This is a genomic window from Vibrio sp. ABG19 (genome assembly GCF_029962385.1).
GTDB lineage: Bacteria > Pseudomonadota > Gammaproteobacteria > Enterobacterales > Vibrionaceae > Vibrio > Vibrio ostreae.
Genome location: NZ_CP071708.1, coordinates 863,431 through 977,378, shown reverse-complemented (window position 1 = coordinate 977,378; position 113,948 = coordinate 863,431). Strand labels below are relative to the sequence as shown.

The window sequence follows — 113,948 nt, the reverse complement described above, 5'->3', positions numbered from 1 at the left end:
TATCGCTTATGTCCCTATGGATAAGGCGATATTGAAGAAATGGCTGAAAGCTGGATTTATGGAATCTGGAAGTTGGAATCCTACGGAGGCAGGCACACCACAAGGAGGGATTATTTCTCCTGTGCTGGCCAACATGGCTTTGGATGGACTTGAAGAGGTATTGGAATCTCATTTTGGGAGGAAGAACACCAAGGCGAGTTACAAAACTAAGGTCAACTATGTGCGTTATGCGGATGACTTCATCATTACCGGAATCTCGCAAGAGCTGCTGGAAAATGAAGTGTTACCCACAGTCGAAGCCTTTATGGCGGAGCGTGGGCTGACGCTATCGAAGGAAAAGACGCTGATTACACATATAGAGCAGGGGTTCGATTTCCTTGGGCAGAATGTGCGTAAATACAACGGTAAGATGCTAATCAAACCGTCGAAGAAAAACGTACAGACACTGCTGAAAAACATACGGGATTATCTCAACAGCCATAAAACGACTCCGGCTGCGGCGATCATTGCCAAGCTGAATCCGATGATTCGGGGATGGTGTAACTACCACCGCTGGATTTGTGCAAGTGAGACGTTCAAGTATGTGGATTACCGGATCTGGAAAATGCTCTGGAAATGGTGCCGACGCATTCATTCCAATCGCCGAAAACGCTGGATTAAGAACAAGTATTTTAAGACAGTGGGTGAGAGGAGTTGGGTGTTCAGCGCACCAAGACCGAAAGGGGAAGAGGGATACTATCGTCTGCTTCACGCAGCGAGAGTAAAAATCGACAAGCATGTGAAAATTCGGGCAACAGCCAATTGTTATCTACCGGAAGACGAGCAGTATTTTGAACGTCTGAAGATGCAGAGATTGAAGAAATCTTTGTCGGGTAACATGAAGTTGTGGAAGATTGTCGAGAGGCAAAATTTCCAATGTGCGGTCTGCCAACAGACGTTCAACTCAGAAGATGAATGGGATATTCACCACATCATCCGACGGGTTGACGGGGGCACCGACGACAGTTCGAATTTGATGATGTTGCATGTGAATTGTCATCGCTCAATTCATAGCAATTGATTGGATATTTAATGTGCAATATAATCAATTTGAAACCCAAGTTGTGGAAATCCAAGGAGGTTATTTTGACCCAGTTTTTGGACTTCCCCAAGTTGTTCTCAATGTAACGGCATTGAGTCCTGACCGGAAGGGGATCAATATGAGACTAGAAGTTAAAAAGGGAAGGTGGTAACCCCCTTTACCAGATGGCCGTTACCGGAGGTTAATGACTTTGAAACAGTAGAGAAGGTCAGGCAATTTCTGACGTTAAGATAATACTTAGTAAAAGGATAGTTGCTAGTAGTTAAGGTATTGGAAGTGATTTCCTTACGTTTAGCTGATTCAACACACGTTGTTTACTAACTATATCCAATGACTAATGTTGTTGAACAAAAACTTTACTTGTCTCGACCGATTTATAAATGCATTACAGTAGCGTTGCTGGCCTATCCGATGGTTAGGCTTATAAGGGCTTGAGCCGTATGCGGGGAAACTCGCACGTACGGTTCTTAGGGGGCGGTGGCACAGCAATGTGCCGCTGCTACCCGACATCATCCCCTGATGCAGAAGAGAGCCGGAGTGAACACTCCGGCTTTTTTATGCCTGTTTGCCAGGCTGGCAGTAAAGATTTGTGCGCAGTGAAATGACACAAGCACTGGTAATTCGGCGGCGCTTTTTGCACACTAATCGGCTCTTACCAAGGAAGGACGTTATGCAGATTCAACAGCTTAAACACCAGACCGAATCGGTCTCACTCACCATAGAAAAGTGGCAGCTTACACCTGGTCAGCACTGGGGCATGTTCTCGACCCACAGTAACGCCGCGTCTTTGCTGGTGCGGGTTTTAAGTGGTGAACTCAGCCCGCAGCAGGGTACAGTGACCGGTTTGCCTGAGAGTATTGCCTGTGTTTCGCTGCATGAACAGCAGCGTCTGCTCGATCTGGAACTGGCTAACGATGATACCGATTTTATGGACCGCATCGACTACGGTTCGAGTGTGGAACAGCTGGTGCGCGACACCGGCTGCAGTGCTGAGGAGCTGGAGCTGTTGCTGCAACAGACGGACCTGCTGGCTTTGCGTCAGCGCGGCTTTCGTCAGCTCTCGACCGGGGAAACCCGCCGGGTGATGCTGGCCCGCGCGATGGCGCTTAAACCACAATTGCTGATCCTCGATGAACCTTATTCCGGGCTGGATATCGCCCACCGGGCCCATCTGTCTGAACTGCTTGAGCAACTGGCACTGCAGATGCAACTGCTGATCGTGACTGCGCGCGAAGACGAGCTGCCACCGTTTATCACTGATGTGGCGCTGTTCGATGAGCAGAAACTGGTGCAGACGTTAACGCGTGCTGACTGGCTCAGCCACCCATTAATGGCGCAGATGAAAGCGCTGTCAGAGCAGAAAAGTGATGCCATGCTGGCGCTGATGCAGGCGCATCAAAGTCCGCATGCGTACCCCGACCCGCTGGTGGAGATGAATAACGTCACCGTCGAGTATGTCGATGCGCCGATTTTCCACGGCGTGAACTGGCGGATTGAACGCGGTCAGCACTGGCAGGTGCGCGGGCCGAACGGCTGCGGTAAAAGTACCTTACTGGGCCTGATTCTCGGTGACCATCCGCAGTGTTACAGCAATGACATTCGTGTGCTGGGTATGCAACGCGGTAGCGGCGAAACCATCTGGGATGTCAAAAAGCACATTGGTGTGGTGTCGTCGGCACTGCACCTGCAGTATCGGGTCAATTGCAGCGCGCTGGAAGTGCTCGTGTCGGGTTTTTATGACTCGATTGGTCTGTATCAGCAGCCGAGTAAAAAAGAGATCCTCCTGGCGCGTGAGTGGCTTGGGATGCTGGAGATGGCCGAGCTGGAAAAAGTCGGATTCCGCTCACTGGGTTATGGCCAGCAGCGCCTGCTGCTGATTGGCCGTGCGCTGATCAAACAGCCGGCTTTGCTGATTCTGGATGAGCCGTATCAGGGGCTGGATTTTCTCAATCGCAAACTGGTATACCATGCTCTGAACCGGATTGCCTCAAGCCAGATTAGCCAGTTGCTGTATGTGACTCACCACGAGGAAGATGCGCTGGATGCGGTGCATCATTTTGTCGACTTTGTCGCTGACAACGGACAGGGCTACCGGGTCGACATCCACTCGCGCAGCGGGCGGTAAGTCATAAAAAAAGCGTTGCCGGGGCAACGCTTTTTTATAGGCCATTTTTTACCGGCCATTGTTAGCGATCACTTTTGTCGGCTAATGGCGACGACGCAGGCGCTGATGCACACCGCGGCGCAGGCTCTGGAAAGTATTCTCGACTTTGTCGACCCCGTACAGCACACTCAGTACCAGTACAGTGATCATCACGGACTGGGCCATATAGCCAAGACCAATCATCAGGCCGAGCGCCGCCAACACCCAAATTACCGCGGCTGAAGTCACGCCATGAATCTTACCATCCTGGGCCATCATTACCCCGGCGCCGAGAAAACCAACCCCGGTAATGATCTGACCCAGTACCCGCGCCTGATCAAGCGTATTGGGAGAAAGGGAGACGGCCATGGCCATAAACAGGTAGGTGCCGGAGATAATCAGAATCGAGGTGCGAATACCGACCGGCTTACCGCGTGTCTGGCGTTCGACGCCAATCAGAAAACCATTGATGGCACAACACATCAGCGCAGGCCAACTGAACGGCCCGAAATCAAACAAAAAATCCAGCGCAGACATGTCGCCCTCCACAGATGCTGGGAAAGGGCGAAGTATGCGTTTTATTGCGTTGAGATGCGAATAAAAGCTTTTAGTGGTGTGGATAAAAAACGCTTGTAAAGCCGGGCCTGACGCGCTTATTCCAGGTGCAGATCGAGCGGGGTTTTGCTCTTGCGGCCACCGATTTCACGGGTCAGTTTAGGCACCAGATAGCCGGACACCCGGGTCATGACTTCCGCCATAATCGCTTTTGCCTGCTGATCGCTGATAAAGAAATGCGCCGCGCCCTGTACTTTATCCAGCACGTGCAGGTAATAGGGCAGAATGCCGGCATCAAACAGGGTTTCGCTCAGTTCAACCTGGGCATCGACACTGTCGTTAACCCCTTTTAGCATCACCCCCTGGTTGAGCAGGGTCACATTGACCGCACGCAGACGGGCCATCTGCTGTTTCAGTTCGAGGTTAATTTCGTTACCATGATTGATATGGGTCACCATGATGACCTGCAAACGGGTCGTGGCGAGCAGATCGACCAGTTGATCGGTAATGCGGGCCGGGATCACCACCGGCAGACGTGAATGAATGCGCAGCCGTTTGATGTGCGTAATGGCACCAATCGCGTTAATCAGCCAGGCCAGTTCATGATCTTTGGCCATCAGCGGATCACCGCCGGACAGGATCACTTCATTCAGCTCCGGATGCGCGGCGATGTAGTCCAGGCTGTGTTGCCAGGTGGTTTTGTTGCCCTTGTTATCGGCATAAGGAAAATGGCGTCGGAAACAGTAGCGGCAGTTAATCGCACAGCCGCCTTTGACGATCAGCAGCGCGCGGTTACGGTACTTATGCAGCAGGCCGGGCGTGGTATTGTTCTGCTCTTCGAGTGGATCGCTGGAGTAGCCGGTATGCACTTCAAACTCTTCACTGAGCGGCAAAACCTGGCGTAGCAGCGGGTCGTACGGATTGCCTTTTTGCATCCGATCGACAAAACTTTGTGGTACGCGCTGTGCGAACAGCTGACGTGCTGCAAATCCGTTTTGCCAGGGCTTGGGATCGATCTCGAGCTGCTGGAGTAACTGCGCGGGATCGGAGATCCCATTCGCAAGCTGTTGAATCCAGTTTTGCTCAACAGATTCGACTTTTCGGGTTATGATGTGCGGCATTAAACTTTAACTCGAAGAATGTAAGAGGAAATAATGGCTACTGTTAGCACGAATGAATTTAAAGGCGGTCTTAAAATTATGCTTGATAATGAGCCTTGTGTCATTCTCGAAAACGAGTATGTAAAACCAGGCAAAGGTCAGGCGTTCAACCGCGTACGAATCCGTAAACTGCTTTCTGGTAAAGTTCTGGAAAAAACATTCAAATCTGGTGACACTGTTGAAGTCGCCGACGTGATGGATATCGATCTGGACTACCTGTACAACGACGGTGAGTTCTACCACTTCATGAACGCTGAAACGTTCGAGCAGATCCCGGCTGATCTGAAAGCTGTTGGCGAAAACGCAAAATGGCTGGTAGAGAACAACACTTGTACTCTGACCCTGTGGAACGGTAACCCAATCACGGTCACTCCACCAAACTTTGTGGAGCTGGAAGTGACGGAAACTGACCCAGGTCTGAAAGGTGATACTCAGGGCACCGGCGGTAAGCCTGCGACTCTGAACACCGGCGCAGTAGTGCGTGTTCCTCTGTTCATCCAAATCGGTGAAGTCATCAAAGTCGACACTCGCAGCGGTGAATACGTCAGCCGCGTGAAGTAATCCTTCCGGGTATGACTGTGAGTCAAAAGGCCGCTGATGCGGCCTTTTTTACGTCCTGAGCAAGCTGGCATCTGAGTAATCTTCGGAAAAACTATATTCATCAGGATAAATATTCGACTATTCCTTTGTGTCTTAAATTGTTACATTTACCTCCGTTATCAATTGGCTGGTTAAGTTATTGGTTTATAAATATTTATATCAAAAATAACCATAACAAGGAGAATCAAAATGAACAGTGCGGACCTGGCAAAAGGTTTGAAAGTCGAACAGCGACGTCAGCTGATCCGTCGCGGACTCAAAGCGGCAGTGGTGGGTATTCCGGTTTTGGCGGTGGCCTTAACCATCAACAGCTCGGTATTGATGACTGATGCCGGCTACAGTTACGTGCACCAGAATAATATTACCGGTGAGTTGGATGTGTTTACCGAACCAGGTATTCATTTCCGGATGCCGTTTTTGTCCAAAATTACCCAGTATGACCAGGTGATCACGGTGTCATTTGGCAACAATACCGGAGAAGATTTTTATCAGCGTCTCGATCCGGTTCAGGTGCGTTTCGCCGATACTTACATCGGCCAGATCCCGGTGACGTTCCGTTTCAAACTGAGCACCGATCCCCAGGCGCTGATTAAAATGCACCGCGAATTTCGTAACAACAGCAATTTAATTGACGCACTGCTGGTCAAAAATGCCCGCAACGTTACGGTGATTACCGCCACCCAGTATACCGGCGAAGAATTCTTCCAGGGCGGTCTCAACCAGTTTAAATCTAAGCTGGGCGATCAATTACGCGAGGGAATTTATCTGACCGAACGTCGTCAGGTCGAAGTAGAGGAGATGGATCTGGCTCCGGTGGGAATGAATCAAAGCAATCCGAACCAATTGCAACGGACCAATCAACTGGTGTGGAAAACCGTGCCGGTGCTGGATAGTACCGGGCAGCCAATCCGCCAGGACAACCCGCTGCTGCAGTACGGCATTCATGTGACCCAGGTGACGATTGGTGATCCGCAACCGGAAACCCAGCTTGATCAATTGCTGGCTGATAAAAAGCGGTTGGTAGCAGATCGTATCCGCGCCATCCAGGAGCAGGAAACATCCAAAGCTCAGGCCGAAACTGAACAGCTGCGAAAAGAAATTCAGCGTACCCGGGAAGTGCAGGATGCGCAGCGTCAGAAAGAACTGGCGTTGATCTCGCAGCAGAAAGACGTTGAGGTCGCACGTCAGATAGCGGAGCGTGAGATTGTCGAAGTAGAAAAAACCAAGCGTCTGGCTGAGGTTGAGAAAGAGAAAGAGCTGGCGATTGCAGAAGCGAACCTGGCGATTCAGAAAGCGAATGCCTTGTCATCCGAGTACGAAGCTAAAGCCATTCTGGAAAAAGGCCGTGCTGAGTCGGAAGTGTTAAAAGCCAAATACGCCGCGTTGGGGGCCAACCGGGAAGTGTACCTGGCAGAGCTGCAACGGGATGTGGCCAACTCACTTTACAGCAATCTGCAGAACTTCCAGGTGCAGATGCCGCAGAATTACATCGGCGGTGGCGAGGCAAGCGGGCTGAAAACCAACCTGGATGTGATTACCGGTTTCGGCGCACTAGGCCTGATGGACCAAACCAAGAAAGTCGTCAGCAAATAACCGGCTCAGCCACGGGCGAGCATTTACAAACCACAAGGCGGGCTCAAAGCCCACCTTGTTCATTTCTATTTTAAATCATCAGGATAAACACCACCGCTAACACGCTGAACAGCGCGGCGATGCCGTAGCAGGCGATTTTGCCGATCAGGCCAGTGTGTAGCTTAAGATCGTGCATACCGTGATGAACGCGGTGCATGGCGTGCCACATCGGCAGGGCGATAGTGGCGATGACAAACAGGGCCCCGATAATGCTGGTGGCAAAGTCGGCGACGCGTTCATAGCTCAGGGCTGCGCTGTCAATCACACCAAGTGGCACCAGAATACCGAGTACCAGAATCGTGATCGGAGTGACCATGGCAAACCAGGTACCGCCGGCACCGAACAATCCCCACCATACCGGTTCGTCTGAACGTTTTGGATTGGTATTAATCACAACAGGCTCCTTACACCAGAATGAGAACAAGCAGTGAGATCACCGCCACCGCGGCCCACTGCGTGACAACGATGACGCTTTTTTCTACCAGTTTGCCCTTGAGGCGAATCGGCATCACCTGCGGCACCATGGAGAAAAAGGTCTGCGCGTGCAGCAGGCTGCCGGCCAAAGCCACGATGTTGATGGCCACCACAACCGGATTAGCCATAAAGGCCAGCCAGCTGTGCCAGGCATCAGCACCTTTGACCAGCGATGCAAGGCCAATTAGCACAAACAGCGTGAACAGAATCAGCGGCAGTACTGTCGCTTCGCGCAGCATGTAGAAGCGGTAAAACGGATGATTCTGCCACCAGGTGCGTTTTACTTCACGCACATAAGGTTTACGGTTCGTCATCATCAGGCCTCCTGTGTTTTCACTGAACCGTCCGGCTTCAGCATCGCGATAACAAAATCCATCGATGACTCGACTTTACCCTGGTTGACGGCGGCAGCCGGATCGACATGTTTCGGACACACTTCCGAGCAGTAGCCGACAAAGGTACAGCCCCAGGCACCATTTTCACCATTAATCAGCTTCATCCGTTCCGCTTTGCCGTGGTCACGGCTGTCGAGGTTATAACGATGGGCCAGAGTCAGCGCGGCCGGACCGATAAATTCTGGATTGAGGCCGAACTGAGGGCAGGCGGCGTAACACAGGCCGCAGTTGATGCAACCGGCGAACTGTTTGTACTTTTCCATCTGCTGCGGGGTCTGCAGATTGGTGCCGTCTTCCGGTTTACGGTCGTTGCCGATGATGTAGGGTTTGATGGCTTCGAGACGCTCGATAAACGGTGTCATGTCGACGATCAGATCTTTTTCAATCGGGAAGTTGGCCAGTGGCTCGATTTTGACCCCGTTCGGGTAGTCACGCAGGAAACTTTTGCACGCCAGTTTCGGCACCCCGTTGACCATGATGCCGCATGAGCCACAGATAGCCATCCGGCATGACCAGCGGTACGAGAGCTGTTTATCGAGATGGTCTTTGACGTAACCAATCGCATCGAGGACCGACATGGTCTCATCAAACGGTACTTCAAACGCCTGCAGATAGGGCTCGTTGTCACGCGCCGGGTCGTAGCGCAGAATTTCGACTTTCTGAATACGGTTAGCTGACATTAGTTCTGCTCCTGTGCAATCTGCGCGGCTTCTGCGGCGGCGGCTTGTTCGGCGGCTTCACCGTACAGGCGGGCTTTCGGTTGCGACTTGGTAATAGTGACCGGGCTGTAATCGATCTTCGGAGCGGCGCCAGCCTGATAATAGGCCAGTGAGTGACGCAGGAAGTTGACGTCATCCCGTTCGGTACAGCCTTCATCCAGGCGCTGGTGAGCACCGCGTGACTCTTTGCGCAGAATCGCGGAATGAACCATGGCTTCGGCCACTTCCAGGCCGTAACCGACCTCAATCGCGTACAGCAGATCCGTGTTGAACACCTTACCCTGATCCTGGATGCTGATATGCTGGTAACGCTGTTTCAGCTCCGCCAGCTTGTCAATGGTTTGTTGCATCAGATATTGCTCGCGGTAAATACCACAGCCGGCTTCCATCGCATGGCCCATTTCCGTGCGGATATCGGCCCAGTTTTCATCGCCCTGCTGATTGAGCAGGGCCTGAATGCGGGCTTCAACGGCTTCGACCTGCTGCGCAATGGCGCTGTCATTCCAGCCCTGGAACGAGGCGGCGCGCTGCACGGCGTGTTCACCGGCGACGCGGCCAAACACCACGAACTCAGCCAGCGAGTTGGAGCCGAGGCGGTTAGCGCCGTGCAAACCGACCGAGGCACATTCTCCGACCGCAAACAGGCCGCGGATACGGGTTTCACACTGGCCGTTGGTTTCAATGCCGCCCATGGTGTAGTGCACGGTGGGACGAATCGGGATTGGCTCTTTAGCAGGGTCGACGTTGACGTATGCCTTAGCCAGTTCACAGATGAACGGCAGACGCTCCTGCAGATACGCTTCACCCAGATGACGCAGATCGAGATGGACCACGTCGCCGAGCGGATGCTTAATGGTGTTGCCTTTTTGCTGCTCGTGCCAGAAGGCCTGTGACACTTTGTCACGCGGGCCAAGCTCCATGTATTTGTTTTTCGGCTCGCCGACCGGTGTTTCCGGACCCATGCCGTAATCCTGCAGGTAGCGGTAGCCATTTTTGTTGACGATAATCCCGCCCTCACCGCGACAGCCTTCCGTCATCAGGATACCAGTGCCCGGCAGTCCGGTTGGGTGGTACTGGACAAACTCCATGTCGCGCAGTGGTACGCCGTGGCGATAGGCCATCGCCATACCGTCACCGGTAACGATACCGCCGTTAGTGTTACAGTGGTAAACCCGGCCGGCACCACCGGTGGCCAGGACGACGGATTTGGCTTTGATCGTAACCAGTTCACCTTCGGACATGTGAATCGCGATCAGGCCCTGGACTTCGCCGTCCACCACCAGCAGATCAACCACAAAGTACTCATCAAAGCGTTTGATTTGCGGATATTTCATTGAGGTCTGAAACAGGGTGTGCAGCATATGGAAGCCGGTTTTATCGGCGGCAAACCAGGTGCGCTCGACTTTCATGCCCCCGAAACGGCGCACGTTGACTTCGCCGTTTTCTTTACGGCTCCACGGGCAGCCCCACTGTTCCATCTGGATCATTTCGCGGGTTGAGTTGGCGACGAAGTATTCCACCACGTCCTGTTCGCACAGCCAGTCACCGCCGCCGACGGTGTCGTTAAAGTGGTTGTCTAAGCTGTCTTCTGCTTTAACCACCGCCGCTGAGCCGCCTTCGGCTGCTACGGTATGGGAACGCATGGGATAGACTTTGGAAATCAGTGCGACTTCTAAATTCGGGTTCGCTTCGGCTGCGGCAATTGCCGTACGAAGACCAGCGCCGCCAGCGCCGATGACTGCGATATCTGTGGTGAGAGTTTGCACAGTTATCCTCCGGTGTATTGAGATTTGGGCGAGGCCGGACACGAGCCTCTTAATTATAATCAGCAGCGGGTTGGCTTCGGGAAAGAGACGGGAGCTGGCACTCGCTGCGCACCACCTGTACCTAAGTGGTAGAGCTAGTGTAGAAGAGGCCAGCGGGGCAAATATTGATTGGGTTGGACTTTTGTGGCGGTATTGCACATGCGAGCATATTTAATGCTGCAGGTGTGAGTTTGATCACGTCACTGTTTGGAATTTGTTCTCCAGCAGGTAGAATTGGCGGCTTGTGCGTAGTGAAGAAGAACAAATATGAGCCAGCCAGAGTGGATGCCAACGGCATCAATCCAGCAACTTAAGCAGCGTGCCGCGCTGCTGAATACTATCCGGCAGTTTTTTGCTGCCCGTGATGTCCTTGAGGTCGATACGCCGGCCATGAGCCACGCCACGGTGACTGACGTCCACCTGCATACTTTTCAGACCGAGTTTGTCGGGCCGGGTTATGCTGATGGCGGGCATCTGCATCTGATGACCAGCCCGGAGTTCCACATGAAACGCTTGCTGGCCGCCGGCAGCGGTTCGATTTACCAGATAGGTAAAGCCTTTCGCAATGAAGAGAACGGCCGTTACCACAACCCGGAATTTACCATGCTGGAGTGGTACCGGGTCGGATTTGACCATCACATGTTGATGGATGAAATGGAGGCGCTGCTGCAACTTGTGCTTGGCATCGGCGCCGCTGAGCGCATGACCTATCAGCAGGCATTTATCACTGTGCTCGGTGTTTGCCCGCTGCAAGGCAGTATGACGGAACTTAAACAGGCGGCGGCGCAACTCGGCCTGAGTGATATCGCTGAGCCGGAGCAGGATCGCGATACCCTGCTGCAACTGCTGTTCAGTATGGGCATCGAGCCGCACATCGGCCAGCAGGTCCCGGCGTTTGTGTATGACTTTCCGGCCTCTCAGGCGGCGCTGGCCAAAATTAACCCGCACGACGCGCGGGTGGCTGATCGCTTCGAGGTCTATTTTAAAGGCATTGAGCTGGCGAACGGCTTCCATGAACTGGATAACCCGGCCGAGCAACTGGCACGTTTTGAGGGCGACAATGCCAAGCGTTTAGCAATGGGACTGACGGCGCAGCCGATCGACTACCACCTGATTGCGGCGCTGCAGGCCGGACTACCACCCTGTGCCGGTGTTGCGCTCGGTGTTGATCGCCTGATCATGCTGGCGCTGGGCGAAGATCATATTGATAAGGTGACGGCGTTTCCGTTTCCACGCGCGTAAAGCCCGGTCACGGACGGCGGATCCCGGTAACATCCGGGATCAATTTCGTGGCCTGGGTCAGGGATTCTGCGCGCTAAGCGCTCGCGTCATGCGGGCAACCTCGCTATACTCCTTGACTGTTTTGAACCACCATTGCAAGAGCACAGGATATGCAAGAATACATTGAGTTTTTTCAACAGAACATGATCCTATCGTTGGCCTGGGTAGGTATTTTGGTGGCGTTGATCGTTACCACGTTTAAATCCGCTACGGCCGCCTACAAAGAAGTGAGTGCCTCTCAGGTGACTCAACTGATGAACCGTGAAAATGGTGTGGTGGTTGATATTCGTACCAAAGACGAATACAAACGTGGCCATATTACTGACTCAGTTCACATTTTACCGTCAGACATCAAAGCCGGTAATCTGTCTGCCCTTGAAAGTCATAAATCAGACCCAATCATTGTGGTATGCAAGACCGGTCAGACGGCGCGTCAAAGCGCTGAGCTGTTAGCCAAAGCAGGATTCGAAAAAGTGAATCTGCTCAAAAATGGCCTGGTCGCCTGGAACGAAGCGAATCTGCCGCTGGTACGTGGCAAGAAGTAATTCCGGGGCAACAAAACACGGTTGTAATGGTGGCGGTGGTGCTGGTTGCAAAGTCAGCACCCACTCGCACTGGATGTGATGGCCGGCACGGAATGACGCATCGTTCTAGTGCCGCAGCACGCTCTCGGTTAGTCTCCCCACCATTATGACCCGAATTTATCTGTATTAAGGACAAAATCATGGCTGAAGCAGCACAACAACAAGCTCCGCAACAAAACTTCGCAATTCAACGCATCTATCTGAAAGATGTGTCGTTTGAAGCACCGAACTCGCCAACCATGTTCCAGAAAGAGTGGAACCCGGATGTGAAACTGGATCTGGATACGCAGAGCCGTGAACTGGGCGAAGGTGTCTACGAAGTCGTGCTACGTCTGACTGTGACAGTGAAAAACGAAGAAGAGAACGCGTTCCTGTGTGAAGTACAGCAAGCGGGTATCTTTACGGCTGAAGAGATGGAAGCCGGTCAGTTGGCTCATTGCCTGGGTGCATTCTGCCCGAACATCCTGTTCCCGTACGCACGTGAAACTATCTCAAGCCTGGTGGTAAAAGGTACTTTCCCACAACTGAACCTGGCACCAGTTAACTTTGATGCGCTGTTCATGAACTATCTGCAACAGCAGGCTGGTCAGGAAGAAGCGCAAGCTTAAGCGCTGCGGGTTTCTGACTCATCCGGGCCGGCGGTGCGACAACCGGCGGCTTATTGAATGCACAACGCACTGACACATCAAGGTGCGGTGTGCATTTTTGTTTTCACTCAGGGAAAACAGACGAATGCGCCTGCACCTCGCGCTGTTTTGGGTATAGAATAACAAAACCGATGACCAAGCCCCGGGCTTTGGTGCATCTGAGCATAGCTATCAGGCGGAACAATGAGCGATTCACAAACAAATAATGCCGACGGTAAAGCGATTTCAATGAGCGTGATCGGTGCGGGCTCTTACGGTACCTCACTGGCGATATCTCTGGCTCGTAACGGAGCTAACGTGGTGTTGTGGGGACATGACCCTGAGCACATGGCGCGTCTGCAAGCCGATCGGGCCAACCACGCCTTTTTGCCGGGTATCGATTTCCCGCCATCTCTGATCATTGAAGCTGATTTGCAAAAGGCGGTGCAGGCGAGTCGTGATTTGTTGGTCGTGGTACCCAGCCATGTGTTCGGTATTGTGCTCAACAGCCTGCAACCTTATCTGCGCGAAGATACCCGTATCTGCTGGGCAACGAAGGGGCTGGAGCCGGAAACCGGCCGTCTGCTGCAGGATGTGGCTCGTGAAGTGCTGGGGGATAACCATCCACTGGCGGTGCTGTCCGGTCCGACGTTTGCCAAAGAGCTGGCGATGGGACTGCCGACGGCGATTTCCGTCGCCTCGTCCGATGCCGAGTTCCTGGAGCAGTTGCAGGAGAAAATCCACTGCAGCAAGACCTTCCGCGTCTATGCCAACAGTGATTTCACCGGCCTGCAACTGGGCGGCGCGGTGAAGAACGTGATTGCGATTGGCGCCGGGATGTCGGATGGCATCGGGTTTGGTGCCAATGCGCGCACTGCGCTTATTACCCGCGGCCTGGCGGAAATGAGCCGCCTGGGCGCGGCTCTGGGCGCACAGCCGGAAACCTTTATGGGCATGGCTGGTCTGGGCGATCTGGTGTTGACCTGTACTGACAATCAGTCACGCAACCGCCGTTTTGGTCTGGCGCTGGGTCAGGGCAAAGATGTCGATACCGCACAGGATGAAATCGGCCAGGTCGTTGAAGGTTACCGCAACACCAAAGAGGTGTGGTTGCTGGCGCAGCGTATGGGTGTTGAGATGCCAATCGTTGACCAAATTTATCAGGTATTGTATCAAGGCAAAGACGCGCGTCTGGCCGCTCAGGACTTATTGGCGCGCGACAAGAAAGCAGAACGAGAATGATCACCACCAAGCTGCTTGGTAGAGTTTTGAAGGATTAAAAGAGCTGAGCGGTACGCCGTTGTGCCGAACACAGCCTGAGGCAGAGTGAATAATGAAACAGTGTGCGCAAAGTAAAGTTTGGCAGACCATAGTACAAGAAGCCCGTGAGCAGGCAGAGCAGGAGCCAATGCTGGCCAGTTTCTACCATGCGACCATTATTAAGCATGACAGCCTGGCGGCTGCGTTGAGCTACATCCTCGCTAACCGTCTGGAGACGGCCTCGATGCCGGCGATTGCGGTACGGGAAGTGGTCGAGGAAGCGTTTAAATCAGATCCGGCTATTGCTGAAGCCGCCGCCTGTGATATTTGCGCCACGGTCAACCGTGACCCTGCGGTGTCGATGTATTCTATGCCGCTGCTGTACCTGAAAGGCTATCACGCCCTGCAGGGCCATCGTGTTGCCAACTGGCTGTGGAAGCAAGGACGTCAGGCGCTGGCAACTTATATGCAGAACCAGATTTCTGTCGCGTGTCAGGTGGATATCCACCCGGCGGCACAAGTCGGGCGCGGCATCATGCTGGATCACGCTACCGGTATTGTGATCGGTGAAACGGCCGTGGTCGGCGACGACGTATCGATTCTGCAGGACGTCACGCTGGGCGGTACCGGTAAAGAGAGCGGTGACCGTCACCCGAAAATCCGTGAAGGGGTTATGATCGGTGCCGGAGCGAAAATTCTCGGTAATATCGAAGTCGGCGAGGGCGCTAAAATCGGATCTTGCTCGGTGGTGCTGCAACCTGTGCCGCCACACACGACAGTAGCCGGGGTGCCGGCACGTATCGTCGGCCGGCCAAAAACCCAGAAGCCGTCGCTGGATATGGATCAGCAGTTCAATGGCCGCACTCAGACGTTCACCGGCGGAGATGGCATTTAGGCTTGCTGACCGTAAGTGGTTTAAAATCTGCCTGGGTTGACAGCGTAAGGCGAAAACGAAAAAAGGATGATGCCGGGCATCATCCTTTTTGTTTGCTGTTCGGTTGGTGCGGCTTACGCCATTGCATCCAGTTCCGCAATCACTTCTTCTGCCCAGTTGATCCAGGCCTGGCGAACCAGCAGATTACGGCGTAGCGTCAGACGCTCCAGACGTTGCTGCTTATCCATTACCGCCGGATTGGCGTAGTAAGCCGACTCAATCTCTTTGTAGTGAGTCACCAGCTTACGGGATTCTTCAATCAGCTCGCCCAGTTGAGCCCGGTAAGGGTGTGCAGGCTGAACGGCACAAGCCATCAATTTAGCACTGAATTCATCCCTTACTGTCGGATGCGCGGTCGGCTGATCGAACCATTCGCCCAGAGCGCTGCGGCCTGCGTCCGTAATCGAATAAACTTTACGGTCAGGTTTGCCTTCCTGCGGTTCCAGGACACAAGTTACCAGGCCCTGCTGACCCATTTTATTCAGTTCACGGTAGACTTGTTGGTGGCTGGCTTTCCAAAAATAGCCAATGCTCGCAGAAAACTCTTTGGTGATATCGTAGCCGGTTGCATCGCGAGTGCTAAGAACAGTAAGGATAACGTGTGGTAATGACATGTCTTCAATCCAAATGGTTAATAAACTTTTTACACCAGATTCAGCTATCGTGGGTACTCTGCGGTACTCTCTGATGCAGTGCCTGATTCTGGTCAGCAGAAATCTGCTGTCATGTCACCTTAAAGCCGTTTATCACCTAGGGTTGATACTCTACGTATCGCTCTGCGACTTGTTGTTATTAAATGCCGTCATCGAGCAGCCGTAGTATATCTAAATAATAAGCATAAAGTAGAATACAATGCGGTTTTGAAATAAAAAACTGATATTATTCTCAATAAGATTGCTAGGTAAAACAAAAGACCGCAAAGGTGCGATCTTTTGTTAATTTTTAGAATTTTATACTGGCGATTAGCCGGTGTTACGCATGCCTGCGGCAATACCTGCGATGGTCACCATCAGTGCTTCTTCCAGCTCGGGATCCGGCTGTTCACTCTGACGGGTACGGTACAGCAGTTCAGCCTGCAGCATGTTGAGCGGCTCAACGTAGATGTTACGCAGGCGAATCGACTCATGGCCCCATGGGTCGCTCTGCATCAGGTTCTCGTTGTTTTCCACGTTCAGCACGGTTTTGATGTCTTTCTGCAATTGATCGCGCAGACGCTGGCCAAGCGGACGCAGTGGTTCATCCACCAGGCGCTCGTCGTAGTAGCGGGCAATATCCAGATTACACTTGGTGTACACCATTTCCAGCATACCGAGACGGGTTGAGAAGAACGGCCATTCGCGACACATCTCTTCCAGCTGCGCCTGGTAACCTTGATCGATGGCGTGCTGAATCGCTTCGCCGGCACCAAGCCAGGCCGGCAGAACCAGACGGTTCTGGCTCCAGGAGAAGATCCACGGAATGGCACGCAGACTTTCCACGCCGCCATTCGGGTTACGTTTCGCCGGGCGTGAACCGAGCGGCAGTTTACCCAGCTCCAGTTCAGGTGTGGCCTGACGGAAGTAAGGGACGAAGTCGGCTTCTCCACGCACGACCGCACGGTAAGCCGCGCAGGATACGTCTGACAGCACTTCCATCAGATCGCGCCACTCCTGTTTTGGCTCCGGAGGCGGCAGCAGGTTGGCTTCCAGAATCGCACTGGCGTACACGTTGAAGCTGTTGACCGCCACGTCCGGCAGACCGAGTTTAAAGCGGATCATTTCACCTTGCTCGGTCACGCGCAGGCCGCCTTTCAGGCTCTTTGGTGGCTGAGACAGCAGTGCGGCGTGCGCTGGCGCACCACCACGACCGATTGTACCGCCGCGGCCATGGAACAGGGTCAGCTCAATACCGGCTTCTTCGGCGACTTTAACCAGGGATTCCATCGCATGGTACTGTGCCCAGCCCGCCGACATCACACCGGCGTCTTTGGCGGAATCGGAGTAACCGATCATCACCATCTGGTGGTTCTGGATAAAGCCGCGGTACAGGTCGATGCTCATCAGCTGTGTAATAACGGCTTCGGCGTTATTGAGGTCGTCGAGCGTTTCAAACAGCGGACATACATCGAGGCGGTAAGGACAGCCGCATTCTTGCAGCAGCAGATGGACTGCCAGCACGTCAGACGCAGTGCGTGCCATGGAAATCACGTAGGCACCAAAGGCTTCACGTGGTTGAGACGCGATAATTTTACAGGTATCGAGGACTTCTTTAACCGGCTCTGAAGGTTGCCAGTCGCGCGGCAGCAGCGGGCGTTTAGAGGCCAGCTCGTTAGTCAGGAAGGCAATCTTGTCCTGCTCACTCCACTGGTCGTAATCACCAATACCCAGATAACGGGTCAGTTCAGACAGCACATCAGAGTGACGGGTACTTTCCTGACGGATATCAAGGCGTACCAGGTGTACGCCGAACGCTTTCACGCGGCGCAGGGTATCGAGCAGTGAGCCATCGGCAATCACGCCCATGCCACATTCGTGCAGCGACTGGTAACAGGCGTACAGCGGCTCCCACAGCTGACTAATGTTACGCAGCGGTGCTTTAACCGCCAGTTGCTGGCCATGCACTTTGGCATCGAGGATTTCCAGCGTTTCCTGCAGCACCGAACGCACCCGTTTCAGGATGGCGCGGTACGGTTCGTGTTCTTCTTCACCTGCCAGATCGCGAACCGTGTCGTTACACTTGGTCATCGACAGTTCGGAGATCAGCTCATTGATATCACCCAGATACAGGTCCGCCGCTTTCCAGCGTGACAGCAGCATGACTTCACGGGTAATGGTGTGGGTGACAAACGGGTTACCGTCACGGTCGCCACCCATCCAGGAGGAGAAATGGACCGGACGGGCATCGATAGGCAGCCCTTCGCCGAGGTAGTTTTTCACGCTGACGTCCAGTTCGCGCAAAAATTCAGGTACCGCCTGCCATAGTGAGTTCTCAACCACAGCGAAACCCCATTTGGCTTCATCCAGCGGCGTCGGGCGCTGTTTACGGATAACATCAGAGTGCCAGCCCTGAGCGATCAGCTGTTCTAAGCGACGCTCGGTTTTAAGACGCTCTTTGGACGAAAGGTCGCTCAGCTCAAGTTTCGATAAACATTCGTTAATCTTAACCAGATTATTGATCATGGTACGACGGGTGATTTCCGTCGGGTGCGCGGTCAGAACCAGCTCAATATTGAGATCTCGCACCGCCTGTGCGGTATCGAGTTTGCTGATGCTGTTGTCGCTCAGTTTACTGAACAGATCGTGAATGGCGTCAGGTTCACATACATGCTCTTCGCAGTGACGCGAGATGGTGTGGTACTGATCGGCAATATTGGTCAGATTCAGAAACTGGTTAAACGCGCGGGCAACCGGCGTTAATTGATCATTGTTCAGGCTTTTAATCTCTTCAATGAGATTATCGCGGTCGGCCTGATTGCCGGCGCGGGCAGATTTGGAAAGTTTTCGGATGGTTTCCACTTTCTCTAAAATAACGTCACCGCTGGCATCCTGAATTGTCTGCCCCAGAAGGCGACCCAGCATGCTCACGTTACTTTTGAGCGCGGCGTATTTCTCGTTCATTGTCATCCTGCCTTGTAAAAAAATTACATCCATTGTTCTTTTCTTAAGTACACAATCTAACTATGTTTGTCCACTACAGTCAAACCCGACATACTAAAATTCCATTTATTCCGTTCAGCAATCATTTGAACACTTGTTCAGTCAAATCCCCAATTTTGTTGAAAATTTCTTACAAAAACCCCCGAGCGAATAAAATCTGCTCAGGGGGCTGTCATTCAAGATTTATGCTTTAAAAGCAGTATTTAACCATGGCTTTCGATAACACATTGATGGTCGGATCAATGAAGTCAAAGGCGAGGAATTCATCTGGCTGGTGCGCCTGATCAATCGATCCCGGACCCAGAACCAGGGTCGGACACAGCTGTTGCAGGAACGGCGCCTCAGTGCAGTAATTGACGGTTTGCGCCGGCTGCTCACAGATTTGACTGACGTCAGTCACGAACGGATGGTCGTGATCACAGGCATAACCCGGAATCGCATCATGCAAAGGTTCAACTTCAATCCGGCCCGGCCATTTGTCCTGTACCTCTTTCAGGGCACCGCGCAGCATGTTATCCAGACCGTCCAGGCTGATGCCCGGCAGCGGACGTACATCGTAGTGCAGCTCACAGCAGCCACAGATGCGGTTTGGTGTGTCACCGCCATGGATATGGCCGAGGTTAAGCGTCGGGTGCGGGATTTCAAATCCCGGATGCTGATACTCTTTAATCAGCTTGTCGCGCAGTTGCATCATCGCGAACATGACTTCGTACATAATTTCGATCGCATTGACGCCCAGCGCCGGGTTGGAGGAGTGGCCCGACTTACCGGTCACGCGAATCGCATTGGCAACGTGACCTTTATGGCCGTAAATTGGCACCAGACTGGTGGGTTCGCCTATGATGCAGTAATCGGGCTGAAATGGCGCGTTTTCAGTAAAGTGACGCGCACCGAGCATGGTGGTTTCTTCATCACAGGTCGCCAGCACGTACATGGGTTTGGTCTGCTTGCTCCAGTCGACTTTTTTCACCGCTTCGAGGATAAACGCAAAGAAGCCTTTCATATCAGCGGTACCGAGGCCGTAAAAGCGGTTGTCGGCCTGAGTCAGGGCATGGGGATCAAAATTCCAGCGTCCTTCGTCAAATGGCACGGTATCACTGTGACCGGCCAGCAGCAGGCCGCCTTCGCCCTGACCCTTTTTCGCAATCAGGTTCTGTTTGCCGGGAGCGACCTGGTCGATTTCAACGCTAAAGCCAAGCGCAGTAAGCCAGTCCGCCAGTTTGGCAATCACCTTTTCATTGCCCAGGTCCCATTGCGGGTCCGTGGAACTGATCGACGGGGTCGAAATCAAGCCTTCATAGACTTCGAGGAAACTCGGTAATTGCATATTATTCTTGCTCCTACTATTGACAGAATAACGCTGAAAATGTAAAACACATATTAAATCACTTTTAATGAATAAAAAACCAAATAATACGGTCTTTTTACAAATTAATAGTCAGTTTAAATGTAAATCAATAATCAGTTTTAACTATTATCATTTACCTTCACTTTGGATGCTTTGAGATGCTAAAAACCACCATTATCGGCGCAAGCGGCTACACCGGAGCAGAACTTGCTCTTATGGTTCACAAACACCCAGAGCTCACGCTATCAGGTTTATACGTTTCCGCCAACAGCGTCGATGCAGGAAAATCGATTGCCCAGTTGCACGGTAAACTGGCGGGGCTGGTCGATATGCCGGTACAGGCATTGACGGATGTGGAGCAGGTCGCGCAAGAGTGTGATGTGGTGTTTCTCGCGACGGCGCACGAAGTGAGCCACGATCTGGCACCGGTTTTCCTGGCCAACAACTGTCAGGTGTTTGACCTGTCAGGTGCTTACCGGGTGCAGAGTGAAGGTTTTTATGATCAGTACTACGGCTTCCAGCACCAGCATGGTGACTGGCTGGCGGAAGCGGCTTACGGACTGGCTGAGTGGAACCAGGAAGCTATTCTTAATAGTCAGCTGGTCGCGGTAGCCGGTTGTTACCCGACGGCTTCGCAACTGGCCATTAAGCCACTGCTGGCAGCGGGTCTGGTTGATAAAGCGCAGTGGCCGGTGATTAATGCGGTCAGTGGCGTCACGGGCGCAGGCCGTAAAGCCACCATGACCAACAGTTTCTGTGAAGTCAGCCTGCAGCCGTACGGTGTGTTTACCCACCGTCACCAGCCGGAGATTGCCACTCACCTGGGTTGTGATGTGATTTTCACGCCGCACCTGGGTAACTTTAAGCGCGGGATTCTGGCGACCATCACCATGAAACTGGCGGCGGGTGTCAGCGCTGAGCAGGTTGCACAGGCCTTTGCTGAGGCATACGGCGACAAGCCGGCGGTACGTTTGCATACCAGCACGCTGCCGCGTATTCAGGATGTTGAGTTCACTCCGTTCTGTGATATTGGCTGGAAGGTGCAGGGCGAGCACGTCATCGTGGTCTCGGCAATTGACAACTTATTAAAAGGCGCATCGAGTCAAGCGATGCAATGTCTGAACATACACTACGGTTTCGATGAACTGACCGCTTTGGTGTGAGGGTAAGGTATGACGGATACAAAACAAAATCCATTAGTGGTTAAGTTAGGCGGCGCGGCGCTGTCGTGCAGTGAAACGCTGAGCAAGTTGTTTGGCGCGATGGCTCAATACCAGGCTGAGGCGCAGCGTCCACTGGTGATTGTGCACGGTGGTGGTTACATCGTCGATGAACTGATGGAAAAACTGCAGCTGAAAACGGTTAAGAAAGATGGTCTGCGTGTTACCCCGTATGATCAGATTGGCTACATCACCGGCGCTCTGGCCGGTACAGCCAACAAGCTGCTGCAGGGCCAGGCGATTAAAGATGGCCTCAATGCGGTCGGTCTGAGCCTGGCGGACGGTGGTCTGTGTCAGGTCGAGGAACTGGACCCTGAGCTGGGCGCTGTGGGCCTGGCGAAACCAGGTAAAGCGGACGTGGTGAATGCGCTGCTGGCGGCGGGCGCTCTGCCTATCATCAGTTCCATCGGCATGACCAATGAGGGTCAGCTGATGAACGTCAATGCCGATCAGGCCGCAGTGGCAGTGGCAGCGGCACTGGATGCCGAGCTGGTGCTGTTGTCGGATGTCAGCGGCGTACTGGATGGTAAAGGTCATCTGATCCACAGTCTGAATCAGCACCAGGCGGACGCTCTGATTGAAGCCAAAGTGATTACCGATGGCATGATTGTTAAAGTCCGTGCGGCTCTGGAAGCGGCACAGGATCTGGGCCGCCCAATTGAAGTGGCCACCTGGCGTTATCCGGAAAAACTGGCGCAGCTGTTTGCCGGCCAGAGTATCGGCACCCAGTTTTTACCGCAGTAAACATATTGAATTATTCACCCATCCGTTTTGTTAACTCGTCTGTTTGAAAAGATTGATTTTTAACGTAATGTGTTGAACGGATGGGAAACCAAACGAAGCAGATTTTTTACAGCATCATAGCAAAACAACCTGAGCACTAACCGCCAAGCGCAGAGCCAGGGAATCGGAGATAAAAGAACATGAGCAAAGTTCAAGTAAATAAAGTGGTTGTCGCTTATTCTGGCGGTCTGGATACCTCAGTGATCATTCCATGGCTGAAAGAGAACTACAGCTGTGAAGTGGTTGCCTTTGTGGCCGATGTGGGTCAGGGTGCTGACGAGCTGGTTGGCATCGAAGAGAAAGCGATCGCATCAGGTGCATCTGAGTGTTATGTGGTTGACCTGAAAGAAGAGCTGGTTAAAGACTACATCTACCCAACTCTGAAAACCGGTGCTTACTACGAAGGTAAATACCTGCTGGGTACCTCAATGGCACGTCCTGTGATTGCAAAAGCTCAGGTAGAAGTGGCACGTAAAGTGGGGGCGGATGCACTGGCACACGGTTGTACCGGTAAAGGTAACGACCAAATCCGTTTTGAAGGTGCATTTGCGGCACTGGCACCGGATCTGCACGTGATTGCACCATGGCGTGAGTGGGATCTGGTCAGCCGTGAAGAGTGTCTGGATTACCTAGCAGAGCGCAACATTCCGTGTGCGGCATCACTGACTAAAATCTACTCACGTGATGCCAACGCATGGCACATCTCGACTGAAGGTGGCGTACTGGAAAGCACCTGGAATGCACCAAACGACGATTGCTGGGCCTGGACAGTGGATCCTGAGCAGGCTCCAAACGAAGCAGAATACGTGACGCTGAAAGTGGCCAAAGGTGAAGTGGTTGCAGTTGACGGTCAGGAACTGTCGCCATACGACGCACTGGTTGCCCTGAACGAAAAAGGCGTGAAACACGGTGTGGGTCGTATCGATATCGTTGAAAACCGTCTGGTTGGTATGAAGTCGCGTGGTTGTTACGAAACTCCGGGGGGCACCATCATCATGGAAGCTCTGCGTGCCGTTGAGCAACTGGTGCTGGATAAAACGTCTTTTGAATTCCGTGAAGAGCTGGGCATTAAAGCATCACACCTGGTGTATGATGGCCGTTGGTTTACTCCACTGCGTCAGGCAGTGTTCGCTGCGGCAGATGAACTGGCGCAGGACGTGAACGGTGAAGTTGTGATCAAGCTTTACAAAGGTCAGGCGACAGCAACGCAAAAACGTTCTGAAAACAGCCTATACTCAGAAGAGTTTGCCACCTTTGGCGCGGATGAAGTTTATGACCAGAGCCACGCGGGCGGTTTCATCCGTCTGTACTCTCTGTCTAGTCGTATCAGAGCGTTGAACGCCGCTGCGAAAAAATAATCCGGCGTAGTCTGCGTCTACACGCTTTAAACTGAATCTCAGCCCGCTTGTTTTGCAAGCGGGCTTTGTTGTATGTGTGAGATTATAAGCATAGTTATCTGGTTATTTTTGAATAAGTATGTTTAAAAAGTGAATTTTTACTTTATTTTTTGTTCAACTTCCCGTAACTTTGACGGGTAGGCAAATAACACAATAAATCGCCTGTTTCAGGTCGAATATCATATTAGCAAAAGCAAGTGATTAGTGAGCATTAGGAGAAACGCAATGGCATTATGGGGCGGAAGATTTACCCAGGCAGCAGACACCAGATTCAAACAATTTAATGATTCATTGCGCTTCGATTACCGCTTGGCGGAACAGGACATCGTCGGCTCGATTGCCTGGTCCAAGGCTCTGCTGTCAGTCAATGTGTTAACAGCAGAAGAACAGCAAAAGCTGGAGCTGGCACTCAATGAGCTGAAACTGGAAGTGATGGAAGATCCGGAACAAATCCTGTTGTCAGACGCCGAAGATATCCACTCCTGGGTTGAACAGCAGCTGATTGGCAAAGTGGGTGACCTGGGTAAAAAACTGCACACTGGCCGTTCACGTAACGACCAGGTCGCGACCGACCTGAAACTATGGTGTCGTCAGCAGGGTCAGCAACTGCTGATCGCGCTTGACCGTCTGCAAAATAAAATGGTGGAAGTGGCCAGAGAGCATCAGGGCACAGTACTGCCGGGTTACACTCACTTGCAACGCGCTCAGCCGGTCACATTTGCTCACTGGTGTCTGGCTTACGTGGAAATGTTTGAACGTGACTATTCACGTCTTAGCGATGCCATCAAACGTCTTGATACCTGCCCGCTGGGTTCAGGCGCTCTGGCGGGTACCGCATACTCTATTGACCGTGAGAAACTGGCACACAATCTGGGCTTCCGTCGTGCCACCCGTAACTCACTGGACTCGGTATCTGACCGTGACCATGTGATGGAGCTGATGACCACTGCGTCTATCTCTATGCTGCACCTGTCACGTCTGGCAGAAGATATGATTTTCTATAACTCAGGCGAGTCAGGCTTTATTGAACTGGCGGATACTGTGACTTCCGGCTCTTCCCTGATGCCGCAGAAGAAAAACCCGGATGCGCTGGAGCTTATCCGTGGTAAAACCGGCCGGGTGTATGGTTCACTGGCTGGCATGATGATGACAGTGAAAGCACTGCCACTGGCTTATAACAAAGACATGCAGGAAGATAAAGAAGGCCTGTTCGACGCGCTCGACACCTGGAACGACTGTATGGAAATGGCCGCGCTGTGCTTTGAAGGTATCAAGGTCAATGGTGAGCGGACTCTGGAAGCGGCCAAGCAAGGTTATGCCAACGCGACTGAACTGGCTGACTATCTGGTAGCAAAAGGCATCCCGTTCCGTGAAGCGCACCATATCGTTGGTGTGGCCGTGGTCGGTGCGATTGCCAAAGGCAGTGCGCTGGAAGAGCTTTCTCTGGCAGAACTGAAAGAGTTCTCACCGGTGATTGAAGAGGATGTGTACGCGATTCTGACCATTGATTCGTGTCTGGAAAAACGTAGTGCGTTGGGTGGTGTCGCGCCGCACCAAGTAGCTTACGCAGTAGAACAGGCGGAAAAACGGCTGGCTAAACGTGATGCCTCATCGGTCAAAGTACGTCCGGCTCGTCTGACCGACATTGAACGTCTGGAAGGCATGGTGGCTTACTGGGCCAACATGGGGGAAAACCTGCCACGTTCACGCAATGAAATTGTGCGCGATATCGGCTCATTCGCTGTGGCTGAACATAATGGTGAGATCACCGGTTGCGCGTCACTGTATGTGTATGACTCAGGTCTGGCAGAAATCCGCTCCCTGGGGGTGGAAGCCGGCTGGCAAGGTCAGGGCCAGGGGACAGCGATTGTCGATTACCTGGTTAACAAAGCGCGTCAGATGGCCATCAACAAGGTGTTTGTTCTGACCCGTACCCCGGAGTTCTTTATGAAGCAGGACTTCATTCCGACCTCGAAGACGCTGTTGCCGGAAAAAGTACTGAAAGATTGCGAACAGTGCCCGCGTCAGCATGCCTGTGATGAAGTGGCTCTGGAAGTGAATCTGGATGACCAGCTGATCATTAAGGCGAGTGTTGCATAAGCTGCTGAATATAAAGCGTTCATGAATTTGTTTAAAAAAAGATCAAAAAAGATCGATTTTTATCGGAACCAATAAGAGGAAGCAGGGTCTATTACTGTACCACTGCTTTTTCTTAGAACTCTCTAAGAGAGCCCTGAAACAGACTTAGTTTCAGGGCTTTTTTTCTTTTTTGCCCCGCACCATTCACAATGGTGAATTATTCATCAGGCTTATCTTTGCCACTGTGTTTACGTAATGGCAGGATCACGAACTTCATCCAGACATGCAGCAACAGCAAACTATTGCAGGCAAAAGCGGCCATGAGCAGGGTAATGGATTCAATCGTGCGCGGTGTGTCGCGGCAGGTAAACCACCAGAGAATCCAGCACAATACCGACAGCACGGTTAATTGATTCATACAGCGTTGGCAGCGGCCGATTTTTTTCCAGAACCAGTGGCTTTGACAGTCGTAACAACTCATCGTCTTCTACTCATCGGTAACCGTTCATCCTTAATCACTTATTGTCAGTCTGAGTTGAGAGTGCGGACTCCAGTATAAGGCGAGCAGGAAAAAAACAGCAAGCTGTGGCATCTATCCTCTTTAGCGCCATTCAGCCTGTGGGGCGCTCACAAAAAAGCCGCCAGCTTGTGAGGCTGGCGGCGGGTCATGTTTATAAGGTAAATGTCATCGGTGACTGAACGGCTTCCTGCAGTGTGTGGCGCAGCCTGACTGTTATGCGCTGCGGTTGATTAAGTAGCTTTCCAGCTCTTCACTGCCACCAATATGTTTACCGCCGATAAACACCTGCGGCACTGTGGTACGCCCGGTGATGGCGCGCAGGCTGACGCTGGTGGCATCTTTACCCAGAATCACCTCTTCATACTGCAGACCGGCGTCAATCAGATTCTGCTTGGCTTTCGCACAGAACGGACAGCCCGGTTTGCTGAATACCGTAATCGATTCCTGGGTTTTAAACTCCGGTGCCAGGTAGCTCAGCATAGTATCGGCGTCAGACACTTTAAACGGGTCGCCCGGTTCGTTTGGTTCGATAAACATTTTTTCCACGATACCGTTACGTACCAGCATGCTGTAGCGCCATGAACGCTGACCAAAACCGAGATCGCGCTTATCGACCAGCATGCCCATGCCTGAGGTGAAATCGCCGTTACCATCCGGAATAAAGGTGATGTTTTCGGCTTCCTGATCGTTTTTCCAGGCATTCATCACAAAGGTATCGTTGACCGACATACAGAGGATGTCATCAACGCCATTTTCTTTGAAGACCGAAAACAGTTCGTTGTAGCGTGGCAGGTGGCTGCTGGAGCAGGTCGGGGTGAACGCGCCCGGCAGGCTGAATACAATCACGGTTTTGTTAGCAAACAGTTCGTCACTGCTGACATTGACCCATTGATCGCCCTGACGAGTCGGGAACGTAACCTGCGGGACTGACTGACCTTCTTTCGATACAAACATACGGTTTTCCTTCCAAGTTTTAGATTCGTGTCCAGGGCAAAGTGATTTCGCCCTGTTGATGACGCCATTATTGAATAAATACTTTGATAGCTCTAATCGTTTGATGTTATGGTTTTGATAGGTACATCCTATAGAGGTACACAATGAACATTCGTGATTTTGAATACTTGGTCGCCCTGGCCGAGCATAAGCATTTTCGCAAAGCGGCTGAGGCCTGCTTCGTCAGCCAGCCGACCCTGAGCGGTCAAATTCGCAAGCTGGAAGATGAACTGGGTACGGTGCTGCTTGAGCGCAGCAGCCGGCGGGTGCTGTTTACTGATGCCGGTCTGCAGCTGGTGGAACAGGCTAAACGGATTCTGAGTGAGGTGAAAACCTTTAAAGATATGGCCAGCGGACAGGGTGGGTCGATGACCGGCCCGATGCACATCGGCTTTATTCCGACCCTGGGACCCTACTTATTACCGCGTATTGTACCGACCCTGAAACAGCGTTTTCCCGAACTGGAACTGTATCTGCATGAAGCACAAACCCAGCAGCTGATCCATCAGCTTGAAGAGGGTAAGCTCGATTGTCTGGTGCTGGCGTCGGTCGCTGAAACCGAACCGTTTAAAGAGCTGGACATTTATGTCGAACCGATGAGTATTGCGATTCCGTGCGGCCATGAGTGGGCCGAGCGTGATGAAGTCGACATGATGGAGCTGAAAGGTAAAACCGTACTGGCTCTGGGTGATGGTCACTGCCTGCGCGATCAGGCGCTGGGTTTCTGTTTTGCCGCTGGTGCTCAGGATGATGAACGTTTTAAGGCCACCAGTCTGGAGACGCTGCGCAATATGGTTGCGGCGGGAGGCGGCATTACGCTGCTACCGGAGCTGTCGCTGCCGGCGGAAAAGGTCAAAGACGGTGTGTGCTATGTTAAAGCGGTCAATCCGGTTCCTTCGCGTAGGCTGGTACTGGTGTATCGTCCGGGCTCACCGCTCAGACAGCGTTTTGAGACTCTGGCTGCGGCGATGCATGACTGTCTGATGGCGCTGCCGAACACCGCCACCGGCCTGACTGCCGCCTGATTATTAATCTCAGACTGATAAACCAAAAAGAGAAACAAAAAAAGAGGCTGAATATTCAGCCTCTTTTTTATCTTACCTGACGATTAGAACAGGGATTCGTTCTCATCGTTGGTGTAGGTACTGTTGGTCGATGACTCGCTAACGTAATCTTCAGGTTCGGTGCCGTCGGCAAAATACTCAAACATTGAGCTGCCATCAAGCTTATTGGTCAGCAGCCCGGTGTTGCGGTCGATACGCACTCGTGAGATGCCATCCGGCACTTTCTTATCCTGCTCGCCAACCCCTTGCAGGGCTTGCTGCATGAATTCGATCCAGGCTGGCTGAGCCGTTTTCGCACCCGCTTCCACACCGGAGACATCATCTTCAATCGCAGGGTTTGGTGTACTGCGACCCAGATCGCGGCTGTGCTCATCAAAACCGACCCAGGCGGTGGCGACAATGCCCGGAGCAAAGCCGTTGTACCACGCATCTTTTGAATCGTTGGTGGTCCCGGTTTTACCGCCGATGTCGCGGCGTTTCAGTGCTTGTGCGCGCCAGCCGGTGCCGTTCCAGCCGGTGCCTTCACGCCAGTCACCACCACCCCAGATGTTGCTGTACATCATTTCGCGTACCAGGAAGGCGTTCTGCTCAGAGATCACTTGTGGTGCATACTGAGTGTCCGCATCCTGCTCGCTGATGCCGTTCATATCGGTCTGGTCACAGGCCTGGTGGCAAACTACTTTCGGAGTTGCCTCATATTCAGGTTCGCCGAACGGGCCCATCACTTTGCTGATGTAGTATGGCTCAACATAGTAGCCGCCATTGGCAAAGACGGAGTAACCTTGTGCCATTTTGACCGGAGTCAGGCTACCGGCACCGAGTGCGATGGTTTCTGAACGCGGTAATTTATCCAGTTCAAAACCAAACCGGGTCAGATACTGACGCGTATCATCCAGGCCAACTTCACGCAGTACCCGTACTGCCATGACGTTTTTCGACTGCGCCAGACCAATACGGAGACGGGTCGGACCGCCATAAGTCGGTGGCGAGTTCTTTGGACGCCATGCGGTGCCCTGGCTCTGATCCCACTGGTTAATCGGTGCGTCGTTGATCAGACTGGCCAGGGTCATGCCTTTATTCAGTGCGGCAGAGTAGATGAATGGCTTGATACTGGAGCCGACCTGACGCACGGACTGCGTAGCACGGTTGAACTTGTTATGGACGAAGTTGAAACCGCCGACCAGAGCACGGACCGCACCGTTTTCCGGGTCCATGGCAACAAATGCGGTCTGCGCATTCGGTACCTGGCTCAGTTTCCAGTGTTGCTGATCTGCATCATCTTGATGTAACTGACGTACCCAGATTTGCTGACCGGCCGCCATAATGTCACTGGCCGCTTTTGGCAGCGCGCCCTGACGTTCATCGGTGATGAAGCGGCGGGCCCAGTTCATATCATCCCAGGCGATGGTTTGCAGGCCGTTGTTTTTGACCCAAACCTGAGCCGATTGCGGCTCAACGTTCACTACAACAGCAGGGTAGAGATCGTTGTAGGTCGGCTCATCCTGCAGATGGTCGCGAATTTTCTCTTCGTCCCACGCAGCCTGGCCGGATTTCCACAGTTCTTTTTCCGCGCCGCGGTAACCGTGACGTTCATCATAAGCCAGCAGGTTATCCAGAGCGGCGCGATTGGCCGCTTTCTGCAGTTTTGAATCGACAGTGGTGTAGACGTTCATACCTGAGGTATAAGCATCTTCGCCGTAGCGGTCGATCATCCAGGCACGGGCAATTTCGGCGACGTAAGGTGCGTTAAGAGAAATCTCTGCACCGTGGTAGCGTGACTGCAACACTTCGTTCCGCGCTTCGTCATACTGCGCCTGGGTGATGTATTTCTCATCCAGCATACGTTGCAGTACCACGTTGCGACGATGGGTCGCACGCTCAAGCGAGTAGATAGGGTTCATGGTCGACGGTGCTTTTGGCAGACCGGCAATCATGGCGATCTCACCTAAGGTCAGATCTTTCACTTCTTTACCAAAATAGGCCTGTGCGGCTGCGCCGACCCCGTAAGAACGGTAGCCGAGATAAATTTTATTCAGGTACAGCTCAAGGATTTCGTCTTTGCTCAGCAGTTGTTCGATATGCACAGCGATAAAAATCTCTTTGATTTTTCGCATGATCTTCTTCTCGTTAGACAAGAAAAAGTTCCGTGCCAGCTGCTGGGTAATGGTACTCGCACCCTGAGAAGCGCTGCCGGTTGCAATCACAGCGAACGCGGCACGAGTGATACCGATCGGATCAAATCCGAAATGTTCGTAGAAGCGTGAGTCTTCGGTGGCGATGATCGCCTCGACCAGCTCTTTCGGCATTTCGTCCAGTTTGAGCGGAATACGGCGCTGCTCACCAAACTGAGCAATCAGTTTGCCGTCGCGACTGAAGACCTGCATTGGCGTCTGCAACTTTACATCGCGCAGTGTCGCCACATCTGGGAGGTCAGGCTTTACATAATAGTAGAAGCCAAAGATTGTTGTGACTCCAAGAATAATGCAAATCAATGAAAATATTAATAAACGCTTTATGAACTTCACCGGAGAATCCCTGTTTAGTAGAGGCTGCCCTAATGGAAACCCTTGTACTCTAGACTAAAACCTCAGCACTTAAAAATGTAACGCAGCTATTTTTCACATAAAGCTGTTTGGCGAACTGAGCTCTGTTACGAATATCGCTTTCAGCGACTGGCGCTGTGTTGCATATCACTGCGTGGTCACAGAGTGTTGTTACTGGAGTTAATCTTATTTATGGGTCAATCATTAGTTGCAGGTGTCGATATCGGCCACCACAGTATTAAAGCCGTGCTATTAAAACCGCATCGTGAATCTTACTCGCTGCTCGGTTGGCAGGAGATAGTCGTACCTGATGATATTTTCGCTGATAACCACACGCTGAATTATCAGAAAATTGTAAAGAAACTCAAAGAACTAAAAAAGGCATTACCGCTATTTAGTCGTAAAGTGGCGCTGGCAGTGCCGGACAGTTCGGTAATAACCAAACAAATACAAATAGATAGTGCTTTAGACAGCCATGAACAGCAGTTTGCGGTCTACCAGGCCTTTGCCCAGCAGTCTCCCCTGCCTCTTGATGCGTTGCAGTTGGATTACATTATGCAATCTGGATCCGTTAGCGCTGAGGGCAAGCAGGAGGGGCAGGTGTATGCGACCCGGAGTGAAGTGGTGCAAAGCCGGGTTGCCGCACTGCGCGGTGCCGGATGGCAACCTTTGCAACTGGCCCTGCTCAGTCAGGTGATGCGTGGTTTGTGGCGCTGGTACAGCGTGCTGCAGGGACGCAGTGACTGCCTGCTGGTCGATGTCGGCCAGCGTTGGCTGACTTTAACGATGCAACTGCCCGACGGCAGTTTTTACTACAGGCAACAGAGTTTTAATCAGCCGCCCGCTTTAACTTTCCCAGCTATGCCCTCCGCTGCCGAAACGGTGGCAGACGCCATGTTATGTGATTGCCTGCAGCGTGAGCTGCAACGGCTGTCCGCTCTGCACGGCAGTGATGTAGTGGCCGGACTATGGCTGTGTGGCGGCGGCGCAGAGCAACTGCTCAGCAGCCCGCTGACTGAGGCTCTGCCTTGTGAACTGCTCTCGGTGTTCGATGGCCTGGATCGGGCGGGCGGCGCAAGCCTGCCGGAGAAACCGCATTGCTATAGCCTGGCGATGGCTCTGGCGTTATCGGGTTTACGCTGGCAGCAGCAGTTATTGTCAGGGGCGAAGCGATGAGCGCGGAGGTGAACTTCCTGCCCTGGCGCGAACACCAGCGCGTCGCCGCTCAGCACCGTTTTGTTGCCGCCAGTCTGGCGGCAGTGATGTTCGGGTTGGTACTGCTCGCATTGGTGGCCTGGCAGCAACAAAGCAGAATCACGCAGCGTCAGCAGCAGCTTAGCGCGTTACAGCTGCAGTCAGCTCAGTTGGCGCGCTATCCGCAGCAACTTACCGAGTGGCAGCATAAGCTGACTCGCTCACGTGCGCATCAGGAAAGCCGACAACAACTGCTGGACCAGCGTCATCATGCTGAGCGACTGATGCAGCAACTGGCGTCAACCGTGCCGCCTGGTGTCTATCTCGACAGTGTTATGCAGAGTGTTGCTGTGGTTGAGGTGCGCGGAGTCAGCCTGGCCGCCGACCATCTGCATAATCTGCTCGAACAGCTGCAAGAGGCAAGGTCAGTCAGCGCAGTCAACATCGAACTTATTGCTGCGCCTGAACATCGCTTTGGCAGCGTTTATCAGCCGTTTGAGCTGTCATTCCGGTGGCAGCCGGAGCGGGCGGTGCAGCCATGATGCGTGATTTACAATTTGATCTCAGCGAGATGGCGCAATGGTCACCCGGCGCGCAGTGGCTGCTGCGTCTGCTGCTGGTGCTGATTGTGGCAGCTATCGGCTATCAGTCGCGCCTGCTGCCTCAGCAGCAGTTTGCAGCATCCCTCGATCAGCAAATTGAGCAGATAAGCCTGGAGCTGCGTCAACGGGCGGAGGCGAAACATGAACTGCAGATGCTGCAGGACCAATATGCCGACCAGCGGGCGAGCCATGACGCATTACTGCGTCACTTTCCGCGTCAGCAGCAGTTGGCGCCTTTGTTAAATCACATCAGTCAGTTGGCTGCTCAGCATCAGCTTGTGCTGACCCGGCTTGAGTGGCAAACCGTGGTGCCTGAGGCCCAATTACTGCGTGTACCACTGCGTCTGGAAGCCAGTGGTGAGTATCCGGCGTTGCGCCACTTTATGCGCGATCTGGCGGCGCTGCCTTTTGGCGTGCTGTTGACTGAGGTGCGCTGGCAGCGTATCTCCCCGGAGCTGTCACGGCTGCAGATCCGTGCCCGCGGCTTTACCTATCTGGCTGATGAGTTGCACAGTGATGATGAGTTCGGGAGTGAGGATGACTAGGTCAGGAATGCGGCTTATCAGCCATAGACTATTGCCTGCGGTGCTGGTGCTGACGGGACATTGTGTCTTTGCCGCCGGCCCCTTTACTGCCGACTCTTTGAGCGCTGAAACAGGGCCGTTGACCGGAGCGGAGGCTGAGCGGCATAGCGCGGCGAGTAATCCGTTTGCGGTGCCGCCCACAGCCAGTGATGCTTCCGAACCATGCCGCAGTTTGTTGCCACTGCCGCTATCGTTGCGCCCGGAAAATGAAGGATGGCCTGCAGAGGGCAGCTGGTTATTGAAAGCCGTGCTCGGTAATGAGCAGCAACGCCTGGCTGTGATTGAAATTCAGGCCGGGCAACTGGTGCAGGTTAAGGTCGGCGACCAGGTGGCAGATGCGCGGGTGGAACGAATCGATGCTCGTTCGCTGTGGCTGGTGCTGGCTGAGAATAACAACTGTAACCGGCCTGAGCCGCTGAGGATCAAGATGGAGTTGAGTGCAGCGTGAATATGATGCGATGTCCCGCAGCGGTCAGTCGCTTTGCCTGGGTGAGATTGCTGGTTGTGAATCTGCTGCGCCTGCTGATCCTGGTGCTGGCTGTGAGCGGTCCGCTGACCGGGCTGGCGAGCGAGCAGGCGACCAGATCCGCGTCGAATACCATCACAGCTAAGCCCGGTGAAAGCGCCCGGATTTCACTTAATTTTCAGGCGATAGCGCTGCGCAGTGTGTTGCAGTTACTGGCGGATTATCAGGGGGTCAATCTGGTGGTGTCGGATAGTGTGCAGGGTGAGCTGACGCTGCGCCTGGAGGATGTCACCTGGCAGCAGGCACTGAATCTTATCCTGCGACACAGCGGGCTGGAGATGCAACGGGTGGATGGTGTGATGCTGATTGCGCCGCAGGATGAGTTTGCCCGTCAGGCCCAGCATCACAGGGAGCAGGCGCAGCTCCTGGCACCGCTGCATAGCCAGGTGGTTACGGTGCATTATGCCAGAGCGCAGGACATGGCGGCGATCATTGCGACGGACGGTAATTTTGGCCTGCTGTCTGAGCGCGGTTCGCTTAGCGTTGATGAACGCACCAATGCGCTGCTGGTGCGCGATCTGGCACCGAACGTTGCGGATATCGCGAGAATGGTCAAAGCGCTCGATGTGCCGGTCAAGCAGGTGCAGATTGAGGCGCGCATTGTCAGCATCAATGAAGGTGATTTGGATGAGCTGGGGGTACGCTGGGGATTTCATTCTTCCCCCGCGCATGGCCGGATAGGGGCCTCTCTGGAGGAGAATCTGTTTGCCGGCGCAGGCCTGGCGGATGAATCGGGCGATCTGGCACTGGAAGACCGTCTCAACGTCAATCTGGCCGCCACCTCACTGAATGCGTCCACGATTGCGTTTCAGGTGGCGCGTCTTGGCTCTGACACCTTGCTTGATCTTGAACTGTCGGCTTTGCAGCGTGAGTCGAAAGCGGAAATTATCTCCAGTCCGCGTCTTATCACCACCAATCAACAGCCGGCTTTTATTGAGCAGGGCACAGAAATTCCGTATCTGGAGTCGTCGTCGAGCGGGGCGACCAGCGTGGCGTTTAAAAAGGCGGTGCTGAGCCTCAAGGTGACCCCGCAGATTACGCCGGATAATCGACTGGTGCTGGATTTGAATGTCACTCAGGACCGGCCGGGGGAAGTGGTGCAGACCGGAACTGGTGAAGCGGTTGCCATTAACACTCAGCGTATCGGTACCCAGGTGCTGGTTAATGACGGTGAAACCGTGGTGCTGGGCGGTATTTTCCAGCACAGTGTCAGCCATACGGTGGATAAGGTGCCGCTGCTGGGGGACTTGCCGTGGCTGGGGGCATTGTTCCGGCGCAGTTACCAGCAAAGTGGTAAAGGTGAGCTGCTGATCTTCGTCACGCCGAAAGTTGTGATTCAGTAACTTACCCGTCAATATTGGTGGTCGGTAAAAATTAAAGTTGCATTACTGGCACCATATCTAGATAATTTCGGGTCTTATCACGAAATATCTGTGAGGAATAGGTGCCACAAGCAATCCTATCGCTGACTTCTGTCCGGCGTAACCTTGTGGCGATGTCATTGAATTAACGTTGTAAATTACTGCTAAACATGGCTGAAAAACGCAATATTTTCCTTGTTGGCCCAATGGGCGCTGGCAAAAGCACAATTGGTAGACACCTGGCTCAGCAACTGCATATGGAGTTTGTTGACTCTGATACTGTGATTGAAGAGCGCACTGGCGCAGATATCGCATGGGTATTTGATGTCGAAGGTGAAGAGGGCTTCCGTAAACGCGAAGAAGCTGTGATTAATGATCTCACTGAGCAGCAAGGTATTGTTCTTGCCACCGGTGGTGGTTCTGTGAAAAGCAAAGAGAACCGCAACCGTCTATCTGCACGTGGCATCGTTGTTTACCTGGAAACCACCATCGAGAAGCAACTGGCGCGTACCAATCGCGACAAAAAACGTCCGTTGCTGCAGACTGACAACCCTCGCGAAGTCCTGGAAGGCCTGGCGGGTGATCGTAACCCACTGTATGAAGAGATCGCAGATATTACTGTACGCACTGATGATCAAAGTGCAAAAGTGGTAGCCAACCAGATCGTAAAAATGCTAGAAGAACATTAAGTTGTTCTTTGACGTGGAGTGCATACCATGGAACGGATTACGGTCAGCTTAGATGAACGTAGCTACCCTATCTCTATTGGCGCCGGATTGTTCAATGATCCGGCTCTTCTTTGTCTGTCGGCAAAGCAAAAAGTCCTGATTATCACTAACCATACCGTGGCCCCACTGTATGCGGATAAACTGACAGCGATGCTGGATAGCCTCGGTTGTCAGTCGGCAGTGCTTGAACTACCGGATGGCGAGCAATACAAAACTCTCGACACCTTTAATACCATCATGAGTTATCTGCTTGAGCACAACTACAGCCGCGATGTGGTGATTGTCGCGCTCGGTGGCGGCGTGATTGGTGATTTGGTTGGATTTGCCTCGGCGTGTTATCAACGCGGAGTCGACTTCATCCAGGTGCCGACCACACTGTTATCGCAGGTCGATTCATCGGTCGGCGGTAAGACCGCGGTTAACCATCCGCTGGGCAAAAACATGATCGGTGCTTTCTATCAACCGAAAGCGGTGCTGATTGATACCCAGTGTCTGTCAACGTTGCCGGAGCGTGAGTTTGCGGCCGGGATGGCAGAGGTGATCAAATACGGCATCATTTATGATCAGGATTTCTTTGTCTGGCTGGAGCAGAACATGTCTGCGCTCTACGCTCTGGATGAAGAGGCGCTGACCTACGCTATTGCGCGCTGTTGCCAGATTAAAGCTGAAGTTGTGGCGCAGGATGAGAAAGAAGCGGGTATCCGTGCTCTGCTCAACCTCGGACACACGTTCGGTCACGCGATTGAGGCTGAGCTCGGCTACGGTAACTGGCTGCACGGTGAAGCGGTCGCTGCAGGCACTGTGATGGCGGCCAAAACCGCTCAGTTACAGGGGCTGATTAGCGAGCCGGAACTCGAGCGCATCAAAGCTATTCTGCTGCAGGCCAAACTGCCTATCCATACTCCGGACAGCATGTCGTTCGATGATTTCATCAAGCACATGATGCGGGATAAAAAAGTATTGGCAGGTGAGCTACGCTTAGTATTACCGACTGGTATTGGTACCTCTGAAGTAGTGAAAGGCGTACCGCAAGCCATCATTCAACAGGCGATCGATTACTGCCGCACGGTATAAACCTGTCTCGGGCTGCAGTCATCCCGTCTTATCACTAGGATAAGTCATGAGTTTGGCACATGAGTTGACACTGGATTCTCAGGTGGAGTTGCTGGAACGCTTGCAGCTCCTGACCCGGTATAGTTCCAATTTTGTCAATGTCGCCGGAAGCAAAGGCGCCGGAAAATCCTGGCTTGCCCAACGTTTTCTGGAGCACTGGGCTGAGGATAAAAATCAGTCTTTGCTGATGTGCCATCCTAATCAGGATGACGAGCAGCGCCGTACCACCATTCTCAATCAGCTGGTTTCTGACCCGCTGTTTAACCCCAAAGATTCCCTCAGCGATAGCTTTTCTGCTCTGTTTGCCGACAGCAGCTGTGATGTTGTGATTGTGGTCGACGATGCCCACTTGTTGTCAGACGTCCTGCTGTCAGAGCTATGGATGTGGCTGCTTGAAGCGCAAAGCCATCCGTTATGGCGTGTTAATGTGGTGCTGTTTTCACTGCCGAGTCGTCTGGATACCTTACTGACCCGGCTCAGCTATGGTCAGGAGTTGAAACCGGTCGATCTGGAAATTGAGTCGCTTTCACAACCTGAGGCGGACAGACTGTTTGAACAGCGTGTTATGCGTTATGTTGATGATGACAGGGAACGCCAGGTTCGTCAGGCGTTTAAAAAGGTCAAGCGGTTACCGGGAGACATTATGGCGCTCGCAGAGCAGAAGATGGAAAAACGCATCGTGATTCGTTCAATCATAGGTTCACCTCTCAATATCGCCTTGCTGGTGATTTTACTGCTGCTGTTGATCGGTGGTGGTTACTGGTGGATGTGGTCGCAGCCGTCCGCAGATGAGACTGCGCAGCAGCTAACACAAGGGATTGAACAGACGGCAATTCCAACCCTGGAATCGAATGAGCAGGTGCGGATGGATGATGTGGCCGCCGAGGCTGCCGATAACCGAACCCGGGCCGATGATGATTCGTCAGCCCTGCCGCCGGCGGTGATCGAATCGAGCGAAGGGGTGGGCAAGGCTGATGGTGATCAGCAGCGCGTCGTGATTACGTCTGATGTGGTCGATGCGCTGCTGGATGACAAAGCGGCAGTGCCAGCCCAATCTCAGTCTCAACCGCAAGCCAGCGCCGACGCGGCACCGCAAAACAGCGCTGCAGCGGCTGAAAGCGAAACGAACGACCAGGCTGCTGGCGCTGAAAATAGTGCCGCCGAGGCCGGTCAGAGCGATAGGCCGGTGCGTTTTTCATTCGGGCGGGACGAGCTTAATGCCATGTCGCCACGCAGCTACACCTTGCAACTGGCTGCGGTGAACTCATTGCCGGAAGTGCAGCGTTTTATCGACCAGTATCAGTTACAGGGCGAGGTGAATGTGTATCCGACGGTGCGTAATGACACCGAATGGTACATTATCACGTACCGCAACTATGCGACGATTCAGCTGGCGCGTGATGCGGTTGAGACTCTGCCGCAGCCGCTGCAGTCACTCGGCCCGTGGGCTAAGTCACTCAGCCAGGTACAACGCGAGATTGCCCGCGGTCAGTAAAAGGCACACATTCTCGGGCTATTCGTGTCTTACGGCGCCAATTACGTTGGGTCTGACCTGAAAATATGTTACATTCCGCAGCCTTATTTTTTCGGTGATTGATTAGAGCAGTAGATGAAGAAGCAGCGTGCCTTTCTGAAATGGGCTGGAGGAAAATTTAGCCTGGTTGAAGACATTCAACGTCACCTGCCGCCAGCGGAGCAGCTGGTTGAACCGTTTGTCGGTGCAGGATCTATTTTTCTCAATACCGAGTTTGAACGCTACCTGCTGGCGGACATTAATCCGGATCTGATCAACCTGTACAACCTGCTCAAGCAGAGTCCACAGCAATATATCGATGAAGCACGGCGCTGGTTCGTGGCCGATAACAATCGCAAAGAAGCGTATTTGTCTATCCGGGCCGAATTCAATCAGAGCGATGATGTGATGTACCGTTCGCTGGCGTTTCTGTACATGAACCGTTTCGGTTTTAACGGCTTGTGCCGTTACAACAAGAAAGGTGGCTTTAACGTGCCGTTCGGTTCGTACAAAAAACCGTATTTTCCGCACGCCGAGCTGGAATTTTTTGCCGAGAAAGCCCAGCGAGCGACCTTTGTCTGTACCAGCTATGTCGACACCTTTGCCCGCGCGGATGAGAACAGTGTGGTCTATTGTGATCCGCCGTACGCACCGCTCTCCAACACCGCCAACTTTACCTCCTATGCCGGTAACGGCTTCTCTCTTGATGATCAGGCGGCGCTGGCTGACGTGGCGGAAAAAACCGCTTCTGAACGCGGTATCCCGGTGCTGATTTCCAACCACGATACCATCCTGACCCGCCGGCTGTATCACGGCGCGCAGCTCAATGTGGTGAAGGTCAAACGTACCATTAGCCGCAACGGAGCCGGGCGTAATAAAGTCGATGAGCTGCTGGCGCTGTTTAATCCTCGTGCGCTGAGTGCCGCCCGCGACTGAAAGATCCTGCCGCTATCTGACGATCCTTGCCTTGCTGCTAGGATCTCGCCGCTCGCTTAGGTAGAATGCGAACATAAACTGTTCATCGTATTCCATCGCCTAAGAGGTCAGGTATGAAAGATTTTCTCATTGCGCCATCCATTCTCTCCGCTGATTTTGCCCGTCTCGGAGAAGACGTCGAACGTGTACTTGCGGCCGGTGCCGACGTCGTTCACTTCGATGTGATGGACAATCACTACGTACCTAACCTGACGTTCGGTGCGCCAATCTGTAAAGCGCTGCGCGACTACGGCATCACCGCTCCGATTGATGTGCATCTGATGGTTAAGCCGGTCGATCGCATCATTCCCGATTTTGCCAAAGCCGGTGCGTCGATGATCACTTTCCATGTTGAAGCGTCTGAACACGTTGACCGTACCCTGCAACTGATTAAAGAGCATGGCTGTAAAGCCGGTGTCGTGCTTAACCCGGCCACCTCTCTCAGCCATCTGGATTACCTCATGGACAAAGTGGACATGATTCTGCTGATGTCAGTGAATCCGGGTTTTGGCGGTCAGTCCTTCATTGCGCATACCCTGGATAAACTGCGTGCAGTACGCAAGCTTATCGATGCCAGCGGGCGCGATATCCGGCTTGAAATCGACGGCGGAGTCAAAGTGGACAACATCCGCGAAATCGCCGCCGCCGGTGCCGATATGTTCGTCGCCGGTTCGGCGATTTTTGGTCAGCCGGATTATCAGGCAGTGATTGCGGAAATGCGCGCTGAACTGGCCCGGGTTGAATAACCGACTTGGTCACCATGATTACTCTTAATCAGCCTCATGATTATAACCAGCCTAGGAAGAATATTTTGAACCAGATTAAACTGATTGCTTTTGATCTCGACGGTACTTTGCTCGACAGTGTGCCGGATCTTGCGGTTGCGGCTGACCAGGCCGTGCGTGCTTTGGGTTACCCTGGCGTGTCTGAACTGCAGGTGCGCGATTACGTCGGTAATGGCGCCGATGTGCTGATTGGCCGCGCGCTGAGCCAGAGCCTGACTATAGACCCAGAGCTGAGCGCCGCAACCCGCAACCAGGCGCGCGCTCTGTTTGACGACTTCTATGAGCAGACCGGCCACAAGCTGAGCCATCTGTACGCGAATGTCAAACAGACGCTGAGCGAGCTGCATGATGCCGGTTTCACCCTGGCAGTGGTGACCAATAAACCGTCTAAGTTTGTGCCGCATATCCTCGAGCAACATGGCATCGACGGCTTTTTCAGCGATGTGATCGGTGGTGATACCTTCCCGCATAAAAAACCGGATCCGATGGCACTCAACTGGCTGCTGGAAAAACATCAGCTCAGTGCAGCGCAGATGCTGATGGTCGGCGATTCCAAAAATGACATTCTGGCGGCTAAAAATGCCGGCTGCGCGTCGTTTGGTCTGACTTATGGCTACAACCATGGTGAGCCGATTGCCAATGCTGGTCCGGATGTGGTCGCGGATAACATTGCCGAACTGCTGGAACTCCTGGCGGTTTGCGCCTAAAGTTGGCAATCTTCTCTGGCAAAATACTCGTTAATGAGTACACTGCTGAATTACTGTTTTCGAATTAACACCCGCCCGCTCTAGCCTGGCGGGTGTTATTACAGATTTGTTCTGTCTTATCTCATTTTAAGTAACAAGGAAATCATTCTCATGAGCAAACCCATCGTATTGAGTGGTGTTCAACCGTCAGGTGAACTTAGTATCGGTAACTACCTGGGTGCTCTACGTCAGTGGCAACAAATGCAGGACGATTATGATTGTCAGTACTGTGTGGTGGATCTGCACGCGATTACGGTTCGTCAGGATCCTAAAGCGCTGCATGAAGCGACCCTGGACGCGCTGGCAATTTGTCTGGCGGTTGGCGTTGATCCGCAAAAGAGCACGCTGTTTGTCCAGTCACATGTACCGGAGCATGCTCAATTGGGATGGGTGCTGAACTGTTACACGCAAATGGGTGAACTGAACCGCATGACTCAGTTCAAAGATAAGTCAGCCCGTTACGCCAATGATGTTAACGTGGGTCTGTACGATTACCCGGTTTTGATGGCGGCCGATATTCTGCTGTACGGTGCCCACCAGGTACCGGTTGGCAGCGACCAGAAACAACATCTGGAACTGGCGCGTGATATCGCGACTCGTTTCAATAACATCTACAGCCCGGATGCGCCAATCTTCACCGTACCAGAGCCGTACATTCCGGAAGTGAATGCGCGCGTAATGAGTCTGCAGGATGCGACCAAGAAGATGTCGAAATCCGACGACAACCGTAAGAACGTGATCACCCTGCTGGAAGAGCCGAAGTCGATCATCAAGAAGATTAACAAAGCGCAAACGGATACCGATACACCGCCACGCATTGCTTATGATGCGCAGAACAAAGCGGGCATTGCGAACCTGATGGGCCTGTATGCAGCAGCGACCGGTAAGACATTTGCCGAGATCGAAGCCGAGTACGCCGGGGTGGAAATGTACGGCCCGTTTAAGAAAGATGTCGGCGAAGCGCTGGTGGCCATGCTGGAACCTGTGCAAGCAGAGTACCACCGTGTGCGTGCGGACCGCGCATTCCTGGACAGTGTGATGCGTGATGGTGCCGAGAAAGCCTCTGCCCATGCTTACGAAACCCTGAAACAGGTTTACCAAGCGGTCGGCTTTGTTGCTCGTCCGTAAGCGCGAATGCATGAGTTATCAGCCCTGGCTTCGGCCGGGGCTTTTTTGTTCCGCGTCAGGTAGGTCAGGAGAACGCAGGTTGAGACAGCGGCGGCCTGACGAAAAACCCGTGTAATCAAGGCTTAATCTAAGCGTCATCTCAATTGTCACTCGCTCTGTTTAAAATGCATGTATCCGGCCGGTTGTCCGCATTCGCCGCACGGCAAAGGTCGCTGTCAGGCGCCACGCTGAGCCGATAAAGCGCAGCACAGGTGATTGAGGGGGCTTAGGTCCCCTTATTTATGGCAGCGATCGACGCCGGTGAGCGGCATGGCGCAGACAAAAACAGCCATGATTAGCGGCAAAACGCTTTTATTGATTGAATCCGCATCGGGGATTTGTAGAATGCGGGGGTTGTTCTCTAACCTGTAACACCACTATGCTTCTGATTATCGATAACTATGATTCGTTCACCTATAACCTGTACCAGTACTTTTGCGAACTGGGCGCAAAGGTTGAGGTGGTGCGTAACGATGAGATCTCGCTCGAACAGATTGAAGCAATGGCGCCAAGCCATCTGGTGATTTCGCCCGGGCCGTGTACGCCCAATGAAGCCGGTATTTCACTGGCGGCGATTGCGCATTTTGCCGGCAAGCTGCCGATGCTTGGCGTGTGTCTGGGCCATCAGGCGATTGCACAGGTATTTGGTGGTGAAGTGGTGCGTGCCCGTCAGGTGATGCATGGTAAAACCTCACCGATCCGACATACCGGACGCAGTGTATTCGCTGGTCTGAACAATCCGCTCACTGTGACCCGCTATCACTCGCTGGTGGTCAAAAACGGTACTTTGCCGGATTGTTTTGAGCTGACCGCCTGGACTGAACTGGCCGATGGCAGCGTGGATGAGATCATGGGCTATCAGCACAAAACCCTGCCGATTGACGCGGTGCAGTTTCACCCGGAATCGATTAAAACCGAACAAGGCCACGAGTTGCTGGCGAATTTTCTTAAGCGCTGAGCGCGCAAATCTTTCTTTTTCCTCTCAGCCTGGCGGTATATCCGCCGGGCTGATTCCTGATCGCGATCACTTTTCTTAACATTTTCGTCATTAAATTTACCTTTTTTCTGTGTTGAAAATTTATGCGCCGCACATCCTGCCAATGCCTTGCTAGCGCTGATGGATACAGGGCTCAAATGAGGTTTTTTCGCTCATTGTTAAAAAGTGCTTCATAAAAGAGTTTACATGGTGCATAAATAATCATGAGTGGTGAGGATTGTGAGCTTAAATGCTAAGCTGAAAGAATAATTCACTATTGAATTGGTTAATATTTTGTAAATACAATGCTGCATCTGCTTAAACGCAACACAAAATCTTATGAGTAAGGTTTTGGGAAGGAGAGCCTTTTTGCCAGGCATGCGGTATTGATAAGGAATGGGTAATGACAGTGGAAAATAAAGTAGATCGTGGTTTGTTTGATGAGGTGATGGTGCCTTGTTATAACCCGATGGAGTTCATCCCGGTTAAGGGCCAAGGTTCACGTGTTTGGGATCAGCAGGGTAAAGAGTACATCGACTTTGCCGGCGGTATCGCAGTGAGCTGTTTGGGGCACTGTCATCCGGCTATGGTGAAAGCGCTGACTGAACAGGGCAACAAAATCTGGCACCTCAGCAATGTGATGACCAATGAGCCTGCGCTGCGTCTGGCAAAAAAACTGACCGAGGTCAGCTTTGCGGAAAAAGTATTCTTTGCTAACTCTGGCGCAGAAGCGAACGAGGCGGCCCTGAAGCTGGCCCGTCGTTATGCGGCAGATGTGTATGGTGCGCAAAAATCGGAAATCATCGCATTTAAACAGGGTTTCCACGGTCGTACTTTCTTTACTGTCACCGTGGGCGGCCAGGAAGCATACTCGGACGGCTTTGGTCCAAAACCGGGCGATGTGACGCACCTGCCTTACAACGATATCGAAGCGCTGCAGGCACACATCTCTGATCGCACCTGTGCCATCATGATGGAGCCGCTGCAGGGCGAAGGCGGCATCGTGTCGCCGAACCCTGAATTTGTCCAGGCGGTGCGCGAGCTGTGTGATAAACACAACGCCCTGCTGATTTTTGATGAAGTACAGACCGGTAACGGCCGTACCGGTGATTTCTATGCTTATCAGGGCATTGGCGTGACGCCGGATATTCTCAGCACCGCCAAATCACTGGGCGGCGGTTTCCCAATCGGCGCCATGCTGACCACGACTAAATTGGCGCAGCACATGAAAGTGGGCGTACACGGCTCGACGTATGGTGGTAACCCGCTGGCTTGTGCTGTGGCAGAGGCGGTGGTGGATATCGTCAGCCAACCTGAGACGCTGGCGGGGGTTAAGCAGCGTGAAGCTCTGCTGCGTGCCGGACTGGAGAAAATCAACGCCAAATACAACCTGTTTAAAGAGATCCGTGGTAAAGGTCTGCTGCTGGGTGCGGCACTGAACGATGAGTGGCAAGGCCGCGCGCGTGATGTGTTGGTGGCGGCTGGTCAGCAAGGCCTGATGCTGCTGGTGGCAGGTGCGTCTGTGGTGCGTATGACACCATCACTGGTGATCACAGAGCAAGAAATTGAACAAGGCTTAGCACGACTGGATAAAGCGATTGCGACGCTAGTTTAAGCGAGCCGGAGCACTGTATCCTAGCCAGCAGATGGCGCGGATACAGTGTGTTATCAGGCTGACAGGCGAGGGCCTGTCTGCATCTGGAGGGAATATAGATGCTTGTTGTTCGCCCCATTGCAATGTCTGATTATGACGCGCTGCATACCTGCGCGGTTGAATCGGGACATGGTTTCACCTCATTGCCGGTCAACCAGGAACTGTTGACCAACCGCATTACCCATTCCGAATACAGTTTTAGCAAATCCAATGTGACCGAGCCGGGAGACGAAGGCTACCTGATGGTTGGCTTTGACTCCGAAAGCGGCGAAGTGGCCGGTACCACCGGTATTGAAGCGGCGGTCGGCTGGGACATGCCCTGTTACTCTTATCACATCAGTACCATAGTGCATTCTTCACCTAAACTCGGCGTCAACAATGTGGTCAAGCTACTGACGTTTGGCAACAACTACACCGGTTGCTCCGAGATCTGCACCCTTTACCTGCGCCCGGCGTTTCGTCAGGGGCTGAACGGGCGTCTGATGTCGAAGTGCCGTTTTCTGATGATGGCAGAACACCCGGAGCGCTTTTCGCAAACCATATTCGCCGAAATGCGCGGCGTGTCGGACGAGCAGGGTAACTCGCCGTTCTGGCAGTGGCTGCAGGAACACTTTTTTTCGATTGATTTCACCATGGCGGATTATCTGACCGGGATTGGCAAAAAAGGCTTTATTGCCGATCTGATGCCCAAACTGCCGATCTACATCAACCTGCTGAGTAAAGAAGCGCAGGCCGTGATTGGTCAGGTGCATGAGAAAACCCGCCCGGCATTAGCCTTACTGGAAAAAGAGGGCTTTACCTGCCGCAACTATGTCGACATTTTTGATGCCGGTCCGTCGGTCGAGTGCGATTTACGCAATATCGAATCGGTGCGCGAGTCGGTGCGGGCTAAGGTTGAAGTGGCTGCGCACTCCAGTTCGCAGACGTTTTTGATGTGTAACAGCTCATTTGAACAGTTTCGTGCCACCGCAGCGAAAGCAGCGCATAACCGCGAAAACGGCACCGTCATTATTGCGCCGGACGTCGCTCTAGCGCTCCAGGTGGAAACAGGTGACTGGGTGCGGATTCTGGCCCAGTAGGCCCCATTTACAAGACAAGTTAAGGATGTAACACATGACTCAGTGGATTGCCGGTCAATGGGTGGCTGGCCAGGGTGAACATTTCACCTCTCTAAGCCCATACAACCAGGAAGTAGTCTGGCAGGGGGACTGCGCGACACCAGCTCAGGTTGAAGCGGCGGTCAGTGTCGCGCGCAGCGCACTGCTGAGCTGGAAGCAACGTTCGTTTGCTGAGCGTGAACAGGTCGTGCTGGCGTTTGCTGAGCAGGTGAAAGCCAACAGCGAGATGATCGCCGAAGTCATTGCCAAAGAAACCGGCAAACCATTGTGGGAAACCCGCACTGAAGCGGCGGCGATGGCCGGTAAAATTGCGATTTCTATTCGTGCTTATCATGACCGTACCGGCGAAAGTGTGCGTGAGGCGGCGGGCAACCAGATTGTGCTGCGCCATCGCCCGCTCGGCGTCATGGCGGTATTCGGGCCATATAATTTCCCGGGGCATTTGCCGAACGGACACATTGTACCGGCGCTGCTGGCGGGTAATACTGTGGTGTTTAAGCCGTCAGAGCAGACGCCGTGGACCGGTGAAATAGCGATGAAACTGTGGCAGCAGGCCGGATTGCCGGATGGTGTGCTTAACCTGGTTCAGGGCGGAAAAGAGACTGGCATCGCTTTAGCGCAGTCAAAAGGCATTGATGGCCTGCTGTTTACCGGCAGCGCTCATACCGGTCATTTGTTGCACCGTCAGTTCGCCGGTCAGCCGGGTAAGATGCTGGCGCTGGAAATGGGCGGCAATAACCCTATGGTGATCTCTGAGCAGTATGGCGATCTGGACTCGACCGTGTACACCATACTGCAATCCGCTTTTATCAGTGCCGGGCAGCGTTGTACCTGCGCGCGGCGGTTGTACATTCCCGCCGGAGAGAAAGGCGATGCGCTGCTGGTACGTCTGGTTGAGGCGACCCGCAAGCTGCGTATTGACCAGCCGTTTGCCGAGCCGGCGCCATTTATGGGCCCGCAAATCTCGGTTGCGGCGGCTGAGGTGATTCTCGCTGCGCAGGCCCGTCTGGTTGAGCTTGGTGCTGAGCCTTTGATTGAGGCTCGTGCGCTGCAGGCGGCGTTTGTGACACCGGGGATTATTGATGTGACCGCGGTGCGTGAACTACCGGATGAAGAAGTGTTCGGGCCGTTGCTGCAGGTAGTGCGTTACCACGGCCTTGAGCAGGCTGTTGCGCTGGCCAATGATACCCAGTTTGGTTTGTCAGCCGGTCTGGTCAGTACCGATGACAACGAGTGGCAGTATTTCGTCGACCATATTCGTGCCGGTATTGTTAACCGTAACCGGCAGCTGACCGGCGCGAGCGGAGATGCGCCGTTTGGCGGGCCGGGTGCGTCTGGTAACCTGCGTCCGAGTGCCTACTATGCCGCCGACTACTGCGCTTATCCGATGGCTTCGATGGAAGGTTCTGCGACCGAGCTGCCGGCGACGCTCAGCCCGGGCATCGAACTGTGAGTTCAGGGGCTGGCCAAGTGCCGGCCCGGTAGTCGCTATCACTGTGCCGCCCTGTCGGGTGGTGAACGCTAATGCACGCGCTGGCGTGCTGATAAGGAGGCGTTATGACGCCAACAGATCTGTTTCAATCTCTGTGGAATGATTACATTGACCGTCTTTGTCCTTCGGCGGACAAAGTGCATCAGTTGCTGGAAGAAGACGAAGCACTGATCAATGACCATATTGCCCTGCGTACCTTCAATCTGGCGCCATTAGGCCTGGAGACTCTTGCCCGGCCGTTTATCGAGCTGGGTTATCAGGCGTGCGGCGAGTATCTGTTTGAGAGTAAAAAACTGGTGGCCAAACATTATGAGCATCCGGATCCGTTGCAGCCGAAAGTGTTTATCAGTGAACTCAAAGTGGCAGAGTGCTCAGCGCAGTTGCAGGCCATTGTACAGGGGCTGGTGGATCAGGTTGATGAGCGTCAGCTGACGGGCAGTGATTTTCTCTTCGGCGGGCGCTTATGGGAGTTAAGCTACGCGGATTATCAGGTGCTGGCCGCTGAGAGCGAGTATGCCTCCTGGCTGGCAGCACACGGTTATGGTGCCAACCATTTCACCGTCAATGTCAATCAGCTCAAGCATCTGCATGAAGTGCAGCAGGTTAATGATCACCTGCGCCAGGCCGGATTTACCATCAACGAATCGGGCGGCGAAGTAAAAGGGTCGCCGCAGGTATTGCTCGAACAGTCCTCGACCATGGCGGATAAGGTTGAGGTGCGTTTTAGTGAGGGGAGCTATACCATCCCGGGCGGTTTTTATGAGTTCGCCAAACGTTATCCGCTGCCGGATGGTAAGTTGTACACCGGCTTTGTCGCGGCCTCGGCCGATAAGATTTTCGAAAGTACAGACAGCCGCTAGAGAGCCTGCTTGGTACCCTAAGCTCAATAATTAGGTGCCTTGAGCTCAATAATTAGGTGCCTTGAACTCAATAATTAGCTATCTGAAAGTAATCACCTGGTGTCCTGAACGCTATAAAAAAGCCACCGCGAGGTGGCTTTTGCAATCTTGTCTATTTGCCGTATGGGCTTAACGCGTGCCGTAAACCACGATGGTTTTACCGTGCGCAGAAATCAGGTTCTGCTCTTCCAGCATCTTCAGGATACGGCCAACGGTTTCACGTGAACAGCCGACAATCTGACCGATTTCCTGGCGGGTAATCTTGATTTGCATACCATCCGGGTGGGTCATCGCATCTGGCTGTTTCGCCAGGTTCAGCAGAGTCTGCGCGATACGGCCCGTTACGTCCAGGAACGCCAGATCGCCTACTTTTTGGCTGGTGACTTGCAGACGGCGCGCCATCTGACCAGAAAGACGCATCAGGATATCAGGGTTAACCTGAATCAACTGACGGAATTTCTTGAACGAAATTTCAGCCACTTCACAAGGAGATTTGGCACGAACCCAGGCAGTACGCTCTTGGCCTTCTTCAAACAAGCCAAGTTCACCGATGAAATCACCTTGGTTCAGGTAAGACAGAATCATCTCCTTACCTTCTTCATCTTTGATCAGTACCGCAACAGAACCTTTAACGATGTAGTACAGGGTTTCTGCTTTTTCGCCCGCGTGAATCAGCGTGCTTTTTGAAGGGTACTTATGAATGTGACAATGGGAAAGAAACCACTCTAGTGTTGGGTCGGTTTGAGGTTTACCTAGAACCATAATATCTCACTTCCTCTGCAGGGTACGCTTGCTGCTATCCATATTTTAGCGAAGCCTTATTCAACGGATTCTCTAGAATAAGAGGACTTTATTATTGCTGCAAGTTATCTTGTGTTTCGGTTTAGAATAGTATCCTTTTTCCAACACGATTTCTTGACTTTAATCGTGTTGGAGACCGGATAATGTACACAAAACTGTGCCCATGATCACGGTATGAAAAGTAAGCGACAGCCTCAGCCGATTTTTCCTGATTCTATCAGTTGTTCCAGCAGTGGCCGTACGATCAGCTCCATCGCGAAGCTCATTTTACCGCCCGGAACCACGATGGTGTTGTGGCGTGACATAAACGAGCCGTCAATCATCGCCAGTAGGTAGGGATAGTCGACATTTTTAATCCCGCGCACCCGGATCACCACAAAACTTTCATCCAGGCTCGGGATGCCTTTGGCGTTGAGCGGGTTAGAGGTATCGACCGTCGGTACGCGCTGGAAGTTGATGTGGGTGCGGGAAAACTGCGGTGTGATGTAGTTGAGGTAGTCATCCATCGAACGCACGATGGAGTCCATCACCGCTTCACGTGAGTGGCCGCGGTCGCGGGTATCACGCACGTATTTCTGAATCCATTCCAGGTTGACGATAGGCACCATGCCGATCAGAAAATCGACATGCTGAGCGACATTGATGTCACCATCGACGACTCCGCCGTGCAGACCTTCGTAGAACATGATGTCTGAGTTCTGTGGCAGATCCTGCCACGGGGTAAAGGTGCCCGGCATCTGATTGTAAGGGACCGCTTCGTCAAAGGTGTGCAGATAACGGCGAATCTGGCCGGTACCGGACTTACCATACTGACGGAAGAAGCCTTCCAGCGCGGCAAAATCGTTGGCCTGAGGGCCGAAGTAGCTGATATGGCGCCCTTGCTCCCGTGCTTTACGGATTTCGACGTCCATCTCCGGACGGGTAAAACGGTGAAAACTGTCACCTTCCACCCAGGCCGGCCGGATGTCCATCATATTGAACATCTTGCGAAAGGCTTCTGAGGTGGTGGTGGTGCCCGCGCCCGATGAACCGGTCACGGCAATAATTGGGTGTTTCGCTGACATGACAGACCTTGTCTCTGATTCCTTAACGAGGCTGTGTAATTTCACAGCCTGAGTCGCAACACTATAGCACGGAAACGGTGAGCGGGTGATGGCTTAAGCGCGGTTGGTTTTGATATCGACCGTTTCATGCAGTTCAGAGTAGACAATTACCGCATCACCGCGCTGCAGCTGGGATCTGACCTGATCGACTTTATCCTGCAGCGACACTTCTTGTGCACCGTAGTCGGTGCCTTCACGTAACACGAATTCGCGGATCAGGCTGTCTAACGTGTCGGGGTCAATTTGTTGCCAGGGAACAATCATAAATACCTCATACTTTTATGATGGATGAACGGGGCGATTATATCAGTTTTTATCGCGCAGGCAGGCATAGTAAGCGGGCAGGGCTTGTTCGAGCCAGAACACCGGTTTGAGCAGGCTACCGCTGACAAAGCCGACGTGGCCACCCTGCTCGAACAGACGATAGTCAATGTTATCCGGCAGGATAAATTTCGGGATCACTGCATCGGTCATAAAGGGGTCGTCTTTGGCATGAATGATCTGGGTCGGCAGGCGGATATCCTGCAATTTATGAATCCCTGAACAGCGCTGGTAATAATCGCTGGCATCACGAAAACCGTGCAGTGGGGCGGTGATCAGGTCGTCAAACTCCTGCAGGCGGGTGACACGCTTTATATTGTGGTAAGACAGCCCGAGTTCACCTTTCAGCAGGTGATGCTTTTTGAGCGCGGTATTTTTCAGTGATGAGAGCAGATAGGTACGGTACAACTTGGAGAAGCCGTGCTCAATCCGCTCTGAACAGGCGGCCAGGTCAAGCGGCGCCGAGACGATAGTCGCGGCGCTCAGGATCGGATCCTGGTTGTAATGGGCGAGGTAATTAACCAGCATGTTGCCACCGAGTGAGATGCCGACCGCGATAATGGTCTGCTGCGGGAAGCGCTCACGGATGTTCTCCAGCACGAAGCGCGCATCTTCCACCTCGCCGGAATGATAAGCACGTGCCAGGTGGTTGGGTTTACCACTGCAGCCGCGAAAGTGCATCATCACGGACAGCCAGCCATCCTGGGCAAAAGCGTGCATCAGGCCATTGGCATACGGACTGTAAAAGCAGCCTTCCAGACCATGGAACAGTACGAACACGGGCTTATTGCCGCGGGTATGCTGCGGGTCTTCACTCCAGGCCAGATCGAGAAAATCACCGTCCGGCGTGTCCAGTGTCTGCCAATAAGGTTCGAACAGTGCCTTTTTGCGGATAAAGCGCGGCAATAAGGTTTGCAGGTGGGGATTCTTCAGGCCGGTCGCGGCAACAAATTGGGTCATAGTTCAGCCAATACAAAGTGTTTAAATGAGTATATACCCTAATAATCGGCTGTTCGAATTTTGCCGCGCAGCCCTGTCTGGGCGCAGTGGTGAGCGCTCAGAATGAAGCCGGAACGGGTTTACCGAAAATGGTGGCCAGATGTTCGGCACCGAGCTGGCGACAGTAGCGTAAGGTCAGTACTTCGCCGTGATTGATGGTCAGGGTATGACGGTTGATGACCTCAATAAGGTCAGACTGCTGCTGCTTCTCAAGCTGCAGTTCAAACTGCAGCGCTTCGCGGTATAAAGTATCGGTCAGATTGTTTTTGAGCTTGCGGCGCAGTTCGCGGTAGTGATGGAGCAGGGTTTCGGTTCTGGCAATGCCTTCAATCAGTGATTGCCAGTCCTGTTCCTGCAAGGTGAGCTGCTGCTCGTCGAGATATTTAAGCAGCAGCAGTAAGTTCACATTGCCGTTAAAGTTATTCTGTAAGCTGAGACACGCCTCTTTGACCTCGCGTACGCTGTAGTATTGCAAACTGAATTGCCACAATCTTTCTAACGTGAGGGATAGTGTGACGTGTTCTTGGCTCATTGAATGTTGAACTCCTGTTCCATCTCTTCCAGGGCTTCCTGCTCACTCATCCAGTCACCTTCGACCTGTTCCAGTTCGGATTTGGCGCTGGCCTGAGTTGCGAGAACCTGATTAAGTTTAGCTTTATTTTCCGCGTCATACAGTGCGGAATCGGATAATTGTTGTTCTGCCTCGGCAATGGTGGCGTTCAACTTATCCATTTTTGCTTCCAGTTGTGTCAGCTTTTTGCGAATTGGCGCGGTCAGCTTGCGGAAATCTGCTTCACGTCGTTTCTGCTCTTTTTTCGCTGCGGCACTGTTGGTGTTGTCTTTGGCCGGAGCCTGCGCTGCACTCTCTTTACGATCGGCTTTTTGTTGGTCAGTCAGCCACTTATAGTAGTCGTTCAGATCGCCATCAAACGGTGCGACTTGTTGGTCATGTACCAGGTACAGGTCATCGGTGGTCGCGCGCAGCAGATAGCGGTCGTGGCTGACGATCACCATCGCCCCCTCGTAGCTTTGCAGAGCCAGGGTCAGGGCCTGGCGCATGTCGAGGTCGAGGTGGTTGGTCGGTTCGTCGAGCAATAGCAGGTTGGGCTTTTGCCACACGATCAGCGCTAATACTAAACGCGCCTTTTCCCCACCGGAGAAGGGGCCGACTTTATCCAGCGCTTTCTCGCCGTGAAAACCAAAGCTGCCGAGATAGTTACGTAACTCCAGTTCGTTTTTGTCTGGTGCGATTTGCATCATATGCTGCAGCGGCGTCTCTTCCGGGTGCAGTGTTTCCAACTGATGCTGGGCAAAGTAACCAATCTTGACGCCTTGCGAGTAGGTCAGATCGCCACCTTGCGGATTGAGCTCGCCCGACAAGAGTTTAATCAGGGTTGATTTACCTGCCCCGTTACGGCCCAGCAGACCGATGCGGCTGCCCGGAACCAGATTCAGGCGAATTTTTTCCAGAATCAGATGGTCGCCGTAACCTGCACTGACCTGATCCATCATCATAATCGGGTTAGGTAGAGCGGCCGGCTCACGGAACTCAAAACTGAACGGGTTATCGAACTGGGCCGGCAGAACCTGTTCCATTTTCTCCAGCGCTTTGATGCGGCTCTGTGCCTGACGCGCTTTGGAAGCTTTGTAGCGGAAACGGTCGATATAGCTTTGCATGTGTGCCATCTGTTTCTGCTGTTTCTGGTACATGGCTTGTTGTTGCAGCAGTTTCTGCGCACGCTGGGTTTCAAACGAGGAGTAGTTACCGGTGTACTCGTTGAGCTTCTCGTTTTCGATGTGAATAATCCGCCCGACAATCGGGTCCAGAAAGTCACGGTCGTGGGAAATCAGCAGCAGCGTGCCCGGATAGCTTTGCAGCCAGCGTTCCAGCCACATCACAGCATCCAGATCCAGGTGGTTGGTCGGTTCATCGAGCAGCAGCAGGTCCGAGCGGCAAATCAGCGCCTGAGCCAGGTTAAGGCGCATACGCCAGCCACCGGAAAACTGGGTCAGATTCCACTCCATCTGCTCCTGGCTGAAGCCCAGACCATCGAGCAGTTCGGCTGCGCGGGCACGGATGCTGTAACCGCCGATGGTTTCCAACTGACCATGCAGCTCAGCCACGCGGGTGCCCTGATCCTGTTGCTCAGCCAGATGTAACTGGCGTTCCAGCTCGCGGTATTCGCGGTCACCGTCAATCACGTACTCCAGCGCAGTGCGTTCCAGAGCCGGAGTTTCCTGCGCCACCCAGGCCAGTTCCCAGTGTGCGGGCTGGTTAAAACTGCCGGCATCTATGGTCAGCTCGTCTTTCAGCAGCGCAAACAGGGTGGATTTACCGCAGCCGTTTTTACCCACCAGGCCGACTTTATCGCCGGGATGAATGGTCGCTGAAGCTGCATCAAGCAGTGGTTTGCCACCGCGCAGTAACTGAATATCGGAGAAGGTAATCATAATAATGCCGTCTGTTCTGGTATTAAATTTTCGCCCGGAATAGTAGGGGCAATAAGGATAAATGTCGATCATTATACAAATTACGTTATGATGCTCAGTAACCGTTTGATAACCACAGGGAGTGTGCTCAACGAATGGCAAACCCAGAGACCGTGGCTGACAACAAGCCCAAAGTATTGGTGGTGTATGCTCACCCTGAGCCGGATCACTCGGTCGCCAATCAGATCATGATCAAAAAGATCCAGCATCTTGAGCATGTCTCGGTGCTGGATCTCTACGCCACCTATCCTGACTTCTTCATCGACGTCAATCGTGAGCACCAGCGCGTGCTGCAGTACGACGTGATTGTGTTGCAACATCCGCTGTATATGTATTCCTGTCCTGCTTTGCTCAAAGAGTGGATTGATCGTGTGCTGGGCAAAGGTTTTGCCTTTGGCGATGAGAGTGCCATGAAAGGCAAGATCTGGCGCAGCGTGGTCACCACCGGCGGTAACCAAGATGCATTCAGCCATCACGGCTACAACCGTTACTCGATGCGGGAAATTCTGCAGCCGTTTGAACTGACCGCCGCGCTGTGCTGTATGGAATGGATGGAGCCACTGATTCTGTACTGGGCGCGTAACGTCAGTGAAGAGGAACGTTATCAGCATGCCGAGCAATACCATCAGTGGTTGCTCGACCCGCTGGGGCAGACAGGAGTGAGTGATGGCCGCACTGACCGGTGATTTTTTGCAAAGTGCTGTGGTATTCCTGACTTCGGCGGTCGTTGCGGTGCCGCTGGCACAGCGCGCCGGGCTTGGCTCGGTGCTCGGCTATCTATTGGCCGGAGTGGCGATTGGCCCGTGGGGGCTCGGGCTGATCAGTGATGTGAATGCGATTCTCCATTTCGCCGAATTCGGCGTGGTGCTGCTGCTGTTTCTGATTGGCCTGGAGCTGAATCCGAAAAAACTGTGGCAGATGCGCGGCCCAATCCTCGGCCTTGGCGGCGCTCAGGTGGTGGTGACCGGTGCGGTGTTATCCAGCCTGGCCTGTCTGCTCGGCATGAGCTGGCAGAGCAGCCTGGTGGTGGGCCTTGGCCTTGCCCTTTCTTCCACCGCGATCGCATTACGCGTGATTGACGAGCAGGGACTGAGCCGCAGTGAGACCGGACAGTCGGGCTTTGCGGTACTGCTGTTTCAGGACATTGCGGTGATTCCCATTCTGGCACTGATGCCGGTGCTGGCCGGTAGCTCCGGGGGGAACTGGCTGGACGGCGTGTGGATGCTGTGCGGCATCATCGGCCTGATGGTCGGCGGCCACTATCTGCTCAGCCCGCTGTTTCGTTATATTGTGCTGAGCGGGGTGCGTGAACTGTTTACCGCCGCGGCACTGCTGCTGGTGGTCGGGATTGCGCTACTGATGCAAAACCTGGGCTTGTCGATGGCGCTGGGTACTTTCCTGGCGGGTGTCCTGCTGGCCGAAAGCGAGTTCCGCCATGAGCTGGAAATTGCTATCGAACCGTTTAAAGGCTTGTTGCTTGGCCTGTTCTTTATTGCGGTTGGCATGGCGGTTGACCTCGGTATGCTGATGACCATGCCAGTGCAGATCCTGCTGACGGTGACCGGCCTGGTGGTGGTCAAAGGCCTGATTCTTTATGCGCTGGCGCGTTTATCCGGCACCCGGGCGAAAGCGCGCAGCAGCATGGCGGCGATTCTCAGTCAGGGCGGCGAGTTTGCCTTTGTCATTTTTACTGCCGCGAGTCATGAAGGCTTACTGGCAGCGGAGCAGGTTTCATTTTTGCTGGTGGTGGTCAGTTTATCCATGGTGACCACGCCGCTGATTCTGACCTTACAACGTCAATGGTTTGCCCGTCGTCTCAACAGTGCAGCGGATGAAACGCTCGATAGTGATGTGTTCAATAAAGAGCCACGTGTGATTATTGCCGGTTTCGGCCGTTTCGGGCAGATTGTCGGCCGTTTGATGTTTGCCAATAAGATTAAGGTGACGGTGCTGGAAAGCGATGCGAGCCAGATCAAATTGCTGCGCAAATATGGTTATAAAGTGTTTTATGGTGACGCGACTCAATTAGAATTGCTGCGCGCCGCCGGGGCCGAGGATGCAGAAGCGATAGTGATCTGTACTGATGCGCCGGATGAGGTGATGAAAATCGTCGCTCTGTGTCAGCACCATTTCCCGCGCCTGAAAATTCTTGCCCGTGCCCGCAGCCGGGTCGAAGCCTATCAGTTGATGAATCACGGTGTAGAGTGTTACTCACGCGAAATGTTCCTCGGTGCGCTCGACTTGGGGCGGCAGGCACTGGTTTCTCTCGGTATGCATCCGTATGAAGCCAAGCGGGCCGAAGCGCATTTTCGTCGTCTCGATCATGCCATGCTTGAAGAGCTGCTGCCGCAGCATACTGAGGGCACCAAACTGGGGTTGCGTGCTAAAGAAGCACGTAAAGAGCTGGAAGAGATATTTGGCCGTGAGATGGATAATGATCGTCAGTCGCGCGGCTACTGGGAACAATAACAGGATCAAATAACGTGAAAGCCAAGAAACGTTTTATTGCCGGTGCGGCCTGTCCGCACTGTCAGGCGCAGGATACTCTGCGCTGGTGGGTCGACAATAATGTCGAATTAGTCGAGTGTGTCGAGTGTGACTACACAGAGCAACGCGCGCCAAAATCGGTCGAGCAGAGTTCGCATGCCGGTGAGCAGATGATAGGGATCTTCCGTCCCGAGTAAGTGTCGCGCCGCGTATGCCTCTCGCTGAGAGCGGGATAAAACGCGCTTTTGCGGCCTGTGACCGACTTAAACCGGGCCCGCTTGCCACGCATGCCTTGAGGTGACAAGGCGAATCATCCATAATGTCGCCTATCTCAAGCTAATCTGTGTGATCTGATTTGAGTACTGAATACACAACTCCTTGGAGCCGTTATGAAAATTGAAAAGAACGTGGTTGTAAGCCTTGCCTACCAGGTAAAACTGGAAGATGGCATTGTGGTAGACCAGTCAACAGTGGAAGCACCACTGGATTACTTACATGGTCACAACAACCTGATCATTGGTCTTGAGCGCGAACTGGAAGGCAAAGCTGCCGGTGATAAATTCACCGCAACGATTGTACCAGAAGATGCGTACGGTGAGCACAGTGATGCACTGGTTCAGCGTGTACCAGCTGACGTATTCCAAGGCGTAGACCAAATTGAAGTGGGCATGCGTTTCCTGGCGGATACTGACCAGGGTCCAATCCCGGTAGAAATCACCGAAGTGGATGGCGACGAAGTAGTGGTTGATGGTAACCACATGCTGGCTGGTCACACTCTGACTTTCGAATGTGAAGTGGTTGCACTGCGTGAAGCGTCTGAAGAAGAGCTGGCGCACGGTCACGTTCATCAGGCTGGCGGTCACGATCATGACCACGACCACGAAGGTGGTTGCTGTGGCGGTGAACATCACCACCACTAATTGATTTCAGCGCCGGTCACTGCACCGGAAGCCGAAATGAATCAAAGCGCGAGCCAGGTGATCTGGCTGGCGCTTTTTTATATCTGATCACTTTCTTTTGCGTGTCCGGTGAGGACGTTACGCCTGCGCAGTACCTACCGCCCAGCGAGGTGCCGCCCAGTGTGATGTCGGCGGACAAGGAGCACAGCATGACCCAACCTTTTGCCATCGCCATCCATGGTGGTGCCGGTACCATATTACGCGCCCAGATGAGCGCTGAGCTTAACCGCGAGATCCGCCAGGCTCTGCAGCAGGCCGTCAGCGCCGGTCATCAATTGCTCGCCCGGGGTGGCGATGCCCTGGACGCTGTGGTGGCGGCCGTCAGGGTGCTGGAAGACAGCCCGCACTTTAATGCCGGTCATGGCTCGGTGCTGACGGATAAAGAAATGGTGGAAATGGATGCGTCGGTGATGCATGGCGCGCAGATGAATGCCGGTGCGATTGCCGGGGTGCGCCACATCCGTAATCCGGTTGAACTGGCCCGGGATGTGATGCTGCGCAGCCAGCATGTCATGCTGGCCGGTGAGGGCGCGGAAGAGTTTGCGTTCAGCCTTGGCTATGAGTATACCGAACAGGATTACTTCTTTACCGAGCGCCGTTATGACCAGTTGCAAAGCATGAAGCAAAAAGGCTTGTTTGCCCTGTCGGAATCGGCTTATCCGGACGATACTAAGCACGGTACTGTGGGGGCGGTGGCGCTCGATCAGCAGGGTAATCTGGCTGCGGCGACCAGTACCGGTGGCATCACCAACAAACGGTATGGTCGCATCGGCGATTCGGCGATTATCGGGGCCGGAACGCTGGCCGAAAACGGCACGGTGGCGGTGTCAGCGACAGGGATGGGCGAGTACTTCATTCGTAAAGGGGTGGCCGGGGATGTGGCGGCGCGGATGCGCTATTTGCAGCAGGACGTACATACGGCTTGCGAGCAGGTCATTCAGGGCGATCTGAAAGCGCTGGGTGGTGAAGGCGGTCTGATTGCGATTGACGCACAGGGCGAGATTCATTTTGCCATGAACAGCAGCGGTATGTACCGCGCCAGTATCGATGTACAAGGTCACTTGCTGGTCAAGATTTATGCTGATGAATGAGCGTTGAATTCACTAAATTAATGGATTGCAACGGTAATTTTTCATCCATTTTTTATGCTTAAAAAATGACTGCATCGAATCGTTTTCGGTGCTAGAATCCATTTTTAATCAGCAATCAGACTTGGAAAGATGGGAAATAACGTAGTCGTTCTTGGCACCCAATGGGGTGATGAAGGAAAAGGGAAGATCGTTGATCTTTTAACTGAAGATGCAAAATATGTGGTTCGCTACCAGGGCGGTCACAATGCAGGTCACACACTGGTTATCGACGGCGAGAAAACCGTCCTGCACCTGATTCCTTCCGGTATCCTTCGTGATAACGTGAAATGTATCATCGGTAACGGTGTGGTACTTTCACCTGACGCATTAATCAAAGAAATGACAGCTCTGGAAGAGCGCGGTGTTCCGGTACGTGAACGTCTTTACATTTCTGAAGCTTGTCCCCTGATTCTTCCTTACCACATCGCTCTCGACCAGGCTCGTGAAGCTGCACGTGGTAAAAAAGCCATTGGTACGACTGGTCGCGGTATCGGTCCTGCTTACGAAGACAAAGTTGCTCGTCGTGGTCTGCGTGTTGGCGACCTGTTTGACCGTGCTGCTTTTGCTGAGAAGCTGAAAGAAGTCATGGCACTGCACAACTTCCAGCTGGAACACTTCTACAAAGTTGAACCTGTCAGCTACGAAGAGGTGCTGGAACAGGCGATGGGTTACGCTGATCTGCTCACTTCTATGGTTATCGACGTCACTGACGAGCTGGATGCAGCCCGTAAACGCGGCGACAAAATCATGTTCGAAGGCGCGCAAGGCACACTGCTGGACATCGACCACGGTACTTACCCATACGTGACTTCATCTAACACCACGGCTGGTGGCGTTGCTGCTGGTTCTGGCTTTGGTCCTCGCTACCTGGGCTACATCCTGGGTATTGCGAAAGCTTACTGTACCCGTGTGGGTTCTGGTCCGTTCCCGACCGAACTGTACGATGGTCTGGACAAGCAAGATCCGGTTGGTAAACATCTGGGTACGGTAGGTCATGAGTTTGGTGCGACGACTGGTCGTCTGCGTCGTACTGGCTGGTTCGATGCGGTTGCGATGCGTCGTGCAATCCAGATCAACTCAATCACTGGTTTCTGTCTGACTAAACTGGACGTTCTGGATGGTCTGAAAGAGATCAAGATCTGTACTGGTTATCAGATGGCTGACGGCTCAATTGCGGAAGTATCGCCAATGGCTGCTGACGCATACGACAACGTGACGCCGATTTACGAAACCATGCCAGGCTGGTCAGAAACAACTTTTGGCGCAAAATCGATTGATCAACTGCCACAAACTGCTCTCGATTACATCAAGCGTATCGAAGAGCTGACTGGTGTGCCGGTTGACATCATCTCGACCGGTCCTGACCGTAACGAGACCATCATCAAAGTACACCCGTTTAACGTGTAATTGATAGGAAAGTATTTTTGAAAGCCGGCTGTCTCAGCCGGCTTTTTTTAGGTTCATCGCGGCTTTCCGGGGAAAGCCGCTTTTATCTTTAAAAAAAAGTAATCGATATCTCGGTAACCGTAGCCCATTCGTTTGATTAACTTTATCTTGTTGTTTATCCCTTCGAGCGTACAGGTATTGAGTGGGTAGCTTGCAGAAGCAACGATGCCATGAAGATACGGTTTGAGCTTTCTCGCGAAGTCCATAAGCGGCTTGATCCCGCTTTCTTGAACTTGCTCCCACCATACGTCCCATAAGTCTTCCGCTTCTCTTTCCGACTGGCACCTCCATAACTCTTTAAGCTGAGAGCCAAGTAAATACGTCACCATTAAGTCCTTGTTCATGCTCAGTATCTCACTCAGATAGCTCTCCTGCTTACCGTCTAAATTAGCTCTGTTTTTGAGGAGAACCCAGCGTGAACGTTTCACCCATTGGCGCGTTTTCTTGTCCTGTTTGAGTTGATTAGCTTGGTCAACTCTGACTCTATCCATCACTTCCCGGCCAAATTTGGCGACCACGTGGAATAAGTCGTACACAATGCGGGCGTTAGGACAATGTTGCTGCACTTCAAAGTCGAAAGCCGTATTCATATCCATTGCAACCGCTTCTATGTTCTGGCCATGCTCACCGAGTAATTCAAAGAAGGGACGGATATCTTTTCGGCTGCGTCCGACGCCTATCCAAAGCACTTGATGCGTCTTAGCATCCGCGATAACAGTGGCATAACGATGTCCCTTGAAGAGAGCAAACTCATCCATGACCAGTTGTCTCAGCTCTGCCCAGTTAACCTCTGGCACCACATGTTGCAGCCGACGCTTATCTATCGCCTTAATCGTATGCCAATGAACCCCCGTCATCTGGGCAATATGTTTGATAGGAAGAAGAGGCAACAACTGCTCAATGTAACTTCTTAAGCGGTTAGTCAGGCGAGCAAAAGGTTCAAGCCAAGAAATAGATTCGGTTTTGATACCGCAGTCAGGGCACTTGATACGCCTTGTTTGTAGGGATAGCTCGACGGGTACGCCGAGAATCATCGCTTCCTTAATCGTGCGCCACTGATAATCATGTATGGCTTGAACATGTTGCCCACATGAACATCGAGCAGTTGTGCTGGGTTGGAGAGTAATCGTGATGAGAGAAGACGTTTGTACAGACTTTACGACATGAAAGCCTTCCCAGAACGATGATAGGAAAGTATGATTCGGCATGAAAACGGTAGTTTGTGTAAGGTTGTGTTTGGCGATGTAACCTTATCACTTACTACCGTTTTTGTTTTAAGTTCCCGCTAATCCGCGATGAACCTTTTTTTATGCTTCTCATTCCAGAGCGGGCAACTGCTGCGGCAAAAAGTTGCCAGTCGGTGGCAATATTTGCCTAAAGCGTGGCGGGCATTGGCCGATAAAAGAATTAGACCGGGCCTGCGCGTATCACGCGCTATACTGTTATGGCTATCGGAGTTAACTAAGAGTGCAGGTATGAAGCTACGAACGGTAGCCGCTTCTCTGGTGTTAGTCTTTCACGCATCTTTCAGCCAAGCAAATGTGGCTGAGGTCGGTGAGCCAGTGCCAATTTATTCAGAAGCTGAGCTGATCAAACTAATCGAGAACAACAAACATCTGGAACGCGTTAAAGCGGATAATTGCCAGTTGGTCGAGGACATCGTTGCCCGCGCCACACGCATTAATTTGCCGGCTTACGAGTTTCTGTATGGTGACATGCTGGCATGGGGCGTGTGTGTGGAGCAGGACGTGGAGCTTGGCCTGTACTACATGGAAAATGCCGCTCACCAGGGATTGCCAGCTGCGCTGGAACAACTGGGGCGCTATTATTCGCGCGGCACCTTAGTGCAGCAGGATAAAGAGCGCGCGATTCCTTATCTGCGTGAAGCCGCGTCGATGGGCAATCTTAACGCGCGTATTCATCTTGCCGAGCTTCTGCTGCGCGATTACGGCAGTCCGCTGGATTATGAAGATGCCTACCGCTGGCTCTACAGCTCAGTAACGGCAGACCAACGGACTCACAACCGGATTGCGATTCTGCGCCAGGGGCTGGAGCAGCGTATGCCGCAGAATATTATTGCCCGCGCCAAGCGGCGTACCACCTTCTGGTAGCCTCACCAGACTCCCTTTCTGTACTATTGCGGCCACGTTGTCATACCTGCACGTGGCCGCACTTGTCTCTGTCGTTGCACTTGTCTCTGCCGTTGGCGATACGTCGCCAACGCCAAGCGACAGTGCTTATTTCAAAAAGCGATTCATCTGGGTCAGCGCCTGCATCAGATCGCTGCTGGTAAATGAGTGCTGTGCTTTCGGCTCTAACTGCGGTGTCATGGTCTGAACGCTGCCGCTCGGGTAGGTCACCATAATCTCATCATCCGCCACCATGGCGTAGTTGAAATAACTGCCGATCAGTAACCAGTCCCGGTCACGCTGAGTATCAAACAGATCATAACCCACCGAATAGTCGCTGACCGGGTTAGAGACCCCGAGTGTGCGCTGCATAAAAGTCGGTGCGATATCCTGATGGGTGGTCTTCCAGCGAATGTCTTTACTCTCCCGGCCCGGCACATAGATATAGAGCGGGACATGAATCTGCGCCATGCTGTAGTTACTGCCGTGCCCCCAGTAGTTCTGATGGTTATCGTTAAACTCCTGACCGTGATCGGACGTAATGACGACAATGGTGTGGTCCAGTTCGCCGCGTGCCTGCAGCGATTTCAGGACCCGTTCGACCTGAGTGTCGATGTAGTACAGCGCATTGCGGTAGCGGTTGCGGTACGGCTCAGGATCGAAATCGTTGTTGAGTTTAATGTGATCCACCCGCTCCCAGGAAGGCGAAAAGTGCAGCGGCATGTCAGCCGGAAAATCGGTGGCATGGGCGGAGTCATAGAACAGGAAACCAAAATAAGGTTTGCTGCTGTCACGTGTGTGCAGAAAGTCGATGAAGTCATCGGTAATGCGCGCGTCACGTTGTGGCGAGGTATCTGCCGGTGTATCAATACGCAGATTTTCCACCCCGTTAAATACCGTGCGATCAAACGGCGGGCTGTTCAGCGGCGCCGCGGCATAAATCGCAAACTGATAATCTTGTGCCTGCAGGGCATCCATCAGCGCCGGACGTTGCTGCGCGGACAGGAAAGCGTTCCAGTAGGTCGCCGGCAGACCGTAGAACAGGCTGAAAATACCGGCCTGGGTTGAATTGCCGCCACTGACATGCTGCTGGAAACGCAAACTGCGCTGGGCAAACTGGCTGATATGCGGCGTCACTTGTGGGTTGGCATCATCGTAGCGCCAGGTATCGATGGCGATGAACAGAATATTCGGTTGCTGCTTGGGTTGCTGCGTGGACTTCTCATAGCTGAGCGGATGCAAAGGGTAATTGAGGTTCGAACTCTGTGGCTGGGCCAGAGTCAGGTTCTCTTCGCGTGCCGCCTGGATATCAATCCAGCCCATCTTATGGAAAAAACGTTTGGCAGTCAGAGGGTAGTACAGTGGCCAGTGATAGCTGTAGCTTGGTACGACGCTGTCGTAATTGGCATCGCGCCACATGTGAATGCTCTGGCTGGTCAGCAGGCAAGCAAACCAAATCGCGCAGGCGTATCTGGTCCAGCGCAGTTGAGTGCGAGCCAGTTTACTGCTCAATACGCTCACCACCAGGCTGGCCAGTCCAAGTCCCAGCACAATCATGCCCGCCATCAGCAGGGTGTACCAGGACAGGCTGATGACCTCATCACCGCCTTCGATCAGCAACTCCCAGACGAAACCACTGAGATGGAAGCGGTACTGCTGGTAAACCTGCACATCGACGATCAGCAGCACCGAAGCCAGCCAGGTGATCAGGGTCGCTATACATTTCAGCCAGCGTCCCGGCAGCCAGCTCAGCGCCAGCATGGCTAAACTGATGGCCAGGGCAAACAGACCAAACCAGCCTATCTGGGTGGTCAGCAAGTACAGTTTGGCCAGCCAGTCGTGTTGCGGGGTGATCATCCAAGTCAGATAAGGCAGGCCTAGTACTGATAATAAAACAACGTTCAAAACAAACTGGCTCAGTAACCAGCGCACCTTGTGGCGTACATTTAACAGCATAAGATTATCCGTCTCCGCGAGAGGGGTGAAACAAGAGGTAGAAAGCCGGTCAATGTAGCGTAAAGTTTGATTCATGTCACATATTTGCCTTTGGTGATCTTGTTCAGGATATTTGTTTTAGTTCTTATGCTCAGATTCTCAGTAGGTTATACTGGTGTTCCCTTCATAATTAAGCAGGTCTGGCTATGTCTGACACCCCGCACGTTGATCCTTTCGCGGATCGTGAAGCTGATAACTACGAAAATCCAATACCAAGTCGTGAATTCATTATCGAATATCTGACTCAGGCCAATGTGCCGATGAACCGCAATGATCTGTTCGAGGCGCTGCAGTTGTCTGGTGAGGACCAGTACGAAGGCTTGCGTCGTCGTCTGCGTGCCATGGAACGAGACGGCCAGCTGGTGTTTACCCGCCGTCAGTGTTACGCCCTGCCGGAAAAACTGGAAATCGTCAAAGGCTATGTGATCGGTCATAAAGACGGTCACGGCTGGGTACGTCCGGAAGGCAGTGCCAATAAAGACAATGACATTCTTCTTCCTCATCACCAGATGAAACACATCATCCATGGTGATCTGGTACTGGTACAACCAACCGGTACTGACAAGCGCGGTCGAAAAGAGGGGCGATTAGTCCGCGTGCTGGAAGAGCGTCAAACTCAGATTGTGGGTCGCTTTTTCTTTGAATACGGCTACTCCTATGTGGTGCCGGATGACTCGCGGATTCATCAGGATATCCTGATCCCGAACGAGCTGCGCGGCAGCGCGCGGATGGGCAACGTGGTGGTGATTGAAATTACCGACCGTGGTACCCGCAATCGCGGCATGATGGGCCAGGTGGTTGAAGTGCTGGGCGAGAACATGGCGCCGGGCATGGAGACGCAAATTGCTATCCGCACGCACCAGATCCCGCATGTGTGGCCGCAAGAAGTGGAAAAACAGATTGCCGGTCTGGGTGAAGAAGTGCCGGAAGAAGCCAAACAGGGCCGGGTCGATCTGCGTCAACTGCCACTGGTGACCATCGATGGCGAAGATGCACGGGACTTCGATGATGCGGTCTACTGTGAAGCCAAGAAAGGCGGCGGCTGGCGTTTGTGGGTCGCGATTGCCGATGTGAGCTATTACGTCCGTCCGGATTCTGCGCTGGATAAAGAAGCGATTCAGCGTGGTAACTCAGTCTACTTCCCGTCCCAAGTGGTTCCTATGTTGCCGGAAGTGCTGTCGAATGGTCTGTGTTCTCTCAACCCGCAGGTCGATCGCCTGTGTATGGTGTGTGAGATGACCATTTCGGAAAGCGGTAAGCTGTCTGGTTACAAACATTATGAAGCGGTAATGAATTCCCATGCCCGTCTGACTTACACCAAGGTGCACGACATTCTGGAAGGGGATGAAGAACTGCGTGCGCGTTATCATGCTCTGGTGCCGCATCTGGAAGAACTGCACCGCATGTATAAAGTGCTGAAAGGCTCACGAGAACAGCGCGGCGCGATCGAATTTGAAACTGTCGAAACCAAGTTTATTTTTAACGCCCAGCGCAAGATTGAAAGTATCGAGCCGCTGGTGCGTAACGATGCCCACAAGCTGATTGAAGAGTGCATGATCCTGGCCAACATCGCCTCGGCCTCGCTGGTGGAAAAAGCCAAAGAGCCATCGTTGTACCGCATCCACGAGTCGCCGGGTGAAGAGCGTCTGATGGGCTTCCGTGACTTCCTGTCCGAGCTCGGACTCGATTTAGGCGGTGGCTTGGAGCCGTCGCCGACCGATTACGCTCACCTGATGAGCCAGATTGGCGAACGTCCGGATAAAGAACTAATACAGACCATGCTGCTGCGTTCGATGAAGCAGGCGGTATACAACGCAGACAATGCCGGCCACTTTGGTTTGGCGCTGCAACGTTATGCTCACTTTACTTCGCCGATCCGCCGTTATCCGGATCTGCTGCTGCACCGCGCGATCAAGTATCTGATCGCCAAGCAGGAAGGGACCAATAAAGATCGCTGGACACCGACCGGCGGTTATCATTATTCCTTTGATGATATGGATTTCTATGGTGAGCAGTGTTCGATGACCGAGCGCCGTGCGGATGATGCAACGCGCGAAGTCTCTGACTGGCTGAAATGTGAATACATGCAGGATCACGTGGGTGAAGAGCTGGAAGGCGTGATTGCCAACGTGACCGGGTTTGGCTTCTTCGTACGCCTGACGGATCTGCACATCGATGGTCTGGTGCATATTTCCAACCTGGCAAACGACTACTATCAGTTTGATCCGATTGGCCAGCGTCTGGTGGGGGAATCGTTTGGTGCCATTTACCGCCTCGGCGATGCGGTCAAAGTCAAAGTGCTGGCAGTTAACCTTGATGATCGTCAAATAGACTTTGAATTAGTGGAAACAAGTCGTAAGCTACGCGGCGAAGGTAAAACGGCTAAGAAACGCGCGGCGGACGCCAAAGCCAAGGCGAAAGGCAAAAAACAGGCCGCCACTCGTGGCGCGAAAGCGGTTCCGCAAATTGAACCGACCAAACGCCCTGAGGACAGGGATGCCGCCGAGCAACCGAAGCGTAAAAAAAGCAAAGCGGAAAAAGCACGTAAGCATCAGTCGCGCAGTAAAGCCGACAAAGCCCGTGCGAAAAAGTAAGCCCGTGCGAAAAAGTAATAGGTAACTAATGAGTAACGAACTGATCTACGGCATTCACGCAGTGCGTGCCGTCCTGGAACGCGACCCGGCACGTTTTGTTGAAGCGTACGTCCTGAAAGGTCGTCAGGATGATCGCCTGCTGCCGGTACTGAACGAGCTGGCTCGTATCGGTGTATCGATTCAGGAAATGAACCGCAAAGTTCTGGATGACAAAGCGAACGGAGCCAATCACCAGGGCGTGATTGCCAAAGTCAAACCGAGCAAGCCGCTGAATGAAAATGACCTGGACGCGATCCTGGCTCAACATGAGCAGCCATTGCTGCTGGTACTGGATGGCGTCACCGATCCGCATAACCTGGGGGCGTGTCTGCGTAATGCCGATGCCGCAGGTGTGGCAGCGGTGATTGTGCCGAAAGATAAATCAGCACCGATGACAGCAACGGTCAGCAAAGTGGCGTGCGGTGCGGCGGAAACCGTGCCTCTGGTGCGGGTAACCAACCTGGCGCGTACCATGCGTGCACTGCAGGAGCAGGGCGTTTGGTTTGTCGGTACGGCTGGCGAAGCGACCCACGACATCTACCACAGCAAACTGACCGGGCCGCTGGCTATCGTGATGGGTGCGGAAGGGGATGGTATGCGTCGACTGACCCGAGAAACTTGTGATGACCTGATCAAGATCCCGATGGCCGGCACAGTTTCCAGCCTTAACGTGTCTGTGGCAACCGGTATCTGCCTGTTTGAGGCAGTGCGTCAGCGTTCGCTGAGCTAACTGAGCCGCTAACACAGCAAAACGCAGGTCCAGGCCTGCGTTTTTTTATTGGTACTGCTGGTTACAGCTTAACCCCGAATCAGTGGTTTAGAATTAATAGCGTTTATTTTTCAAACACTGCTTGCATGCCCCCCGCCGATCTGTATAATGCAGCCCCACTGGTTAAGCCAGTTGTGAACCAATGAGCAGCGAGGAGCTGTTAAATCTTCGGATTTTTCAGGTAATGTAAACTCAGCTTATGTTCGCAGTTAATAAAAATTTAGCTTTTAACTGTCGTTATGATAGTTCCAGGTTAATCACCTATTAGCTGACAATGCGTCCTAATCTTGGATGCTACGGTTTCACATAAATCAATCGGCATTCTCTCGCCCTGGCGAGTTTGAGTGGCGATATTGTTTGTGTAATTTATCAAATTTGGAGCTCTGTCTCATGCAGAACCAACGTATCCGTATCCGCCTAAAAGCTTTCGATTACAAACTGATCGATGCTTCTACCGCGGAAATCGTTGAAACAGCTAAGCGCACTGGCGCACAGGTTCGTGGTCCAATCCCACTGCCAACTCGTAAAGAGCGTTTCACAGTTCTTATCTCTCCACACGTTAACAAAGATGCTCGTGATCAGTACGAAATTCGTACTCACAAACGTCTGATCGACATCGTTGAGCCAACAGACAAAACTGTTGATGCTCTGATGCGTCTAGACCTTGCTGCGGGCGTTGACGTACAAATTAGCCTAGGTTAAGGGAGATTAGAAGAATGATTGGTCTAATCGGTCGTAAAGTGGGCATGACCCGCGTATTTACTGAAGAAGGCGTTTCTATCCCAGTAACAGTTGTTGAGGTTGAAGCTAACCGTATTTCTCAAGTTAAAACTCTTGAGTCTGACGGCTACGCAGCAATCCAGGTAACTGCTGGTGCTAAGAAAGCAAACCGCGTAAACAAAGCTGAAGCAGGTCACTTTGCTAAAGCTGGCGTTGAAGCTGGTCGCGGTCTTTGGGAATTCCGTTTGGAAAACGGTGAAGAGTTTGAAGTTGGTGCTGAACTGACTGTTGAACTGTTCAACGAAACTAAGAAAGTAGACGTTACTGGTACATCTAAGGGTAAAGGTTTCCAAGGCGCTGTTAAGCGTTGGAACTTCCGCACTCAAGATATGACTCACGGTAACTCATTGTCTCACCGCGCACCTGGCTCTATCGGTCAATGTCAGACTCCAGGCCGCGTGTTTAAAGGCAAGAAAATGGCAGGTCACATGGGTGCTGAGCGTGTAACGACTCAAAACCTAGAGATCGTACGAGTTGACGCTGAGCGCAATCTGCTTCTTATTAAAGGTGCAGTCCCAGGCGCAACTGGCGGCAACGTGATCGTAAAACCAGCTGTTAAAGCATAACGTCTAGGAGTAAGTAATGGAATTGATGGTTAAAGGTGCTAACGCACTAACTGTTTCCGAAACTACTTTCGGACGTGAGTTCAACGAAGCTCTTGTACACCAAGTAGTTGTTGCATACGCAGCAGGTGCTCGTCAAGGTACTCGTGCTCAAAAGACACGTTCAGAAGTTTCTGGCGGTGGCGCTAAGCCATGGCGTCAAAAAGGTACTGGCCGTGCGCGTGCTGGTACAATTCGTAGCCCAATCTGGCGTACAGGTGGTGTTACTTTTGCTGCGAAACCACAAGATCACAGCCAAAAAGTAAACAAGAAAATGTACCGCGGTGCTATGAAAGCAATTCTTTCTGAGCTAGTTCGTCAAGAGCGTCTAATCGTTGTTGATAACTTCTCAGTAGAAGCACCAAAAACTAAAGAGCTAGTAGCTAAGCTTAACGAACTTGAGCTTAACGATGTACTTATCGTTACTGGCGAAGTAGACGAGAATCTGTTCTTAGCTGCTCGTAACCTGTACAAAGTTGACGTGCGCGACGCTTCTGGTATCGACCCAGTAAGCCTGATCGCATTTGACAAGGTTCTTATGACTGCTACTGCAGTTAAGCAAGTAGAGGAGATGCTGGCATGATTCGTGAAGAGCGTCTACTAAAAGTTCTACGTGCTCCACACATCTCTGAAAAAGCAACTATGGCTGCAGAGAAAGCGAACACTATCGTTTTCAAAGTAGCAAAAGATGCAACTAAGAAAGAGATCAAAGCAGCTGTAGAAAAGCTATTTGAAGTTGAAGTTAAGTCTGTAAATACTCTTATTCTTAAGGGTAAGACCAAGCGTCAAGGTCTACGCCAAGGCCGTCGTTCAGACGTGAAGAAAGCGTACGTAACTTTGAAAGAAGGTCAAGATCTTGACTTTGTTGGCGGCGCGGAATAACAGGAGTAGTTGAAAAATGGCTATTGTTAAATGTAAGCCGACTTCGGCTGGTCGTCGTCACGTAGTTAAAGTTGTTAACACTGACCTGCACAAGGGTAAGCCTTACGCACCACTTTTAGAGAAAAACTCTAAAAATGGCGGTCGTAACAACAACGGTCGTATCACTGTACGTCACATCGGTGGTGGTCACAAACAACACTACCGTGTAATCGACTTTAAACGTACTAAAGATGGCATCCCAGCGAAAGTTGAGCGCCTAGAATACGATCCAAACCGTAGCGCGAATATCGCTCTGGTTCTGTACAAAGACGGTGAGCGTCGTTACATCATTGCACCTAAAGGTCTGCAAGCTGGTGATGTTATCCAATCTGGTGTTGATGCACCGATTAAAGCGGGTAACACTCTGCCAATGCGCAACATCCCTGTAGGTTCAACCGTTCACAACGTAGAGCTGACTCCTGGTAAAGGTGCACAGCTAGCTCGTTCTGCGGGTGCATATGCACAAATCGTTGCTCGCGACGGTTCATATGTAACTATCCGTCTACGTTCTGGCGAAATGCGTAAAGTATTGTCTGAAGGCCGTGCAACAATCGGTGAAGTAGGCAACTCTGAGCACATGCTACGTGAACTGGGTAAAGCTGGTGCTAGCCGCTGGCGCGGTGTTCGTCCAACCGTTCGCGGTGTGGTAATGAACCCGGTTGACCACCCACACGGTGGTGGTGAAGGCCGTACTTCTGGTGGTCGTCACCCAGTATCTCCTTGGGGTATGCCTACTAAAGGCTTTAAGACCCGTAAGAACAAACGCACTGACAAGTACATCGTACGTCGTCGCAATAAGTAATCTATTAAAGAGGATAAGCCATGCCACGTTCTCTCAAGAAGGGTCCATTTATTGACCTACACTTGCTGAAGAAGGTAGAGAAAGCGGTGGAAAGCGGAGACAAAAAGCCTATTAAGACTTGGTCCCGTCGTTCAATGATCATTCCTACAATGATCGGTTTGACCATCGCTGTCCATAATGGTCGTCAACACGTTCCAGTTTTCGTAACTGACGAGATGATCGGTCACAAGCTGGGTGAATTTGCACCAACTCGCACTTACCGCGGCCACGCTGCGGATAAGAAAGCTAAGAAGCGCTAAGGAGTAAATAATGGAAGCATTAGCTAAACATAACTTTGCTCGCATTTCTCCTCAGAAAGCTCGCTTAGTTGCAGATCAAATTCGTGGTAAGAAAGTTGACCAAGCACTAGAAGTTCTGACTTTCAGCAACAAAAAAGCTGCTGTACTAGTTAAGAAAGTTCTAGAGTCAGCTATCGCGAACGCGGAGCACAACGAAGGTGCAGATATTGACGACCTACGTGTCGCTAAAATCTTCGTAGATGAGGGCCCAGTCATGAAGCGTATTATGCCTCGTGCTAAAGGCCGTGCGGATCGTATCTTGAAGCGTTCAAGCCACATCACTGTGGTTGTCGCAGATCGCTAAGAGACTAGGAGAGTAAGCAATGGGTCAAAAAGTACATCCAAATGGTATTCGTCTAGGCATCGTTAAGCCTTGGAATGCTACATGGTTTGCTAACACCAAAGATTTCGCTGACAACCTAGACGGCGACTTCAAGGTACGTCAGTTCCTGACTAAAGAACTGTCAAAAGCGTCTCTATCACGCATCGTTATCGAGCGTCCTGCGAAGAGCATCCGTGTGACTATTCACACTGCTCGTCCAGGTGTTGTTATCGGTAAGAAAGGTGAAGACGTTGAGAAGCTACGCGCAGCAGTAGCGAAAATCGCAGGTGTACCAGCGCAAATCAACATCGCTGAAGTACGTAAGCCTGAGCTAGACGGCCAACTAGTGGCTGATAGCATCGCGTCTCAACTAGAGCGTCGTGTTATGTTCCGTCGTGCTATGAAGCGCGCGGTACAGAATGCTATGCGTCTAGGCGCTAAAGGTATCAAAGTGGAAGTAAGCGGTCGTCTAGGCGGCGCTGAAATCGCACGTTCAGAGTGGTACCGTGAAGGCCGTGTGCCTCTACACACTCTACGTGCTGACATTGATTACGCAACTTCTTCGGCTCACACCACTTACGGTGTAATCGGCGTTAAAGTTTGGATCTTCAAAGGTGAGATTCTAGGCGGAATGCCAGCTGCTAACGCAGTAGAGCCTAAGGCTGACAAGCCTAACAAGAAGCCGCGTAAAGGCCGTAAGTAAGGAGTCGACAGATGCTACAACCTAAACGTACTAAGTTCCGTAAGGTTCATACAGGTCGTAACCGTGGTCTGGCTAAAGGTACTGAAGTAAGCTTCGGTTCTTTTGGTTTGAAAGCTGTAGGCCGTGGTCGTCTAACTGCTCGTCAAATCGAAGCGGCACGTCGTGCTATGACGCGTCACATTAAGCGTCAAGGTAAAATCTGGATCCGTGTGTTCCCAGACAAACCAATCACAGAAAAACCACTAGAAGTTCGTCAAGGTAAGGGTAAAGGTAACGTTGAGTACTGGGTAGCCCAAATCCAACCTGGTAAGGTTATGTACGAAGTTGATGGTGTACCTGAAGAACTGGCTCGTGAAGCGTTCCGTCTTGCGGCGCGTAAACTGCCATTCAAGACTACATTTGTAACTAAACAGGTGATGTGATGAAAGCACAAGATCTACGCGAAAAAAGCGTTGAAGAGCTGAATGCAGAGCTGATGAATCTGCTTAAAGAGCAGTTCAACTTGCGCATGCAAGCTGCAACTGGTCAACTACAGCAAACTCATACTCTGAAAGCTGTACGCCGTGATATCGCACGTGTTAAAACTGTTTTGACTGAGAAGGCGGGCGCATAATGAGCGACAATATTCGTACCCAGCAAGGTCGTGTAGTTAGCGACAAGATGGACAAGTCTATCACTGTTGCTATCGAACGTTTTGTGAAGCACCCAATCTACGGTAAATTCGTTAAGCGTACGACTAAAGTACACGCACATGATGAAAACAACGAGTGTGGCATCGGCGACACAGTTGAGATTTCAGAATGTCGTCCACTGTCTAAGACTAAGTCTTGGACTTTGGTAAAAGTAGTAGAAAAAGCGAAAATCTAATTTAGCTTGACTACGAATAAAGCGGCCCCAATTATTTTTGGGGCCGCTTGTTTTTTGACTACCCAATCTCGAAAAAGGGTGGTACAATTCGCGTCCCTTTAAAGAGGCAGCCCGACCCGAGACGGGTCTAGTTTATTTAATATTTAGCGGAGCACTAACATGATCCAAATGCAAAGTATGCTGGACGCAGCTGATAACTCAGGCGCTCGCAGCGTAATGTGTATTAAGGTTCTGGGTGGCTCTCACCGTCGTTACGCTCATGTGGGCGACATCATCAAAGTTACCGTGAAAGAAGCAATTCCACGCGGTAAAGTGAAGAAAGGTGATGTACTGAAGGCGGTGGTAGTTCGCACCCGTAAAGGCGTACGTCGACCAGACGGTTCTGTCATTCGCTTCGACCGTAATGCTTGTGTGCTGTTGAACAACAACACCGAGGCACCAATCGGTACACGTATCTTTGGTCCAGTGACTCGTGAACTTCGTACTGCGAAATTCATGAAGATTGTTTCACTGGCTCCAGAAGTTCTGTAAGGAGCGGCAATAAAATGGCAGCTAAAATCCGTCGTAATGACGAAGTGATCGTTCTTGCTGGTAAAGACAAAGGCAAGAAAGGTAAAGTAACTAAGGTTCTAGCAACTGGTAAAGTTATCGTAGAAGGTATCAACCTTGTTAAGAAACACCAGAAACCTGTTCCTGCACTAGGTATCCAAGGCGGTATCGTAGAGCAAGAAGCAGCGATCGACGTTTCTAACGTGGCTATCTTCAACGCAGCTACTGGTAAAGCGGACCGTATCGGTTTTCGTTTCGAAGACGGCAAGAAAGTTCGTTTCTTCAAGTCTAACAACGAAACCGTTTCTAACTAATTAGAAGTAATTTGGAGTTCTACTATGGCGAAACTGCATGATTACTACAAGTCGTCTGTAGTCGCTGAACTGACCAAACAGTTCGGTTACACAAGCGTCATGCAAGTCCCTAGAATTGAGAAAATCACCCTCAATATGGGCGTTGGTGAAGCAATCAACGATAAGAAACTACTGGAAAACGCAGCATCTGACATGGCAACCATTTCTGGTCAAAAGCCACTGATCACTAAAGCGCGTAAATCTGTTGCTGGTTTCAAAATTCGTGAAGGCTACCCAATTGGTTGTAAAGTAACCTTGCGTGGCGAACGCATGTGGGATTTTCTGGAGCGCTTAATTGCAATCGCTCTACCACGTGTACGTGACTTCCGCGGTGTTAGCGCTAAGTCTTTTGACGGCCGCGGTAACTACAGCATGGGCGTTCGCGAGCAAATCATCTTTCCGGAAATCGACTACGATAAAGTCGATCGTGTGCGCGGTCTTGATATCACTATCACGACGTCTGCTGCAAACGATGAGGAAGGCCGTGCTCTGCTGGCTGCCTTTAACTTCCCATTCCGTAAGTAAGGTGAAGGGTTACTGTTATGGCTAAACAATCAATGAAAGCACGTGAAGAAAAACGTGCAAAGCTAGTAGCTAAGTTCGCAGAAAAGCGTGCAGCGCTAAAAGCTATCATCAGCGATGTAAACGCATCTGAAGAAGATCGTTGGAATGCAGTTCTGACTCTGCAATCTCTTCCACGTGATTCAAGTGCATCACGTCAGCGCAACCGTTGTAACCAAACTGGTCGTCCACACGGTTACCTACGTAAGTTCGGTCTGAGCCGTATTAAAGTTCGTGAAGCTTGCATGAAAGGCGAGATTCCTGGACTTCGTAAGGCTAGCTGGTAATTGCCACTTAATCATTTGGAGTAAAGTTTATGAGCATGCAAGATCCGATTTCGGATATGCTGACCCGTATTCGTAACGGTCAGGCAGCAAACAAAGTTGCTGTTAAAATGCCTTCTTCAAAGCTGAAAGTTGCAATCGCTGCACTACTGAAAGCTGAAGGTTACATCGTTGACTTCGCTGTTGAAAGCGAAGCAAAACCTGAGCTGGAAATCACTCTTAAGTATTTCCAAGCGAAACCAGTAATCGAGCAAATCAAGCGCGTTTCTCGTCCAGGTCTTCGTGTTTATAAGAAGAAAGACGAGCTGCCATCAGTGATGGGCGGTCTTGGTGTTGCTGTTGTTTCCACTTCCAAGGGTCTGATGTCAGACCGCGCTGCTCGTAAAGCAGGTCTTGGCGGTGAAATCATTTGCTACGTAGCTTAATTTTAAGGAGTAGAACATGTCTCGTGTTGCTAAAGCACCTGTCGCTATTCCAGCTGGCGTAGAGGTGAAACTAAACGGCCAAGAGATCACTGTTAAAGGCGCTAAAGGTGAACTAACTCGCGTTATTCACAACGGCGTAGTGATCGCACAGGAAGAAAACAACCTAACTTTCGGCCCAGCTGAAGGTGTTGCTAACGCATGGGCTCAAGCAGGTACTGCTCGCGCTCTGGTTAACAACATGGTTGTTGGTGTTACTGAAGGCTTTACTAAGAAGCTAGTTCTTAAGGGTGTAGGTTACCGTGCTGCTATCAAAGGCAACGCTGTAGGTCTGACCCTGGGCTTCTCTCACCCTGTTGAGCACGAGCTGCCAGCGGGTGTTAAAGCTGAATGTCCAAGCCAAACTGAAATTGTACTGACTGGTGCTGATAAGCAAGTAGTTGGTCAAGTTGCGGCTGACATTCGTTCTTACCGCGCGCCTGAGCCTTACAAAGGTAAAGGTATTCGTTACGCAGATGAAAATGTGCGTACTAAAGAAGCTAAGAAGAAGTAAGGTAACACTATGGATAAGAAAGCATCTCGCATCCGTCGTGCTACACGTGCACGTCGTAAGATTGCAGAACTGGGTGCGACTCGCCTAGTTGTACACCGTACTCCTCGTCACGTGTACGCTCAGGTAATCGCAGCGAACGGCTCTGAGGTTATCGCATCAGCTTCTACTGTAGAAAAAGCGATCCGTGAGCAAGTGAAATACTCTGGTAACATCGATGCAGCTAAAGCAGTAGGTAAAGCTATTGCAGAGCGTGCGCTTGAGAAAGGCGTATCAGCTGTTGCATTTGATCGTTCCGGTTTCCAATACCACGGTCGAGTAGCGGCGCTGGCAGACTCTGCTCGCGAAGCTGGTCTGAAATTCTAAGGTAGGGTTGGAAGATGGCTAAAGAACAACAAGTTCAAGCGAATGATTTGCAAGAAAAGCTAATCGCCGTTAACCGCGTTTCTAAAACGGTTAAAGGTGGTCGAATCATGAGCTTCACTGCACTGACTGTAGTTGGTGACGGTAACGGTCGTGTAGGTTTCGGTTACGGTAAAGCCCGTGAAGTACCTGCAGCGATTCAAAAAGCAATGGAAAAAGCACGTCGTAACATGGTTACTATCGCGCTTAACGAAGGTACTCTTCACCACCCGGTGAAAGGTCGCCACTCGGGCTCTAAAGTTTACATGCAGCCAGCTGCAGAAGGTACTGGTGTAATCGCAGGTGGTGCGATGCGTGCAGTACTTGAAGTTGCGGGTGTACATAACGTTCTGTCTAAAGCATACGGTTCTACGAACCCTATCAACATCGTTCGTGCAACGATCGACGCTCTAGTAGATGTTAAGTCACCAGAAATGGTTGCGGCTAAACGTGGTCTAACTGTTGAATCTATTTCGGAGTAAGAACACCATGGCAACTATTAAAGTAACTCAAACTAAAAGCTCAATTGGTCGCCTACCGAAGCACAAAGCTACTTTGCGCGGTCTAGGTCTTCGTAAAATCAACCACACAGTAGAACTTGAAGATACTCCGTGCGTACGCGGTATGATCAACAAGGTTTACTACATGGTTAAAGTTGAGGAGTAATCATAATGTTTTTGAATACTCTATCACCGGCTGCTGGTTCTAAACCTTCTAAGAAGCGTGTAGGCCGTGGTATCGGTTCTGGCCTTGGTAAAACTGGTGGCCGTGGCCACAAAGGTCAAAAGTCACGTTCTGGCGGTAAAGTTCGTCCAGGTTTCGAAGGCGGTCAGATGCCTCTGAAACAACGTCTACCAAAATTCGGTTTCACTTCTCGTAAGAGCCTAGTGTCTGCTGAAATTCGTCTGTCTGAACTGGCGAAAGTAACTGGTGACGTAGTTGATCTAAACAGCCTGAAAGCGGCAAACCTGGTGACTAAAAACATCGAGTTTGCAAAAATCGTTCTTTCTGGCGAGATCAACAAAGCAGTGACTGTAAAAGGTCTGCGCGTAACTAAAGGCGCTAAAGCTGCAATCGAAGCTGCAGGCGGTAAAATCGAGGAATAATCTCGAGGATTGAGGTACAGATGGCTAAGAAACCAGGACAAGATTTTCGTAGTGCTCAGAGCGGCTTAAGTGAGCTGAAGTCGCGCTTATTATTCGTAGTGGGTGCGCTTCTAGTATTCCGAGCAGGCTCTTTTGTGCCAATCCCTGGTATTGACGCTGCTGTACTTGCCGATTTGTTCGAACAGCAAAAAGGCACCATCATTGAGATGTTTAACATGTTCTCTGGTGGTGCACTTTCGCGTGCATCTATATTCGCACTGGGCATCATGCCGTATATTTCGGCATCTATTGTTGTCCAGTTGCTGACTGTAGTTCATCCAGCGTTAGCCGAACTCAAGAAAGAGGGTGAGGCAGGCCGTCGTAAGATTAGCCAATATACGCGTTACGGCACGCTTGTACTTGCATGTTTCCAGGCTATTGGTATTGCAACCGGCTTACCAAACATGGTCGACAATCTGGTTGTTATCAACCAAACCATGTTTACGCTAATTGCTACCGTGAGTTTAGTAACCGGCACCATGTTCCTGATGTGGTTAGGTGAACAAATTACAGAGCGTGGAATTGGTAATGGTATTTCATTACTAATCTTTGCAGGTATCGTTGCTGGATTGCCACAAGCAATCGGTCAGACAATCGAGCAAGCGCGTCAAGGTGAACTGCATGTACTTCTTCTACTGTTAATTGCAGTGGTAGCTTTTGCTGTTATTTACTTCGTTGTGTTCATGGAACGTGGTCAGCGTCGAATCGTCGTTAACTACGCGAAGCGTCAACAGGGTCGTAAAGTTTTTGCAGCGCAAAGCACTCACTTGCCATTGAAAATTAATATGGCGGGTGTTATCCCTGCGATTTTCGCATCGAGCATTATCCTGTTCCCAGGAACACTGGCTCAGTGGTTTGGTCAGAACGGCGAGAGCAGCACATTTGGTTGGCTAACTGATGTGTCTTTGGCTCTGAGCCCGGGTCAACCGCTGTATGTAATGCTTTATGCAGCAGCGATTATTTTCTTCTGTTTCTTCTATACTGCGTTGGTGTTTAACCCTCGCGAAACAGCAGATAACTTGAAGAAGTCTGGTGCATTCGTACCCGGTATCCGCCCAGGCGAACAGACAGCTAAGTACATTGATAAAGTAATGACTCGCTTAACCTTAGCCGGTGCGCTATACATTACTTTCATCTGTCTGATCCCTGAGTTCATGATGGTCGCTTGGAACGTACGTTTCTACTTCGGCGGCACATCACTACTGATTGTAGTTGTCGTAATCATGGACTTTATGGCACAGGTACAGACTCATATGATGTCAAATCAATATGATTCTGTGTTGAAAAAGGCAAATCTGAAAGGTTATGGCCGTTAACAGGTCGCCATTCAGAGAGATTTACGGAGTTTAGCAATGAAAGTTCGTGCTTCCGTTAAAAAAATCTGCCGTAACTGTAAAGTTATCAAGCGTAACGGTGTCGTTCGCGTGATTTGCAGTGAGCCAAAGCACAAGCAACGCCAAGGCTAATAAGCAGAAATTTTTACTTGAAAAGTAAGGGTTGGTCGAGTATATTCCTCGGCCTACCTTTTGCGTGCAAAAGAAGTAGTATCCCGCAGCGTATCCTCTACGGGCTTTGCTGCGGATAATTCTTTTATAGAAAGTACTAGGAGTGAATAGTGGCCCGTATAGCAGGCATTAACATTCCTGATCAAAAACATGCAGTAATCGCGCTTACCGCGATTTACGGCATCGGTAAGACTCGCTCTCAAGCTATCCTAGCTGAAGTGGGTATCGCTGAAAATGTTAAGATCAGTGAACTAACAGAAGATCAGATCAATCTACTGCGTGATGGTGTAGCTAAGTACACTGTAGAGGGTGATCTACGTCGTGAAGTATCCATGAACATCAAGCGTCTTATGGACCTTGGCTGCTACCGTGGTCTTCGTCACCGTCGCAGTCTACCACTACGTGGACAGCGTACTAAAACCAATGCTCGCACCCGTAAGGGTCCGCGTAAGCCGATCAAAAAGTAATCGGGAAGGGTAGAGTACAATGGCTAAACAACCAACTCGCGCACGTAAGCGTGTACGCAAGCAAGTTGCTGATGGCGTAGCGCATATCCACGCATCTTTCAACAACACAATCGTAACCATTACTGACCGTCAAGGTAATGCTCTAGCATGGGCTACCGCAGGTGGTTCAGGTTTCCGTGGTTCTCGTAAGTCAACTCCGTTCGCTGCACAGGTTGCTGCTGAACGTTGTGCTGAAATGGCCAAAGAATACGGTCTGAAGAATCTGGAAGTTATGGTTAAGGGTCCTGGTCCAGGTCGCGAATCTACTGTTCGTGCACTGAACGCCGCTGGTTTCCGCATTACAAACATCGTAGATGCGACACCAATCCCTCATAACGGTTGTCGTCCACCTAAGAAACGTCGCGTTTAACGTTTCTGGGAACATTGGAGAAAGATCATGGCAAGATATTTGGGTCCTAAGCTGAAGCTTAGCCGCCGCGAAGGTACTGACTTGTTCCTTAAGTCAGGCGTTCGTGCGATTGATACCAAGTGTAAAATCGATAACGCACCAGGTGTACACGGCGCACGTCGCGGTCGTCTATCTGAGTATGGCGTTCAGCTTCGCGAGAAGCAAAAAGTTCGTCGTATGTACGGCGTTCTAGAAAAACAATTCCGTAACTACTACAAAGAAGCAGCTCGCCTTAAAGGTAACACTGGTGAGAACCTACTTCAGCTTCTTGAAGGTCGTCTGGACAACGTAGTTTACCGTATGGGCTTTGGCGCAACTCGCGCAGAAGCACGTCAGCTGGTTAGCCACAAAGCTATCCTGGTTAACGGTAAAGTTGTAAACGTTCCTTCTTTCAATGTTGCGGCCAACGACGTTGTTGCAATCCGTGAGAAAGCGAAAGCGCAATCTCGCGTAAAAGCGGCTCTTGAAGTTGCTGAACAACGCGAAAAACCAACTTGGATTGAAGTAGATGCAAGCAAGATGGAAGGTACTTTCAAGCGTTTGCCTGAACGTTCTGATCTATCAGCTGACATCAACGAACAATTGATCGTCGAGCTTTACTCTAAGTAAGGTTTAAACTAAAGAGAGGACACAATGCAGGGTTCTGTAACAGAATTTCTTAAGCCACGTCTTGTTGATATCGAACAAATCAGCACGACACACGCAAAAGTAACTCTTGAGCCATTAGAGCGTGGTTTCGGCCATACTCTTGGTAATGCACTTCGCCGTATTCTTCTATCTTCTATGCCGGGTTGTGCCGTAACAGAAGTAGAGATTGAAGGCGTACTTCACGAATACAGCACCAAAGAAGGTGTTCAGGAAGACATCCTTGAGATTCTACTGAACCTGAAAGGTCTGGCAGTTCGCGTTGCCGAAGGCAAAGATGAAGTGTTCATTACACTGAACAAATCAGGCTCGGGCCCTGTGGTTGCAGGTGACATCACCCATGATGGTGATGTAGAGATCGTAAACCCTGAACACGTTATTTGTCACTTAACGGATGACAACGCTGAGATCGCAATGCGTATCAAAGTTGAACGTGGTCGTGGTTATGTTCCAGCTTCTGCGCGTATCCATACTGAAGAAGATGAGCGTCCAATTGGTCGTCTGCTTGTCGATGCTACATTCAGCCCAGTAGACAAAATTGCCTACTCTGTTGATGCAGCACGTGTTGAGCAGCGTACTGACCTGGACAAGCTTGTTATCGATATGGAAACAAACGGTACTCTTGAACCTGAGGAAGCTATCCGTCGTGCAGCAACTATTCTTGCTGAACAACTGGATGCATTCGTAGATCTTCGTGATGTACGTGTTCCTGAGGAGAAAGAAGAGAAGCCTGAATTCGATCCGATCCTACTGCGTCCTGTAGACGATCTTGAACTAACAGTTCGCTCTGCTAACTGTCTGAAAGCAGAAGCGATTCACTACATCGGTGATCTAGTACAGCGCACTGAGGTTGAGCTACTTAAAACGCCTAACCTTGGTAAGAAATCTCTTACAGAGATTAAAGACGTGCTTGCATCACGTGGTCTTTCTCTGGGCATGCGCCTGGAAAACTGGCCGCCAGCGTCCATCGCTGAAGATTAATCGATACTAGTTAGAAGGATTTGGTCATGCGCCATCGTAAGAGTGGTCGTCAACTCAACCGCAACAGCAGTCATCGCAAAGCGATGTTCAGCAACATGGCTAGCTCTCTAGTACGTCATGAAGTTATCAAGACTACTTTGCCAAAAGCTAAAGAGCTACGTCGCGTAGTTGAGCCTTTGATTACACTAGCTAAGACTGACAGTGTTGCTAACCGTCGTCTGGCATTTGCACGTACTCGTGACAACGAAGTCGTTGCTAAACTATTTAACGAACTTGGTCCACGTTTCGCTGCACGTCAAGGCGGCTACACTCGCATTCTGAAGTGTGGTTTCCGTGCCGGCGATAAAGCTCCAATGGCTTACATTGAGCTTGTAGATCGCCCAGAAGCTGCTGAAGAAGCTGCTGCTGAGTAATCGGTTCGCGATTAAAAAAGCCGAGCGTAAGCTCGGCTTTTTTGTATCTGCAGATTCTGATATGCACACTCAACATTTCTGTTGGGTGTGCACTCTCATCAATTCGCTGATGACGTTCCCCACAATTGGCTCAACGAGCCGAGCAGACCATCACTGGCACCCTGGCTGGTCAGGTACTGCAGCACCAGCGGTGCAAACTGACTAATCATGCTTGGGTCAAGGCCCAATCCTTTGAACACATCATTGACTGCACTGAGGCTATTCAGGCCCGATAACGTATCCTTGCTGCCAGACAAATTCAGATTGGTTAACTGATCCATGCCGGGTAACAGTTGCCCCAGTTCTTCGCTGTTGCTTTCTGAGAGCTGATTTTGGGCCAGCGATAACATCGCGCCAACCCCACCGGTGGCTTGTTGTGGCGAGACTGGTAGTTGGTTGGTCACCTGGGTGATCAAGCTCGAGTTACTTTCGGCCTGATTAAGCGTGCTGCTGACCATGCTGGCGAGGTCGTTGCTTTGATCTTTGCTGCCGAAATTGAGAAATGCAAAGCTGGGTGCGCTGAAAACGGTGCTGAGCACCAGCGCGGAGACAATAGAGCGTTTCATAGATGAGTGCCATTCCTTAACTTTAGGCTCAGTGACCTTCATTCTAGCCAAAAAAAAGCGGCGCTGGGCGCCGCTTGATGTCAATTTTTTGCGAATTCGTTGGATTACAGGATATCCAGCAGTTCCACTTCGAATACCAGGGCAGCAAATGGAGGGATTGCCGCGCCTGCGCCACGTTCACCGTAAGCAAGATCTTGAGGAACGTACAGTTTCCATTTTGAGCCAACAGGCATCAGTTGTAGCGCTTCTACCCAACCTTTGATTACACCGGTTACCGGGAATTCAGCAGGCTGGCCACGAGTGACTGAACTGTCGAATACTGTGCCGTCAACCAGTTGACCGTGGTAGTGTACACGTACCGCTTTGTCTGCCGTTGGGATTTCGCCTTCACCCTGGCTGATCACTTCGTATTGCAGACCAGATTCCAGTACGGTGACCTCAGGGCGCAGAGCGTTGTCTTTCAGGAAAGATTCGCCTTCAGCCGCTGCAGCTTTTGCTGCTTCCTGGCGAGTTTCTTCAGCGCGCATGTGAAGAGCTTGCAGAGCCTGGTTGATCTCGTCGATTTCGATAGCTGGCATGTCGCCAACCAGTGCAGTGGCAATACCCGCTGCGATCGCGTCAACACTCAGTCCTTCCAGACCGCTACCTGCCAGTTGTTGGCCCATTTGCAGACCGATACCGTAGCTAGCTTTTTGCTCTACAGTTTCAAATTTTACTTCAGACATAAAAGTCACTCTTTGTCGTGTCAAATAAAGCCCACAGGATAACAGTTTCGTCTGGGGGATGAAACGTTCAGGCTGAATTCGTTACAATTGAGGTTTAAGGTGTGATTGAGCGCAGAATCCCGGCCAAAAAACATCAGGATTATGTCAACCTTTAGCAGATCAGCGGCAAGCCCCTATACTCTCGGCACGTGAGTTTTTATACTGTGGCAAGGAATTTATGGACGGATGAAAATGAATCGTCGACACAAGAAGAAGCAGCAGACCGATTATCTTGCCTTGGTTCAGAACCAGTGGGACTCTATTGACTGGCGTGAATATCAGCAACGTAGCGTGCAGTTGTGGCAGCGTTTACCTAAGCTGCACCAGCGCGCACTGATGGTTTTGGTGCCGGTCGTATTGATTCTGATGGTGATCCCGTTACCAGGGGGGGCGGATGATGCGGTGCAAGACACCGCTGCAGAGCCGCTTTCGGGTCAAATTCAGCGCGTTGCGGTCAACGTGAATACCCGCGGCTTGAGTGAAGAGCAGCAACAGAATACGCCTCAGGCTCAGACTCCTGGCCAGATACAGAGTACCGCCTGGCGTGAGTATATAGTGCAAAGTGGTGATACCCTGTCGCAGGTATTTCGTAATAATGATCTGTCGATGGCTGATCTCAATGATCTGGTTAAAATCGAAGGCAGCGATAAGCCGCTGAGTCAGATCCGCGCAGGCCAGCTGATCCGTTTTAAACTGTCGAAAGACGGCAAGCTCGACATTTTACAGCTGGAGAAAAACAATCAGTCGGTGATGTTTTTCCGTTTGTCTGACGGTGGATTTGGCCGCAGTAAATAGCTTGCGATATGCTTAACCTGTCGCTGGGCGACTTTGGGGCCAGCGGCACAATGATCATCCTTATTCCAAACCAGCTCAGTTGACCCGGTTGTTCATTAAATCAGTACAGCCCGGACAGGGCTCATACGCTGCGCAGCATGCCGACATGTTCGATGTCGTCTTCGAGGTAAATATCGGTCGTGGTGACAAACCCGTGCTGGCGATAAAATGCCTGTAAGTGAGCCTGGGCGCTGATCTCAATCGCCTGCTGTGGCCACAACTGTTGGCAATGCGTTAATGCCTGGCTGAGCAAGTCATGCCCGAGTCCGTTGCCGCGCGCGGATTGCAGGGTTGCAACCCGGCCGATACTGGCGTTGTCATAGCTGACGCCGGGAGGCAGCAGGCGGGCGCAGGCCACCAGTTGTTCTCCCTGGTAACCGAGCAGATGGCAGGCGCCGGGGGCATGATCTTTATTGTCCAGTTCCGGGTAAGGGCAAGTTTGTTCTACAACGAAGACATTGACCCGTAATTGCAGTAATTGATAGAGCTGAAAAGTACTGAGTTGGTCAAAAGTGAGGCATTGCCAGGTGATCATGAATAACTCCTTGTATTGAAATGGCGCTCACTGTAGCAGCGCACCCTGCGCCTGGCATTAACAAAAGTTAAGAACGAAGCAGAATAAAAAAATTAAATTAATATTCACTGGTGATCCGGGGCAAAATAACGATAATAGCCGCTCGTTTTTTCGTCTGACTAAGGACACTCCTGTGACCTCCACCTCTTTTTCTGCCTTGAATCTCAAGCCTGAACTACTTTCTAACCTCGATACTATGGGGTTTACTCAAATGACGCCGATTCAGGCCCAGTCATTGCCTGCTATCTTGCAAGGCCAGGACGTGATTGGTCAGGGTAAGACCGGCTCAGGTAAAACCGCGGCGTTTGGTCTGGGTGTGTTATCTAATCTGAACGTGAAACGCTTCCGTGTGCAGGCTCTGGTGTTGTGTCCGACCCGCGAACTGGCTGATCAGGTCGCGACTGATATCCGTACCCTGGGCCGCGCAATTCACAATATCAAAGTACTGACCCTGTGTGGGGGAATGCCGATGGGCCCGCAGATTGGCTCACTGGAGCATGGCGCACACATTCTGGTCGGCACTCCGGGCCGTATTCTTGACCACTTGAGTAAAGGACGCATCGATCTGTCTGAGCTCAATACTCTGGTGCTGGATGAAGCGGATCGTATGCTGGAAATGGGTTTCCAGGAAGCGCTGGATGCTATTATCGGCGCGGCACCAAAACAGCGCCAGACGCTGCTGTTCAGTGCTACTTATCCGAAAGCTATTGCGAATATTGCTCAGTCCGTCACGCATGATGCACTGATGATCAAAGTGGCAGCGACGCATGATACGTCTAGTATTCAGCAGTTGTTTTACAAGCTGGACGGAACCGAAGCGCGTGATGCGGCGCTGGAGACCTTACTGCTTAACCATCAACCTGAATCGGCGGTGGTGTTCTGTAATACCAAACGCGAAGTGCAGAATGTGGCTGATGAGTTACATCATAAAGGCTTTAGTGTGGTTGAGCTGCATGGTGATATGGAGCAGCGTGAGCGCGACCAGGCACTGGTTCAGTTTGCCAACAAAAGTATTTCCATCTTAGTGGCCACTGATGTGGCGGCGCGCGGCCTTGATGTTGATAATCTGGATGCGGTGTTCAACTTTGAACTGTCACGTGATCCGGAAGTGCACGTGCACCGTATCGGCCGTACCGGCCGTGCGGGCAGCAAAGGCCTGGCGTTCAGCTTCTTTAGTGACAATGAAATGTACCGCGTGGCACAGATTGATGAATACATGGATATCGCGATCAGCCCGGCGGTATTGCCGGCAGTGAAAGCAGGTGTCGAGCCGTATCAGGCTGGCATGGTGACCATTCAGATCGATGGCGGTAAGAAGCAGAAAGTGCGTCCGGGTGATATTCTGGGTGCGCTGACCGCCGGCGGTGCGCTGACAGCGGATCAGATCGGTAAGATCAATCTGATGCCAATGCGTGCCTATGTGGCGGTCAGTAAGAAAGTGGCCAAGCAGGCACTGCAGATCCTCGCCAACGGTAAGATCAAAGGCCGCCAATTCCGCGCCCGTCTGGTCAAGTAAACCGCTTACTTTACTCTCAGCCGGGCTTTAATCCGGCTGAGACTGATGGGGGTTATCCCCAGATAGGCAGCGATCAGGCTGTCGCTGATGCGCGGAATTAAGTCAGGAAACTGCTCGCACATCGCCTGATATCGTTGCTCTGGTCGCAGCAGTAACATGACTCTTTCTTTATGCTCTTTATGTATCAGCTGGGTTTCCAGCAGCTTGAGGTATAACGGGTGTGCTTCACTGCGCCACTGATGCAGGTGTTGCAGTGGCAGGCATAACAAAACGACCGGCGTCAGTGTCTCTAGTAAGTAGGGCGATGGCGTATTCTCAATCAGGTTTTCAAAACCGATAATCCAGTCCTCCTCCCAGTAAAACTCTTTACTGAATTCCTTACCCTGCTCAGTCAGATAACTGGCGTGGCAGATTCCCTGGCTGACGAAGTAAAAGTGGCTTGGCATTTCGCCCTGATTAATCAGTATGTGCCGGGTTGGCAGTTCAAGCGGAAAAGCACCGTCCAGCAGCTGCTCAATTTGTGTTTCACTGAAACCGTTTTGTTGCATCTGCTGATAAAATTGCTGTGAAATCGTATCGTGCGGCAATGCCATCGAATGTCCTTGTTAAGCGATTATGTGCCGGCGATGAAGCAGAGGGATTAATGCTGTTTAGACCAGATTCTGGTTTGACTGGCTAATGCTTTGCCCGCCGGGCACGGGTCGGGCAGCATGAAATTTTGACGTATTTTAGCCTAACGTCAGGCTTGGTTTCGAGTCATTTCCACACCACAGCACTGTCTCTATGCTTGTATCCATCACGCTCACCAAGGGCGACTTTGTGGCTGGTGTCACACAACCACCCCCTGTTGCAGCAAGGCTTAGCAAGCGATTTGTTGCCGTTCACACTTCATCGCTGTGTAACCAGATAGTCACGATTTTGTTACTCAAATTTACCGCGATGCTGCAAATGTGCCAGTCCTATATCAGTTTTTCGAATAAAAAATGAAATTTTAGAATTTCAGGTAATAACAAGAACTGCCCATAATGCAAGCATTAATCGGGTAAGGGATGACGAACATGGCGGGCTCAGAAACGGTGTCAACGCTGCAACATAAAACACCACGTTTAGTGGCGATTGAATCAGGTAAGCAACCGGACGCGTTTAAGCGTATTGCTCGCAGCCAGCTGCAAGCTGGTGAAGTCGCTCTGGTTGGTGCCGGCCCTGGCGATCCTGAACTGTTGACGGTTAAAGCACTGAGCTATCTGCAACAGGCTGATGTGGTGTTGTACGACTACCTGGTTTCTGACGACATCATGGCATTGATCCCGGATGAGACCATTCTGGTGTGCGTGGGCAAACGTGCCGGTCACCACAGTGTGCCGCAGGAGAAAACCAACCAGCTGTTGGTTGAGTTTGCCAAACAAGGTCATCGTGTCGTACGCATCAAAGGCGGCGATCCGTTTATGTTTGGTCGTGGCGGCGAAGAGCTGGAAGTGCTGTTCGATGCGGGAGTGTCATTTCAGGTGATTCCCGGCATTACAGCCGCTGCTGGCGCAACAGCCTATGCGGGCATTCCGCTAACCCACCGAGATTATGCGCAGTCGGCGCTGTTTATTACCGGTCATCTCAAAGCGGAAGCCGCGGCTGAAATGGACTGGTCAACCCTGGCTCGCAGCCAGCAAACGCTGGTGATTTATATGGGACTGATGAAATCCAGCACCATAGCGCAGCAATTGATTGAGCATGGCCGCAGTGCCGGGACGCCGATCGCGATTATTGAGCGTGGGACTCAGTCAACCCAGAAAGTGTTTCGCGGTCAGCTCAGTGAACTGCCGCAGTTGGCCGCTAACGCTGAGTCACCGTCACTGATTGTGATTGGCGAAGTGGTGACTTTGGCCAACAAACTGACGTGGTTTGGTGACAATACCGCGCCGTCTACCCAAATTGCATAACAAACATAATTCAAATTGCGAGACCCGCAGGGGTCTTTCAAGCCACCAGGCAGCTAAAAGGAAGCACGCAAAATGGATCAACAACGCTTAACCCATTTAAAACAGCTTGAGGCAGAAAGTATCCACATCATTCGTGAAGTGGCTGCCGAATTTGCCAACCCAGTGATGATGTATTCGATCGGTAAAGATTCGTCGGTCATGCTTCATCTGGCGCGTAAAGCGTTTTATCCGGGCAAGATCCCATTCCCTCTGTTACACGTTGATACCGACTGGAAATTCCGCGACATGATCGCGTTCCGTGATGCAACGGCGAAGAAATACGGTTTCGAACTGTTGGTACACAAAAACCCGGAAGGTTTGGCGATGGGGATCAACCCGTTTGACCACGGTTCTTCTAAGCACACTGACATCATGAAAACCCAGGGTCTGAAGCAGGCGCTGAACAAATACGGTTTTGATGCTGCGTTCGGTGGTGCTCGTCGTGATGAAGAGAAATCGCGTGCCAAAGAGCGTGTTTATTCATTCCGTGACAAGAACCATACCTGGGATCCAAAAAACCAGCGTCCAGAGCTGTGGAAAACTTACAACGGTCAGATCAATAAAGGCGAGAGCATCCGTGTTTTCCCACTATCGAACTGGACCGAGCTGGATATCTGGCAATACATCTACCTGGAAAACATTGAAATCGTTCCTCTGTACCTGTCGGATGTGCGTCCTGTGGTTGAGCGTGATGGCATGCTGATCATGGTTGATGATGACCGTATGAAACTGAAGCCGGGTGAAGAGATCCAGCATAAGAGCATACGTTTCCGTACTTTGGGTTGTTACCCGCTGACCGGCGCGGTGGAGTCGGAAGCGAAAACATTGCCGGAAATCATCGAAGAAATGCTGGTTGCCACCTCAAGTGAGCGTCAGGGCCGTGCGATCGACCACGATTCGTCAGGTTCGATGGAAATGAAAAAACGTCAAGGTTACTTCTAAGGGTCTAAGGAAAGAAAATGAATAGTGCAGTTCAAGCTCAACTTGCTGAGCTAGGTATTGAAGGTTACCTCAATCAACACCAACATAAATCGCTACTTAGATTCCTGACGTGTGGTTCGGTAGACGATGGTAAAAGTACACTGATCGGTCGTCTGCTTCATGACTCAAAACAAATTTATGAAGATCAGCTGGCCGCTGTGCATTCCGACAGCCAACGTGTCGGTACCACCGGTGAGCGTCCGGATCTAGCGCTGCTGGTTGACGGCCTGCAGGCCGAGCGTGAGCAGGGCATCACCATTGATGTGGCGTACCGTTACTTCTCGACTCAGAAACGTAAGTTCATCATTTCTGACACACCGGGACACGAGCAGTACACCCGTAACATGGCGACCGGTGCGTCGACCTGTGATCTGGCGGTGATTCTGATCGATGCGCGCAAAGGCGTATTGGATCAAACGCGTCGTCACTCGTTCATTTCCAACCTGCTGGGTCTGAAGCACTTCATCGTTGCGGTGAACAAGATGGACCTGGTGGACTACTCGCAGGAGCGTTTTGAAGAGATTCGCGCTCAGTACCTGGAGTTCTCGAAGCACCTGCAGGGTGAAACCAACATCGAGATTATTCCACTGTCTGCGCTGGAAGGCGATAACGTGGTGGATAAGAGCGAGAACATGGCATGGTACCAAGGTCCGTCACTGCTGGATCTGCTGGAAACCGTCGATGTTGATCAGGAAAAAGGCACCGGTGAATTCCGCTTCCCAGTGCAGTACGTGAACCGTCCTAACCTGGATTTTCGTGGTTTTGCCGGCACCATCTCATCCGGTGCAGTCAGCGTTGGCGACAAAATTAAAGTGCTGCCATCAGGCAAAACTTCAACCGTTGCTCGTATTGTAACGTTCGATGGCGATCTGCCACAAGCAAGCGCTGGTCTGGCGGTTACGCTGACTCTGGCGGATGAAATTGATATCAGCCGTGGCGATCTGATTGTGCTGGAGCAGGATCATGTCGACAGCACCAACCATCTGCTGGCGGATGTGGTGTGGATGACAGAGCAGCCGCTCAAACCAGGTCGTGAATACGATGTGAAAATCGCAGGCATGAAGACGGTTGGTCAGATCGTTGCGGTTCGTCACCAGTACGACATCAACAATCTGGACACTTTCCAGTCTGAAGAGTTGCCACTGAACGGTATCGGTTTGTGCGAATGGACCTTTAATCAGTCCGTTGCACTGGACAAGTACCTGGATTGTGCTGATACCGGTGGTTTCATCATCATCGACCGTTTGACTAACGTCACTGTCGGTGCCGGTCTGGTGCGTGACAGTCTGCAGAATGTGGCGCAAGCCGAAGGCCAATTCTCTGCGTTTGAAGTGGAACTCAACGCGCTGATCCGTAAGCACTTCCCACACTGGGATGCCAAAGATCTGAGTCAATTGCTTAAGTGATCAGTGATGGGGGGCAGGTGACTGCCCCCATATCGAGGGAAGCGTTATGTGGGAACAAGGGCTGGTACTGGCGATTCTGCTGGGCATTGTGACCTGTCTGTTAGTGACACGAATTAAGCCGAGCTTTATCTTTGCCGGCGCAGCATTTGCTGCTTTTATGACTGGCATGATGGATGTCACCGAGCTGGCGGCGAATTTCACTAACGCTTCTTTACTGACTTTAGTGTTACTTATTCTGGCTTCGACGGCGTTGGAAAAAACGCGTCTGGTCAGCTGGGTAAGCCGTAATATTTCTGAAGGTAATCTCGGCATGGTTGTCGCCAAACTGGGGTTCTCAACCGCGTTTTTATCCTCGTTTACGAATAACACGGCGGTAGTGGTGTCGTTGATCGGAGCGATCAAACGCAACCAGCAACATGCGCCTTCGCGTTTGTTGATCCCGCTTTCTTATACCGCAATTTTTGGCGGCACCCTGACTTTGATCGGCACCTCGACCAACCTGATCATCAATAGCTTTGTCGAAGATGCCGGGCTACCCAGCCTCGGCTTTTTCGCCCCGTCTTTGATCGGCCTGGCCGTGTTGGTGGGTTGTGTGATCATCTTGATCCCGCTCAGCTATCTGCTGCCGAGCTATGATGAACAGAGTCAGGATGATTTACCCTATTTTCTTGAGGCCAGTGTTGAGCCGGGCTCTCCTCTGGTCGGGCACAGCATCGCAGAAAATAATCTGCGTGAGCTGCGTAAACTGTTTCTGGCCGAAGTGATTCGTGACGGCGAAAGCGTCCGCTCGGTCGGACCGGATTTTATCCTTGAGGCGCGCGACCGTCTGTTGTTCTGTGGCGATGTTGAGAGTGTCTCCACGCTGCAGGAGATTCAGGGGCTGACCCTGTTTGGCCAGCATCATCTCAATGGCCAGAACTTTGTTGAAGTTGTGGTCAGCTCATCGGCCAGTTTTTGTAATACCACGTTGAAATCGAGCCGTTTCCGGGATCGTTTTGATGCCGTTGTCGTCGCCATTCGCCGTGGTCATGAGCGTCTCGAAGGCGGGCTGGGTAATATTACCCTCACCGCAGGTGATACTCTGGTTCTGGTTCCGGGTAAAGGTTTCGATGCTCAGCGCCGTTCCAACAGCCGTGAATTTGTGCTGATCAACGATCTTGATTCGAGTGCCAAACTCGATACCAGCAAATCCAGCCTGGTATTGCTCGGCTTTGCCGCCGTCATCGCTGCATCCCTGCTTGGTGTTTTGCCGATTATCAAAGGGCTGCTGGCGTATTTATTAGTGCTGTTTGTGTGCGGCATCGTACAGGTCAGTGAGCTGCGACGCCGCTTCCCGCTCGATATCGTGGTGATTGTCGGCTCAGCACTCTCCATTGCCCAGTTGATGATCTCGTCCGGATTATCGCAGGAAATGGGCGGGCTGTTTATCCAGGCGTTTAACGGCTGGGGTGTATTTGGTGCCCTGGTGGCGACCTATCTGGTCACCCTGGTGTTGACGGAACTGATTACCAATAACGCCGCCGCGGCACTGGCATTCCCGATTGGCTACAGTATGGCCGTCGGCTACGGTGTCGATCCGATGCCATTTATCATGGCCGTGCTGTTTGGTGCCAGTGCCAGTTTTATTTCGCCTTACGGTTATCAGACCAACCTACTGGTTTATAGCGTAGGCAATTACAAAATGTCGGATTATGTGCGTATCGGTATCCCGATTTCGCTGGTCTACTCCACTCTGGTGCTGACCCTGATCCCAGTATTTTTTCCATTTTAATTTTACAATCAATAATGTGCAGAAGGATGACTTATGAGCACCGCATCTAATGTGAAAGACGAAAACATCGTGTGGCATCAACATGCGGTTGATAAGCACTTTCGTGCCGAGCTGAAACAGCAAAAACCGGCCGTACTCTGGTTCACGGGTTTGTCTGGTGCAGGCAAATCAACCGTCGCTGGCGCACTGGAAAACCGCCTTGCTGAGCTGGGTTTTCACACTTACCTGCTGGATGGTGACAATGTACGTCACGGTCTGTGCGGCGATTTAGGCTTCTCGGAACAGGATCGCCGCGAGAATATCCGTCGTATCGGTGAGCTGGCCAAGCTGATGGCCGATGCGGGGTTGATTGTACTGACGGCGTTTATTTCTCCGCACCGTGCTGAGCGTCAGCTGGTGCGTGACCTGCTGCCGGAAGGCGAGTTCATCGAAGTGTTTGTCAACACTTCGCTGGAAGTGTGTGAGCAGCGCGACCCGAAAGGTCTGTACAAGAAAGCACGTGCTGGCGAAATCCCGAATTTCACCGGTATTGATTCAGCTTACGAAGCGCCGCTGAATCCGGAAATCGATCTGCCGGCCGGAGATAAGAGTATTGATGAGCTGGTAGATCAGTGTGTGGCCGCGTTGACGCAACGCGCGATCATCAAGCGCTCAGCGCGATGATCAAACACTGACATCAAGTGCTCAGTCAGAGTGAAATAGAGAAATCAGGCCCCGGCCTGATTTTTTGTTTCTGATCTCGGCTCAGCGCTCCGGCTGACTTACACCGTATGGTGAATACTGCTGCTGGCGTCGCTATGCACGGTAAACTTCTGACTCAGCAGCGCGACCAGCTGATCGTAATAATTCATGTTCGGTTTATTACCGAGCAGACGGCACAGCTCATTACCGGTCGGTGAAAAGCGGTAGTAAAGCAGGCGCACTCCGCGCGAGTTGGCATTTAACGACAGCTGCTTACCCTGATAACTGAGACTGAGGGGCGGATCGATTTCAATTTCTCCCGACTCCAGTTCGCTGGCGTGCAACAGGCCGAGTTCGATCAAAACCAGCAGGCTGGCGTAGGGCAGTTGATGGTTACCGATATTGAGGGTATTGGTGCTTTCCCGTTTACCCAGCCGGAACAGACTGTGCTGAACTTTGAGGCCAAATAGCAGTTTCAGGCTGCTATCGGTGCCGAAACTGCAGGCCAGAGCGGCTGCACGCTGCAAAATCTGCGCTTCTTTGGGAGTCATACCCTGCAGGACCTGCAGCGCTTTCATCGAAGTAAAACCCGGATTAGTCACTTCACGCTTGAGTACTTGTGCCCACAGGCGCTGCATCGATGAATTATGAATATCCTGGGCCATATCAAAAAAACGATACAGCCAGTCCTGATCCGGTTCTCCAGCTGTTTCATTGCGACAGGACACATGCGCCAGACGTACGATTTGCTCAAGATTCTTCTGGCGCTGCTCTTTACGATCGCGCTCGCGTTTTAAGGCCCGCTCAAAGGGTGTCTTTTTGGCCGGCTCGCTGCTCAGTAAAGCATCCAGGCCATGCTGCTGGGCAATCGCGATAATGCGGTTAGCACTGTCTTTGACATAATGGGAGCGTTTTTCCTGGCCGGAGCCGGTTGTTGTTTCGTGTTCGATCAGCACGGATTGTTTAGGATCGGCCATGTTTTCGGGCACTTATACAGAGACACACATAGGTTAAAATCTACCCTGTATATGCGGTGATAGCCAGAGTTACGATCGACAAATTTGCGCTACCACGGATGATAATAATTTGTTAAAATTGTTAATCATTGGCGCTGGGGGTGAGTATGAAAGAGTGCGGGGATAACAGAATGCGCAAGCACCTGTCGATTGTTTTACTGTTTGTCATTTACCTGGGTGTACTGACGTATCTGTCCAAATATCTGATTTAGCATCACAATCAACAGGTGGTTTTCTTAACCAATCCAGACTTGTGCTAACTGAACAACGTTGGCTCACTGAACATTTTTGCTAACCGAAAACTTTCATTAAACCCAAAGAATGGCTGGTTAGCTCGCTATTACATGTCGTCGTAAGGCTCAAGGTTGTCCCCTTGCAGGGTATAGCCACTTTCAGCCAGTTCGAGACTGACCGGGTCTGTTTTCAATGTCCCCACCACATACACTATGTCCCACAGCTCCTGCACGGGCGCACCTTGCGGAAACTTCACATAAATAATCTGATTCGGTGGCGGCGGTGGCACATGGATGCAGGCGCCAAAGTAGGGCACCAGCAGAAATTCAGTCACGGTATTTTCATCCCCTTCGAGCGGAATAACAAAGCCGGGAATTTTGACTTTACTGCCGTTCAGCTCCGGGCGCACATGGCCGATTTTAGACTGTTTGGCCTGGGCGTTGCCGCTGTGATCCGGCATGGGTAATCCCTGCTGGTCAAACTGGTTGCGTTCGTTTTGCGGGATCAAATCGAGCCAGTCGAGTTGGAGCACATCATCGCTCGCCAACGCGGCGGGCGCACAGAGGCTGAGCAGCAGTATGCACATTGCCTGGTAACACGTTTTCATAGTCGTTCCTTGTCGTGGTCCCGGCTGATTAAGCGCCGGGACGAAGATGGATGTTGTCAGTGTCGTTATCGGGTGGCTGCCACTTACAGCCGGATGGTCATCCCATCACTGAGCGACTGCCGATAGGCGCGCAAGGCCGGTACAATTCCTATCACAATTCCGGCGCATTGCACATAACCCAGCAGTTGCCATTCGTGGCGGCTGATAGCGCCAAGATCGATACGAATCCCGTACTGGCTTTCAATCAACGGAGCCGCCAGCGCGAGCAGGGCATACAGCCCAAGCACTCCGAGCACAATACCGGCCAGAGTCAGCAGAGCGGCCTCACTGATCAGCAGGCTGAAGATGTGTCTTGGCCGCGCTCCCATCGCACGCAGGATGGACATCTCGCGCCGCCGCTCCTGCAAGCTGGTCAACAGGCTGCTCAGCATGCCAAGCAGCCCGGCGACCACTACGAAGACCGACACGGCCATCAAAGCCTGTTCTGCCACTGACATCATGCCCCATAACTCATGCAGTGCGACTCCAGGTAAGATGGCACTGAGCGGCTCCTGACGGTATTGGTTGATTTCCCGTTGCAGGGCAAAGGTCTGAATTTTCGATTTAAGTCCGAGCAACATGGCAGTGATCTGTTGTGGCTCAAACTGCTGCTCAGCCAGTTGCTTGGCATCCGGAGTATTGCCCAGATGGGCACCGGACTGCCAGCCGACATGAATGGCTTCAATCGCAGCCAGCGAGACGTGCACGGTTTTGTCGACCGGGGTACCGGTCGGCGCCAGAATACCGACCACTTTAAACGGCAGCTTGTCGTGCCGGGCAAAGGCAACATCACTGATGCCGTGGGCAATAATGATTTCGCTGCCGATGGTGTAGCCGAGTTTTTTCGCCACATCGGCACCGAGCACGGTTTCAAACAGGCCATTGAATTGTCTGCCCTGGCTGAAAGTAAGTGACTGCTTACTTCCGAAGCGGTAGTGTTCGAAATAACTGTGATTGGTACCCATGACCCGAAAGCCGCGATGTGAATCGCCGAGTGAGATAGGGATTGCCCACTTCACCGCCGGATGCTGGCTGAATTCGCGGTAGCTTTGCCAGTCGATATTGTTGGTGGCGTTGCCAATCCGAAACACCGAATAGAGCAGCAGGTTCACAGAGCCCGAGCGCCCACCGACAATCAGGTCAGTCCCGGAAATGGTATTCGCAAAGCTGCTCTTGGCCTGGGTTCGAATGCGTTCTACGCCGGTCAGTAGCAGCACGGAAATGGCGACGGTCAGTATGGTCAGCAGTGCGGTCAGTTTGCGGTTGAGCAGACTTTTCCAGGCTAATTTGGCGATGACACTCATTGCATCCCCCGTGCGCGGTTAATGACAGGTAAGTGAATGCTTCGTTCAAAGCATGACTCCAGCGTCGGGTCGTGGCTGACAAACACCAGCGTCGAACCGGCGCGATTGACCTCTTCCAGTAACAAATCAATAAATGCGCTGCGGTTGTCATGATCGAGGGCTGAGGTCGGTTCGTCGGCAATAATCAGATGCGGTTCGCCAATCAGGGCGCGCGCCGCCGCAACCCGTTGCTGCTGGCCGATACTCAGCTCCAGCACCGATTTGTGCAGCAGGGCGTGAGGCAGGTGCAGTCGCTCCAGCAGTTCGCAGGCACGAGCCTGCAGTGCGCCGGAGACTTTACTCTTGCGCAGAGCGGAAAACTGGCACGGCAGAATGACATTATCCAGCACAGATAAATAGGGCAGCAGGTTGAACTGCTGGAAAATATAGCCGATATGGTCAGCGCGGAACCGATCGCGCTGGCTGGCCTTGAGCCGGGCCAAATCCTGCCCCAGCAGGCTGACCCGGCCTTGGCTGGCAGTATTGATACCGGTCAGCAGGCTGAGCAGCGTGGATTTACCACAGCCGCTTGGCCCTTTAATGAACAGATGCTGCCCGGCCGCGACAGCGAGTGCGGCGATATCCAGAGTCGGCTGGTCCGTGTCCGGCCACCGGAACACCACATTTTCCAGGGCAATCACCTGCTCGGCAGAATAGAGATGGGGTTGATTCATCACGTCTCCTTGGCGAAAAATCGGGTAAGTGCTCACTTACCCGTATGCCTATTACAGTGAAATGACGGTTTGCTGCGGCGTCAGTTCCGTCGCGGTTTGCCTATTGTCGGTCAGCAGGTTGACCTGCATTTCGCGTGTGGACGGGAATAAATCAAACCAATGGGTTTCTATCTGTTTGAGGTCGCTGATCTGCTCACAGTGATACTGGTATTGAATGGTGAACGCACCGTGTTCACTGTGGTGGGCATGATCCGCATCATCGTCAGCATGGTGCGGGTCGTCATGGCTGGCATGATCATCATGGTCATGGTGTTCATCATCATGATGCGGCTGGTGGTCGCCCAGATTATGGCCGACGTCAGCATGTTGCAGTGAGCATAAGCCAGCTTCACTCAGGGTAAACAGCGAATCCGCCTGATTGAGATTCTCGAGCGCCTGATTGAGCAGTCTGATCTCGCTGTCTGATTGCGGCGCATGTTCAAAGCCGGTGACATCGGCGCCGGGCGCGGTGATTTCGACTAACAGGTCATGGCCATCCTGGGCAATATTGAGCTCAACATGGCCGTGAACGTGAGCGTCATGCTGGCGAAACTCGGATTGGGCGAAAGCACTGCCGCACAGCGCTGCAGTGATGCTGAGAACCAGCATGGTTTGGTTAAACATGGTTTGACTCCGTCAATAAGCAGTGAAACACATTACGTCACATCACAGATGGCGCTGGGTAGCCACCTACTCTGAGCAACAATAATGTTGAAATAGAAAACGTGAACGGCGTTAAGCCGAGAGGTACTGCAGAGCGAGAGTCGGTGGTGAGCGGGCGCAATAGTCAGTCGGAGGCTGGGGTAGCCGTACCACCCGGTTATCGGGCTGGAGATATGAGGTGCCCGAACACGGCGCCAGTTCAGGCAGAGCCTGGGCCAGACCATGTTGCAGGCCATTGAACAACTGGCATTGGTGATGAGCGTGATGAGACGTCGTAGTGTCCTGCTGGTGACTTACCTCGGCAACAATCAGCCATAGCGTCAGCAGGAGCGCGACTATCGCCACGCTCCTGCTGTGAACTCGTATGCTGTACAGACTTTTCGGCATGACTGACCCGACGCTGGTTATCCTAACCTTGTTATACTATAACAATCAGCCGGAGAGGCAAGTGAGATTATGGTCAGAGATTACGCTGCACCAGTTGCAGCACCTGCTCTATCTGGCTGTCATCCAGCGCGCCTTCATGCACAAACAGGATCTGGCCACGTTTATCCTGCACTATGATGGCTGAAGATTCCGGTTGCAGTGCCCAGCTCCGGGCGACGTTGCCGTCTTCATCCAGCACTATCGAGGACCACGGGTACTCTTTTTTGCTGTCCTGCGCGGAAGATTTAACGAACGATCCGGTGCCCCAGATCGCATCATCCTGGTTGATGATCGAGGTGGTCTGATACTGCTCAGCCGGGAACTTCGCCGCGCTGATGGCGCTCATCAGTTGCTGGTTAAGTTCTTTCGCGCTGCTGCGTCCGGCGATGGCCTGGATCACCCGCACTTTGCCGACCATCTGCTGGCTGTTCCAGCTTTGAAAAATGGTATCGTTATTGTTGAGGATGACTTCACCGTATTGCTGTACCGACACTTCGGGCAGTGTTTGGCCAATATGCAGGTTATGAGCAGAGACAAGGGTGGGAGAGCACGCCAGCAGTATGGCGATAAGCGTTTTATTTTTCATTATATTTTCCTTTGGTTGAGCACCAAAAGATATAGCATAGAAAGTGGCTGGCTGAGAAATTCAGGTTACCGGATTGCGTGTCAGGTAACCTGATTAGACTAAAGGTCGAGCCGGATTAGTCTCTTATTGAGGTGGAAAACACACTCCGGTGCCACCCAGTCCGCAGTAACCTTGCGGATTTTTGGCCAGATACTGCTGATGGTAAGTTTCGGCGTAATAGTACGGGCCGGCTGGCGCAATCTCTGTGGTGATCACAGCACGTTGCTGCTCGCTGAGCAGTGACTGGTAATCGGCCTGGCTTTGCTCGGTAATGGCCTGTTGCTCATCACTGTACGTATAAATGACTGAGCGGTATTGAGTACCGAGATCGTTGCCCTGACGCATGCCCTGAGTCGGATCGTGCCGTTCCCAGAACGCGCGCAGCAATTGCTCCAGCGGCAGTACCTGCGGGTCAAACACCACCCGTACCACTTCGCTGTGGCCGGTCAGACCGGTACACACTTCTTCATACGTCGGGTTGGGGGTAAAACCACCGGCATAACCGACCGATGTTGAGACGACTCCTTCAATCTGCCAAAACAGGCGCTCAGCACCCCAGAAGCAGCCCATGCCCAGCAGAATTTGCTGCTGGCCGTTAACCGGTGCGGCACTCAGACTGGTTTGGTTAACGAAGTGGGTATCATCTACACTCAAAGGGGTAGAGCGGCCGGGTAAAGCGGTTTCAGCGCTAACCATCATTTGTTTGTCTAACATGATTTATCCTTTTGATTCGCTGACGGTATGACGATAGCCAGGATGTGGGTTAAATCCTGACTATTCAACAGTAAGACCGGATAATTGACGCTTTTCATACAGACGTATTTGCATATAGTCGGTATGATTCTCAACTAGTGAAACCTTAACTGCTGTTCAACGCCACTAACTTAAGCATGAGACGAAATTTATTACCAGCGCTAATCCCGGCTTTGCTTTATTCTGCTGCCTCTTTCGCCGATGTTGATCTCACGATCGAGGGCTTGGAGGGGGAGCTGAAAAGTAATGCCGACGCCTACCTCTCTTCGATTCCGCCCGCCGACTATTCAACTCAGTTGCGTTTTCAGTCGCGCCTGGAACATACGCTGACAGAAGCGCTCAATGCGCTGGGCTATTATCATCCTGAGTTTGATTTTGAAGTCACCGAGCCTAACGCCGCAATGACGCTGCGTATCACGCCGGGTGAAGTGGTGCGCCTGCAGCAGGTTGATATTAGGATTGAAGGCGAGGCGCAGGATGATGCGGATTTCCAACGTCTGATTGAACGCAGTGGCCTCAAAGTCGGCGAGCCTTTGAATCACAGTCAGTACGACAGCCTCAAATCCGGCTTGCGGAATCTGGCGTTGCAAAAAGGCTACTTTGACGGTGAGTTCGTGACCAGCCGCCTGGAAGTCTCTCCCGCTCTGAACCTGGCCTACGTGCATCTGCACTATAAAAGCGGTATTCGCTATCAGTTTGGCGAAACCTTGATTGAGGGCAGTCAGATTGATGAAAACCGGGTGCGCTCACTGAGCCCGTTTAAGGCCGGCGACCCGTATCAGGTGGCTCAGGTTGGGGAGTACAACCAGAATTTGTCCAATACCGAGTGGTTCTCCTCGGTGGTGGTGGCACCAGATTTATCGCAGCTTGGTCAGGGACGGCAACTGCCGCTCAATGTCAGTTTGAGCCCGCAGGCGCGTAACCAGATCGAAACCGGTATTGGCTATTCGACCGACGTCGGAGTGCGCGGCTCACTGAAGTGGAAAAAACCGTGGGTTAACGATCTTGGTCACAGCTTCGACAGCAGTTTCTCCATTTCTGCTCCGGAGCAGAGTGTCACCGCCAGCTACAAGATTCCGCTTGATGATGTGTTACGCCAGTACTATCGCATTCAGTACGGCATGAAGCATGTCGATAACCGTGACACACAGAGTATTGAATCCAATCTTGCACTGGAGCGGCACTGGGTGCTGGATAACGGCTGGCACCGCACCCTGTTTGTGCGTTACCTGGTGGAAGATTACCAACAGGGTGTACTGGATGATGCGGCGCAATACATTCTGCCTGGCATCAGTTATACCCGCAGTCGGACCCGAATGCGCGGCTCGCTGCTGACCTGGGGCGATAAGCAGACCGTTACGCTGGAGTACGGCGATCCGGATCTGTTCTCAGAAACCCGGGTGACGCGCCTCCTGGCCGGGACTTCCTGGCTGCGCAGCTTTGGCCGTAACCACCGTGGTCTGATCCGCCTTGATGGCGGAGCTAACTTCGCGGAAGAATTTGATAAGCTGCCGCCATCGATGCGTTTCTTTGCCGGTGGTGATAACAATCTGCGCGGTTACGGGTATGAGTCCATTTCACCGCGCGATGAGACCGGATCGTTAAGCGGGGCTAAATACATCGCCACCAGCACGCTGGAATACCAGTACCGTTTGACCGGTAACTGGTGGGGTGCGTTGTTTGTCGATTATGGGGATGCCTTTAACGATACGCCGGACTGGAAAACCGGTACCGGCTTTGGGATCCGCTGGATTTCGCCGGTCGGGCCGATTCGGCTCGATTTCGCGTGGGGCCTGGATTTGGATCCGGCCGATCGCTTTAAGATCCACTTTACCCTGGGGCCTGAGTTATGATCAAACGAGCCATACGTTGGACCAAATGGCTGACCGCGGCGCTGGTGGTGTTGATCATGGTGCTGACGCTATCGATCGCTGCGCTGTTATTTACCGGACCCGGGTTGAATGTGATCGTTTGGGGCGCGCAGCAGGCGCTGCCTCAGTTGACCATCGCTTCCAGTCAGGGGGCTTTGCTGCCGCGTTTCACCCTCAGTGAGGTGCGTTTTAACGATCCGGGGCTCAATATCGATGCCCGGGTTGACCACCTGACTCTGGCGATGCAGGCCAGTTGTCTGCTCGACCCTGTGGTGTGTATTAATGAAGTGGCGGTTGACGGGCTCAAGTTATCATTGCCGCAATTACCGCCGGCCAGTGACGAAAGCACACCAGAGTCTGAGCCGGTCACTCATATTGCCACGCCGGTACCGATTCGGATCGGCCGCCTGAGTCTGAGCAATATTGATCTCGACGTGCTCGGTAACCAGATCCGCTGGCAGCAGTTTTCGACCCGGGCCCAGTTTCAGAGTAACCGGCTGACCATCGGCCGGACTGAATGGCAGGGCATTGATGTCACACTGGCGCAGACGGCGGATGAGCCGGTCAATAATAGCGCAGGTGCAGAGGGTCAACCCCGTGAAGATATCACTCTGCCTGAGGTGATTATTCCGCTGCGGGTGGAGCTGAACCGTTTTGATGTGCGTGATTTCACCCTGCATCAGGCAACGCCGGTCATCATTAATCATCTTGGTTTGCAGGCCGACGCCTATCGTTCTCAGGTTAATGTGACCACGCTTGAACTCGACATGCCGCAAGCAACTGCCAAGCTGGATGGCAAAGCGACCCTGCAGGGCGATTATCCGCTGGCGTTAAATCTCGAGTCGACTCTGTTACTGGATGAAGCTAAGGGGCAGACACTGCATTTACAGGCCAGTGGCAGCGCGGCGGATCTCAAACTGCAGGCTGAACTGGGTCAGCGTGCCCGGGCGCAGATTGAGGCCAGTTTGCAGCCATTAAACGCTGACTTACCTTTCACGGCCTCGATTCGCGATCTGGCGGCGCAGTGGCCGCTGGTCGGTCAGGGGCAATACCGTGTTGAGGCGCCGCGTATTGAGGCGCATGGCTCACTGCAGGGCTATCAGTTTGATGTGCAGAGCCAGCTGCAAGGGCAAGGCATGCCGGATACCACACTGTCACTGACCGGCAACGGTGACCTGCATCAGGTGAGTCTTGATGCGCTCAAGATAGCCACTCTGGGCGGTGAAATTGCCGGGCAGGCGACAGCCAATTGGGATGCGCCGGTTAACTGGCAGGCCAGTCTGCGACTCGACAATATTCAGCCCGGCCTGCAATGGCCCGAAGCGCAAGGTGTCATTAATGGCGAACTGACCACGTCGGGGCAACTGACGGCGCAGGGCGGCTGGCGAGCCGAGCTGCCGTTACTGGCCATCAAGGGTGACATAGCCGGTTACCCGCTCAATATTAATGGTCGTCTCAGCGCTGCAGATGCCAGCGGAAAGGGCGAGTTTACAGTCTCAACGCCCGGTGTGACGATAGCGCATGGTGCAAACCGCCTTGTTGCTCAAGGTGAACTCGACCAGCAGTGGCGTATGGACGTATCGATCAATTTACCGGATTTGTCCAAATCGGTGCCCGATCTGAAAGGCAAAGTGATTGGTGATGTGTTGCTGCGCGGAGCGCTGCAACAGCCGGATATAAAACTGGCGCTGGATGGTGACAAGCTGGCCTGGCAGCAGATGGCGACGATTGGTCATCTGACGCTGCGTGGCAATGTCAGCCCACTGCCGCAGCCTAAAGCCGATCTGACCCTGCAGGTCAATGACATTGACGTTGAGCAGCAGCATATTCGCTCCGCCCGTCTGATCGCGAGTGGCTCGCAAGCTGAGCACCAGCTGACTCTGGATGTGGACTCGGATGTGGCGGCGACCAGTCTGGCGATTCGCGGCTCGTTGCTGCAGGACCCGCAGAGGGTGTGGAACGGCGAGCTACAACGGATGTGGATTGAGTCGCAGCAAGGGCGCTGGCGCCTCAATCAGGCCACGGCAGTCAACGCCAATATTGATACTCAGCAGGCGACCATTGCAGCGCACTGCTGGCAGCAGGCGGGGGCATCGCTGTGCCTTGAGAAACCGGCGCAAGTGGGAGAAAAGGGCAGCGCGCAAGTCTCGTTGCGAGGCTTTGAGTTTGAGCAGATTAAAGATTTACTGCCGGAGGAAACCAAGCTCAAAGGGGCACTGGATGCGAATGCCCAAGTGAGCTGGTCAGCCAATAAAGCGCCGCAGGTCGATGCATCGTTGCGTATGCCGGCGGGTTATGTCGAGCAGCAGGCTGGCGAAACCGTACATCTTGGCTGGGATCAGGTGGCAATTAACGCCAAACTGCAGGGCAATCAATTGCAGGCTGACTGGCAACTGGATGTGACTGATAACGGTGATGTCAGTGGTCAGGTATCGATAGCCGATGTCACCAGTCAGGATCGGCAGATGGAAGGGGCGTTGACTCTGACCCGCTTTAATCTTGATTTCCTCGCTCCTTTAATCGGTGAATACAGTCAGGTTAAGTCGACATTACAATCGGATCTGACCTTCAACGGACCACTGCTGCATCCGAAAGTGTACGGTCGCTTCGCCGTCAGCGATATTGTAGTGCAGGGCGACATTGCGCCGGTTGAGGTCCAGTCCGGTGAAGTTAATCTGGATTTCAACGGCTATCAGGCGGGCCTGAATGCTGCGATCCAGACTCCGGATGGTCAACTGGACATTACGGGTGACGCCGATTGGCAGCAGATGGATGACTGGCGGGTGAATGCCCATGTCGGCGCAGAATCGCTGCTGGTGGATATGCCGCCGATGGTGAAGATGAAAGTGGTGCCGGATCTCAATTTGGCTATGCAGCCGCAACTGGCCCAAATCAGTGGTCATATCGCGCTGCCGTGGGGAAGAATTGTAGTGGAAGATCTGCCGCCGAGTGCTGTCGGGGTGTCGAAAGATCAGGTGCTGGTGGATGAAAATCAGCAGCCCATCAGCGATGAAACGGCCGTGCCGTTTAATGTCGAAACCAATGTCAGCATTTCGATTGGCGATGATTTCAAACTGAGCGCCTTTGGCCTCGAAGCTGGTCTGGTGGGACAGCTTAATGTCAGCCAGAAAGATCAGGGTCCGTTTGTGACCGGTGAGGTTAATATTACCGATGGTCAGTACCGTTCGTTTGGTCAGGATTTGATTATTCAGGAAGGTAAGATCCTGATGAACGGACCGGTTGATCAGCCCTATTTGTCAATCAAGGCGATTCGTAACCCGGACAACACCCAGGACGATGTGACCGCCGGAGTACAGGTGACCGGCCCGGCCGATGAGCCGAATGTGTCGATTTTCTCTGACCCGGCGATGCCGCAGGCTAACGCGCTGTCGTACCTGTTGCGCGGCCAGGATATTGATTCTGAAACCGGTGGTAACGCGATGACCACGACCTTGATCGGGCTGAGTCTGGCCAAGAGTGGTAAGGTGGTTGGCCAGCTGGGTGAGGAGCTCGGCGTGCAGAATCTGCAACTGGATACCGCTGGCAGCGGGGATGATTCGCAGGTCACGGTCAGTGGTTACATTCTGCCGGGCTTGCAAGTCAAGTATGGTGTGGGTATTTTTAACTCAGTAGGGGAATTTACCGTCCGCTACCGGTTATTGAAGGATCTCTATCTGGAGGCGGTATCCGGACTCGACAGTGCTGTCGACATACTGTATCGCTTTGAGTTTGACTAATGCAGTAGGACGGCGTTGGCTGTCAATGAGGAGAAGGCTGTGCAGCATCTGGTGTTTGTATATGGGACGTTGCGTCAGGGAGAGAGCAATCATCATTTCCTGAGCGAGAGTGAACTGTTGGGGCGTTTTGAAACCCAGCCGGTATTTGCCTTGCATGATCTGGGACCGTATCCCGGCCTGATCGCTGGCCATCAGTCGATTGTGGGCGAAGTGTACCGGGTCGATGATGAGACACTGGCTAAGCTGGACATTCTGGAAGACGTGCCGGTTGAATATCGGCGCGAGAGTCTGGCCACTCCTTTTGGCACTGCGTGGATTTATATCTATCAGGATACCGGCGGTCTCGACTCGCTGATTGAATCCGGTGACTGGTGTCAGCGGATTTGACCACAAAAAAGCCAGCAGTGATTTGCCTGTCTCTTGATCACAAGTCCTGTTCAAGAGACAGAGCGAGTTCGTAGCCTTCGAGGATGGCTTGTAATTTAAGCCATCCTTCCCAGAGCGTCTTCACTGACGCTCTTCCATTTCTTTTGCTATCTTTCCAGCCTCCAAGTCGTGCAAGATGCTCATATGCCCATTTCGCAGTTGGAACTTCCTCTGGAAGCTGTGTCTTTATTCTTTTCACCCAAAGCAACTTCCAGGCTCTTGGGGACAAGATTTTCTCACAGCTAATATCTTCAACTTGCTCATTGGCAAATTTTAACTGGAAGATCCTTACGGCTAAAAAAGCATAAATGGTCGCTAATCTATCTAAGTTGTCTTTACTCTGTACTCGAAGCTCTTCAACTCCCGTCCCTTCACTTTTCCAGACCTTGTGATATTCCTCAATGAGCCAACGCTTCTCGTAGTAAGCGATTATTTTTAAAGCGTCTTCCGCACTGTTTACGGGTTCATTCGTCAGAATGTGCCAGTTCAGTTTCTTGTCTTCATCTCCGACCCCAGAGCAACCCACATAATTCAGTGAAATAGGTTCACCCGTTTTATTTGAGGGGACCTTCAATGTCACCTCCGCATATTTCACATCCAGTGTGACTTCACGTGCTTTACGACCACCTCTTTGAGCTATCTGTATTTGTCGTTGTTTTACACTCTTAAGCTCAGACGCAAAGTGATAAAGCTTATCTGGCCCTTCTTCTATATGGCGGCTCATCATTGACCGCACAACAAAACGTTGTTGGTTTGCCATTTTATAAATGAGATAGTCGTAGATGTCAGCTTCACGATCGCAAACCGATATCACGTTCGTCATGGAATCACCTAAACGAGCGGCCATATTACGAGAAGCTCTTTCCCACTTATAACCTTCCTTTTCTTCATAAGGTCGCTTGAGGTGCTGGGAACGGATCCCGCGAGTCTTGATGTCTCTCGTCCACCTTTGTTGTTCAATCAGACCAACAACGTCAAGAGTTTCAGGAGCAAACAACAAAATACTATGAGCAAGCAGACCACGATGGCGGTTACCTTGGTTCACATGCCCTAAATCAGCTCGTATAGAGCGATGCTTGTAGCTTAAGGTGGTTGTATCTTCTATAGCGAGAAGGAGGGGGTAATGGTGAACTTGATTGGCTGTTGCATTAAAACCGGCTTCGGCAATATCGTCTGACGAAACATTATCGTTCCGAATAAATCGATAAGCGCCTTCCATGCTTGCTGGTGAGGGGGAGGATTTTACTACCGATTTACCTGGATGTTGCGCTAAGTCTGAAGCCATTTTTACGAGTCTAGCCGTTCTTCTTGGGTCTCCAAGTTTAGCATGCCCAAATTGTTCTTCAGCCCAATCATTATTGTTTTTTATCATCTCAGGAATCCTCAACTAAGTCCGTTAAAGATCTGATCGTGAAGTAAGAATTTAGTTCAAAAAAATCCCTCACATCATGCGAGGGACTTCTGTATAAAAGACAGGCAGTGATTTGCTGGCTTTTTTCATGCGTGGCGCAAATTATTTTTGCTGTGCACGCTCGTATGAAGTCAGGATTTCTTGACGTGCAGATGCAGCATCTTCCCAACCGTCAACTTTAACCCATTTACCTGATTCAAGCTCTTTGTAACGCTCGAAGAAATGAGTGATTTGAGCTTTCAGCAGTTCTGGCAGATCGTTTACGTCCTGGATGTGGTCGTATTCTTTTGACAGTTTAGTGTGCGGAACCGCAACCACTTTCGCGTCTTCACCAGACTCGTCAGTCATCTTCAGTACGCCAACCGGACGGCAGCGGATTACTGAACCTGGGATCAGCGGGTATGGAGTCGGAACCAGAACGTCTACCGGGTCACCGTCCAGAGACAGGGTGTGGTTCACGTAACCGTAGTTACATGGGTAGAACATAGGAGCAGACATGAAACGATCGACGAACACAGCGCCAGAATCTTTGTCTACTTCGTATTTGATTGGATCCGCGTTCGCTGGGATCTCGATTACTACGTAGATATCATCAGGAAGCGATTTGCCTGCTGGCACATTGTTTAAGCTCATTAAGGTTTCCTTATCAATTAGCCGGACTTCAAAATTCGAAACTTATTATTAGTCAAGATTCGCCAAGGTGCAAAAATCCGCACCGCAAACCCGAGAGTTTACTCGGAAATGGGCTCAGACCCAAGTAAACCTAAGTCTAAGCATGCTAAATCAAGGCGATATTTTATTAACTGTCTGAATTTTCTGGCTGGCAAAAAAAGAGCGCCGCAGGTGCGGCGCTCACGATCACTCTGTGTGGCGATTAATCCGGATTCGCGGCAAGGAATTCTTCGACCTTGCTGACCATATTTTTCGATCCGACGAAGAAAGGCACACGCTGGTGCAGCTCGGTCGGTTTCAGATCCATAATACGGTTGACGCCGTCAGATGCGGTACCGCCGGCCTGTTCAATCAGAAATGCCATCGGGTTGCACTCATACAGCAGGCGCAGTTTACCGGTCGGGTGACTCTGGGTGCTCGGGTAGAGGTAGATACCGCCTTTGAGCAGGTTGCGGTGGAAATCTGCCACCAGAGAGCCGATGTAGCGCGAGGTGTACGGGCGACCGTCTGCCGGCTCATTTTCCTGGCAATACTTGATGTACTTTTTCACGCCGGTCGGGAAACGAATGTAGTTACCTTCGTTGATGGAATAGATGTTGCCATCCTGAGGAATGCGCATGTTTTCGTGCGACAGGCAGAACGAACCGATGGACGGATCGTAAGTAAAGCCGTTGACACCATTACCTGTGGTGTACACCAGCATGGTGGATGAACCGTAGATAACATAGCCGGCCGCCACTTGCTTATGGCCTGGTTGCAGGAAGTCTTCTGCACTTGGCGGTCCGCCTACCGGGGAAATCCGGCGGTAAATCGAGAAAATGGTGCCGACTGACACGTTAACATCGATGTTGGATGAACCGTCCAGCGGATCCATCAGCACCACGTATTTGGCGTTTTTGTTCAGTTCTTTGTTAAACGCTACCGCTTCATCTTCTTCTTCACTGGCGACACCACACACCTGATCGCGCGCTTCCAGTGCCGCTTTAAATTTTTCGTTAGCGTACACATCCAGCTTCTGTTGCTCTTCGCCCTGAATGTTGGCCTGACCGGATGCACCGGTAATATCGGCCAGACCGGCTTTATTAATTTCACGGTTGACGATTTTTGCCGCCAGGCGAATTGAGGCCAGCAGGGAAGAGAGTTCACCTCTTGCGTGGGGGAAGTCATGTTGCTTCTCAACAATGAACTCACCAAGGGTCTGCATTTCAGACATGTTGTTTCCTTAACACTAATTTTGGGGGAGTTATCGCTGCACAGTGGCGAGGCTCTTATGGGGGACCTTTATTTACACTGGCGCTAGCATGGAGTGTACGGGGTGGGATTTTTTTTGGGTAATGAAGTAACAGACGCAGATCTCAATTTACTTAACTTTTTTGAAAATAACATTGCCCTGATGTGGGAGGCTCGCTTTATTGATGCGAATCAGGATAATGGAGCGCAGTAACCAATCGTCATGAGGCCAGGTTTATGCATATTCATATTTTGGGGATCTGCGGTACGTTTATGGGCGGCGTCGCTATGCTGGCGCGTCAGCTGGGGCATAAAGTGACCGGCAGTGATGCCAATGTTTATCCGCCAATGAGTACCATGCTTGAAGCTCAGGGTATTGAAATTATTGAAGGTTTCGACCCTTCGCAACTTGAGCCCAGACCGGATCTGGTGGTGGTGGGTAACGCCATGAGTCGTGGTAATCCGTGTGTCGAATATGTGCTGAACCACAATTTGCGCTACACCTCCGGCCCGCAATGGCTGCAGGATTTTCTCTTGCATGATCGCTGGGTGCTGGCGGTATCCGGTACGCACGGCAAAACCACCACTTCCAGTATGCTGGCCTGGATTCTGGAAGATTGTGGTTATCAGCCCGGATTTTTGGTTGGCGGTGTGCTGGGCAACTTCGGAATTTCCGCCCGGCTGGGCGAAAGCATGTTTTTTGTGGTCGAAGCGGACGAATATGACAGTGCTTTTTTCGATAAGCGTTCTAAGTTTGTGCACTACCATCCCCGCACTCTGATCCTGAATAACCTTGAGTTCGATCATGCGGATATCTTTGATGATCTGGAAGCGATCAAGCGACAATTCCATCATTTAGTGCGCACTGTACCAGGTAATGGCCGCATTCTTGCTCCGCGTCAGGATCCAGCGCTGCAGGACGTACTCAGTCGCGGCTGCTGGAGTGAAACCGAGTTCAGCGGCGAGCAGAGTGACTGGCAGGCGCATAAACTGCAGCCGGATGGCAGCCAGTTTGAGGTTCTGTTCCAGGGGCTGCTGGTGGGCACTGTGCAGTGGGATCTGGTTGGCGATCACAACGTCAGTAATGCCCTGATGGCGATTGCTGCGGCGCGTCATGTCGGCGTAACGGCCGATCTGGCCTGTGAAGCGCTGGGTCGCTTTATCAATACCAAACGTCGTCTTGAGCTGAAAGGCGAACAGAACGCTGTGACGGTGTATGACGATTTTGCTCATCATCCGACCGCGATTAAGCTGACGCTGGGCGGGCTGCGTAATAAAGTCGGTAGCGCGAAAATCATTGCGGTGCTAGAGCCGCGCTCGGCTACCATGAAACTGGGCGTGCACAAACAGACGCTGGCGGCTTCGCTGGACGAAGCTGATTCCGTTTATCTGTTCCAGCCGGATAATCTCTCCTGGTCGGTGCAGGAGGTTGCCGAGCAGTGTCGCCAAGCGGCGCATGTCGGCACTGATATGGCGCAGTTTGTCGCCCAGATTGCCGCAGAAGCGCAGCCGGGCGATCAAATTCTGGTGATGAGTAACGGTGGTTTTGACGGCATTCATGCCAAGTTGCTGGCGGCTCTGGAACAGCGCGAGTGTGCGGCCGGTTAATCAGCCCTGGCGTCTCATCAAGGATAACAGACGAATATAATCATTATGACAACAGACAACAAAGCCATCACTTTAGCCTGGACCGGCGCATCCGGCGCACCGTACGGACTGCGTCTGCTGCAGTGCCTGCTGGCAGCCGATTACACCGTTTACCTGCTGATCTCTTCAGCGGCGCGGGTGGTGCTGGTAACCGAGCACGGGCTCAAGTTACCATCAGGCCCGGATGCGGCCAAACAGGCGCTGGTCGAACACCTCGGCTGCAATGCGGATAAACTGGTGGTGTGCGGCAAGGAAGACTGGTTTTCTCCGGTGGCATCGGGTTCAGCGGCACCGAAACAGATGGTGGTGTGTCCGTGCTCGGCCGGTAGTGTCGCTGCTATCGCGCATGGCATGTCGGACAACCTGATCGAGCGGGCTGCTGATGTGGTGCTCAAAGAGCGCGGCCAGTTATTGCTGGTGGTGCGCGAGACACCGTTCTCAACCCTGCATCTGGAAAACATGCATAAACTGTCGCAAATGGGCGTCACCATCATGCCGGCGGCGCCCGGTTTTTATCATCAGCCGCAGTCGATTGAGGATCTGATCGACTTTATGGTGGCGCGCATTCTGGACCATCTCGGCATTGAGCAGAAACTGGTCGCGCGCTGGGGCTACGATCAGCGCGTGTGAGTCGCTTTTTAACGCAATTCGACATACAATCGCAACCACTCATCGGGGAGCTTACCATTGTCGGCGTGAATAGGATTATTTGCACCGTCGTGGCGCTGAGATCAAGCCAGGCTTGGGACCCGCATTAGTCACAAACTCCGCCGCCTGTGCGTCACTCGTACCCGCAGGCCAGGGATGTGGTTAGACACCTGAACCAGATAATGCTGGCGTAGGAATTGAGCAGGGTTTGCGATACCGGACTCCGGACTGACCTCATCCTCCCCTCAAGCCTGTGCCGCTCAATGAGGAGAGCGAGCCTTGAACATCACTCATACTGCGGTTGCTGTGGCAACCTTATATTCTGGCGCCTTACTGGCCGCCACGCCAACGCTGACCGTCTACACCTACGATTCGTTTGCCTCTGAATGGGGACCGGGTCCGGCGGTGGAACAAGCCTTTGAAGCCCGCTGCGGCTGCGATCTCAATTTTGTCACGCTGGATGACGGCGTGTCGATTCTAAACCGGCTGCGCCTGGAAGGCAGTAACACTAAAGCGGATGTTGTCCTCGGGCTGGATGACAATCTGATGGCGGAAGCCAAACAGACGGGTCTGCTGGCCAGACACGCGGTGGATACCTCGGCGCTGACCCTGCCAAACGGCTGGCATGACGATACCTTTGTGCCTTATGACTACGGTTACTTTGCGTTTGTGTATAACAAACAGAAGCTGGCCCATCCGCCCGCCAGCCTGAAAGAGCTGGTTGAGCAGCGCGATGACCTGAGCGTGATTTATCAGGATCCGCGCACGTCGACACCAGGACAGGGCTTACTGCTGTGGATGAAATCGGTCTATGGAGACCAGGCTGGGGCGGCGTGGCAGCAGCTGGCACACAAAACGGTGACGGTGACCAAGGGCTGGTCGGAAGCGTATTCCATGTTTTTAGAGGGTGAAGCCGATATGGTGCTGTCGTACACCACTTCGCCTGCTTACCACCTGATCGCTGAACAAGATGATCATTATGCGGCGGCGAACTTCACTGAAGGCCATTACATGCAGGTTGAGGTGGCGGCGAAAGTCAAAAACTCACCTCAGGCGAAACTGGCCGATGAGTTTCTGCAATTTATGCTCAGCGATGCATTCCAGGCGGTGATCCCGACCCATAACTGGATGTATCCGGCCACGGCGGTCACGCTGCCGGACGGTTTTTCGACGCTGACTGTGCCGGACAAGGCGCTGGCCTTCACGCCGGAACAGGTTGCCGCCCAGCGCAGAAGCTGGATTCGTGAGTGGCAAAACGCGCTGACGTTCTGATCCTGATGCAAGTTACTGTTCCGAAAACCGGTCTTTGGGTCGCGGCGCTGGTCGCGGCCTTTGTGTTTTGTGCGCTGGCCGCTTTGTTGTGGCAGGCCCCGCAATTACAGCTCAGCCAAATCTGGGGCGATGCTTATTATCGCCATGTCACCTGGTTCAGCTTTTACCAGGCGTTGTTGTCAACCCTGCTCAGTGTCGGCCTGGCGATCCCGGTTGCTCATGCGCTGAGCCGGCGTCGCTTTCGCGGCCGGGCGCTGCTGCTGCGCTTGTTTGCCAGTACTTTGGTGCTGCCGGTGCTGGTTGGCGTGTTTGGCCTGCTGGCGATATACGGCAAAAGTGGCTGGATTGCAGACTGGCTGCAGCAATGGCAGATAAAAATGCCGTTTTCGATTTATGGCCTGAGCGGCATCCTGCTGGCGCACGTGTTTTTTAATCTGCCGTATGCGTGCCGGTTGTTGCTGCACAGTCTGGAGAGTATACCGGCCGAGCAGCATAAGTTATGTGCTCATCTTGGCATGAGCGGTTGGGATAAATTCAGGTGGGTGGAGTGGCCGCGTATGCGCCAGCAACTGGCTAATGTCAGCGGCATGGTATTCATGCTCTGTTTCACCAGTTTTGCCACTGTGATGGCGCTGGGCGGCGGGCCGAAGTCGACCACTATCGAGCTGGCGATTTATCAGGCGATCAAGTTTGATTTTGATTTACAGACCGGTGCACTGCTGGCGTTGTGGCAGATGCTGTTGTGTGGCGTGCTGGCGCTGGCGCTGCAACGGTTATCTCGCCCGTTACCTGTCAGTACGGGCGCTTGGTCTGACCGGCAGTGGCTGACGGATTCACGCCTGGCGCGCGGCTGGGATGCGTTATGGATTGGCTTGGCGCTGTTACTGGTGGTGCCACCGCTGCTGATGGTTGTGGTGAGCGGGCTCAACAGCAAGCTGTGGCCGGTGCTGAGCAGCGGGCCATTCTGGTCTGCGCTCGGCGCATCGTTGCAGGTGGCGACACTGGCGAGTTCTCTCGCGCTGCTGGCCGGGATCAGTATCGTGCTGACCAGCCGCCACTGGCGTTTGCACTATCAGCCACGCCGCGCCAATTCGATTGAACTGATCGGAACCATTATTCTGGTTACGCCGGGTCTGGTGATCAGTACCGGTCTGTTTCTGCTGCTGCGTAATCTGACCGATGTGTTCAGCCTGGCATACTGGATTGTGGTGGCGGTCAATGCCCTCATGGCGCTACCGTATGTGGTAAAAAACCTCAGTCAGCCGATGTTGCAGGTCGCACAGCAATACCAGTTTTTGTGTGCCAGTCTCGGCATGCAGGGCTGGCAGCGTCTGCGTCTGGTCGAATTGCGTGCGCTGCGCAAGCCGCTGGCTTACGCCTTTACCCTCAGTTTTTTGCTCTCGATGGGCGATTTGAGTGCGATTGCCCTGTTCGGCAGCCAGGAGTTTCGTACTTTGCCGCTCTATTTATATCAGCTGCTGGGCAGCTACCAGATGCAAGCGGCTGGCGTGGTCTCTGTGGTGATGCTGCTGCTAAGTATTGGATTGTTTTATTTGATCGAGCGTTTGTTCCACAGCCGCTTGATAAAGGCCAGACACGGAGAGAAGCATGTTAGTGCTGGATAATGTACGTTATGAATACCAGAACGAATGGTTTCACTTTGAAATGACGGTCGAACAGGGCAGCATCGTCGCCCTGATGGGGCCGAGCGGAGCTGGCAAATCGACCTTGCTCAGTCTGGTGGCGGGATTTATCGACCCGGACCTGGGCGATATTCGCGCCGGAGCCGGGCTGATGAGCTCGGTGATTGGTCTGGCACCATTTCAGCGCCCGTTTTCGATGTTGTTTCAGGAGCACAATCTGTTTGCGCATCTGACGGTACGCGAGAACGTGGGGCTCGGCCTGCATCCGGGGCTGAAGCTGA

118 protein-coding genes (2 of these 118 only partly in view) are annotated in these 113,948 nt (G+C 52.3%); 83 read left to right on the top strand and 35 right to left on the bottom strand.

The genetic code is table 11. The features are described from left to right. Window positions 1-1,060, top strand: the 3' portion of a protein-coding gene (gene ltrA / locus J0X00_RS10705; RefSeq protein WP_282478036.1) for a group II intron reverse transcriptase/maturase. The gene continues 596 nt to the left of window position 1, outside the view; only the last 1,060 of its 1,656 coding nucleotides appear in the window; its start codon lies off the left edge, out of view; its stop codon occupies window positions 1,058-1,060. A 691-nt stretch (window positions 1,061-1,751) separates the two neighbouring features. After that, window positions 1,752-3,206, top strand: a complete 1,455-nt coding sequence (modF, locus tag J0X00_RS10700) for a molybdate ABC transporter ATP-binding protein ModF (RefSeq protein WP_282478035.1) — start codon at window positions 1,752-1,754, stop codon at window positions 3,204-3,206. Window positions 3,207-3,287: 81 nt separating this feature from the next. Here modF and J0X00_RS10695 read toward each other — a convergent pair whose 3' ends face one another. Together J0X00_RS10695 and epmB are read right to left on the bottom strand one after the other, a co-directional pair. Beyond that, on the bottom strand, window positions 3,288-3,761 hold the full coding sequence (locus J0X00_RS10695; RefSeq protein WP_136485320.1) for an MgtC/SapB family protein: 474 nt from the start codon (window positions 3,759-3,761) through the stop codon (window positions 3,288-3,290). A 116-nt stretch (window positions 3,762-3,877) separates the two neighbouring features. Further along, window positions 3,878-4,900: an EF-P beta-lysylation protein EpmB gene (epmB, locus tag J0X00_RS10690; RefSeq protein WP_282478034.1), complete on the bottom strand. Its 1,023-nt coding sequence runs from the start codon at window positions 4,898-4,900 to the stop codon at window positions 3,878-3,880. 33 nt (window positions 4,901-4,933) lie between these two features. Here epmB and efp point away from each other — a divergent pair, with 33 nt between their 5' ends. Next, window positions 4,934-5,500, top strand: a complete 567-nt coding sequence (efp, locus tag J0X00_RS10685; RefSeq protein WP_136485316.1) for an elongation factor P — start codon at window positions 4,934-4,936, stop codon at window positions 5,498-5,500. Between the two features lie 228 nt (window positions 5,501-5,728). Continuing rightward, window positions 5,729-7,132: an SPFH domain-containing protein gene (locus tag J0X00_RS10680; RefSeq protein WP_136485314.1), complete on the top strand. Its 1,404-nt coding sequence runs from the start codon at window positions 5,729-5,731 to the stop codon at window positions 7,130-7,132. Between the two features lie 70 nt (window positions 7,133-7,202). On the opposite strand, the gene frdD is transcribed toward J0X00_RS10680, so the two are convergent. The 4 genes from frdD to frdA are packed head-to-tail and all read right to left on the bottom strand — an operon-like array spanning window position 7,203 to window position 10,525. Then, a complete protein-coding gene (gene frdD / locus J0X00_RS10675) occupies window positions 7,203-7,565 on the bottom strand; it encodes a fumarate reductase subunit FrdD (RefSeq protein WP_218562639.1) in 363 nt (120 codons plus the stop codon). A 10-nt stretch (window positions 7,566-7,575) separates the two neighbouring features. Further along, complete coding sequence (gene frdC, locus J0X00_RS10670) at window positions 7,576-7,959, bottom strand: fumarate reductase subunit FrdC (RefSeq protein ID WP_282478285.1); 384 nt, start codon at window positions 7,957-7,959, stop codon at window positions 7,576-7,578. Between the two features lie 2 nt (window positions 7,960-7,961). Next, window positions 7,962-8,720 (bottom strand): succinate dehydrogenase/fumarate reductase iron-sulfur subunit, encoded by a 759-nt coding sequence (locus J0X00_RS10665; protein WP_136485310.1) that lies wholly within the window; start codon window positions 8,718-8,720, stop codon window positions 7,962-7,964. Further along, complete coding sequence (frdA, locus tag J0X00_RS10660; RefSeq protein WP_282478033.1) at window positions 8,720-10,525, bottom strand: fumarate reductase (quinol) flavoprotein subunit; 1,806 nt, start codon at window positions 10,523-10,525, stop codon at window positions 8,720-8,722. Before frdA ends, J0X00_RS10665 begins: the two co-directional genes overlap by 1 nt. 306 nt (window positions 10,526-10,831) lie before the next feature. On the opposite strand from frdA, the gene epmA reads away from it, so the two are divergent. From epmA to cysE, 5 genes are all read left to right on the top strand, one after another. Next, window positions 10,832-11,806 (top strand): elongation factor P--(R)-beta-lysine ligase, encoded by a 975-nt coding sequence (gene epmA / locus J0X00_RS10655; protein ID WP_282478032.1) that lies wholly within the window; start codon window positions 10,832-10,834, stop codon window positions 11,804-11,806. Between the two features lie 149 nt (window positions 11,807-11,955). Next, window positions 11,956-12,390 (top strand): rhodanese-like domain-containing protein, encoded by a 435-nt coding sequence (locus J0X00_RS10650; protein ID WP_136485304.1) that lies wholly within the window; start codon window positions 11,956-11,958, stop codon window positions 12,388-12,390. A gap of 179 nt (window positions 12,391-12,569) precedes the next feature. Then, window positions 12,570-13,037: a protein-export chaperone SecB gene (gene secB, locus J0X00_RS10645; RefSeq protein WP_136485301.1), complete on the top strand. Its 468-nt coding sequence runs from the start codon at window positions 12,570-12,572 to the stop codon at window positions 13,035-13,037. A gap of 222 nt (window positions 13,038-13,259) precedes the next feature. Next, window positions 13,260-14,297: an NAD(P)H-dependent glycerol-3-phosphate dehydrogenase gene (gene gpsA, locus J0X00_RS10640; protein WP_136485299.1), complete on the top strand. Its 1,038-nt coding sequence runs from the start codon at window positions 13,260-13,262 to the stop codon at window positions 14,295-14,297. 91 nt (window positions 14,298-14,388) lie between these two features. Beyond that, window positions 14,389-15,210 carry a serine O-acetyltransferase gene (gene cysE, locus J0X00_RS10635; RefSeq protein WP_136485297.1) on the top strand — a complete coding sequence of 274 codons (822 nt, stop codon included), beginning with the start codon at window positions 14,389-14,391 and terminating at the stop codon, window positions 15,208-15,210. Between the two features lie 113 nt (window positions 15,211-15,323). On the opposite strand, the gene J0X00_RS10630 is transcribed toward cysE, so the two are convergent. The 3 genes from J0X00_RS10630 to argE all read right to left on the bottom strand — a co-directional run bounded on the left by J0X00_RS10630 (window position 15,324) and on the right by argE (window position 20,211). Next, window positions 15,324-15,863, bottom strand: a complete 540-nt coding sequence (locus J0X00_RS10630) for a PadR family transcriptional regulator (protein ID WP_136485295.1) — start codon at window positions 15,861-15,863, stop codon at window positions 15,324-15,326. A 348-nt stretch (window positions 15,864-16,211) separates the two neighbouring features. Then, the gene (ppc, locus tag J0X00_RS10625) at window positions 16,212-18,845 is read right to left on the bottom strand and encodes a phosphoenolpyruvate carboxylase (protein ID WP_136485293.1); all 2,634 of its coding nucleotides are present in this window, start codon (window positions 18,843-18,845) and stop codon (window positions 16,212-16,214) included. 229 nt (window positions 18,846-19,074) lie between these two features. Continuing rightward, window positions 19,075-20,211 (bottom strand): acetylornithine deacetylase, encoded by a 1,137-nt coding sequence (argE, locus tag J0X00_RS10620; RefSeq protein ID WP_282478031.1) that lies wholly within the window; start codon window positions 20,209-20,211, stop codon window positions 19,075-19,077. A gap of 179 nt (window positions 20,212-20,390) precedes the next feature. Here argE and argC point away from each other — a divergent pair, with 179 nt between their 5' ends. The 4 genes from argC (at window position 20,391) to argH (ending at window position 25,732) form a co-directional block, all read left to right on the top strand. After that, window positions 20,391-21,395, top strand: coding sequence for an N-acetyl-gamma-glutamyl-phosphate reductase (gene argC, locus J0X00_RS10615; RefSeq protein WP_218562644.1), 1,005 nt, complete (start codon window positions 20,391-20,393; stop codon window positions 21,393-21,395). 9 nt (window positions 21,396-21,404) lie between these two features. Next, window positions 21,405-22,196: an acetylglutamate kinase gene (gene argB, locus J0X00_RS10610; RefSeq protein ID WP_136485286.1), complete on the top strand. Its 792-nt coding sequence runs from the start codon at window positions 21,405-21,407 to the stop codon at window positions 22,194-22,196. A gap of 179 nt (window positions 22,197-22,375) precedes the next feature. Beyond that, window positions 22,376-23,593, top strand: a complete 1,218-nt coding sequence (locus J0X00_RS10605) for an argininosuccinate synthase (RefSeq protein WP_136485284.1) — start codon at window positions 22,376-22,378, stop codon at window positions 23,591-23,593. A 264-nt stretch (window positions 23,594-23,857) separates the two neighbouring features. Continuing rightward, complete coding sequence (gene argH / locus J0X00_RS10600) at window positions 23,858-25,732, top strand: argininosuccinate lyase (RefSeq protein ID WP_136485281.1); 1,875 nt, start codon at window positions 23,858-23,860, stop codon at window positions 25,730-25,732. Window positions 25,733-25,928: 196 nt separating this feature from the next. Here the strand turns inward: argH and J0X00_RS10595 are convergent, their stop codons facing one another. Together J0X00_RS10595 and J0X00_RS10590 are read right to left on the bottom strand one after the other, a co-directional pair. Beyond that, window positions 25,929-26,192: a DUF3624 domain-containing protein gene (locus tag J0X00_RS10595; RefSeq protein WP_136485279.1), complete on the bottom strand. Its 264-nt coding sequence runs from the start codon at window positions 26,190-26,192 to the stop codon at window positions 25,929-25,931. Window positions 26,193-26,444: 252 nt separating this feature from the next. Then, window positions 26,445-27,185, bottom strand: a complete 741-nt coding sequence (locus J0X00_RS10590) for a glutathione peroxidase (protein WP_218562645.1) — start codon at window positions 27,183-27,185, stop codon at window positions 26,445-26,447. A gap of 143 nt (window positions 27,186-27,328) precedes the next feature. Here J0X00_RS10590 and oxyR point away from each other — a divergent pair, with 143 nt between their 5' ends. Then, window positions 27,329-28,249, top strand: a complete 921-nt coding sequence (oxyR, locus tag J0X00_RS10585; RefSeq protein ID WP_218562646.1) for a DNA-binding transcriptional regulator OxyR — start codon at window positions 27,329-27,331, stop codon at window positions 28,247-28,249. Between the two features lie 83 nt (window positions 28,250-28,332). Here oxyR and J0X00_RS10580 read toward each other — a convergent pair whose 3' ends face one another. Next, window positions 28,333-30,813, bottom strand: a complete 2,481-nt coding sequence (locus J0X00_RS10580) for a PBP1A family penicillin-binding protein (RefSeq protein WP_136485273.1) — start codon at window positions 30,811-30,813, stop codon at window positions 28,333-28,335. A 210-nt stretch (window positions 30,814-31,023) separates the two neighbouring features. On the opposite strand from J0X00_RS10580, the gene pilM reads away from it, so the two are divergent. The 17 genes from pilM to J0X00_RS10495 all read left to right on the top strand — a co-directional run bounded on the left by pilM (window position 31,024) and on the right by J0X00_RS10495 (window position 48,225). Further along, window positions 31,024-32,007, top strand: a complete 984-nt coding sequence (pilM, locus tag J0X00_RS10575) for a type IV pilus assembly protein PilM (RefSeq protein ID WP_282478030.1) — start codon at window positions 31,024-31,026, stop codon at window positions 32,005-32,007. Beyond that, window positions 32,004-32,567 carry a PilN domain-containing protein gene (locus J0X00_RS10570; protein ID WP_282478029.1) on the top strand — a complete coding sequence of 188 codons (564 nt, stop codon included), beginning with the start codon at window positions 32,004-32,006 and terminating at the stop codon, window positions 32,565-32,567. Before pilM ends, J0X00_RS10570 begins: the two co-directional genes overlap by 4 nt. Further along, window positions 32,564-33,172: a type 4a pilus biogenesis protein PilO gene (pilO, locus tag J0X00_RS10565; protein ID WP_282478028.1), complete on the top strand. Its 609-nt coding sequence runs from the start codon at window positions 32,564-32,566 to the stop codon at window positions 33,170-33,172. Before J0X00_RS10570 ends, pilO begins: the two co-directional genes overlap by 4 nt. Next, a complete protein-coding gene (locus J0X00_RS10560) occupies window positions 33,165-33,659 on the top strand; it encodes a hypothetical protein (protein WP_282478027.1) in 495 nt (164 codons plus the stop codon). Before pilO ends, J0X00_RS10560 begins: the two co-directional genes overlap by 8 nt. A gap of 2 nt (window positions 33,660-33,661) precedes the next feature. Beyond that, the gene (locus tag J0X00_RS10555; RefSeq protein WP_136485262.1) at window positions 33,662-35,080 is read left to right on the top strand and encodes a type IV pilus secretin PilQ family protein; all 1,419 of its coding nucleotides are present in this window, start codon (window positions 33,662-33,664) and stop codon (window positions 35,078-35,080) included. Window positions 35,081-35,268: 188 nt separating this feature from the next. After that, window positions 35,269-35,787: a shikimate kinase AroK gene (gene aroK / locus J0X00_RS10550; RefSeq protein ID WP_136485260.1), complete on the top strand. Its 519-nt coding sequence runs from the start codon at window positions 35,269-35,271 to the stop codon at window positions 35,785-35,787. A 27-nt stretch (window positions 35,788-35,814) separates the two neighbouring features. Continuing rightward, window positions 35,815-36,900 (top strand): 3-dehydroquinate synthase, encoded by a 1,086-nt coding sequence (gene aroB / locus J0X00_RS10545; RefSeq protein ID WP_136485258.1) that lies wholly within the window; start codon window positions 35,815-35,817, stop codon window positions 36,898-36,900. Window positions 36,901-36,946: 46 nt separating this feature from the next. After that, window positions 36,947-38,434, top strand: coding sequence for an AAA family ATPase (locus tag J0X00_RS10540; RefSeq protein WP_218562654.1), 1,488 nt, complete (start codon window positions 36,947-36,949; stop codon window positions 38,432-38,434). 114 nt (window positions 38,435-38,548) lie between these two features. After that, window positions 38,549-39,388, top strand: a complete 840-nt coding sequence (locus J0X00_RS10535) for a Dam family site-specific DNA-(adenine-N6)-methyltransferase (RefSeq protein WP_136485254.1) — start codon at window positions 38,549-38,551, stop codon at window positions 39,386-39,388. Window positions 39,389-39,501: 113 nt separating this feature from the next. Then, window positions 39,502-40,173, top strand: a complete 672-nt coding sequence (rpe, locus tag J0X00_RS10530; protein ID WP_136485252.1) for a ribulose-phosphate 3-epimerase — start codon at window positions 39,502-39,504, stop codon at window positions 40,171-40,173. A 65-nt stretch (window positions 40,174-40,238) separates the two neighbouring features. Beyond that, window positions 40,239-40,919 carry a phosphoglycolate phosphatase gene (locus J0X00_RS10525; RefSeq protein ID WP_136485250.1) on the top strand — a complete coding sequence of 227 codons (681 nt, stop codon included), beginning with the start codon at window positions 40,239-40,241 and terminating at the stop codon, window positions 40,917-40,919. A gap of 150 nt (window positions 40,920-41,069) precedes the next feature. Beyond that, entirely contained in the window at window positions 41,070-42,086 is a 1,017-nt protein-coding gene (trpS, locus tag J0X00_RS10520) for a tryptophan--tRNA ligase (RefSeq protein WP_282478026.1), read from the top strand. 418 nt (window positions 42,087-42,504) lie between these two features. After that, a complete protein-coding gene (locus J0X00_RS10515) occupies window positions 42,505-43,083 on the top strand; it encodes an aminodeoxychorismate/anthranilate synthase component II (RefSeq protein WP_218562656.1) in 579 nt (192 codons plus the stop codon). Window positions 43,084-43,504: 421 nt separating this feature from the next. After that, window positions 43,505-44,716: an aspartate aminotransferase family protein gene (locus J0X00_RS10510; RefSeq protein ID WP_136485243.1), complete on the top strand. Its 1,212-nt coding sequence runs from the start codon at window positions 43,505-43,507 to the stop codon at window positions 44,714-44,716. 98 nt (window positions 44,717-44,814) lie between these two features. Further along, window positions 44,815-45,834 (top strand): arginine N-succinyltransferase, encoded by a 1,020-nt coding sequence (astA, locus tag J0X00_RS10505; protein WP_136485241.1) that lies wholly within the window; start codon window positions 44,815-44,817, stop codon window positions 45,832-45,834. A 34-nt stretch (window positions 45,835-45,868) separates the two neighbouring features. After that, window positions 45,869-47,326 (top strand): succinylglutamate-semialdehyde dehydrogenase, encoded by a 1,458-nt coding sequence (gene astD / locus J0X00_RS10500; RefSeq protein WP_282478025.1) that lies wholly within the window; start codon window positions 45,869-45,871, stop codon window positions 47,324-47,326. A gap of 104 nt (window positions 47,327-47,430) precedes the next feature. Next, window positions 47,431-48,225 carry a DUF1338 domain-containing protein gene (locus tag J0X00_RS10495; RefSeq protein WP_282478024.1) on the top strand — a complete coding sequence of 265 codons (795 nt, stop codon included), beginning with the start codon at window positions 47,431-47,433 and terminating at the stop codon, window positions 48,223-48,225. Between the two features lie 168 nt (window positions 48,226-48,393). On the opposite strand, the gene crp is transcribed toward J0X00_RS10495, so the two are convergent. The 6 genes from crp to J0X00_RS10465 all read right to left on the bottom strand — a co-directional run bounded on the left by crp (window position 48,394) and on the right by J0X00_RS10465 (window position 53,939). Beyond that, on the bottom strand, window positions 48,394-49,026 hold the full coding sequence (gene crp / locus J0X00_RS10490) for a cAMP-activated global transcriptional regulator CRP (protein WP_004728582.1): 633 nt from the start codon (window positions 49,024-49,026) through the stop codon (window positions 48,394-48,396). Between the two features lie 233 nt (window positions 49,027-49,259). Then, the gene (locus J0X00_RS10485) at window positions 49,260-50,129 is read right to left on the bottom strand and encodes a phosphoribulokinase (RefSeq protein ID WP_136485235.1); all 870 of its coding nucleotides are present in this window, start codon (window positions 50,127-50,129) and stop codon (window positions 49,260-49,262) included. A gap of 93 nt (window positions 50,130-50,222) precedes the next feature. Beyond that, window positions 50,223-50,432 carry a YheU family protein gene (locus tag J0X00_RS10480; RefSeq protein ID WP_136485232.1) on the bottom strand — a complete coding sequence of 70 codons (210 nt, stop codon included), beginning with the start codon at window positions 50,430-50,432 and terminating at the stop codon, window positions 50,223-50,225. 42 nt (window positions 50,433-50,474) lie between these two features. Further along, window positions 50,475-51,449: a hydrolase gene (locus J0X00_RS10475; protein ID WP_282478023.1), complete on the bottom strand. Its 975-nt coding sequence runs from the start codon at window positions 51,447-51,449 to the stop codon at window positions 50,475-50,477. A 97-nt stretch (window positions 51,450-51,546) separates the two neighbouring features. Further along, entirely contained in the window at window positions 51,547-52,020 is a 474-nt protein-coding gene (locus J0X00_RS10470) for a TIGR02444 family protein (RefSeq protein WP_136485228.1), read from the bottom strand. Next, the gene (locus J0X00_RS10465; protein ID WP_282478022.1) at window positions 52,017-53,939 is read right to left on the bottom strand and encodes an ABC transporter ATP-binding protein; all 1,923 of its coding nucleotides are present in this window, start codon (window positions 53,937-53,939) and stop codon (window positions 52,017-52,019) included. Before J0X00_RS10465 ends, J0X00_RS10470 begins: the two co-directional genes overlap by 4 nt. Window positions 53,940-54,073: 134 nt before the next feature. On the opposite strand from J0X00_RS10465, the gene kefG reads away from it, so the two are divergent. From kefG to J0X00_RS10435, 6 genes are all read left to right on the top strand, one after another. Further along, window positions 54,074-54,664, top strand: a complete 591-nt coding sequence (kefG, locus tag J0X00_RS10460) for a glutathione-regulated potassium-efflux system ancillary protein KefG (RefSeq protein ID WP_282478021.1) — start codon at window positions 54,074-54,076, stop codon at window positions 54,662-54,664. After that, window positions 54,645-56,447 carry a glutathione-regulated potassium-efflux system protein KefB gene (gene kefB / locus J0X00_RS10455; RefSeq protein ID WP_282478020.1) on the top strand — a complete coding sequence of 601 codons (1,803 nt, stop codon included), beginning with the start codon at window positions 54,645-54,647 and terminating at the stop codon, window positions 56,445-56,447. The genes kefG and kefB overlap by 20 nt, the downstream gene beginning before the upstream one ends. 14 nt (window positions 56,448-56,461) lie before the next feature. Further along, entirely contained in the window at window positions 56,462-56,662 is a 201-nt protein-coding gene (locus tag J0X00_RS10450) for a YheV family putative zinc ribbon protein (RefSeq protein WP_136485222.1), read from the top strand. 192 nt (window positions 56,663-56,854) lie between these two features. After that, a complete protein-coding gene (slyD, locus tag J0X00_RS10445) occupies window positions 56,855-57,385 on the top strand; it encodes a peptidylprolyl isomerase (RefSeq protein ID WP_282478019.1) in 531 nt (176 codons plus the stop codon). 188 nt (window positions 57,386-57,573) lie between these two features. Next, the gene (locus J0X00_RS10440) at window positions 57,574-58,515 is read left to right on the top strand and encodes an isoaspartyl peptidase/L-asparaginase (RefSeq protein WP_282478018.1); all 942 of its coding nucleotides are present in this window, start codon (window positions 57,574-57,576) and stop codon (window positions 58,513-58,515) included. 129 nt (window positions 58,516-58,644) lie between these two features. Beyond that, the gene (locus J0X00_RS10435; protein WP_218562661.1) at window positions 58,645-59,961 is read left to right on the top strand and encodes an adenylosuccinate synthase; all 1,317 of its coding nucleotides are present in this window, start codon (window positions 58,645-58,647) and stop codon (window positions 59,959-59,961) included. A gap of 53 nt (window positions 59,962-60,014) precedes the next feature. On the opposite strand, the gene J0X00_RS10430 is transcribed toward J0X00_RS10435, so the two are convergent. Continuing rightward, a complete protein-coding gene (locus J0X00_RS10430) occupies window positions 60,015-61,208 on the bottom strand; it encodes an ISL3 family transposase (protein WP_282478017.1) in 1,194 nt (397 codons plus the stop codon). A 267-nt stretch (window positions 61,209-61,475) separates the two neighbouring features. Here J0X00_RS10430 and J0X00_RS10425 point away from each other — a divergent pair, with 267 nt between their 5' ends. Continuing rightward, a complete protein-coding gene (locus J0X00_RS10425) occupies window positions 61,476-62,111 on the top strand; it encodes a tetratricopeptide repeat protein (RefSeq protein WP_136485214.1) in 636 nt (211 codons plus the stop codon). Window positions 62,112-62,237: 126 nt separating this feature from the next. Here the strand turns inward: J0X00_RS10425 and J0X00_RS10420 are convergent, their stop codons facing one another. Then, complete coding sequence (locus tag J0X00_RS10420) at window positions 62,238-64,085, bottom strand: DUF3413 domain-containing protein (RefSeq protein ID WP_218562662.1); 1,848 nt, start codon at window positions 64,083-64,085, stop codon at window positions 62,238-62,240. 185 nt (window positions 64,086-64,270) lie between these two features. On the opposite strand from J0X00_RS10420, the gene rnr reads away from it, so the two are divergent. From rnr to rplQ, 30 genes are all read left to right on the top strand, one after another. Continuing rightward, window positions 64,271-66,718, top strand: a complete 2,448-nt coding sequence (gene rnr / locus J0X00_RS10415) for a ribonuclease R (protein ID WP_282478016.1) — start codon at window positions 64,271-64,273, stop codon at window positions 66,716-66,718. Between the two features lie 28 nt (window positions 66,719-66,746). Next, the gene (gene rlmB, locus J0X00_RS10410) at window positions 66,747-67,487 is read left to right on the top strand and encodes a 23S rRNA (guanosine(2251)-2'-O)-methyltransferase RlmB (RefSeq protein ID WP_218562664.1); all 741 of its coding nucleotides are present in this window, start codon (window positions 66,747-66,749) and stop codon (window positions 67,485-67,487) included. Window positions 67,488-67,916: 429 nt separating this feature from the next. Continuing rightward, window positions 67,917-68,228, top strand: a complete 312-nt coding sequence (rpsJ, locus tag J0X00_RS10405; RefSeq protein ID WP_001181007.1) for a 30S ribosomal protein S10 — start codon at window positions 67,917-67,919, stop codon at window positions 68,226-68,228. A gap of 14 nt (window positions 68,229-68,242) precedes the next feature. Then, on the top strand, window positions 68,243-68,872 hold the full coding sequence (gene rplC / locus J0X00_RS10400) for a 50S ribosomal protein L3 (protein WP_136485206.1): 630 nt from the start codon (window positions 68,243-68,245) through the stop codon (window positions 68,870-68,872). A gap of 16 nt (window positions 68,873-68,888) precedes the next feature. After that, window positions 68,889-69,491 (top strand): 50S ribosomal protein L4, encoded by a 603-nt coding sequence (rplD, locus tag J0X00_RS10395; protein WP_136485203.1) that lies wholly within the window; start codon window positions 68,889-68,891, stop codon window positions 69,489-69,491. Next, complete coding sequence (rplW, locus tag J0X00_RS10390; RefSeq protein ID WP_004394523.1) at window positions 69,488-69,790, top strand: 50S ribosomal protein L23; 303 nt, start codon at window positions 69,488-69,490, stop codon at window positions 69,788-69,790. The genes rplD and rplW overlap by 4 nt, the downstream gene beginning before the upstream one ends. 16 nt (window positions 69,791-69,806) lie before the next feature. Next, window positions 69,807-70,631: a 50S ribosomal protein L2 gene (gene rplB, locus J0X00_RS10385; protein ID WP_136485201.1), complete on the top strand. Its 825-nt coding sequence runs from the start codon at window positions 69,807-69,809 to the stop codon at window positions 70,629-70,631. A gap of 20 nt (window positions 70,632-70,651) precedes the next feature. Further along, window positions 70,652-70,930 carry a 30S ribosomal protein S19 gene (gene rpsS / locus J0X00_RS10380; protein ID WP_004394525.1) on the top strand — a complete coding sequence of 93 codons (279 nt, stop codon included), beginning with the start codon at window positions 70,652-70,654 and terminating at the stop codon, window positions 70,928-70,930. Between the two features lie 10 nt (window positions 70,931-70,940). Then, window positions 70,941-71,273, top strand: coding sequence for a 50S ribosomal protein L22 (rplV, locus tag J0X00_RS10375; protein WP_136485198.1), 333 nt, complete (start codon window positions 70,941-70,943; stop codon window positions 71,271-71,273). A gap of 19 nt (window positions 71,274-71,292) precedes the next feature. Continuing rightward, window positions 71,293-71,994, top strand: a complete 702-nt coding sequence (gene rpsC, locus J0X00_RS10370; protein ID WP_020329479.1) for a 30S ribosomal protein S3 — start codon at window positions 71,293-71,295, stop codon at window positions 71,992-71,994. Between the two features lie 11 nt (window positions 71,995-72,005). Further along, on the top strand, window positions 72,006-72,416 hold the full coding sequence (rplP, locus tag J0X00_RS10365) for a 50S ribosomal protein L16 (RefSeq protein WP_004728605.1): 411 nt from the start codon (window positions 72,006-72,008) through the stop codon (window positions 72,414-72,416). Further along, entirely contained in the window at window positions 72,416-72,607 is a 192-nt protein-coding gene (gene rpmC / locus J0X00_RS10360; RefSeq protein ID WP_136485196.1) for a 50S ribosomal protein L29, read from the top strand. The genes rplP and rpmC overlap by 1 nt, the downstream gene beginning before the upstream one ends. Continuing rightward, window positions 72,607-72,861 (top strand): 30S ribosomal protein S17, encoded by a 255-nt coding sequence (rpsQ, locus tag J0X00_RS10355; RefSeq protein WP_136485194.1) that lies wholly within the window; start codon window positions 72,607-72,609, stop codon window positions 72,859-72,861. Before rpmC ends, rpsQ begins: the two co-directional genes overlap by 1 nt. A gap of 159 nt (window positions 72,862-73,020) precedes the next feature. After that, complete coding sequence (rplN, locus tag J0X00_RS10350) at window positions 73,021-73,392, top strand: 50S ribosomal protein L14 (protein WP_136485192.1); 372 nt, start codon at window positions 73,021-73,023, stop codon at window positions 73,390-73,392. A gap of 14 nt (window positions 73,393-73,406) precedes the next feature. Next, entirely contained in the window at window positions 73,407-73,724 is a 318-nt protein-coding gene (rplX, locus tag J0X00_RS10345; protein WP_136485190.1) for a 50S ribosomal protein L24, read from the top strand. Window positions 73,725-73,748: 24 nt separating this feature from the next. Continuing rightward, a complete protein-coding gene (gene rplE, locus J0X00_RS10340) occupies window positions 73,749-74,288 on the top strand; it encodes a 50S ribosomal protein L5 (RefSeq protein ID WP_136485187.1) in 540 nt (179 codons plus the stop codon). A 17-nt stretch (window positions 74,289-74,305) separates the two neighbouring features. Then, a complete protein-coding gene (rpsN, locus tag J0X00_RS10335; protein WP_020329484.1) occupies window positions 74,306-74,611 on the top strand; it encodes a 30S ribosomal protein S14 in 306 nt (101 codons plus the stop codon). A 29-nt stretch (window positions 74,612-74,640) separates the two neighbouring features. Continuing rightward, entirely contained in the window at window positions 74,641-75,033 is a 393-nt protein-coding gene (gene rpsH / locus J0X00_RS10330; RefSeq protein ID WP_136485185.1) for a 30S ribosomal protein S8, read from the top strand. Between the two features lie 16 nt (window positions 75,034-75,049). Further along, window positions 75,050-75,583, top strand: a complete 534-nt coding sequence (gene rplF, locus J0X00_RS10325; protein ID WP_136485182.1) for a 50S ribosomal protein L6 — start codon at window positions 75,050-75,052, stop codon at window positions 75,581-75,583. Window positions 75,584-75,592: 9 nt separating this feature from the next. Continuing rightward, window positions 75,593-75,946: a 50S ribosomal protein L18 gene (gene rplR, locus J0X00_RS10320; protein ID WP_136485180.1), complete on the top strand. Its 354-nt coding sequence runs from the start codon at window positions 75,593-75,595 to the stop codon at window positions 75,944-75,946. Between the two features lie 14 nt (window positions 75,947-75,960). Then, entirely contained in the window at window positions 75,961-76,464 is a 504-nt protein-coding gene (rpsE, locus tag J0X00_RS10315; protein WP_136485178.1) for a 30S ribosomal protein S5, read from the top strand. Window positions 76,465-76,471: 7 nt separating this feature from the next. Continuing rightward, a complete protein-coding gene (rpmD, locus tag J0X00_RS10310) occupies window positions 76,472-76,648 on the top strand; it encodes a 50S ribosomal protein L30 (protein WP_000201159.1) in 177 nt (58 codons plus the stop codon). 5 nt (window positions 76,649-76,653) lie between these two features. Further along, entirely contained in the window at window positions 76,654-77,088 is a 435-nt protein-coding gene (gene rplO / locus J0X00_RS10305) for a 50S ribosomal protein L15 (protein WP_136485176.1), read from the top strand. Window positions 77,089-77,108: 20 nt separating this feature from the next. Beyond that, entirely contained in the window at window positions 77,109-78,443 is a 1,335-nt protein-coding gene (gene secY, locus J0X00_RS10300) for a preprotein translocase subunit SecY (RefSeq protein WP_136485174.1), read from the top strand. A gap of 36 nt (window positions 78,444-78,479) precedes the next feature. Further along, on the top strand, window positions 78,480-78,593 hold the full coding sequence (gene rpmJ / locus J0X00_RS10295; protein WP_000868186.1) for a 50S ribosomal protein L36: 114 nt from the start codon (window positions 78,480-78,482) through the stop codon (window positions 78,591-78,593). A gap of 149 nt (window positions 78,594-78,742) precedes the next feature. After that, entirely contained in the window at window positions 78,743-79,099 is a 357-nt protein-coding gene (gene rpsM, locus J0X00_RS10290; protein ID WP_136485171.1) for a 30S ribosomal protein S13, read from the top strand. 19 nt (window positions 79,100-79,118) lie between these two features. Then, window positions 79,119-79,508: a 30S ribosomal protein S11 gene (gene rpsK / locus J0X00_RS10285; protein ID WP_001118870.1), complete on the top strand. Its 390-nt coding sequence runs from the start codon at window positions 79,119-79,121 to the stop codon at window positions 79,506-79,508. A 27-nt stretch (window positions 79,509-79,535) separates the two neighbouring features. Further along, window positions 79,536-80,156 (top strand): 30S ribosomal protein S4, encoded by a 621-nt coding sequence (gene rpsD, locus J0X00_RS10280; RefSeq protein ID WP_136485169.1) that lies wholly within the window; start codon window positions 79,536-79,538, stop codon window positions 80,154-80,156. Window positions 80,157-80,180: 24 nt separating this feature from the next. Further along, the gene (gene rpoA, locus J0X00_RS10275) at window positions 80,181-81,173 is read left to right on the top strand and encodes a DNA-directed RNA polymerase subunit alpha (protein ID WP_004728619.1); all 993 of its coding nucleotides are present in this window, start codon (window positions 80,181-80,183) and stop codon (window positions 81,171-81,173) included. A 26-nt stretch (window positions 81,174-81,199) separates the two neighbouring features. Beyond that, window positions 81,200-81,586: a 50S ribosomal protein L17 gene (gene rplQ, locus J0X00_RS10270; RefSeq protein WP_136485167.1), complete on the top strand. Its 387-nt coding sequence runs from the start codon at window positions 81,200-81,202 to the stop codon at window positions 81,584-81,586. A gap of 98 nt (window positions 81,587-81,684) precedes the next feature. On the opposite strand, the gene J0X00_RS10265 is transcribed toward rplQ, so the two are convergent. Beyond that, entirely contained in the window at window positions 81,685-82,191 is a 507-nt protein-coding gene (locus J0X00_RS10265; RefSeq protein WP_136485165.1) for a DUF2780 domain-containing protein, read from the bottom strand. Between the two features lie 104 nt (window positions 82,192-82,295). After that, window positions 82,296-82,916: an FKBP-type peptidyl-prolyl cis-trans isomerase gene (locus J0X00_RS10260; protein WP_282478015.1), complete on the bottom strand. Its 621-nt coding sequence runs from the start codon at window positions 82,914-82,916 to the stop codon at window positions 82,296-82,298. A gap of 231 nt (window positions 82,917-83,147) precedes the next feature. Between J0X00_RS10260 and J0X00_RS10255 the strand changes: the two genes are divergently transcribed. After that, window positions 83,148-83,750 carry a LysM-like peptidoglycan-binding domain-containing protein gene (locus tag J0X00_RS10255; protein WP_282478284.1) on the top strand — a complete coding sequence of 201 codons (603 nt, stop codon included), beginning with the start codon at window positions 83,148-83,150 and terminating at the stop codon, window positions 83,748-83,750. Between the two features lie 121 nt (window positions 83,751-83,871). Here the strand turns inward: J0X00_RS10255 and J0X00_RS10250 are convergent, their stop codons facing one another. Then, on the bottom strand, window positions 83,872-84,324 hold the full coding sequence (locus tag J0X00_RS10250) for a GNAT family N-acetyltransferase (protein WP_218562667.1): 453 nt from the start codon (window positions 84,322-84,324) through the stop codon (window positions 83,872-83,874). Between the two features lie 172 nt (window positions 84,325-84,496). Between J0X00_RS10250 and dbpA the strand changes: the two genes are divergently transcribed. Further along, window positions 84,497-85,879 (top strand): ATP-dependent RNA helicase DbpA, encoded by a 1,383-nt coding sequence (gene dbpA, locus J0X00_RS10245; RefSeq protein WP_282478014.1) that lies wholly within the window; start codon window positions 84,497-84,499, stop codon window positions 85,877-85,879. A gap of 5 nt (window positions 85,880-85,884) precedes the next feature. On the opposite strand, the gene J0X00_RS10240 is transcribed toward dbpA, so the two are convergent. Then, on the bottom strand, window positions 85,885-86,472 hold the full coding sequence (locus tag J0X00_RS10240) for a Crp/Fnr family transcriptional regulator (protein WP_136485157.1): 588 nt from the start codon (window positions 86,470-86,472) through the stop codon (window positions 85,885-85,887). A gap of 465 nt (window positions 86,473-86,937) precedes the next feature. Here J0X00_RS10240 and cobA point away from each other — a divergent pair, with 465 nt between their 5' ends. The 5 genes from cobA (at window position 86,938) to cysC (ending at window position 92,673) form a co-directional block, all read left to right on the top strand. Next, window positions 86,938-87,813: a uroporphyrinogen-III C-methyltransferase gene (gene cobA, locus J0X00_RS10235; protein ID WP_136485155.1), complete on the top strand. Its 876-nt coding sequence runs from the start codon at window positions 86,938-86,940 to the stop codon at window positions 87,811-87,813. A gap of 72 nt (window positions 87,814-87,885) precedes the next feature. Beyond that, window positions 87,886-88,794 (top strand): sulfate adenylyltransferase subunit CysD, encoded by a 909-nt coding sequence (gene cysD, locus J0X00_RS10230; RefSeq protein ID WP_032082223.1) that lies wholly within the window; start codon window positions 87,886-87,888, stop codon window positions 88,792-88,794. 17 nt (window positions 88,795-88,811) lie between these two features. After that, window positions 88,812-90,239 (top strand): sulfate adenylyltransferase subunit CysN, encoded by a 1,428-nt coding sequence (gene cysN / locus J0X00_RS10225; protein WP_136485153.1) that lies wholly within the window; start codon window positions 88,812-88,814, stop codon window positions 90,237-90,239. Window positions 90,240-90,285: 46 nt separating this feature from the next. Beyond that, window positions 90,286-92,010 (top strand): SLC13 family permease, encoded by a 1,725-nt coding sequence (locus J0X00_RS10220; RefSeq protein ID WP_136485151.1) that lies wholly within the window; start codon window positions 90,286-90,288, stop codon window positions 92,008-92,010. 33 nt (window positions 92,011-92,043) lie between these two features. After that, on the top strand, window positions 92,044-92,673 hold the full coding sequence (gene cysC, locus J0X00_RS10215; RefSeq protein WP_282478013.1) for an adenylyl-sulfate kinase: 630 nt from the start codon (window positions 92,044-92,046) through the stop codon (window positions 92,671-92,673). Between the two features lie 98 nt (window positions 92,674-92,771). Here cysC and J0X00_RS10210 read toward each other — a convergent pair whose 3' ends face one another. The 8 genes from J0X00_RS10210 to msrA all read right to left on the bottom strand — a co-directional run bounded on the left by J0X00_RS10210 (window position 92,772) and on the right by msrA (window position 99,071). Next, complete coding sequence (locus J0X00_RS10210) at window positions 92,772-93,668, bottom strand: TIGR03899 family protein (RefSeq protein ID WP_282478012.1); 897 nt, start codon at window positions 93,666-93,668, stop codon at window positions 92,772-92,774. A gap of 379 nt (window positions 93,669-94,047) precedes the next feature. Continuing rightward, a complete protein-coding gene (locus tag J0X00_RS10205) occupies window positions 94,048-94,527 on the bottom strand; it encodes a DUF3299 domain-containing protein (RefSeq protein ID WP_240798177.1) in 480 nt (159 codons plus the stop codon). Between the two features lie 104 nt (window positions 94,528-94,631). Further along, a complete protein-coding gene (locus J0X00_RS10200) occupies window positions 94,632-95,891 on the bottom strand; it encodes an ABC transporter permease (RefSeq protein WP_136485142.1) in 1,260 nt (419 codons plus the stop codon). Beyond that, a complete protein-coding gene (locus tag J0X00_RS10195; protein WP_282478011.1) occupies window positions 95,888-96,604 on the bottom strand; it encodes an ABC transporter ATP-binding protein in 717 nt (238 codons plus the stop codon). Before J0X00_RS10195 ends, J0X00_RS10200 begins: the two co-directional genes overlap by 4 nt. Before the next feature lie 51 nt (window positions 96,605-96,655). Next, complete coding sequence (locus J0X00_RS10190) at window positions 96,656-97,267, bottom strand: DUF2796 domain-containing protein (RefSeq protein ID WP_282478010.1); 612 nt, start codon at window positions 97,265-97,267, stop codon at window positions 96,656-96,658. Window positions 97,268-97,378: 111 nt separating this feature from the next. Further along, the gene (locus tag J0X00_RS10185) at window positions 97,379-97,693 is read right to left on the bottom strand and encodes a DUF2607 family protein (RefSeq protein WP_282478009.1); all 315 of its coding nucleotides are present in this window, start codon (window positions 97,691-97,693) and stop codon (window positions 97,379-97,381) included. Between the two features lie 73 nt (window positions 97,694-97,766). Further along, on the bottom strand, window positions 97,767-98,318 hold the full coding sequence (locus J0X00_RS10180; RefSeq protein WP_282478008.1) for a YtfJ family protein: 552 nt from the start codon (window positions 98,316-98,318) through the stop codon (window positions 97,767-97,769). Window positions 98,319-98,441: 123 nt separating this feature from the next. After that, entirely contained in the window at window positions 98,442-99,071 is a 630-nt protein-coding gene (gene msrA, locus J0X00_RS10175) for a peptide-methionine (S)-S-oxide reductase MsrA (RefSeq protein WP_282478007.1), read from the bottom strand. Window positions 99,072-99,247: 176 nt separating this feature from the next. Here msrA and J0X00_RS10170 point away from each other — a divergent pair, with 176 nt between their 5' ends. The 3 genes from J0X00_RS10170 to J0X00_RS10160 are packed head-to-tail and all read left to right on the top strand — an operon-like array spanning window position 99,248 to window position 105,105. After that, window positions 99,248-100,963, top strand: coding sequence for an autotransporter assembly complex family protein (locus tag J0X00_RS10170; protein WP_282478006.1), 1,716 nt, complete (start codon window positions 99,248-99,250; stop codon window positions 100,961-100,963). Then, a complete protein-coding gene (locus J0X00_RS10165; protein ID WP_282478005.1) occupies window positions 100,960-104,718 on the top strand; it encodes a translocation/assembly module TamB domain-containing protein in 3,759 nt (1,252 codons plus the stop codon). Before J0X00_RS10170 ends, J0X00_RS10165 begins: the two co-directional genes overlap by 4 nt. Window positions 104,719-104,757: 39 nt before the next feature. Then, window positions 104,758-105,105: a gamma-glutamylcyclotransferase gene (locus tag J0X00_RS10160; RefSeq protein WP_282478004.1), complete on the top strand. Its 348-nt coding sequence runs from the start codon at window positions 104,758-104,760 to the stop codon at window positions 105,103-105,105. A gap of 37 nt (window positions 105,106-105,142) precedes the next feature. Here J0X00_RS10160 and J0X00_RS10155 read toward each other — a convergent pair whose 3' ends face one another. The 3 genes from J0X00_RS10155 to fbp all read right to left on the bottom strand — a co-directional run bounded on the left by J0X00_RS10155 (window position 105,143) and on the right by fbp (window position 108,440). Further along, window positions 105,143-106,516: an IS4 family transposase gene (locus J0X00_RS10155; RefSeq protein ID WP_238844603.1), complete on the bottom strand. Its 1,374-nt coding sequence runs from the start codon at window positions 106,514-106,516 to the stop codon at window positions 105,143-105,145. A 141-nt stretch (window positions 106,517-106,657) separates the two neighbouring features. Then, on the bottom strand, window positions 106,658-107,188 hold the full coding sequence (gene ppa / locus J0X00_RS10150; RefSeq protein WP_136485124.1) for an inorganic diphosphatase: 531 nt from the start codon (window positions 107,186-107,188) through the stop codon (window positions 106,658-106,660). A 241-nt stretch (window positions 107,189-107,429) separates the two neighbouring features. Then, window positions 107,430-108,440, bottom strand: a complete 1,011-nt coding sequence (gene fbp, locus J0X00_RS10145) for a class 1 fructose-bisphosphatase (RefSeq protein WP_136485122.1) — start codon at window positions 108,438-108,440, stop codon at window positions 107,430-107,432. 254 nt (window positions 108,441-108,694) lie between these two features. On the opposite strand from fbp, the gene mpl reads away from it, so the two are divergent. The 5 genes from mpl to thiQ form a co-directional block, all read left to right on the top strand. Further along, on the top strand, window positions 108,695-110,065 hold the full coding sequence (gene mpl, locus J0X00_RS10140; protein ID WP_282478003.1) for a UDP-N-acetylmuramate:L-alanyl-gamma-D-glutamyl-meso-diaminopimelate ligase: 1,371 nt from the start codon (window positions 108,695-108,697) through the stop codon (window positions 110,063-110,065). 45 nt (window positions 110,066-110,110) lie between these two features. After that, window positions 110,111-110,734 carry a flavin prenyltransferase UbiX gene (locus J0X00_RS10135; protein ID WP_282478002.1) on the top strand — a complete coding sequence of 208 codons (624 nt, stop codon included), beginning with the start codon at window positions 110,111-110,113 and terminating at the stop codon, window positions 110,732-110,734. A gap of 297 nt (window positions 110,735-111,031) precedes the next feature. Next, window positions 111,032-112,024: a thiamine ABC transporter substrate binding subunit gene (gene thiB, locus J0X00_RS10130; RefSeq protein ID WP_282478001.1), complete on the top strand. Its 993-nt coding sequence runs from the start codon at window positions 111,032-111,034 to the stop codon at window positions 112,022-112,024. Window positions 112,025-112,029: 5 nt separating this feature from the next. Beyond that, window positions 112,030-113,649 carry a thiamine/thiamine pyrophosphate ABC transporter permease ThiP gene (gene thiP / locus J0X00_RS10125; protein ID WP_136485503.1) on the top strand — a complete coding sequence of 540 codons (1,620 nt, stop codon included), beginning with the start codon at window positions 112,030-112,032 and terminating at the stop codon, window positions 113,647-113,649. Then, window positions 113,633-113,948, top strand: the beginning of a protein-coding gene (gene thiQ / locus J0X00_RS10120) for a thiamine ABC transporter ATP-binding protein (RefSeq protein ID WP_136485114.1). It continues 398 nt past the right edge of the window; only the first 316 of its 714 coding nucleotides appear in the window; the start codon lies at window positions 113,633-113,635; the stop codon falls past the right edge of the window. Before thiP ends, thiQ begins: the two co-directional genes overlap by 17 nt.

Bases quoted from the DNA above. Each gene is read 5' to 3' on its own strand.
- modF (WP_282478035.1), top strand. From the start codon at position 1,752: ATGCAGATTCAACAGCTTAAACACCAGACCGAATCGGTCTCACTCACC.
- J0X00_RS10695 (WP_136485320.1), bottom strand. From the start codon at position 3,761: ATGTCTGCGCTGGATTTTTTGTTTGATTTCGGGCCGTTCAGTTGGCCT.
- epmB (WP_282478034.1), bottom strand. From the start codon at position 4,900: ATGCCGCACATCATAACCCGAAAAGTCGAATCTGTTGAGCAAAACTGG.
- efp (WP_136485316.1), top strand. From the start codon at position 4,934: ATGGCTACTGTTAGCACGAATGAATTTAAAGGCGGTCTTAAAATTATG.
- J0X00_RS10680 (WP_136485314.1), top strand. From the start codon at position 5,729: ATGAACAGTGCGGACCTGGCAAAAGGTTTGAAAGTCGAACAGCGACGT.
- frdC (WP_282478285.1), bottom strand. From the start codon at position 7,959: ATGACGAACCGTAAACCTTATGTGCGTGAAGTAAAACGCACCTGGTGG.
- J0X00_RS10665 (WP_136485310.1), bottom strand. From the start codon at position 8,720: ATGTCAGCTAACCGTATTCAGAAAGTCGAAATTCTGCGCTACGACCCG.
- epmA (WP_282478032.1), top strand. From the start codon at position 10,832: ATGAGCCAGCCAGAGTGGATGCCAACGGCATCAATCCAGCAACTTAAG.
- J0X00_RS10650 (WP_136485304.1), top strand. From the start codon at position 11,956: ATGCAAGAATACATTGAGTTTTTTCAACAGAACATGATCCTATCGTTG.
- secB (WP_136485301.1), top strand. From the start codon at position 12,570: ATGGCTGAAGCAGCACAACAACAAGCTCCGCAACAAAACTTCGCAATT.
- gpsA (WP_136485299.1), top strand. From the start codon at position 13,260: ATGAGCGATTCACAAACAAATAATGCCGACGGTAAAGCGATTTCAATG.
- cysE (WP_136485297.1), top strand. From the start codon at position 14,389: ATGAAACAGTGTGCGCAAAGTAAAGTTTGGCAGACCATAGTACAAGAA.
- J0X00_RS10630 (WP_136485295.1), bottom strand. From the start codon at position 15,863: ATGTCATTACCACACGTTATCCTTACTGTTCTTAGCACTCGCGATGCA.
- ppc (WP_136485293.1), bottom strand. From the start codon at position 18,845: ATGAACGAGAAATACGCCGCGCTCAAAAGTAACGTGAGCATGCTGGGT.
- argE (WP_282478031.1), bottom strand. From the start codon at position 20,211: ATGCAATTACCGAGTTTCCTCGAAGTCTATGAAGGCTTGATTTCGACC.
- argC (WP_218562644.1), top strand. From the start codon at position 20,391: ATGCTAAAAACCACCATTATCGGCGCAAGCGGCTACACCGGAGCAGAA.
- argB (WP_136485286.1), top strand. From the start codon at position 21,405: ATGACGGATACAAAACAAAATCCATTAGTGGTTAAGTTAGGCGGCGCG.
- J0X00_RS10605 (WP_136485284.1), top strand. From the start codon at position 22,376: ATGAGCAAAGTTCAAGTAAATAAAGTGGTTGTCGCTTATTCTGGCGGT.
- argH (WP_136485281.1), top strand. From the start codon at position 23,858: ATGGCATTATGGGGCGGAAGATTTACCCAGGCAGCAGACACCAGATTC.
- J0X00_RS10595 (WP_136485279.1), bottom strand. From the start codon at position 26,192: ATGAGTTGTTACGACTGTCAAAGCCACTGGTTCTGGAAAAAAATCGGC.
- J0X00_RS10590 (WP_218562645.1), bottom strand. From the start codon at position 27,185: ATGTTTGTATCGAAAGAAGGTCAGTCAGTCCCGCAGGTTACGTTCCCG.
- oxyR (WP_218562646.1), top strand. From the start codon at position 27,329: ATGAACATTCGTGATTTTGAATACTTGGTCGCCCTGGCCGAGCATAAG.
- pilM (WP_282478030.1), top strand. From the start codon at position 31,024: ATGGGTCAATCATTAGTTGCAGGTGTCGATATCGGCCACCACAGTATT.
- J0X00_RS10570 (WP_282478029.1), top strand. From the start codon at position 32,004: ATGAGCGCGGAGGTGAACTTCCTGCCCTGGCGCGAACACCAGCGCGTC.
- pilO (WP_282478028.1), top strand. From the start codon at position 32,564: ATGATGCGTGATTTACAATTTGATCTCAGCGAGATGGCGCAATGGTCA.
- J0X00_RS10560 (WP_282478027.1), top strand. From the start codon at position 33,165: ATGACTAGGTCAGGAATGCGGCTTATCAGCCATAGACTATTGCCTGCG.
- J0X00_RS10555 (WP_136485262.1), top strand. From the start codon at position 33,662: ATGATGCGATGTCCCGCAGCGGTCAGTCGCTTTGCCTGGGTGAGATTG.
- aroK (WP_136485260.1), top strand. From the start codon at position 35,269: ATGGCTGAAAAACGCAATATTTTCCTTGTTGGCCCAATGGGCGCTGGC.
- aroB (WP_136485258.1), top strand. From the start codon at position 35,815: ATGGAACGGATTACGGTCAGCTTAGATGAACGTAGCTACCCTATCTCT.
- J0X00_RS10540 (WP_218562654.1), top strand. From the start codon at position 36,947: ATGAGTTTGGCACATGAGTTGACACTGGATTCTCAGGTGGAGTTGCTG.
- J0X00_RS10535 (WP_136485254.1), top strand. From the start codon at position 38,549: ATGAAGAAGCAGCGTGCCTTTCTGAAATGGGCTGGAGGAAAATTTAGC.
- rpe (WP_136485252.1), top strand. From the start codon at position 39,502: ATGAAAGATTTTCTCATTGCGCCATCCATTCTCTCCGCTGATTTTGCC.
- trpS (WP_282478026.1), top strand. From the start codon at position 41,070: ATGAGCAAACCCATCGTATTGAGTGGTGTTCAACCGTCAGGTGAACTT.
- J0X00_RS10515 (WP_218562656.1), top strand. From the start codon at position 42,505: ATGCTTCTGATTATCGATAACTATGATTCGTTCACCTATAACCTGTAC.
- J0X00_RS10510 (WP_136485243.1), top strand. From the start codon at position 43,505: ATGACAGTGGAAAATAAAGTAGATCGTGGTTTGTTTGATGAGGTGATG.
- astA (WP_136485241.1), top strand. From the start codon at position 44,815: ATGCTTGTTGTTCGCCCCATTGCAATGTCTGATTATGACGCGCTGCAT.
- astD (WP_282478025.1), top strand. From the start codon at position 45,869: ATGACTCAGTGGATTGCCGGTCAATGGGTGGCTGGCCAGGGTGAACAT.
- J0X00_RS10495 (WP_282478024.1), top strand. From the start codon at position 47,431: ATGACGCCAACAGATCTGTTTCAATCTCTGTGGAATGATTACATTGAC.
- crp (WP_004728582.1), bottom strand. From the start codon at position 49,026: ATGGTTCTAGGTAAACCTCAAACCGACCCAACACTAGAGTGGTTTCTT.
- J0X00_RS10485 (WP_136485235.1), bottom strand. From the start codon at position 50,129: ATGTCAGCGAAACACCCAATTATTGCCGTGACCGGTTCATCGGGCGCG.
- J0X00_RS10480 (WP_136485232.1), bottom strand. From the start codon at position 50,432: ATGATTGTTCCCTGGCAACAAATTGACCCCGACACGTTAGACAGCCTG.
- J0X00_RS10475 (WP_282478023.1), bottom strand. From the start codon at position 51,449: ATGACCCAATTTGTTGCCGCGACCGGCCTGAAGAATCCCCACCTGCAA.
- J0X00_RS10470 (WP_136485228.1), bottom strand. From the start codon at position 52,020: ATGAGCCAAGAACACGTCACACTATCCCTCACGTTAGAAAGATTGTGG.
- J0X00_RS10465 (WP_282478022.1), bottom strand. From the start codon at position 53,939: ATGATTACCTTCTCCGATATTCAGTTACTGCGCGGTGGCAAACCACTG.
- kefG (WP_282478021.1), top strand. From the start codon at position 54,074: ATGGCAAACCCAGAGACCGTGGCTGACAACAAGCCCAAAGTATTGGTG.
- kefB (WP_282478020.1), top strand. From the start codon at position 54,645: ATGGCCGCACTGACCGGTGATTTTTTGCAAAGTGCTGTGGTATTCCTG.
- slyD (WP_282478019.1), top strand. From the start codon at position 56,855: ATGAAAATTGAAAAGAACGTGGTTGTAAGCCTTGCCTACCAGGTAAAA.
- J0X00_RS10440 (WP_282478018.1), top strand. From the start codon at position 57,574: ATGACCCAACCTTTTGCCATCGCCATCCATGGTGGTGCCGGTACCATA.
- J0X00_RS10435 (WP_218562661.1), top strand. From the start codon at position 58,645: ATGGGAAATAACGTAGTCGTTCTTGGCACCCAATGGGGTGATGAAGGA.
- J0X00_RS10430 (WP_282478017.1), bottom strand. From the start codon at position 61,208: ATGCCGAATCATACTTTCCTATCATCGTTCTGGGAAGGCTTTCATGTC.
- J0X00_RS10425 (WP_136485214.1), top strand. From the start codon at position 61,476: ATGAAGCTACGAACGGTAGCCGCTTCTCTGGTGTTAGTCTTTCACGCA.
- J0X00_RS10420 (WP_218562662.1), bottom strand. From the start codon at position 64,085: ATGCTGTTAAATGTACGCCACAAGGTGCGCTGGTTACTGAGCCAGTTT.
- rnr (WP_282478016.1), top strand. From the start codon at position 64,271: ATGTCTGACACCCCGCACGTTGATCCTTTCGCGGATCGTGAAGCTGAT.
- rlmB (WP_218562664.1), top strand. From the start codon at position 66,747: ATGAGTAACGAACTGATCTACGGCATTCACGCAGTGCGTGCCGTCCTG.
- rpsJ (WP_001181007.1), top strand. From the start codon at position 67,917: ATGCAGAACCAACGTATCCGTATCCGCCTAAAAGCTTTCGATTACAAA.
- rplC (WP_136485206.1), top strand. From the start codon at position 68,243: ATGATTGGTCTAATCGGTCGTAAAGTGGGCATGACCCGCGTATTTACT.
- rplD (WP_136485203.1), top strand. From the start codon at position 68,889: ATGGAATTGATGGTTAAAGGTGCTAACGCACTAACTGTTTCCGAAACT.
- rplW (WP_004394523.1), top strand. From the start codon at position 69,488: ATGATTCGTGAAGAGCGTCTACTAAAAGTTCTACGTGCTCCACACATC.
- rplB (WP_136485201.1), top strand. From the start codon at position 69,807: ATGGCTATTGTTAAATGTAAGCCGACTTCGGCTGGTCGTCGTCACGTA.
- rpsS (WP_004394525.1), top strand. From the start codon at position 70,652: ATGCCACGTTCTCTCAAGAAGGGTCCATTTATTGACCTACACTTGCTG.
- rplV (WP_136485198.1), top strand. From the start codon at position 70,941: ATGGAAGCATTAGCTAAACATAACTTTGCTCGCATTTCTCCTCAGAAA.
- rpsC (WP_020329479.1), top strand. From the start codon at position 71,293: ATGGGTCAAAAAGTACATCCAAATGGTATTCGTCTAGGCATCGTTAAG.
- rplP (WP_004728605.1), top strand. From the start codon at position 72,006: ATGCTACAACCTAAACGTACTAAGTTCCGTAAGGTTCATACAGGTCGT.
- rpmC (WP_136485196.1), top strand. From the start codon at position 72,416: ATGAAAGCACAAGATCTACGCGAAAAAAGCGTTGAAGAGCTGAATGCA.
- rpsQ (WP_136485194.1), top strand. From the start codon at position 72,607: ATGAGCGACAATATTCGTACCCAGCAAGGTCGTGTAGTTAGCGACAAG.
- rplN (WP_136485192.1), top strand. From the start codon at position 73,021: ATGATCCAAATGCAAAGTATGCTGGACGCAGCTGATAACTCAGGCGCT.
- rplX (WP_136485190.1), top strand. From the start codon at position 73,407: ATGGCAGCTAAAATCCGTCGTAATGACGAAGTGATCGTTCTTGCTGGT.
- rplE (WP_136485187.1), top strand. From the start codon at position 73,749: ATGGCGAAACTGCATGATTACTACAAGTCGTCTGTAGTCGCTGAACTG.
- rpsN (WP_020329484.1), top strand. From the start codon at position 74,306: ATGGCTAAACAATCAATGAAAGCACGTGAAGAAAAACGTGCAAAGCTA.
- rpsH (WP_136485185.1), top strand. From the start codon at position 74,641: ATGAGCATGCAAGATCCGATTTCGGATATGCTGACCCGTATTCGTAAC.
- rplF (WP_136485182.1), top strand. From the start codon at position 75,050: ATGTCTCGTGTTGCTAAAGCACCTGTCGCTATTCCAGCTGGCGTAGAG.
- rplR (WP_136485180.1), top strand. From the start codon at position 75,593: ATGGATAAGAAAGCATCTCGCATCCGTCGTGCTACACGTGCACGTCGT.
- rpsE (WP_136485178.1), top strand. From the start codon at position 75,961: ATGGCTAAAGAACAACAAGTTCAAGCGAATGATTTGCAAGAAAAGCTA.
- rpmD (WP_000201159.1), top strand. From the start codon at position 76,472: ATGGCAACTATTAAAGTAACTCAAACTAAAAGCTCAATTGGTCGCCTA.
- rplO (WP_136485176.1), top strand. From the start codon at position 76,654: ATGTTTTTGAATACTCTATCACCGGCTGCTGGTTCTAAACCTTCTAAG.
- secY (WP_136485174.1), top strand. From the start codon at position 77,109: ATGGCTAAGAAACCAGGACAAGATTTTCGTAGTGCTCAGAGCGGCTTA.
- rpmJ (WP_000868186.1), top strand. From the start codon at position 78,480: ATGAAAGTTCGTGCTTCCGTTAAAAAAATCTGCCGTAACTGTAAAGTT.
- rpsK (WP_001118870.1), top strand. From the start codon at position 79,119: ATGGCTAAACAACCAACTCGCGCACGTAAGCGTGTACGCAAGCAAGTT.
- rpsD (WP_136485169.1), top strand. From the start codon at position 79,536: ATGGCAAGATATTTGGGTCCTAAGCTGAAGCTTAGCCGCCGCGAAGGT.
- rpoA (WP_004728619.1), top strand. From the start codon at position 80,181: ATGCAGGGTTCTGTAACAGAATTTCTTAAGCCACGTCTTGTTGATATC.
- rplQ (WP_136485167.1), top strand. From the start codon at position 81,200: ATGCGCCATCGTAAGAGTGGTCGTCAACTCAACCGCAACAGCAGTCAT.
- J0X00_RS10265 (WP_136485165.1), bottom strand. From the start codon at position 82,191: ATGAAACGCTCTATTGTCTCCGCGCTGGTGCTCAGCACCGTTTTCAGC.
- J0X00_RS10260 (WP_282478015.1), bottom strand. From the start codon at position 82,916: ATGTCTGAAGTAAAATTTGAAACTGTAGAGCAAAAAGCTAGCTACGGT.
- J0X00_RS10255 (WP_282478284.1), top strand. From the start codon at position 83,148: ATGAATCGTCGACACAAGAAGAAGCAGCAGACCGATTATCTTGCCTTG.
- J0X00_RS10250 (WP_218562667.1), bottom strand. From the start codon at position 84,324: ATGATCACCTGGCAATGCCTCACTTTTGACCAACTCAGTACTTTTCAG.
- J0X00_RS10240 (WP_136485157.1), bottom strand. From the start codon at position 86,472: ATGGCATTGCCGCACGATACGATTTCACAGCAATTTTATCAGCAGATG.
- cobA (WP_136485155.1), top strand. From the start codon at position 86,938: ATGGCGGGCTCAGAAACGGTGTCAACGCTGCAACATAAAACACCACGT.
- cysD (WP_032082223.1), top strand. From the start codon at position 87,886: ATGGATCAACAACGCTTAACCCATTTAAAACAGCTTGAGGCAGAAAGT.
- cysN (WP_136485153.1), top strand. From the start codon at position 88,812: ATGAATAGTGCAGTTCAAGCTCAACTTGCTGAGCTAGGTATTGAAGGT.
- J0X00_RS10220 (WP_136485151.1), top strand. From the start codon at position 90,286: ATGTGGGAACAAGGGCTGGTACTGGCGATTCTGCTGGGCATTGTGACC.
- cysC (WP_282478013.1), top strand. From the start codon at position 92,044: ATGAGCACCGCATCTAATGTGAAAGACGAAAACATCGTGTGGCATCAA.
- J0X00_RS10210 (WP_282478012.1), bottom strand. From the start codon at position 93,668: ATGGCCGATCCTAAACAATCCGTGCTGATCGAACACGAAACAACAACC.
- J0X00_RS10205 (WP_240798177.1), bottom strand. From the start codon at position 94,527: ATGTGCATACTGCTGCTCAGCCTCTGTGCGCCCGCCGCGTTGGCGAGC.
- J0X00_RS10200 (WP_136485142.1), bottom strand. From the start codon at position 95,891: ATGAGTGTCATCGCCAAATTAGCCTGGAAAAGTCTGCTCAACCGCAAA.
- J0X00_RS10195 (WP_282478011.1), bottom strand. From the start codon at position 96,604: ATGAATCAACCCCATCTCTATTCTGCCGAGCAGGTGATTGCCCTGGAA.
- J0X00_RS10190 (WP_282478010.1), bottom strand. From the start codon at position 97,267: ATGTTTAACCAAACCATGCTGGTTCTCAGCATCACTGCAGCGCTGTGC.
- J0X00_RS10185 (WP_282478009.1), bottom strand. From the start codon at position 97,693: ATGCCGAAAAGTCTGTACAGCATACGAGTTCACAGCAGGAGCGTGGCG.
- J0X00_RS10180 (WP_282478008.1), bottom strand. From the start codon at position 98,318: ATGAAAAATAAAACGCTTATCGCCATACTGCTGGCGTGCTCTCCCACC.
- msrA (WP_282478007.1), bottom strand. From the start codon at position 99,071: ATGTTAGACAAACAAATGATGGTTAGCGCTGAAACCGCTTTACCCGGC.
- J0X00_RS10170 (WP_282478006.1), top strand. From the start codon at position 99,248: ATGAGACGAAATTTATTACCAGCGCTAATCCCGGCTTTGCTTTATTCT.
- J0X00_RS10165 (WP_282478005.1), top strand. From the start codon at position 100,960: ATGATCAAACGAGCCATACGTTGGACCAAATGGCTGACCGCGGCGCTG.
- J0X00_RS10155 (WP_238844603.1), bottom strand. From the start codon at position 106,516: ATGATAAAAAACAATAATGATTGGGCTGAAGAACAATTTGGGCATGCT.
- ppa (WP_136485124.1), bottom strand. From the start codon at position 107,188: ATGAGCTTAAACAATGTGCCAGCAGGCAAATCGCTTCCTGATGATATC.
- fbp (WP_136485122.1), bottom strand. From the start codon at position 108,440: ATGTCTGAAATGCAGACCCTTGGTGAGTTCATTGTTGAGAAGCAACAT.
- mpl (WP_282478003.1), top strand. From the start codon at position 108,695: ATGCATATTCATATTTTGGGGATCTGCGGTACGTTTATGGGCGGCGTC.
- J0X00_RS10135 (WP_282478002.1), top strand. From the start codon at position 110,111: ATGACAACAGACAACAAAGCCATCACTTTAGCCTGGACCGGCGCATCC.
- thiP (WP_136485503.1), top strand. From the start codon at position 112,030: ATGCAAGTTACTGTTCCGAAAACCGGTCTTTGGGTCGCGGCGCTGGTC.